Genomic DNA, 114,555 nt, shown 5'->3' with positions numbered 1-114,555 from the left:
AAGCCATGATCCTGTTTCGGAAACACGATACTGAATCGTATAGCGATTTGAAGTACCTGAGGCATTCCAAGTAATATTATGTGAGGTATTTCCAAATAGTGTTTCTCCGCCATTTGCAGAGCTAAGTTTAATAGGTATTCGTATACTAAAAAAAGCATCACTAGTGTCTGATGCATTCGTATCTAAAGCATTGGTTACTCTAACCAATACATCTTCTGATTCCACAAAAGGAATAGTCCATAGAAACGTATTGTCGGCAGATAAGTAATTACTCGCTATGGAACTCCATATAGTTCCTCCATCTAAAGAGTAATCTATATTCCAAAGGTCTGAACTTACCCCAGAAGAATTCCAACTAATCAACTGCTCTTCACAACTGTAAAAAATTTCCCCACCGTTTGGGTTTATTATGGTTGCGTTTTGAGCTTTTGCATAGTTAACTAACGAAATAGCAAATACAATTAGGAGTAATGTTTTCTTCATTAAAGCATAATTTTAAAATGTCTGTAAAAGTAGTATTTATTATTATAAGGGGAATTTTCCCCTTTTTTATCAGCTACAGAATCGTATTGGTTTTATTTTTAGCGATTTATGTATTTTACATGCCATCTTAGGCATTAAATCAACGCTGAAAGTAATGCTTAAAAAATCTTTGAAATAAAATCACTTTAGTAGATGTAAGGATTTTAAAATATGGGGAATAAAGGTATAACGGGCTATATTTGAAGTATGAGTAAATACAATAACTTCCAACACTTAACTTTTCGTTTTAGAATTAAAATGTGTCACATTGAGCATTATTGAGATCAAAATGTATTTTGATAGAAAATACCTAGCATAGCTATCGAAATGTTGGATCGCTTATCATCTTAAAGTCTAAAGTGGATTTCGAGAACCTCAATCTATTTTGAGGATGAAATCCACTTTAGAATATGGAGTTTTTTAATTGTCAGTACAATGCCTTTCTGTTTCATCACAGATGCCACAAGTTTCTCCATGGCACGTGTGTACAGCTACATCTTTTGTGACAAAAGCACCACCAGCTAATTTTTGTACAGTAAGGTTTGCAATTGCGCATTTTTGAAGTTTCAATGTTTTTAATTGTTTTGTTTTCATAATCTTATTCGTTTTTATGATGAATTCTAAAGATATCAAACACTTTTCAGATTTCACCCAAATAAGGATCTTTATTTATACATTCAGAGATATTGGCATAAAAAAAGAGCGAACTTTTTATAGTTCGCTCTTTTATCTGGTAAATTTTATGGATGTCTTCTTAGCAGATTGGACGCGTAGCGTAATCTACTTCGTTTGTTTTACAACGTTGTACAGAATTATATGTACACAGTACTCCTCCTGTACACGCTATTGTTTGCGGTCCAGTACCACATTGTTGGTAGTAGTACGTTAAGATAGCTAAACCAGCGACAATGTCTTCTTTGTTTAAGTTTGAAATCTTTGATTTATTGATGCTTAAATTTTTTAGATTCTTTTTTTTCATGATATGTGATTTATAAGTTAATACTAAATATGGTTTGTGATTAACAACTTATGTACTTCGTACAGTCAGTGCTTTGTGTACCTCTTTACATTTCAACATATTTAAGTGTAGAAATAGCTTTTTTATAGTAGGTATACATTTAAAAGTTGAAATTAGAAAGAACCATTCGAAATTGAGTACGGTTTTACCGTAAAAAACACTATTGCACTTGTAAATGAGTGCATTATGTGTGTTAAATTTTCAATTTTTTGATTTCTGTGAGTAATTTAGTGAAGTTTACAGGTTTTGAAAAGTATTGATCAAACCCTATGTTTTTGAAACGATGTTCATCGTTGGGCATTGCGTACGCAGTTACTGCAAATACAGGTGTGCTTTTTGCAATTTCTAGGTCTTGAAGTTTTTTGAGGACTTCGCAACCGTCCATTTGGTTTTTACCAAGATTGATATCTAGCAATATCAAATCGGGGATTTCTTTTTTGACAATTTCTAAGGCTTCCAAACCGTTTTTAGCAATGGTTACTTGCGAATTTTCTTTGGAAAGCATCTTGTCCATTACCATCGCGTTGATTTTGTTATCTTCTACGTACAGAATATTCACGAGTAAAGGGGAAGTTTTATAATGAATTCTGATCCTTTGGCTAGCTCACTGTTGACCTCAATGCTACCATTTAAAATTTCAATGTAACGCTTGGACAAGCTAAGTCCAATACCAGTACCTTCATATTTTCGGCTCATGCCAATACTTTCTTGTACAAACGGATCAAAGATTTTTGTGAGATTTGCAGCTTCCATTCCAATACCTGTATCTTTTACAGAGATGAGTGCATTTGTACGTGTTTCATCTGTAGCAATAGAAACCGTAATGGTACCTTCTTGTGTGTATTTGATCGCATTGTGAACGATATTGTTGAAAGCTGTTCTAAATAGTTGTTCGTCTATGGCTACTTTTGGTGAGCTTTTATCTAGGATTAATTTATAGTCTAATGCTTTTACTTCTGCTAAATGATCGTATTCTCGGAACGAACTTTCTACTGTAAAGTTGAGATCACATTTTGTGAGATTTAAATTCGTTTTAATCGCTTCTATTTCGCTAAAGTTGGATAAATTCGTAACGGTTTCTAGCAAGCGGTCTTTGCTTTCATCTAAATACGCTAACAGCTTATTGCGTTCTTCCGCATCTTCTTCTGTAATAAGTAATTGGCTAATTGCCATAATTCCATTTAAAGGTGTTCTTATTTCATGACTAAAGTTTGCTAGAATATTTGTTTTAAAGCTATTGAGTTCTTGTTCTTTTAAGTGTGCTTCTTTGATCGCAATTTCTGCCATTTTTTGCTCTGTAATATCCAAAGAACTGATTAATACAGCCGTCACACTTCCAGTATCATCTGTAATAGGTGTATATTTTACTTCCAGCCATTGCGAATGTCCTTGGCTCGTTACACGTTCAACTTCTTTGCGAGAAATGTGTCCTTTGAGTGCTTCATTGAACGAATCGGCATAAGTGTTTTTAAAGTTGAGCGGCAATATATCCATAAAACGGACTGACACTTTGTTTGGATTTATATTAAAATCTTTTACGATGATTTTAGCAGAAGCTTCATCGGTCATTAATATGTTTCCATTCGCGTCAAGCAAAAACGTATAGACAAATCCATTGTTAATAATGGCTTGCAAGTGACGTTGATTTCTAAGCACGGTTTGTTCGCTTTTTTTGCGTTCGTTTACGTTGATTAAATTACCAATCATTCGTGTTGTATGTCCGTTTGCATCTTTTTTGCAGTAACCATAAACCTCATAATGAAGGTATTCTCCATCTAAATGGCGCAATCTGTAATAGTTAAAATAGTATGCGTCTTCTTTTTCAAGATTTTCTAAATGACGCGTCAATGCCGCTTCAACATCTTCTGGATGAATCATTTTTCGAAATTCTTCTTCTGGAAGAAACTCTTCTTTTAGGGGCAATCCTAACATTCTTCGAAACGACGGACTGTAATACACCATATTAGTTTCAATCATATGATCAAACAATCCGGAACGAATTCCTTTTAATGCCAAACGCTTTGTTTCTTCACTCTCTTTTAGTTGTTCTATATATTCTTGTCGTTCCGTAACATCGGCAACCGTTCCGTTGACAAATATGATTTTATTGTTATGTAATACAGGTTCGGCAGCAATACGCAAGTATGTTTTAGCACCTTGCTTTGTCACGGTTTCTATATAGTCGTACCGTTGTTTGGTTTCGAGTAATTCGTATAAGTATTTTTTGGCGCGTTCTTGAATTTCTTCTGCATAATTGTAGAATCCTTTTTCATCTCTATCGGTATCATTAGGATCAATGCCATGCATTTTATAACATTCACGCGACCAGAAGAGTTCTTCCGTGATCGGATTGTAATACCAAGCGGCTATTTTTCCCAATGCTGAAATGGCTTCTAGCGCTTGACGTTCCTTATCGTCTTGTGTAACATCAGTTCCAACGGCATAAATGTGTGTGTCTTCTAAATAAAAATCGAGCCGTAAGGTTAAGATGCCTTTTGAAGTGTTTGTGGGAAATTTTAAATGTTGTTTTAAGATGGTTTCACCCGAAGCTACTTTGTTAATGATTTCTTTGAGTATAGCTTCATATTTATCCAATACAAAGTTCTGTAATGGTTTGCCAATATACAGAGTATCAGATTGAAAGGAATTATCAAAGCGTTTGTTGAGCTGGGCAATGATACCTTTCGTATTTAATACAATCATATAGAGGCTTGATTTTTCAAGTATATGATTTAGAGGATTGTTAGACATGTATTGATTGATAAATTCGGCTTTTTAAAAATAGGTAAAAACATTTGATTTGCATTGGATTTTTAAAATAATTGTGTGAAGTTGGGTTTGAGAAGTGATTTAGTAGCTATTTACATGATTCAGAATAAGAAAAATAGGTATAAAAAAAAGCGAACCGAAGTTCACTTTCATTACTATAACATGGTTTGATACTTAACTTTTTTCACAAACACATCCAGTAAATACTACCGTAGATTGTAGAGTTGTAGGTAATGCTCTTCCACCTTTTAATCTAACAGGATTTATGTTGCTAATAACTTTTTTACGAAGCGCTAAGCTTTTCATATTCTTATTTCTCATAATGTGAAGTTTTAATTAGTGAACCAATGTATGAAAAGCTGTGTTTAATATTCTATGGAAAAACCGTACTCATTAGGATGTAGAAGTTGGGTAACAGGCTGTTATATTTGGTTTTGTGAACACGGAGTCTTCGGCTCGGCTCAGACTCCAATACTGAATACCGAGGGCTTGCAACTGAGTTTTCGAGAACCTCAGACTCAGGCACTCGAAGCCCAAACATCCAAGAAATTATAAATATCAAATGTAAAGCGCTAAATGTAAAATGTAAAAGTATTTTCGCCAACCGAATTTCCAAAAACACAACGCTTACACAAAATATTTCACGCTTATACATTTATACTTGGAATTTCCCTTAAAATTTTAGAATTTCATAGTACTAAATAGCGGAACAAATAGTTTCTGATTGTTAATGGAAGTCATTTGCATAACTGTAAGTATAATCCATTTGAAGATGGAAGCTATTTACATAGCTGTAAATTTGATCCGTTTAAAGATGGAAGCATTTACACAGATGTAAGTATGATCCATTTGAAAATGGAAGTCATTTATGTGATTGTAAATACGATCCGTCTAAAGACGGAAGCTATTTGCAGTAGTGTAAATTTAATCCGTCTTTAGTTTTATTAAGAATATTTTAATAAAACTGGTTAAAAATAGTAAAATAATACGAATATGTTAAAAAGGGGTTGGTATGAAAGAACCTATGTTAGGACGCTACCGAAATAGCGAATTTTTACAATACATGAAAGATGTATTAGAATTGGTCAATAGATATGATGTTGCGACTTTACAGTTAACGACACAACTGAATGTGTTGGCAAGTATCACACATCAAATGGAAACCGTTTTTGAGCAAGATCAACGGAATGAAATAACCCAAGAGTTATTGGATTTAGATACCAAAAGGGGCAATGTGTTGAGAGGAGCGAAGCTTATCCTGGAAGGATGTACTTATCATTCCGATGTTGTGATAAAGAATGCCGCTAAAAAGTTACTGCACAACCTCCATAGTTATGGCACTAATATTCCACGCATGAATTACCAATCAGAAACCGCTGTGATTGATAGCATGCTTGCTGAATGGGAAACCGAAGTTACGCTTAGTGCTGCCTTAAACTTGGTGCCAATTGCAACATGGATTTCCGAACTGAAAACAGTCAATAGTACTTTTAACGATCGATATTTGGCAAGAATCAAGGAGGTAGCGGAGAATCCGATAGTAAGTTTTTATTCATTGCGTACCGATGGTGCTGCTATGTATCGCGCCTTGGTTTCACGTTTAAAAGCTTATATGATTTTAGGAGAAACAGCAACGTATCAGGAAATTGTCAATGAAATTTATGAACTGGCAAAGTTGTACAATCAAACAGTGAAGATGAGAGCTAAGTATTGAGTTTTATACATTAGCACAAAGCGTGACAGCCAATAAGGGCGAAACACCTCATCCTCTAACAATAGCGGGCAACGGCACGGAAATGATAGGCAATGAATCACTACATAATAGAGCCAAACGAAAAACCATTTCACGCGCAATGATTTTGAGCCTTATTGATGTAGCAAAAGAAAAAAGACACTTAGAACGTGTGCAATCTTATTGGAGAGCTTACCGATGCCAAACGAAGCCAATATAAGACTGGTTGAAGATTATAAACTATGGGAGTTTGCACCAAGCGCAACCGATTGGATAAACACCGACACAGGCGAATGCTTAACAGGCTATTCAATGCCTATTGATTTAAAATATTTATTAAAGGAATTTATAGATACGGAATTGCAATAAAATAATCGAATTTTAATTTTTTAATCAATGCATTTTAGCCTGTCAATAAAAAAAAGACCGTCGAAAGGTGGTCTTCGGTGTGTTGTTTATTTTAATACTTTAATAATATTCCCATCTATATCTGTATTTATAGAAGTAGTAGTTATCACTTTTGCTCCAAAAGCATTTTTACCCCTGTATTTTGTTGTTACAAATATATAATTTTTATTGTCTTTATATTTAGTTTCTATATGTTCATAACTACTAGGGTCGTGCATATTTTCTTTTATGAATTTAGTGAGTTTTATATGAGAACCATCTCGCTTGTTAAACTGTTTTTCCACATTGTCTTTTCTGGTGTTTTTTTGAATTTCCTCTTTACGAGAATCCTCTAAAAATTTTCTACGACTCTCTAAAAAAGCTTCTTTTTTGCTTGCTTCTTCTGCTATTTCTTTTACAAAAGAATCTCTATTATGAGCTTCTGAACTCATTAAACCAATAAAGTTATCATTCAATTTTTGTGGTTTTAAAAATATAGTTTTTAAATCTCCTTTTTTTAGTTTTTTAAAATCAGAATCAGATAAACTGGTCATTATTTCTTTTACGAATTCTATCGACCTTGATTTTATTATTGAATTCTCTATATTTTCGTATGACTTAGCAGCTTTATGTTTCAACCTTATCAACTCATTAATATCTTTACGTTTATCTTTCACAAATTTTGATAAAACAGCATCATGTTTAATTTTTTTCTCAGCCTTAATAACAATAAGGGCAGAATCAATTTTGTTTTGACTTATTAAATTATGTATTTTTTCAATATTTTTTTTATCATCTGAATTGCATGAAAAAGTCAGCAATAGCAACAATATTAAGAATGTATTTTTTTTCATAGTTATTTAGTTTTAGATAATAATAAAAAAGTGCATCCAATTATAGCAAAAACCACAGACCTAAGCATCATTGTTGTGGAGTATGTTCCTGCGATTATGTAATTATAAGCATCCCCTTCTACAAATTTCTTATTCATTCCCTCATAACTTACATTGTTTAAAAAGTCCTTACTTTCTTTAAGTGTATACCCATAAGAATCTACAAAAAAGTATAAAGAGATAGCTATTAAAATAACTCCGATTACATACCATATAGTACTTGTATTTTTGTTTTCCATAATTTATTATTTGAACAACAATACTAAATATATTCTATGACATGTTTTTACGGAATTCCACATTTGCACTATATAGTTAAAAAGTAATATGCGTTAGTTAAGTATTATTCTGTTGATGTATTCACAACATCAAGCAAGTTTTCCAAATCCTTTTTTGAGTTAATACGATACACTTCATTTTGATATTCAACAAAGCCGTGAAGCTTTGTATTATCTTTTGCAGAACTAAACAATTCGCTAATTTCAACGTCAAGCACGTTGGCTATTTTCGATAAGGTTTCAACGGTTGGGTTTCCGTTTATATTTCTACTCAATGTTACTCTATTAATCTTTAGAGTAGCTGCTAATTGTTCCAAGCTTATATTCTTACTTTTTGCAATTTCTTTAATTCTTAACATAAAATCTACTATTTAGCATTTCAAAGCTACATAAAATTCAAATAGTAGTATATAAATGTTAATTCATATTTTTTTTATATAACATCATGATGTTATATTTGTTTTAATTATGTAACATTAAATTATCGTATATGACAAATCAAAAAGAAGTAAACAAAGTTTTACTAAAAGAATTGAAGCAAAAAAAGTCCGAACTGGAAAAGTACAAACGTGATTTTGAAATTGAAAAAAACATCAAAAACGGATTATACTTTTTCATTCTCACAAATGAGCTTTATGACCTATTGAGAAAGTTCAGTAAAACGAATGACTATCAAAAAGAAGATTATCAAATCAAATCTTTAGAATTTCTGATTGAAAATTTAGCTTAAAAAATAGCAATACTTATACGATAACAATAATGAGGTGTACAAAGCAAAAAAGTGGAAATAAAAACGTGTATACTTACACCTTTTTTTACACCCTAAAAAATAAACCCCTGTAAATCAATGACTTACAAGGGTTTTAGCGGAGAAAGAGGGATTCGAACCCCCGGACCTGTGACAGTCGCTAGTTTTCAAGACTAGTGCATTCGACCACTCTGCCATTTCTCCTTGAGTGTCTCATCAGGTATTCCCTGAATGCGGATGCAAATATAGAAACCTTTTTTAATTCTAGAAACAAATTATAAGGTTTTTTTGATACTTTTTTAGTTTCATCTACACAAACGATTGTGCTTGGTAATGAAATAATGCTTTAACTAATTGAGTCTATTATTTTTACAGGATTCTTATGGTCGTCAATAGCAACAAAAGTAAAAAATCCTGTGACGGCTTTTTTTCGTCCTTCTTCATACATTCTTTCTCTAAAAATGGTTACTTCTACCACACAACTGGTATTTCCAACTTTTATAACACGTGCTACCAATTCAATTAAAGTTCCTTGCGGAATAGGTTCTGTGAAGTCAATTTTATCTGTGGAAACGGTGACAACTTTCTTTCGGCTAAATCGGGTAGCACAAATAAACGATGCTTCGTCCATGAGTTGTAAAGCTGTGCCACCAAACAAGGTGTCGTAATGATTTGTTGTATTGGGAAACACCGCTTTAAAAATGCGAGTTTCTGAGTTTTCAATGCGGGTTTGTATTGCTGCGTTCATGCGATATGTAATTTATTAACCCTTAACTTAGCATAAATGAAATGGTTTTCATTCACTTTGGTCTTTCTATGAAGTATAGAAAAGGTTTTGCGTTAAAAATTTTCGAAGCCTTGGAGAAAATTTAGCAAAAACTTTTCGGTTTTAGTTTTCCGGAGAGAAAACTAAAAATACCTGCCAGAGAAAGTGCCTTTTCTTTTGTTTCGTTTTCTTTGGGCATGCAAAGAAAATGAAAATAAGAAGCTGATAGTGAGTTTTATATTTTAAGTTTTTATTAAAAAAGTATAATGTACTAACATTCTTTATAAAGCAATTGGTTTAATTTATAGGAAAGCACCACTTTTCCTTTTATGTATTGCTTATTTTTGTGCGATATAAAATATTAGAACTCAAAGATAGACTATATGCAAATACTAGATAGCTTAGCATGGCGATATGCAACGAAAAAATTTGATGCAAATCGTTTTCTAACCACCGAACAAGTAGATACACTAAAAGAAGCTTTCAATTTAACAGCAACTTCGTACGGATTACAACCGTTGCGCTTAGTGGTTATTAATAATAAAGAGCTACAAGAACAATTAGTCCCACATTCATGGAATCAACGTCAAGTAGCTGATGCTTCACACGTATTGGTGTTATGTATTGAAAACACAATTGATACCGCTTATATTGAATCGTATTTTGATCGTGTAAAAACCATCCGTAACACACCAGACGAAATTATTGCGCCGTTTAAAGAATTCATGATTAATTCTTTTAAAGATAAAACCCAAGAAGATCTCGACACTTGGGCAGCAAAGCAAGCCTATATTGCAATGGGTAATTTACTAACAGTTTGTGGCGTTGAACGTATAGATGCATGTCCAATGGAAGGTTTTGTACCTGAAAAATATGATGAGGTTTTAGGCTTAGAAGCACATGGAATTTCTTCGGTATTAGTATTGCCAGTTGGGTACAGAGCCGAAGATGATATGTTTGCCGATTTCAAAAAAGTACGAAAGACCATTGCAGAAAGTATCTTGGAATTGTAATATTTTGGCAAGATTGTTGTTTTAAAGGAAGAAACATATATATTTGTTTATCGCCTTAACACACTATACACATGAAAAAGTTACTGTTTTTAGCCGTACTGTTTATTGGATTTTCTGCACTAGCACAAGAAGAAGTAAAACTAAATTGGTTGACTGATTTTGATAAAGCTAAGAAAATTTCCAAAAAAACAAACAAACCAATCTTAATCTATTTTACAGGAAGCGATTGGTGTCCACCATGTAAAATGCTGAAAAAAGATTTTTTCTATACAGAAAGATTCAAGGAAGAAGCAAAAAACTTTGTGTTGGTCATGGCAGATATGCCGAGACGTATTGATATCATTACAGAGGAACAACGAAAAAAAAATATAAAACTTGCATCGAAATATAATAAAAAAGGTTCGTACCCAAATATTGTAGCGGTAGATTATAAAGGAAAAGAAATTAATAATATTTCTGCTTATAATATGATGCGAGACACATCAAGACACTACAAGTTTCTTGAGAATATATTAGAAAACTATTAATAAGATACACTTAAAATACAACCTCTTTTCTATACTTTTGCAAGTAGAAAAGAGGTTTTTTAATTTTCTTTTGTTTTGAAATAGAACATTGAGCTGAGTCGAAATGTGGGGAAACAAAGAAAAGAACAAGAAAATGATTTTTTATTGACTAAAAACATACTATGCCAGGATTTGAATTATTTAGTGATGCCGAACGTAAGGAAGTACATGATGTATTAGATAACGGCGTATTAATGCGTTACGGGTTTGATGGAATGCGTAACGGACATTGGAAAGCAAAAGAGTTGGAACGTGCTTTAGAAGCGCAGTTTGACGTGAATCATGCGCAATTACTATCAAGTGGTACGGCAGCAGTTTCTGTGGCGCTAGCCATTACAGGAATTGGAGCAGGCGATGAGGTAATCATGCCAACATTTACGTTTGTAGCAAGTTTTGAAGCCATTATGATGTTAGGCGCAGTTCCAGTATTGGTTGATATTGATGATACACTTACGTTAGATCCTAAAGCTATTCGCAACGCAATTACACCAAAAACAAAAGCGATCATGCCTGTGCACATGTGCGGAAGTATGGCAAATTTGGGTGAAATTAAAGCAATATGTGACGAACATAATTTAATTCTAGTCGAAGACGCTTGTCAAGCAATTGGCGGAACGTACAACGGAAAAGCACTCGGAACCATTGGTGATGTTGGTTGTTTTTCGTTTGACTTTGTAAAAACAATGACTTGTGGCGAAGGCGGCGCGATCATTACAAATAATAAAGACTATTCTACAAATGCAGATCATTACAGCGATCACGGACACGATCATGTTGGGAACGATAGAGGCGCGGAAACGCATCCGTTTTTAGGCTACAACTTTAGAATCTCAGAATTGAATGCTGCAGTTGGTTTGGCACAAGTGCGCCGTTTGCCGGAGTTTTTAAGCATTCAAAAGAAACATTACACCATCCTTAGAGAAGCATTAGCAGACATTCCAGAAGTGGTTTTTAGAACCGTTCCTGAAGGTGGCGTGGAAAGTTGTGCATTCTTGAATTTCTTCTTACCCAATTTAGACATTGCTCGCAACGTAATGGCAGGTTTTAAAGCAAACGGAATAGATGTCTGTTTTCATTACTTTGATAACAATTGGCATTACATTCGTAGATGGGAACATTTAAAAAACTTAAAAAGTTTATATCCAATTTCGGCGGAAGTCAAAGAAGGCATGCAGTATTTAGATACAAAAACCTTTGATCAGTCTGATCATTACATAGCGCGAAATGTTTCATGTCTCATCAAAATGTCTTGGACAGCAGAAGAAGTAAAAGCAAGAGGAGCAAAGATGCGCGAAGTGATTTTGGAAGCGATCAAATAATTTGTAATTACAAATAAAAAAGTATCTTTTGCTAGCTGTGCTACGTATTCAAGAAATTCAGTTTATTTCTATTTACACGCTTTAAAATACTGATTGCACAAATTTTATGTTTTTTCTTATTTATGTTTCATAATATTACTTTGTAACCAAACAAAAACTAATATATCATGAAAAAAAGAAATTTGAAAAAACTACGATTAAACAAGAAGTCAATTTCTAGAATACAAGAAAACGCTATTTCTGGAGGAGATGTATCACTTCCAAATCCTGCAACAGGAGTTCTATGTGATTTAACAGGTGCAAACTTTTGTCTCTCTTGGCAAGCATGCAATACAAGACCAGAAAATATTACCTGTGTGTTTACTGTAGGGCCTGGGACTGGGACAATTCCACCTATTACGGAGAATGATAAAATTACAAATGTTGTATGTTAATACAAGCAAAAAATCCAGAGAACACAGTGTTTTCTGGATTTTTTAATTGGTATGTATTTATAAAATATTTTATAGAAATCGTTGTAAGAAGCGAAGCGCATAGAAATTATAAATGTTAAATGCTAAATGTAAAATTTAAAAGTATTTTCTTTTAGAACAAAGAACCAAGAGGTTTCCACCTACACAGGAACAAGTCTAAAAGCGAAGCGTTCTAAAAGCGCAGCGAATCTAACAATCCAAAAGCGAAGCGAGTCTAATAAGATACATACTCCACAATCTCCAAACCATAACCGATCATTCCGACACGTTTTTCTTGATGTGTATTTGTGACTAATTTTATTTTACTAATGTTGATGTCGTGTAGAATTTGTGCGCCAATTCCAAAATCTTTAGCATCCATTTTAATTCTTGGAGCTTTGTATTCGCCGTCGTTTTGTAACGCTTTCAATTCTTTAATACGTCGTAATAAGTTCAGCGAACTACTATCTTGATTGATAAATATGATAGCGCCTTTTTCTTCTTCATTGATCAAACTAAACATGTCATCTAGCTTTTTGTTAACATTTTTGGTCAGTGTTCCTAAAATATCATCGTTTACTAAGGTAGAATTGATACGTGTTAATACAGGTTCGTCAGCAGACCAACTTCCTTTTGTTAACGCTATGTGTACTTGATTGTTTGTCGTTTGTAAATACGCACGCATACGGAAATCACCGAAACGTGTTTGTATATTAAAATCTTCTTTCTTTTCAATTAATGAATCGTGCTCCATTCGGTAGGCAACTAAATCTTCAATTGAAACAATTTTTAAATCGAAGGTCTTTGCTACTTTTAGGAGTTGTGGCAAACGTGCCATCGTTCCGTCTTCATTCATGATTTCCACAATCACACCTGCAGGTTGTAATCCTGCTAAACGTGCAAAATCAATCGCAGCTTCTGTGTGTCCTGTTCTACGCAACACGCCACCTTCTTTTGCTTTTAATGGAAAAATATGTCCCGGACGCGCCAAATCAAACGGTCTGGTATTCGGATCTATTAGAGCTTGTACTGTTTTTGAACGATCAGCCGCAGAGATTCCAGTCGTAACGCCATTTCCTTTTAAATCTACTGAAATTGTGAAAGCCGTTTCCATCGGATCCGTATTGTTGCTTACCATCATACCGAGTTGCAATTCTTTACAACGATTTTCGGTCAATGGTGTACAAATCAATCCGCGTCCGTGTGTAGCCATAAAGTTGATCATTTCTGGCGTTACTTTTTCAGCTGCAGCTAAAAAATCACCTTCATTTTCACGATTTTCATCATCTACCACAATGATCACTTTTCCTTTGCGGATGTCTTCAATGGCTGCGTGGATGCTATCTAGTTGTGTTTGGGTTTTCACTTTCGTAGTTGCGGTCATGTCTTTCTGTATGATTTGGTCACAAAAATAATCATTCTTATTAAAAAAGATCTATTAAAAGATAGTAAAGATTGATTTGAGTATCGTTAGAGACTATTGAATTTAATTCAACTGACTCATCTTTTCTTTAGCGTTTCGTAATGTGTAGAAGTATATTAAAAAATAGACTGGTAGTCCTATTACTAGAAATGCTATGATACCAGCAACATCAAGTTTTTGATCTAATGCATCATGTAATGATTGGAAGTTAAAGAAGGATCGTATAAAGTAATAGAAAAATAAACAGAAGCAAACAATATCAATAACTAACAATCCTAAAAGTATCCAAATAGGCATTTCTACATTGTTGTTTAGTACTGGTAAAACTATGCTTAGTATTAGAACAGGAATATAATATAAAAAGGCTTTTTTTGAATTTCTTTTAAAGCGTTCATACGCTTCTTGTGCTCGATTGTATTGTTTGTTTTCAAAAACGCCCAATACTTTCAAACGTTGTTCCGTAATTCCACGATCACTCAACATGCCAATTGCCAAACTGCGTTCACCTTCTGAGTAACTGTATTGACGGTAATTTTTGACAACATCCATTAATTGCGTATCGCTCAATGCTGTAAATTTTTCGGTACTTCCTCTATCTGTATCAGTAATCACAGCCAATTCTTCAGGAACATCTTCTTCATCATCTAAAGTTTTTACAAAGAATCCTTTGAGCGAGAATGAAAATAATCCTTGATCAGATGTTGCTCTTCTAGTAAAGTAAATACTTAATGGCAACATGATCATCGTAGAAAGCCAGGTGCCGAGCCACGGAGGAATACTTCCGTCTTCCGCACTGTTTTTTCCAAAGATTCCTATGAAATGATAGGCCAAGAATAAACAAATTGCAATGACCATTGGTAAGCCAATTCCACCTTTACGAATAATTGCTCCTAAGGGTGCGCCTACAAAGAATAGTATGATACACGCAATTGCTACCGCAAATTTGTCGTGCATGTATATTTTTTGATGATTGATCTTTTTTTCCATGCGCTCAAAACGATTTTGAGTATTTTCAAGCGTGGTACGGCGACCTTTGATGCTTGTGATAGAAATGTCTAAGGCGCGTTTTTTATTTTTGAGTGAAAGAATATTTAGCATATCACCCATGACAGCAATAGAATCTTGCTGCACTTGGTTGGTTGTATCTTTTTCTATGATGATAATTCCAGTACGTTTGTACATATTATCACCAAATCCAACTTTTACCTGATCGTATTTGCGTTCAAAAGAAGCGATGGTATCTCGCAACTGCTGTACATTAAACATTTTGTATGTACTGTTGCTTTCATCGTCAAAATCGACTTTGTTTACTTCGCGCAAGTCAACATTCATGATGTATTTGTCGAACGAAACTTTGGCGTGTTGCATGCGCAATTGGTCAGCAGGCTGATCAGCTTTTACATCTTCATATCGATTTCCATCGAACAAAACCATTTGCAAGATATCTGAATCTGGGCTACTTTTTAGTTCCCCGTTTTTAGATTTCATTACAATGCGATTCTTCTTATCGTTTGATTTTTGGTGAATGATTACCTTTTCTAATAGTTGATCGTTATCGCCGTATTTTCTATCTACTTTGATATTGATGTTTCCGATATCATTAAAAACACCTTCGCCAATGGCTAATGCAGGTTTTTTCTTTGCTAAGTTTTTACGTAAGTTGTATTGTTTAAATTCTGACCACGGAATGACATTGTTGCTAAAGAAAAACGTTCCAATACCAAGCAATACAATAAATACGATAAGACTTCGCATGGCGCGTTGTAACGAAATTCCTGTTGATTTCATAGCAGCAAACTCATAGCTTTCTGCAAATCGACCAAAAGTCATAATAGAAGAAACTAAAATACTAAGCGGTAATACTAACGGAATTAGTTTTGGCGCTGTGTAGAGAAGGAATTTTAAAATAATTCCAGCATCTAGGCCTTTTCCAGCGAGTTCACCTATAAAAAGCCAAACGGTTTGTAATATAAATATGAACATAAATATTACAAACACAGTAAGGAAAGTAAAGAGGTAACTCTTTAGTATATATCTATCTAATATTTTCAAGCAGACTAATCGTTTTTATCAATGTAATAATCCTCGTATTTCGATTCGTCAAATATAAATAAGGTTTTTGATAAAGGCTGATTAGTTTTAAAAGAATTAACAGTTAATGTTGTATTTGTTCCGTTTTTCCCTGTTTCAATTAAGTTGTAGATGTGTTTTGTTTTTACATCAATTCCGAGTAATACACTCTTAATATCTGATTCAGAATCAGTTGGCGTCAATTTGATGTATTGAATTTTTCGACCACGCACATTTTGTAAAATATCCCAAGCGTAGGTGTATCCATTTTTGTAGAATGTGAGCATTTGTGATGGAGACAAGCCGTTTTCGTCTTCTTCCACATCCGAAATTGTTACTTCTTCATTTGCAGGGACAATCGTATATACTTTTTTTGTATCGTATATTTTGGTGAACCCTAAGAAGTTTAGCAAATATTTGTCGCCTTCAAGCGAAACATTTCCTTTAGATTCTTGTTTGGTATTCGCTTCCTTGTTGTTAAGCTCATATTTGAATTCTATTTGAATGTTTCTGTAACTGTTCACTTTGGTAGAAACTTCCTCTAATAGTTTTTTTGCTTTATCGCTATCTTGTGCATTTACATTCAATGCAAATACGCCCAATACCAATACTAAAACTAACTTTCTCATCTTATTCATTTTTTTCATTTTCTAATAATTGTTCTAAAGCTAAAATATCTGGAACCAACACTTGTCGTGCTTTGCTTCCTTCAAATTGACCTACAATTCCCGCTGCTTCTAACTGATCTATGATACGTCCTGCTCTGTTGTATCCAAGTTTCAATTTTCGTTGCAATAACGATGCTGAACCTTGCTGTGCAATAACGATGACTTCCGCAGCTTGCCGGAATAGTTTATCTCTGTCGGAAATGTCTATATCAAGACTTATGCCACTTTCTTCACCAACATATTCTGGCAATATATGTGCGTCAGGATATGCTTTTTGCGCGCCTATAAAATCGGTGATTTTTTCTACTTCTGGAGTGTCTACAAACGCACATTGAATCCGAATTAAATCGTTTCCTTGCGTGTATAACATATCACCGCGACCAATTAATTGATCGGCTCCAGAATTGTCTAAAATCGTACGTGAATCTATTTTCGACATTACACGAAACGCGACTCTGGCTGGGAAATTCGCTTTGATCATTCCTGTAATTACATTTACAGAAGGACGTTGTGTTGCAATGATTAAGTGAATCCCGATGGCACGTGCTAATTGTGCCAAACGCGCAATTGGTGTTTCTACTTCTTTTCCTGCCGTCATGATCAGATCTGCAAATTCATCCACAACTAATACAATGTAAGGTAAAAACTTATGTCCGTCATTCGGATTTAGTTTTCGTGCTTTAAACTTCGCGTTGTATTCTACAATGTTACGACACAATGCATTTTTCAGCATATCATATCGGTTGTCCATTTCAATACAAAGCGAATTCAATGTGTTAATCACTTTTGAATTGTCGGTAATAATTGCTTCTTCAGAATCGGGAAGTTTTGCTAAGTAATGACGTTCTATTTTGTTGAATAATGTTAATTCTACTTTTTTCGGATCGACCAATACAAATTTTACCTCAGCCGGATGTTTTTTGTAAAGTAATGAAGTTAGAATACAATTCAGTCCAACTGATTTTCCTTGTCCAGTTGCTCCAGCCATTAATAAGTGTGGCATTTTGGCTAAATCGACCACTAAAGTTTCATTGCTAATCGTTTTTCCAAACGCAATAGGCAATTGCATTTCTGCCTCTTGAAATTTCTTGGAAGCAATTGCAGAGCGCATCGAAACAATTGCAGGTTTTTTATTTGGCACTTCAATTCCAATAGTACCTTTTCCTGGCATTGGCGCAATGATACGAATACCTAATGCTGCTAATGAAAGCGCAATATCATCTTCTAAGTTTTTAATTTTAGAGATTCGCACACCAGCTTCCGGAATGATTTCGTATAAAGTTACTGTTGGTCCAACCGTTGCTTTGATGCTTGCAATTTCTATTTTATAATTGCGAAGCGTTGTGACAATTTGGTTTTTATTTTCTTCGAGTTCTTCCTGATTGATCGTAATAGAACTTCCGTTGGTATAATCTTTTAGGAGTTCAATGGTTGGAAAACGAAAGTTGCCAAGTTCTAGTTTTGGGTCAAATTCGCCGTGTTCTTTCACGAGTTTATCCGACAGATTTTCGGTGACAGTTTTCTCTTCCAATATTTTTTCCACTTCAATCTCTGTTTCTTCTTCTGGAGGAATTTCTACTTCAAATGAAGTATCTAACTTTTGTGGTTTTGTTGCTTCTTTTTCTCTATCAGAATGATTTTTGATGGTGGGTTGTAAATTTTCAATCGATAATTCAAAATCAGATTTTTCAACTTCCGTTTTTTTGCCTGTTGCTTCTTCAATGGTAGCGTTTTCAGGTGTTGTTGTAGCTGTTGTTTCGTCTACGTTTAACGTTGGTTCAGGAATTGTTTCATCTGTTGCGAAATCTTCTTTAATAGCTTCTGATTTCTTCTTGAAATATTCCGTTACATTTTCTGGCGTAAGCTTTAAACGTACAACAGCATACGTGATAGCACCAAATAATAAGAGCAATCCAATCCCGATTCCACCAATATAATCTTGCAAAAAGGAATTAATTTCATAACCTATTGTTCCTCCAAGTAAAGGCAAAGAGGAGAAAAAGAAACCTGAAAAGATTGAAACCCATATTACAATGATACATCCCCAAAACCAATTGTTGAATAGTTTTTTTTGAGAACTTAAAAATAGATTTAACCCTGAACGAAACAGCAGTACGGAGAAAATTATAGAAGCAATTCCAAATCCTTTATAGATAAAGAAATGACTGATGTTTGCACCAAATTTCTGCATCCAATTTTGTGTTTCGGAAATTCGATCGAGTTGCCCTAATTCACTTTGATCCATTTTCCAAGTAAAGAAGAAGGATATAAAAGCAATGAAAAGTGCTATTGCAAATAACATGAGCAAACTTCCCAAAACAATTTTATGTTGTCTGGTTAGTGTAAAATCAGGTTTTTTGAATTTCGGGACTCTAGGAGTTTTGCTGGTTTTCTTTACGGGTTTTTTCTTTGCCATTCAGGAATTGCTATTTACTGCAAAAATACAAATTACGCTTAACCTGCAAGATATTTAAAATTAATCTTTATGCGAAAAGTTTTTTCAGTAAATACAAGCTTTTGTAACGAATAGGAGTGAAGTTGCAATGTAAAATGAGTTTTGTTTTGAATTCTATTTAATTTTAGGAAGAAAGTCAAGTTTTTTTTAATAGATAGAGAATGCAGTTTTTACTATTTTATTTCCTTTAAAAGTATAACTTGAAAGTATGTATGTGATGCTCCTATGAGAGAAGTTAATTTCTTTCAAAAAATTTAAAGTTTCTTCAATTTTACCATTGTCTATTTTTTCTTTTATGGTATTAAAACCTGGATTAATATCCTTTATTTCCTCTGATTTGATACTGCTTTCAAAACCTTTGCTTTTATAAGAATAGCTAGACGATTCATTCCAATAGTATGCATATATTGTATTGCTGTCCGTTATAAATTCTATACTTTTGAGAACTTTTGAGTTTTCAAGTAAACTACTAAAACCCGTATCAGCAATCGCTCTTTTTCTCCTAATTTCCCCCATGAAGTATAGAAGATTGAAGCTCGTAAAGTCAAAATTTTTCTGTTTTAAACCTTTTGATTTGATCAAGAAACTTGTTTTTCTATCATCATTATGATTTGATTGAGAATAAAACATTTGTTTCGTTATATATACAACGTTTAAGTTATGCTGATTTTTAGAAGAGGAACACGAAACAAGGGAAAATAGAAAGAGTAATGGTATAAAGGTTTTCATTCAGATGAAATTTTCACACAATATATACCTTTTACAAAGAAAAGAAAAAAGCGGGATTTCTCCCGCCTAATTTTTACATATCACCACCATCACCTTGTAGGTCACAATTTATGATACCGCAAGTATGTTTTGGCTCGCCAACACAACCTGTGTTCGCACAACCTATTTTACTTTCAATAGGTTCTGCTCCACCTTTTACAAGATTGTCAAGAATAGAAATTGACTTTTTGTTTAAGCTTAAATTTTTAATACCTCTTTTTTTCATAATACTAAGTTTTTGGTTAAATTATACAACAAGGTAAGAAAAAAAATAATAGTAATGTTTTTATAATAAGAAGCCGGATATACGTCTTTTAAACACATACCCGACTCATTTTTCTTAATTAAGTATATACTCAGTAAGCTTGCTTTAAATTTTACATATTGTTTCCTTCTGTACATGTATATACAATTCCACATGTTGGATGTGGTGGACCAACACAGCCAGTTGCAAGCGGACATTCTTTATACGTCTCAATTGCTCCTCCTTTTAATGCATTTTCTAAATTAGAAATTGACTTCTTGTTTAGATCTAAACTTTTTAAATTCTGTTTTTTCATGATTAAAGTTTTTAAAGTTAATAATGAAAACAAGATAGTAAGAATTTATGGTGTTTGGAATTAAGAATTGTAATGATTTATAAATTATCACAACAACTAGTGTAGTTATTATCAATAAGTTTAAGCTTTAAATGAATTTTGGAATGTATATAAAACAACCAATGATAACGGCAGCTACGGCAAATATAAATACAGCACCAGCAGCTAAATCTTTAATTAAGCCTATTTTTTTATGATGTTCAGGATGAATGAAATCAGCAATTTCTTCAATAGCGGTGTTTAATCCTTCCAAACTCATAATAAGTCCGATAATAAGGATTTGAACAATCCATTCGGTTTTGGAAATTTCAAAATAAAAACCAGCAATAGTCACCAACACGCCAATGAAGAATTGTGCTTTCACGCTGGCTTCTGTGGTAATGAGCAGATATGCGCCTTTAAACGCATATCCGACTCCTTTTATTCTTCCTTTAATGAATTTAATCATCTAGTAATGCTTCTAAAGCTCCTTTATAATTTGGTTCGTCTACGATTTCAGAAACTTGTTCCGTATATTTTACGGTTCCGTTTTCATCGATTACAACAACTGCACGCGAATGTAAGGTTTCTAATGGACCGTTAACGAAATCTAATCCGTAAGACTTTCCGAAGCTTCCATTTTTATAATCTGAAAGATTTACAACATTGTCTAAACCTTCTGCGCCACAAAAACGTGCTTGTGCAAATGGTAAATCATGTGAAATACAAACTACTTTTGTATTTTCTAATTCGCTTGCTTCTTTATTAAATGTACGAACTGAAGTAGCACAGGTTCCTGTATCTATACTTGGGAAAATGTTTAAGACTACTTTTGAACCTTTAAAATCGGCTAATGTTTTTGTTGATAAATCTGTTGCAGTTAATGCAAAATCAGGAGCTTCTGCTCCAACTGTAGGTAAATTACCTGAGGTATGAAATTCGTTTCCTTGTAATGTTACTGATGCCATTTTTTTTGATTTTAGTTAGGAGTAGTAAAAATAGACAATAAAGCCTTTTATTAATAACACTTAGCATAATTTTATCAAATAATTTTAAACTATCATGGTTTTATCTTTTAATAGTCAAAAACTATCGTAAAATAGTAACAATCAATTTTTTTATCTTAATTTTTAGTAAATTAGTAGTTACATTTATAACCTACTAAAAATCTAAAAACATATAATCAATGGAAAATAACTCTTATTCAGACGGTGATCATAATGAAAACGCAGCAAAATGCCCGTTTTTAAGCGGAACTCAAAAGAAGAGTGCTGGTGGTGGAACGAGCAATCGTGATTGGTGGCCAAACGAATTAAAATTAAATATTTTACGTCAGAATGCTCCAAAGAATGATCCATTAGGTGATGATTTCGATTATGCGAAAGCTTTTAGTAGCATTAATTATGACGAGTTAAAGAAAGATCTTGTTCATTTAATGACAGATTCTCAAGATTGGTGGCCTGCAGATTATGGTCATTATGGAGGATTTATGATTCGTATGGCTTGGCACAGTGCTGGAACGTATCGTGTTGGAGACGGACGCGGAGGTGCAGGAACAGGAACACATCGTTTTGCACCACTAAACAGTTGGCCTGATAATGGAAACCTTGATAAAGCACGATTATTATTGTGGCCTGTTAAAAAGAAATATGGAAATAAAATTTCTTGGGCAGATTTAATGGTTTTAGCAGGAAACTGCGCACTAGAATCTATGGGCTTTCCAACATTTGGTTTTGCTGGAGGTCGTGAAGACGTTTGGGAACCAGAACAAGATATTTATTGGGGAAGTGAAACAGGATGGTTAGACAATGACGAACGTTATGATACTGGCGATGGCGATTTAGAAGGTCATCTAGGAGCTGTACACATGGGATTAATTTATGTAAACCCAGAAGGCCCAAACGGAGAACCTGATCCATTAAAATCTGCACACGACATTAAAATAACTTTTGGTCGTATGGCAATGAATGATGAAGAAACAGTTGCTTTAGTAGCTGGTGGACATACATTTGGTAAAGCACACGGTGCGGCTGATCCTGATAAATATGTTGGAGCAGAACCGCATGGAGCTTCTATTGAAGAAATGAGCACAGGTTGGAAAAATACATTTGGAACAGGTGTTTTAGATGATACCATTACAAGTGGAATTGAAGGTGCATGGACACCAAACCCAATACAATGGGATGCAGATTATTTTGAAGTGCTCTTAAACTACGATTGGGAATTAACCAAAAGTCCAGCTGGAGCACATCAATGGACACCAACAGCAGCATCTAATGCGCGTATGGCACCAAAAGCAGGCGATCCAAATGGAAAGCAAGCTTTGATGATGACTACGGCAGATATGGCTTTAAAAATGGATCCGGCTTACAGAAAAATTTCTGAACGTTTTCATAAAGATCACAAAGCATTTGAAGATGCATTTGCACGTGCATGGTACAAACTAACGCATCGTGATATGGGACCAATTTCTCGCTATTTAGGTCCTGAAGTTCCTAAAGAAGAATTAGTATGGCAAGATCCAATACCAACAGTTGATTACACGTTAAGTGAAGCTGATATTGCTACCTTAAAAGGGCTGATTTCAGATTCAGGTTTAACGGTTTCTCAATTAGTTACGACTGCTTGGGCTTCAGCTTCTACTTTTAGAGGTTCAGATAAAAGAGGTGGCGCAAATGGAGGACGTTTACGTTTAGAGCCACAAAGAAGTTGGGAAGTAAACAATCCAGTGGAATTAAATAAAGTGTTGACGGTTTTAGAAGGTGTTCAAAATGCATTTAGCGGAACTATTTCTATGGCAGATTTAATTGTGTTGGCTGGAAATGTTGGAGTAGAACAAGCAGTTAAAAATGCGGGTCATAACGCAAGTGTTCCTTTTACACAAGGTAGAGGAGACGCTTCACAAGAACAAACAGATTTAGAATCTTTCGGATATTTAGAGCCTATCGCTGATGGATTTAGAAATTATATGCATGCTAAGTTAGATGTAGCAGCTGAAGATTTATTAGTAGATCGTGCTAACTTGTTAACGCTTTCTATACCAGAAATGACTGCTTTAGTTGGTGGTTTGCGAGTTTTAGGAGCAAATTATGGTGGATCTAAACATGGCGTATTTACAGATAACGTTGGAAGTTTGACAAATGATTTCTTTACCAATATTCTCGATTTTTCAATTACTTGGAAAGCGGCAACATCAACAGACAAAGAATTTATAGGTCGCGATCGTAAAACGGGAGCAATGAAGTTTTCAGGAACGAGAGCAGATTTAATCTTTGGTTCTAATACAGAACTTCGTGCAGTTGCAGAAGTATATGGAGCAAACGATGGAGAAGAAAGATTTGTCAGAGATTTCATTGCAGCTTGGACGAAAGTGATGAACTTAGACAGGTTTGATCTTGCTTAGAAATAACTCAATTTAGACATACAAAAAAAGTCACTTCGCGAGAAGTGACTTTTTTACTTTTATAGAATATAGTAATCTATGTATCTATTGAACCTAACACACGTTTCATAAAACTATTCAACGCTTCTTTTTTAGGAGTTCCTTCTTTGACCATTTTGTCAACTTCAAGCGCTCCATACATGTTTGAAATTAGTTCGCCAATAACATCGAGTTCTTCATCTTTTAGTGAAGGAACTTCTGTGAGTGCTTCTAAAGTTTCAATCGTTTCAATCACATAATCTTGATCATTTTCTTCAATGAAAGTCGTCAAATGTTTTATTACGGGTAATTTCATGTGTATTTATTTAATTCAATATCAGTTTTGCGTGTTATACAACTTCGCTTACCATTTCCTTTAATACATCAAACTTATTGGTTTGTACTTGCGTTTTGAAAGTTCCACCTTTAAAAGCTGCAAATGTTGGCAAATTGTCAACAGTTGCTAACTGTCTAGCTTCAGGATATTTCTCAGCATCTACAACCAAAAACACTGCATTTTCATTTTCAGAAGCTAATTTTTTAAATTTTGGCTTCATGATTCTACAATTTCCACACCAAGTAGCAGAATATTGTACAAAAACAGTATCATTTTCAGCAATTACTTGCGCCAAGTTATCTTGTTCTAATTCTTTTATCATAACCGTTTTTTTGTACTTATTTTATTCTTAGTGAGTCGCTAAATATGCAGCAGTTCCTTTTGCATTTGGTTGCATTGCTGTTTTTCCTTCTTCCCAGTTTGCTGGACAAACTTCTCCGTTTGTTTGTACGTGTGTGTACGCGTCAATTAAACGTAAAAATTCGTTCACGTTTCTTCCAACTGGCATGTGGTTTACGCCTTCATGAAAAACAGTTCCTTCTTCGTCAATTAAGTAGGTAGCTCTATACGTTACGTTATCACCTTCCACCTGAACAGTTCCAGTTTCTTCGTCGTAGATTTCGTTTTTAATATCTAAAATTCCTAAAATGCTCGATAAGTTACGGTTGCTATCTGCTAATAAAGGATACGTTACACCTTCAATTCCTCCGTTATCTTTTGAAGAATTTAACCATGCGAAGTGAACTTCTGGAGTATCACAAGAAGCACCAATAATGATCGTGTTTCTTTTTTCAAACTCACCTAAAGCTGATTGAAAAGCGTGTAATTCTGTTGGACAAACAAAAGTAAAATCTTTTGGATACCAGAACAATACAACTTTTTTCTTGTTATTTATTGCTTCTTCTAAAACGTTTACTTTGAACGTGTCACCCATTTCGTTCATTGCGTCCACATTTAAGTTTGGAAATTTTTTTCCTACTAAGCTCATAATTATATTTGTTTTTGAATTTATTGAATTTATTGAATTTTTTCAGCTGCAAATATAGGTATGTGCTATAGAGATTTTGATAAAGAAAAGTTTAATTCTTTATCAAGCAATAGATAATGTTTATGGTCTATTCTGAGAAGAATAAATCCATTTTATAAAACCATTAAAATGAGGTTATTGACTATGCGATTTTTGTTGCCAACTGTTTTATTTTTATTCTAAAAGCAGCAAATAATAATGTTGTAAATGGACTTAACCAGTTAAAAAAGGCATATCCTGCATACGAGAAAGTATCAACACCTAATACACCGGATTGATACGCTCCACAAGTATTCCAAGGAACAAGTACAGATGTTACGGTTCCTGCATCTTCTAAGGTTCTACTTAAGTTTTCTGGCGCTAAGCCTTTATCTTCAAAAGCTTTTCTATACATTCTTCCAGGAATTACAATGGCTAAATATTGATCAGAAGCCAATACATTTAATCCAACACAACTAATTACTGTACTTGCAAAAAGTCCAAAAATAGAATCGAATAAGTTTAAAACGGCACTACTGATTCTCGATAAAGCTCCAATTGCGTCCATAACGCCACCAAAAACCATGGCACATACAATAAGCCAGATAGTTCCTAGCATTCCACTCATTCCGCCAGAACTAAATAAATCATTCAATTCGACGCTGCTTGTTTCAATAGAAGTATCAACAGTCATTGCGTTCATTACACCTTTGTATGCATTGTTGAACGTTAAACTATCACCTCCACCAATGGTGGTAACAATTTCTGGTTGAAAAATTACAGCAAAAACGCCACCTAAAAGTGTTCCGATTAATAATGCAATTAATGGCGGTGTTTTTTTTACGATTAGAAAAATAACTGCAACTGGCACTAAAAATAGCCAAGGAGAAATATTGAAAGAAGATGAAATAGAAGCTAACATCTCACTAGTATCTGCAGAACCAGTTACATCCATTGATAGACTGATGATAATAAAAATTATCAGCGTTACTATAATGGTCGGAACCGTTGTATACGTCATGTATTTTATATGTGAGAATAATTCTCCACCTGCCATTGCTGGCGCTAAGTTTGTTGTATCACTCAATGGCGACATTTTATCACCAAAATAAGCTCCAGATATGACAGCTCCTGCGGTCATTCCTGCATGAATACCTAAAGCATTTCCTATTCCAATGAGTGCAATACCAACCGTAGCAGAAGTTGTCCAGCTACTTCCGGTAGCAATTGAAATAATAGCACAAATTATAACACAGGCTGGAAGAAATATTGTAGGATTCAAAATTTGTAATCCGTAATAAATCATAGAAGGAATAATACCACTAATCAACCAAGTTCCTGCTAGTGAACCTACAAAAAGTAGAATTAATAACGCGCCAGTAGTCGATTTTACATTTTCAGCAACTTCATCAAGCATTTGTTTGTATGAAACTTTATTGTAAAACCCAACAATCGCTGCAACTGCGGCACCTAATAACAATACAAATTGATTACTTCCACTAAGCGCATCATCTCCAAAGGCAAACTTTACATTGTAAAATAACATTCCTACCAAAGCAATCACAGGAATTAACGCTTCCCAAATGCTCAACTCTTTATTCTCAATAATATTTTCGTCTTGTGGTTCTCTAGGTTTGATATCTTGACTTTCCATAGTAGTTTTTGGTGTGGTTATTTTTCCTAGCGTAATGTTACGATTTTGTAAACTTCTATGCAAATCAATTTGGTTACGTACCTTTGCAAACTTATAATTAATTAGAGTTGCATGTTATTTAATAAAAAGGTTCACGTTTAAATCATTCTTTTTCTGAAGTATAGAAATGATTTTACGTTAAAAATTTCCGAAGCCTTGGAGGAAATTTAGGAAAAGTATTTCGGTTTTAGTTTTCCAACGAGAAAACTAAAAATACCTACCAGAAAAAGTGCCTTTTCTTTTGTTTCTGTTTTCTTTGGGCAATCAAAGAAAATGAAAATAATAAGCTGATAATATTCTCGTTAATTTTAAAAATATTTTTAATATATAGCTTAGATAATAATACATAAAAATTCATGGATTCATTAACGCAGATTGTATTAGGAGCCGCATGCGCAGAAGCCGCTTTAGGAAAAAAGATTGGAAATAAAGCGTTAATGTTCGGAGCTATTGGTGGAACGATTCCCGATTTAGATGTGTTTGTTGGCAATTGGATGTATGGCAATCAAATAGACGCAATGTTATTTCACAGAGGATTCATGCATTCCATGACCTTTGCTATTTTAGCCGCCTTTTTGCTCGGTTTGTTGGTCTATAAATTGTATGATACTGGCAAACGGAAAGATTTAACGACTCAAAAAGATTGGACGTGGTTATTCTTCTTATCCATCTTTACACATCCTATTTTAGATTGCTTTACAGGATACGGAACGCAATTATTTTTACCATTCAGTGATTATCGGGTAGCTTTTAGTAATATTTCTGTGGCAGATCCAACATATACAGTGCCGTTTTTACTGTGTTTGATAGTGATGATGTTTTTTAATCGTAAAAATCCAACGCGAAGATTATGGCTAAAACTTGGTTTTGGAATTAGTTCTATATACATGTTATTCACGATTGGAAACAAATTCTATATCAATTCGGTATTTGAAAAATCGTTAGCCGAACAAGGGATTACATATCAACGGTATAATACAGAACCTTCTATTTTAAATAATGTATTATGGTTTGGAATTGCAGAAACAGAAACGGAATATCATGTTGCTTTTTATTCGTTGTTTGATACCAAAAATGTCTTTATCGATTGGGAAGTTATTCCAAAAACCCATGATTTAATTCCAAAATCAAATCCTGACTTGGCATCATTGGCTTGGTTTAGCAATGATTATTACAATCTTTCAAAAAATGAAGATGGAACCTATATTTACAGTGATTTGCGGTATCCTTCGATAGATACCGGAAATGGTAAATCGGCAGTATTTTCATTTAAAATCTACAAAGATGGTGATCGACTCAATATGAAACCTTTCCAGCCAGAGTTTGATGAAAACATGACATTAGGTGATGTTTTTGGTATTTTCTGGGAACGAATTAAAGGGAAATAGTATTTTTTGGTTTATGAGGGATTTAGTTATGTGTTGGAATCGTCTCTTCGAGTGATTTTTTGTAATGAAATGAAGAAAAATTGTATCGAGAAGTTTCGCCACGAATACCCGAATTTTTTTATTCAATAACTCAATAACTCAATAACTCAAAACAGTTTCACACTACACCTCATCCGCATACAAATGACTTACACAAGTTGTGCAAATAGTTCTTCCAATTTTCGCACATTGAATCCGCGCTCTGTCTTCGGGCTGACATGCGAAAATTGTTCTTGATTCTTCTTCTATATTCGTACGTCCGCAGATAGATTTATGTTGCGATCGACATTCATTCTCTTCCGTTGGATTTGCTAAGAAAAGGTGTAATTCTCCAGTTTCTTTGCGCTCTCGCAGTATGTAGACATTCTTGCTCATGCAGGGATTAGGTTTTAATTATAATCTGGGACTCAATGATAACTAAAAATGACTGGCTTATTTTACGGGAAACCGTAATGAGCGATATTTTATTTATAATCAGGTAAAACTACTCAGGTTATTTCTCCTGTTTCTGTAAGCTTGGATAAAAAAAAGGAACACCTTTCGATGTTCCTTTTTTGTAAAATTTTGGTTTGCATTTAAATAATTACATAAAGTAAAATTGTTTAAGGTGTTGGAGCTACAGTTGCATTTAGATCAGAAATGATAGTACTTTCGATTTCATTATAAATATCTCCATTTTTGTTATCCGCATAATGATTGATTCCGATTTTAATATTATAAGGACTTCTAGTTCTCAAATTTATATCTGTAATATCTTCTACATTAGCTTCTTTTACTACAATACCGTACGTCTGACCTTGCTCTGTATTTCCAGCTTCAAATCCAGCTCCGAAAAAGTGATTTCCACTTAGTAAAACATGCACACTGTCAAATTCTACACGAATTCCTCCGTATGGTGCTGATCCTAATCCGCCAGAATTAGTTAAAGGGTCATAATCATGATTTTGTTCGTTGTGCGCGCATACATTTCCTGTAACTGACATATGGGAAGAACCAAAAATTGAAATTCCACATGAATTATTCTGATCAGCTGTATTATTTGACACAACTCCAAAATGGCAACGTTCAATAGCAAAACCTAAATCTCCAGAGTTACGCGCTGTATTCCCATAACATTTTAATCGCACAATATCTTTTAAGCTAAATAAATCTGCGGTACCATCACTAGCATTACTTAAGCTTCCAGGACCAGTAATGACGTTGTCAGCAACCACTACATTTTCATGATGTGAAGAAGAACCAGCAAATTGAGTGTCGCCACAGGTTAAATAAATACCATGAACATCTTCTGCACCAATAACGATTCTGTTCTTAGTAATCCAAACATTACTACAATATTTATTATTAGTAATATCACCACTTCCTTGTATATGAATTCCATGAGTGCTAAGGTATTCAAAAGTATTACTATCGATTTTCACATTTTCGTTTGTGCCATGAAAATTAACTCCTCCAGAAGAATTTTTAAAAACACAATTTTTTATAGTTATATTTTTGGTTTCTTGAACATATATTCCAGCAAAGGCTGACAAATTATTAAAAGCACAATTTTCAATAGTTATATTTTCAGCGTCATTGATAAAAATAGCTTGATTAATGAAGTCTAATGTAAAGTCATCTAATGGATTTCCATTCCCACTTGGAGATAGAACAAAATCAAACCCACTAATTTTAATATTTTTTCGAGTTCCAGATGCTCCTCCATAAGTTGAGAAAATACTTGCCATGTCAGTATCTGGTGTTCCATTTGGTTGAGGTTCAGGATCAGTCTCATCATCGTCAATATCAATGGCTTTTAGTGTCGTTTTTGCTCCTGACGTAATCAAACAAACATCTGACTTTAGTTGAATAGGAGCAGAAATAAGAATAACTTTTCCCGATGGAAAAATGAGAGTACCACCACCACTATTGCTGGTATTTGTTATTAAAGTGTTAATTGCAGCAATGTCATCGGTAGTACCATCAGCTTCAACTCCGTAATCCATAATGTCATAAATCATAATAAAAAGTTTTTAAAATTAATAATGATCAAATATCGCAATCAGACTCTCAATTTTAGCATGAATGATGGTTACGAACCCGTAGTTACAGTGCTTTTTTGAAATATGTTTTTTACACAAATAGCAGCTTTCTAAAAAAGTATGAATAAAAAAAAGGAACACCTTTCGATGTTCCCTCTTACGTTAACTAAACGCTGCAATTACACCATTTCTGGTTCCAATATGTTCAATTTTTCCATGCATTCACGCATGACTTTATAGGTACGTTGTATATCATTATCTAATCCGATAGAAAAACGAATCAAGCCATCTGTTAAGCCCATTGCTGCTTGCTCATCTTCTGGAATTTCAGACGAAGTAGAAGTGCCCGGTGCACTAAATAAGGTTTTGTAAAACCCTAAGCTAACGGCTAAATACCCTAAATTTTGTTCCTGCATTAATTCCATCAATTCGTTGGCTTTGTCAATAGTTCCAACATCAATCGTCAACATGCCGCCAAAACCATATTCTGCATTCATCATACTTTTAAATAATTCATGAGATGGATGTGACATTAATCCCGGATACACCGTTTTTAAACCGTCAGCTTCAAACATTTTTGCTAAATAAGCAGCATTGTAACTGTGTTGTTTCATGCGAATATGAAGTGTGCGTAAATTTTTTAATACGGAAGCCGCACGCAAACTATCCATTGTTGAGCCCAATAACATGCTTGCGCCAGTATTTACATTTCGCAATTCATCAATAAAGGCTTGTGTTCCACAAACCACGCCACCAACGGTATCGCTTGCGCCGTTGATAAATTTTGTTAAACTATGAATCACTATGTCTGCACCTAATTTTGCAGGCGCAATTGATAATGGAGAAAATGTATTGTCTACGACTAATTTTAAATCGTATTTCTTAGCTAATTTGGCTAGACCAGCAATATCAGCAACTTCCAATAAAGGATTACTCACAGACTCACAATACAAAACTTTCGTGTTTGATGTAATAGCTGCTTCTACAGCGTCTAACTTTGTAATATCTACAAATGAAGTTTCAATATTAAATCGTGGTGTAAAATTTTTCAAAAAAGCATACGTTCCGCCATAAATAGTTCGACTCGAAACAATATGATCGCCACTTTTACACAATTGCAATAAAACAGGCGTAATTGCGCCCATTCCAGAAGCAGAAACATTTGCAGTTTCTGTACCTTCCATCGCGGCTAAAGCTTCGCCTAAATATAAATTGCTTGGAGATGTATGTCGGGAATACAAATAACAACCATCTGCATTGCCTTCAAAGGTGTCAAACATGGTTTTTGCTGAAATAAAGGTATAGGTAGATGAATCTGAAATGGAAGGATTCACACCTCCAAATTCGCCAAAATATTGTAAATCTTGAATGTTACTCGCAGGATTAAATTTCATAAGCGTGTGGTTTTAATTATAATCAAAAGTGAAAATAATTAGAATTAAAATCAAGTAGTATTTAATTAAGTAGAAAATAAAACTATTAAATTGTATTTTTGTAGATATATTTAAGTTTAATTCTTTTGTAAAAAACTAATTATAGATTTTTTTCCATGTTAAAACTCGATCAAACCGACCGCACTTTGTTGACATTATTGCAAAGTGATAGCAAACAAACCACTAAAGAGCTGTCGAACAAGTTGAATCTTTCCGTAACAGCTGTGTACGAACGCATCAAAAAACTTGATAAAGAAGGTGTTATTAAACGCTATGTAGCACTTTTAGATAAAAAGAAAATCGAAAAAAACTTCTTAGCACAATGTCATGTGCGTTTAACGCAACATTCTAAAGATTTTGTAATGAAATTTGAACGCGAAATTCTAAAACTAGAAGAAGTATTGGAATGTTATCACGTAAGTGGCGATTACGATTATATTTTAAAAGTACTCGTGAAAGATATGGAAGCGTATCGTGATTTTATGATTACGAAATTGACAGCAATTCCCAATATTGGCAATACGCACAGTATATTTGTCATTGGCGAAGTAAAACATACCACGGCAATTTCGCTTTAATAGTTATCGTATCTTTACAAAAAATTACCTAAATGTACATACAAAGCACTGGTTATAAGCTTACAGAATTTTTCTTGCTCTTTATCGCATTGCCTGTGAGTTTGGTACTCAATTATCCAATATATTTAAAAATGGGCTTCATTATTGGTGGTTTTTTCTATATACTTTGGATGTTGCTCAAGGTAGAAAAACAACGCTTCAAAATCAACGAATCACTAGATTGGAAGATGTTTTGGCGACGCACATTGGTGTTACTTTGCGCAATTATCCTCATCACAAGTGCGTATGTGTATTTTACAGATGCCTCTAAATTATTCATTGTTGTACGAACAAAACCGTTGGTTTGGGTTGTAATTCTATTTATATACAGCTTCTTTTCTGTCTATCCACAAGAATTAATTTTCCGAACATTTTTCTTTTTGCGATACGATTCGTTATTCAAAAACAAGAAGCTACTCGTTTTCATCAATGCCATTGTATTTTGTTTAGCACATTTACTATTCAACAATACGCTGGTATTAATCTTAACCTTCTTAGGCGGTATTCTCTTTGCATTGACGTATGTCAAAACGCGTTCTACCTTACTAGTTTCTATTGAACATGCTATTTACGGAAGTTGGTTATTTACTATTGGAATGGGCGAAATGTTAGGGTTTCCAACGTAAAACATAAAACAACTGATGTTAATTTGAACGAGTAATAATCAGTTAACAATAAAAAAAGGTAAAACTACTAAATTTAAGAATATTGTTTCTAACAATTATGTGGTTTCACCTTCTATATTAAAGGTCTTTTACCTTTAATGAATACGTGTTTAACCTTCCTTTTTAATGATTAATTAGTTTACATTTAAGTAGTTATAAAATAAATACTTAACCTAATTAATCAAACCATGAAAACAAAACTACTATGTACCTGCTTTTTGGTACTTCTGAGTTGGCAATTAAGTGCGCAACTTAGCGAAGGTGGAACTCCGTACGGACTTACACTGCAAAACAAAGGCTTTCTATCGGCTGAAATTCCAGTCATTGATATGCCACTTGTTGATGTTGAATCTTTTAAACGTGAAGACGAACTCACTAAAGATGAACTAAAACCATTCCGATTTGGAGCTGAAATTTCTGTTGAAATTGGCTTAAAAGATGGCGTTTGGCAAACATTATCAAATGGCGATCGTATTTGGAATGTATCCATTGTATCGCCAAATGCATTAAGTATCAACTTAATCTTCAAAAAGTACAAACTTCCAGCAGGAGGAAAACTATTCATCTACAACAAGGAAAATCAAGTACTTGGAGCATTTACAGACAAAAATAACGGTAAAGACGGAATTTTTGCAACAGATTTAATTCAAGGTGATTTTATTACCATAGAATATTTAGAACCTAAAGATGTTATTGGAGAAGGGGAAATCTTGCTAGACAAAGTAATTCACGGGTACCGAACGCCGTACGCATTTGGAGATGCAAGTGGTAGATGGTGTCACAACAATGTAAACTGTTCAGTTGGCGCACCTTGGACTTGTGAAATAGATGCAAGTATGCTTATCATTGTTGGTGGCGGATCGTGTTCTGGTTCCGTAGTAAACAATACAAATCAAGACAAAAAACCGTATGTATTAACTGCGAATCATTGCTACAATCCAAGTACATCATCGTGGGTTTTTAGATTCAACTGGCAAGGTGCTACATGTGCTAACCCAGCTTCATCACCGTCTTCACAATCATTAACTGGAGCAACACTAAGAGCGAGAAGAACAACAACTGATTTCTGTTTGGTAGAAATTAACTCTGCAATTCCAGCTTCGTACAATGTAACGTATGCAGGTTGGGATAAAAGTGGAACAACGCCAGCAGATGTAACCGGAATTCATCACCCACGTGGAGATATCAAAAAAATCTCTTTTGACAGCAATCCAGCATCAACTACAAATACTTGGTTAATAGATCAATGGGATGATGGATTGGTAGAACCAGGATCAAGTGGTTCGCCATTATTCAACCAAAATCATCAAATTGTTGGACAATTAATGAATGGTGATTTGAATATTGGCTGTACAGGATCTGGTGGAAGCTTAGTAGATAATAATAATTACGGAAAATTCTCTGGTTCTTGGACTGGTGGCGGAACCAACTCTACACGATTAAGTAATTGGTTAGATCCAGCAAATACAGGTGCTGAAGTTTTAAAAACAATGGGTTGCGATAGCGGATATGATTTAGCAGGATTTGATAGCTCACGTGATGGAGGAGAAGAACCAAACAATTCAGGACAAGGTATTTGGCAAAGTCCAGACATCTGGAATCGTAGAAACAATTCAGGATTAAACCTTACACACGAAGATCCAGGATATATAGGTTCTAACTATAATGTAATGCGTTTTAGAGTACACAACACAAGTTTTGTAACCTCATCCATAAGCTATGCAAAATTATATTGGACATTAGGTTCTACGGGAGAAACATGGCCAGAATCTTGGGATGGAACAGTACTTGTAGGTGGAAATCCTGGCGGTGGCGAATTAACAGTTCCGTATACAGGTTTTACAGCTACTAATACGTATGTTGCAGGACAAGGATTTAGAATTCCAGCGTTGGCTCCAGGACAAGAATATATCATTGATGCAAAATGGCAACCAGACGATCCAGCTATTTTTGGATTAAGCAACGGTGCTATGATTTGTTTCTTGGGAAGAATTGTAGATCCAAACGATCCAATGGCAAATGAAAATCCAGGACCTGGCGCACCAATTGGACCAAATGTTAAAAACAATAATAATATTGTTACGAGAAACGCGAGTTTAGTAAACTTAGGAGGAAGTTATTCAACTGGTTTTGGCGGTATTCTTGTTGGAAATCATACATTTGAACATGCACGATTTGATATCAATTTTACATTAGTAGATCAAGTAAGTACACCTTTTAGAGAACTTGGAGAAATTAGATTTCAACTAAGTCGAGAACTATGGGAAAGTTGGTTAAGTAGCGGCGCACGCTCAGAAGGAATTGAAATTCTTGACCAAGAACGTAGAGAAGTTTTAATTGTTGATCCGACAAGAGCACAATTACTAAGCGTAGAAATTCCACCGAGAGAATACTATCCATTAAGTGTAGAATTTAGAATGAATGATGGTGTGCGACAATCCGTAAACTATCACTTTGCATTCTCTCAAAACTTATCTGATGATCCTGAAGCTGAATACGGAAGTGAATGTCACTATTATGTTGAATTTAACGGAGAAACCAATGAAGACAGAGGAGAACCATTCCAAAGAACAGCAGCGGACGATGACATTGTATTAATTCCAAATCCGAGTCGTGGACAATTCACGGTTCAAATTCAAGAAACGGAAGTGCAACGTGGAATGATTCAAGTATTAGATATAAATACAGGACGATTATTATATGAAAAAGTATTCAATCATCAAGATAAAATTTCTGTTGATTTAGGCAACTTACGCCCGAATGTATACATCTTAAAATTAATCACAGACAAAAAAGTGACTACGAAACGTATTATCGTTAACTAGCACAACACTTTATTTATTATTAGTTTTAAAATAAATCAAAGCAGTAATTTATCTTGTATAAATTGCTGCTTTTTTGTTTTAAAAAGGCTCTTTTAAATAGGATACATTGTTAAAATGTTATAGAATTCCCTAAAGCATTGCACAACCCTAAAATAGTTGTACTTTTGTGGTATTGACAATTAAAATAGTTCAAAAAATACAAGATATGAATTCATACGATGTAGCCGTTATTGGCTCTGGTCCTGGTGGATATGTAGCCGCAATTCGTTGCGCACAATTAGGAATGAAAACAGCAATTATTGAAAAATATAGCACTTTAGGTGGAACTTGCTTAAATGTAGGTTGTATTCCGTCAAAAGCATTGCTAGATTCTTCACACCATTACGAAGATGCAATCAAACACTTTGAAGCGCATGGAATTGAAATTTCGGGCGATGTAAAAGTAAATCTTGAAAAAATGATTTCGAGAAAGCAAGCAGTAGTTGATCAAACGACTGGCGGAATTGATTTCTTGATGAAGAAAAATAAAATTGATGTATATGTTGGATTGGGTAGTTTTAAAGACGCTACGCATGTAAACATTGCAAAAAATGATGGAACTACAGAAGAAATAGAAGCAAAAAATACGATTATTGCTACGGGAAGTAAACCATCAAACTTACCATTTATCACACTCGATAAAGAAAGAGTTATTACCTCAACAGAAGCACTAAAACTAAAAGAAATCCCAAAACACTTAATCGTTATTGGCGGTGGTGTTATTGGACTCGAATTAGGACAAGTATACAGACGTTTAGGTTCAGAAGTAACTGTACTAGAATATATGGACAGAATCATCTCAGGAATGGACGCAGGACTTTCTAAAGAGTTGACAAAAGTATTCAAAAAGCAAAAATTCAAAATCAATACATCACATGCAGTGAAATCTGTGGAACGTGTTGGTGATGAGGTGATTGTAAAAGCAGATAACAAAAAAGGAGAAGAAGTAGAATTCAGAGGCGATTACTGTTTAGTATCTGTCGGTCGTAGTCCATATACAAACGGATTGAACGCAGAAGCAGCTGGTGTAAAACTGGATGATAGAGGTAGAGTGGAAGTAAACGGACATTTACAAACATCAGCAACAAACATTTATGCAGTTGGTGATGTGGTAAAAGGAGCCATGTTAGCACACAAAGCTTCTGAAGAAGGTTCTATGGTTGCGGAAATCATTGCGGGACAAAAACCACATATTGATTACAATCTAATTCCAGGAGTTGTCTATACTTGGCCAGAAGTTGCGGCTGTTGGAAAAACAGAGCAAGAATTAACAGCTGCAGGAATTGCATACAAAACAGGTCAATTCCCAATGCGTGCGTTGGGTAGAAGTAGAGCAAGTATGGATTTAGATGGTTTCATCAAAATCTTAGCTGACGAAAAAACAGACGAAATTCTTGGTGTACACATGATTGGTGCCAGAGCAGCCGATCTTATCGCGGAAGCTGTTGTAGCAATGGAATACAGAGCATCAGCAGAAGATGTAGCACGTATGTCACATGCACATCCAACATTTGCAGAAGCCATCAAAGAAGCAGCCTTAGCCGCTACGGAAGACAGAGCATTACACGTATAAAAACGTTTTACATATACAACTTAAAAACTCTAGAGAAATCTGGAGTTTTTTTGTGCCCTATATCATTTGTTGTTTGAGTTTATTGTGTGAGAAAATGATGATTTTTTTCTTTAATCGAGCTAAAAAAGGAAAGCATAGCCATAGTTACGGTTTCTTTTTTTAGTAAAGAAGAAAGGAAAAAAGGGTGTTTTATTACAGTAAATTCAAATGATAAATGATATTAATGTAAGTTCTTTCTTTTTTATCGACTACAAAAACTATAACCTCGATAAAGCCTAAAAAGTAAATAACGAATAGTATGAATTCATTCTGGTATTTTGATGATGTAAATCTCTTCAAAGTTTTGTGTCCGCATAAATTCAAGAAGTACAAAAAAAGTCATGAATTTAATGCCTATAAAAAGCAAGATTATATCTACTTTGAGGAAGACTCTGCGAACAAAATTTATCTTATAGATAAAGGAAAAGTAAAGCTTGGTTACTACACAGAAGCTGGAGAAGAAGTTGTAAAATCGATTTTATCCAAAGGAGAATTGTTCGGTGAAAAAGCCATCTTAGGAGAAGAAAAAAGAAACGAATTTGCACAGTCGGTAGACAACGCTACTTCTATCTGCCCGATTGCCGTTGACACGATGCACGATTTAATGCGCGACAACCAAACCTTCACCTTGAAGATTTACAAATTTATCGGTTTTCGCATCAAAAAATTAGAGCGCAGATTGCAATTATTATTATTCAAAGATACCAAAACACGCTTGTTAGAATTCCTAAAAGAACTCTGTGAAGAATACGGATATGAATGTGAAAAAACTGGCGATCATGTGGTGCAACATCCCTACACGCAAAAAGATATTGCAAGTTTGATTGGTACATCGCGACCGACATTAAATATCATTCTGAACGAATTAAAAGAAGCAAATGTTATTGATTTCAATCGAAAAGAAATTCGTTTTATTAGTTAAAAAAAGCTATATTTAAAACATACAAAAAACAAACGCTTTTTAGCGTTAAATACAGTCTGAAACTAACATGACAGCATGACAGTTTCGGGCTTTCTTTTTATATTGTATTATTTATTTAGGTAAGTAAATTTAAAATATTGATTTTTAGCAAATTATGAATATAAAAACCGAATAATTAAAGAAAGTTTAAAAGTGTCTTTTTTTTAGAAAATAGCGATTTTTTTCAGAAGTGTTAGCTAGCTAACATTTTACGTGAATATAGCGACATACATTTGTACTGTAATCATAAAAAATATTCGCCATGATAAAAAAAATGTTTTTGGGACTAGCGTTAGGATTCTTCGCTGTCTCATGTAGTAGTGACGATGATGCCGCAGTAGCATTATCAAGTTTAAATGTAAACCTAAATGGTTTAGAAAATTTAGGTGCAGACTTCGTATATGAAGGATGGATTATTGTAAATGGAAGTCCAGTTTCCACAGGAACATTTACCGTAAACGATTCAGGAGCTTTATCGCGATCTTCGTTTACCGTAAACTCAGATCAACTTGCCGCAGCAACCACATTTGTGTTGTCTATTGAACCAACAGTTGATCCAGATCCAGCACCAGCAGCCACAAAATTATTAGCAGGAGATTTCTCAGGAACGACTGCCACCGTAGGATTAGGTCCTGTAACAAGTAGTGGAGATTTTGATAGCGCTTCAGGGATCTTTTTTCTAAGAACTCCAACAGATGAAATGCCAGGATCTATGAACAATGGAAACGATCAATATGGTGTTTGGTACGGAACTCCAGGAGCACCACCAACATCAGGATTAAATTTACCACCTTTAGCTGACGGATGGAAATATGAAGGTTGGGTTGTCGTTGATGGAGTTGGCCCTTTAACCACAGGAACTTTTACAGGATTTGGAGCCGTAGACGAATCTAACGGATTCAGCGGAACAGAAAACAATGTTGGACCTCCAATTCCAGGTGAAGACTTTTTCCACAATGCGCCAGCAGGTTTTACATTCCCACTAGATGTTCGTGGTAGAACCGTTGTGATTTCTGTAGAACCAAGTCCAGATAACAGTCCAGCGCCATTCTTACTAAAACCTTTAGTTGGAACTGCCGGAACTGCCACTGCGCCAACAACCAACAACTTTAATCTAAACGCCTCATCTTTTCCTACTGGTACGATAGTGCGATAATCTTTATGATTATTATCGTTAGATTTGAAACACGTTGTCTTAGTTGATGGCGTGTTTCTTTATTGTTAGACTTGTTGGATTGCTGGACTTATTAGACTTCTTGGATTTGGTTTTATGGATTATTTAACCTTTTGAACCTATAATAAATAAAGAACATTGAGTATTTTCGATTTAAATATAATTATATGAACATCACAAAAAAACTAAGAAACAACATTATTTTCTTTGCAATGATCGGGTTGTTGCTTTTTACGCCAGTCGGCACGTTTGTAAAAGTTCAACTTATTAAAGTTTATATATTAGTGTCAAGTCCTTCTAGTATTGAAGAAGCTGAAAGAGAAGTTCTGAGCGACTTTGATTGGAAATTGTTAGATGATTCGGGGAACATTGTAAACTTTCAGGAAATGGAAGGAGAAATCATTCTCGTGAACTTGTGGGCAACTTGGTGTCCACCTTGTGTTGCAGAAATGCCAAGTTTAAACAAATTGCATGAAGATTATAAAGATAAAATCAAGTTTCTATTTGTAGCAAACGATCAATTAGATAAAGTGAACGCGTATTTAGAGAAAAACAATTATCATTTGCCAGTGTATTTTCAGAAATCGAATGGACCAAAAGAATTGTATTCTAGAAGTATTCCAACGACTTTTTTAATTGATGATCGTGGAAAAATAATCATGAAAGAAATTGGACCTTCTGATTGGAATAGTACCAACGTACGGAATCAAATAGATGTATTGTTAGCTTTTTCGCTTGCGGAATAGTTGCATTAAGAATAAACTCGAAAGAATCATGGTAAAGGCGTACACGCTATCTTCTACCGGAATTGTTCCCATGCGAATGCCTAAATTTTCAGCGTTGTTGTACCAAACCACAGGACTTTCAATCCAGCTTCCTGTTAAGACACCATTCACAATAAAAAACGGAAGTAACATCACGAGAAACGTCAAATAGTAACTTTCTAGAATTTTTGGCGAAACTTTCATGACAATGAATAACAAGATCGCTCCGTAACTTAAATCAATCACTGTGTACCATTTGTCGTAGAAAACAATCGCGCCAAGCGTAAAAACAGTTAGTAAAGTATAGCTAATAATTTTTGTTGTCTTTCCAGACAATCGCATGTTTGGAAATATGTATTGCAACGAATAGTGTGTAAAAATGCACGCGTACGGGATGCAAATAAAGAAAAGCCATTCTTCAATTGGCAATGAAAAGATGGTATATTCTAAGTAATAATCAGGATTAAATCCCCAAAAACCATGTATTGTAAAAATCACGTCCCACGGAATAAACACCAACATCGTGATGAATATCGCCGGAAATAAGTATTTCCAGTGTTTGTAGAATTTTAATTTGGGATGAAAACTGAACAAAAACGGAACGATGAACGAACCGATATTCAGTAGAATGTATAAACTCTTCATGAGAATTATTTACGCTTAAAATATTTTAGAGGCACGAAAAGCATTCCAAAACATTCTCCGTCACCTTTTCCTAGGTGTTTGTGGTGAATTTTGTGCGCTCTACGAATTCCTTTTGCGTACCAATTGTCCGCTTTCTTCAACAGCTTGAAACGTTGGTGAATAAAGATGTCATGCACAATAAAGTAGGCGAGTCCATACGCGAAAATTCCAATTCCGATAGGCAATCCTGCCCAGAAAATGTCAAATTTCCACAATAGGAAACATCCAATACTTACCACGGCATAAAAGATGAAAAATGCATCATTTCGCTCAAACCATGAATCATGATCTTTGTGATGATGATCTTTATGAAGCGACCACAGAAAACCATGCATTACGTACTTATGCGTTGCCCACGCCATAAATTCCATGATACAAAATGTTCCTAAAAATACTGCTATCCAAATAAGGGTTGTCATTTGTTCTTTTCTAATTTTATATCAAATTTAATCGATAATTCACATAAGATTTCGCTAATAACGCCATTTTTTGATAATTAGGAACGCGAATTCTTGCATTCTTTATCTTTACAGAAGGCGTTCGTTTTAGCTTTTGCAATAATTTAAAATAATATTTATATGCCGTAAAAACACCAAATTTTGCTTCCGTTGGCAATTTAGAAATTCCAGCTAAGCCAAGTTTAAAATCGTTTTCAATTTCGGTAATAATTTTCAATTTTGATGCTTCGTCTAGGTTTTGCAAATCGGCATCTGGAAAATAGGTACGATCTAATTCTTCAAAATCAGCTTTTAAATCGCGTAAAAAGTTCACTTTTTGAAACGCAGAACCAAGTGACATCGCAGAAGATTTTAATTCTTCATACTTTTCTTCATCTCCTTTTACAAAGACTTTTAAACACATTAAACCCACCACGTCTGCTGATCCGTAAATATATTCGTTGTATTCTTCTTGTGTTAAATATGCTTTTTTGTCCAAATCTTGACGCATACTTTTCATAAAGGAATTAATCAAGTGTTTAGGAATGTTGTACGTATGTACTGTATGTTGAAATGAATTCAAAATAGGGTTTAAGCTAATTTTGTGTTGAAGTGCACAATCTAAATCCGCTTGAAACTTATCGAGCAAGAATTTTTTGTCATACTCATGGAAAGAATCTACAATTTCGTCTGCAAATCGCACAAAACCATAAATATTATAAATGTCTTGTCGTATCGATGTAGATAACATTTTTGTAGCCAAAGCAAACGATGTGCTATATGACTTCGTTACATGTGTGCTACATTGATAAGAAACAGAATCAAATAGTGCTTTCATGAGTATTCGGTTGATGTTTAGTGATTAATTCGGCTACCAATTTTCCTGAAATTAATGCTGGAGGAACTCCAGGTCCAGGAACGGTTAATTGTCCAGTAAAATAAAGGTTTGACACTTTTTTACTTTTCAAATTGGGTCTTAAAAATGCAGTTTGAAGCAACGTATTCGCCATTCCGTACGCATTTCCTTTATATGAATTGTACTCTTTTACAAAGTCGTTTACACAAAAGGATTCCTTAAATATAATATGATTTGTGATATTTTGTTGTGTAATTTCCTGAAATCTGTCCATAATAATATCAAAATATTGCTCGCGGACTTCAGATGTATCTTCTAAACCTGGCGCAATTGGAATTAAAAAGAAACCTGCTTCTTTTCCTTCTGGAGCTGCGGCAGCATCTGTCATTGAAGGAAAGTTTGCATAAAATAGTGGATCTTTAGGCCAAGCTGCTTTGTCATAAATTACGTGTGCATGCGCATCAAAATCGACATCAAAAAATAAAGTATGATGTGATACATTTTTTATTTTTTTGTCAAATCCGACATAGAATAATAGGGAAGAAGGTGCAAATGTTTTCTTTTCCCAATAGTTTTCAGAATACTGACGATATTCTGGTGAAAGCAAGGTTTCTGAATGGTGATAATCTGCTCCTGATAATACAATATCAGCGGTAAATAATCCATTATCGGTCAAAACTTTTGTTGCTTTTTTATCTTCAACTTTTATTTGTGTTACGTTTTCATCAGTCATGATAATAACGCCCAAACTTTTTGCCAAAGTTTCCATCGCTTCAATAATACTGTACATTCCACCAGTTGGATGCCAAGTTCCTAAACCGAAATCGGCATAATTCATAAAGCTATAAAAAGAAGGTGTATCACTCGGTTTAGCACCTAAAAATAATACGGGAAACTCTAATATTTTGATCAATCGGTCATTTTTAAATTCTTTTCGAACATCACGTTTGATGTTGCTAAAAAACTGACCAATTTTTTTAATTGTCTTTGCATTGACTAATTCTAAAGGAGAAACACCTGGTTTGTACACCAAATCTTTGATGGCTACATTATAATTATCTTCCGCATTTGCGATAAACTTTTTAAGTTTTACACTACTTCCTTTTTCTTCTTTTTCAAAAGCGGCACAAATTTTTTCTAAAGTATCTTCTATGTGAATGGAATCGTCCTTCCCAAAATATACTTGGTACGCAGGATTTAATTTATCTAAATGATAATAGTCAGAAGGTTGTTTGTCAAAATCGTTAAAGAAACGCTCAAAAACGTCTGGCATCCAATACCAAGAAGGTCCAAGATCAAAGGTAAATCCTTCGCGTTTTAGTTGTCTAGCTCTGCCACCAACTGTAGAGTTCTTTTCTAAAATAGTTACATCATAACCAGCTTTTGCTAAGTAGCAGGAAGCAGATAAAGATGAAAATCCAGAACCGATAATTATAATTTTTGATTTCATTGTTTAACAAATGTAGTGAAAAGTTAAACAAAAATAAAACTGAATTTTAGATTTCTTCAACTAATTCATTTATGGATTTAAAAACTTTGAGTTTTTTCTGATTCTGTTCATTTTTAACGTGTCTTGCCTGATAGCCTAAAAGCCACAAATGGTGATCTTTAAAGCCAATTTTTTCAGTAAACTCATTAATATATTCTTCTACTTTATCTTCTACTGGTGTGACTGTAAAATAAGAAATAAAATGAAGCTCTGGGAAAAAGTTTTGAACATTTGTGAGACTATTAATTGGAATCGTTTGTCCGAGGTAGATGGTATGATAGCCTTTTAGTTGTAATTCGTAATTCAAATACAGCAAACCAATTTCATGAATTTCATTTTCTGGTAAGAAAAGCACAAAGGTTTTTGACTTGTTTGTCTTTTCTAATGATTGAATGCGTTCTGTATTTAAAACTATTTTTTGTTTTATCAAGCTAGAAATAAAATGTTCATGCGCTGGGTTAATGGTATTCGTATGCCATAAAACGCCAATTTCATTCAACAGAGGAATGAACACATCATAGAAAACCTCTCTAAATGATTTTTCTGCTAATAAATTATTATATGTATTGTAAAATAAGCTGTAATCGAAGTTTAACATTGAAAGTTTGAAAGAGTTCAATGCTTGGTTGTGAACATTTTTATCAGTTGCAATTTCTCGAACTAAAGTATTAATTTTTTCTTCAGGAATCTCAGCAATTTTTGAAATTTTGTAGCCGTTTTTGTAAAGAAGCGTTATGTTGAGAAGCTTTTGTAAACTCTGTATATCGTAAGTTCTGATGTTCGTATCTGTTCTGTCTGGTTCTAATAAATCATATCTTTTTTCCCAGATACGAATCGTATGCGCTTTAACTCCTGAAAGATTTTCTAAATCTTTAATACTAAATTTAGTCTTAACACACTCCATACTGTTTAATCTTTTATTGTAGATAATAAACAAAAATAACATTTTATCTTGATTTACAAGCTAAGATGTTCATTTTTCTTTTAATAAGAATGATTATAAATAAGAAAAGCTATCCATACGGATAGCTTTTAAATTGAAATAAAAAATTCTTAACACTTTACATCAAAAGTCTGATTGCACCATACTTGCACACTTAATTGTACTGTACAATTTCCTAATGGTCTTGGCAGTGTAATGCAAACATCTGGTTGAACTGTTAATGCAATTGTGCACTCACTAACGGGTATAGCACATGTTACCGTAAATTTTTCATCGGCTCCTCCAGTAATGGTTTGATTTAAGGAAGAAACTACTTGTTTTTTCAAGCTTAATGCGGCTACTTTTCTTTTTTTCATGGGTATATAGTTTTTAAAGTTTGATTTTAAATTACTCATTACAAAAAACATATAAAACTAAAATAGGTCGCTATTTATAAATAACGACCTATTTGTCAGTTATTTACATTTTTTACATGTCGCAACCTACTACACTTAGGTTACAGTTAATGATTCCACAAGTGTGTACTGGAGAATCACATCCAGTATTACAGATGTTCAGAACAGAAACCTTTACAGGAGACGACAATCCACCTTTTAATGATGAAATTGACTTTTTGTTTAATTTCAAATTTTTTAAATCTCTTTTTTTCATGGTTGTAAGTTTTTAGTTAGATATTTTAATTCTAATAAATTTATGAAAAATCGTGCGAAGAGGAAAATAGTAGTGGTTACTATTTATAAATTATGACCGCTTTATTTTACATAAAATTTATCATGATGGTAGAGTCTAGCGTATAATAGTTGATCATTAATTTTATAGTAATAAGATTGAATAAATATTGGCTATAAACACAGGAAAGCGAACACCTGTTCGCTTTCCTGTGATTAATTTTATGTGATATAAATTATCTTTTAATAATTTTCTTAGTAAATATTTTCGATTTGGTGCGATGTATATTTTTTGAACAATAGTGTCATCAGAAACATCTTGAATTGTAGTTTGAATATATACTCTATAAACTATTTTGCACGCAAGGAATCGTATAATTTTTCAAACACATACATAATGCAATAGAAAAGAAGCGCGCCTACAAGTCCGCTGAAAAAGAAGAGAATAATGTCAAAAAAGAAATCGTTTCGGAGATGACGCAAATGTAGATCTACATAATAATCAAAACCAAAAAAAGTACATACCCAAGAAATTCCAAAGACTAATGAAATAGTTAGCGCTTTAATAAAAGTTACAAAATGTTTTAAATTTAAATGCATAGTTGTAAAAGTAACAAAAATATAAGGTGTCAATTACTTTATTGATGCAATTTTTCTTCATGAAACCTATACTAGATTAAAAAGTAATAGTTTTTTAATAGTGTAAGGTGTTATAAATAAGATGTTTGTGAGGATATAATAAAAAATGTCAAAAAAAAACAAAAAAAGTTTTTTCAATTTATTTTTTTACTATGTTTGTTTTGTTAATGAGTTCACTAATAGAACGCATTGCCTATATAAATGAATACTTTTTTCAGATTTGGGTCTAGGAGGATAAAGAAGTCTACTCCAAAAGCAGTCTTAGGGATAAGATACCAAATTCTCAGGCTGACTTCTGAAGCAGAACATACTTTCAAGCGTTTATCACAACGCGCATTCACGCCTTTTACGGTGTTTACATTTCGTATTTGAGATACTCAATTCTTTTTTAATTAAGTACTATTCATAGTACAACTCTCATTTTTTCTTTAATTTTTTTATTCATTAACAATGAAAACTAAATACATTGATCTCATCGAGCAGACATTTGATTTTCCTCAAAAAGAATTCACACTTGATGACCACAAATTACAATTCCACGGCATTGATCTTACCAAGCTCATTGCGCAATATGGCACGCCATTAAAATTTACATACTTGCCAAAAATCTCTGAAAATATCAACAGCGCAAAAGCTTGGTTTGCAGATGCGATTCAAAAAAACAACTATGATGGCAAGTATCACTATTGCTATTGTACTAAAAGTTCACATTTCAATCATGTTTTAAATGAAGCATTGAAGAATGATATTCACATTGAAACCTCATCTGCTTTTGATATTGATATTGTCGAAAATCTAAAAGCACAAGGGAAAATCAATGATGAAACGTATGTTATTAGTAACGGATTCAAGCGTGATCAATATGTAAAAAATATTGGAAGACTGATTAATAATGGACACAAAAACTGTATTGCTGTTATAGATAACTTTGAAGAAATCAGTTTGCTAAGTCAAGAAATTAATGGAAACTACAATGTTGGAATTCGAATTGCTTCGGAAGAAGAGCCAAAATTTGAATTTTACACATCGCGTTTGGGAATTGGCTACAAAAACATTGTGCCTTTTTACAATCGTGAAATAAAAGAGAATCCGAAAGTAAACTTAAAAATGTTACACTTTTTCATCAATACAGGAATTCGTGATACAGCGTATTATTGGAACGAATTGTCGAAATGTATGAAAGTATACATCAATCTTAAAAAAGTATGTTCATCATTGGATAGTTTAAATATTGGTGGCGGTTTCCCGATTAAAAACTCATTAGCATTTGAGTACGATTACGCATATATGATTGATGAAATAATTCAACAAATCAAGCAAGCCTGTGACGAAGCTGGTGTAGCGGTTCCAAACATTTTCACAGAATTTGGGAGCTTCACGGTTGGTGAAAGTGGTGGAGCTATTTATAAAGTATTATACCAGAAACAACAAAATGATCGTGAAAAATGGAACATGATCAACTCTTCGTTCATCACCACAATGCCAGATACTTGGGCGATTAATAAACGATTCATCATGTTGCCAATAAATGGTTGGCAGAAAGAATACGAACGCGTATTACTGGGCGGATTAACCTGCGATAGTGACGATTACTACAACAGTGAACAGCACATGAACGCAATCTACCTGCCAAAATACACGAAAGACAAACCATTATACATTGGGTTTTTCAATACAGGCGCGTATCAAGAAACCATTGGCGGTTTTGGCGGATTGCAACATTGCCTCATTCCACAACCAAAGCACATTTTAATTGATCGTAACGAAGCTGGAGACATAGAAACACAATTATTTTCAGCACAGCAAACGTCAAAAGACTTGCTTTCTATCTTAGGTTATGACTACGGAATTAACAATTCGTTAATTGAATCAGAAACACATATAACAGAAGAATTAATAGTAAAACAATAATAATTAATCACAAAGTAAACCAAACAAATTATATCCTTTCAACCAAAAAAAGAGGTGATATAGTAATAATTAACAAAAATGAAAACCACAAAAACGTACGCTGGCATTCCAGAAGAATATGCTAGTTTTGAAAAATCTAAAATCATGTTAATCCCCGTTCCTTACGATGGAACAAGTACATGGGGAAAAGGCGCAGACAAAGGTCCAGAAGCTTTCTTACACGCTTCTGAGAACATGGAACTTTACGATATTGAAACCGATAGCGAAGTATACAAGCAAGGAATCTATTTAGCAGATCCTATCACTGTAAATGAATCACCTGATGCAATGGTGGCTGCCGTTCATGAAATGACCAAAACAAACATAAAGCGCAACAAATTTGTAACGCTATTTGGTGGCGAACATTCCATTTCTATTGGTGCGATACGCGCTTTTAACGAATGTTTTGACAACCTAACGGTCTTGCAAATAGATGCACATGCAGACTTGCGAAAAGAGTACGAAGGTTCAAAATACAATCATGCATGTGCACTGTATGAAGCAAACCAAAATACAAACTTAGTACAAGTTGGAATTCGCAGTATGGATGCAATTGAGCGTACAGAAATGAACGAAGAAAATGTGTTTTTTGCACATGATATGGTCAATGATGATTACTGGGCAGACAATGCAATTGAAGCCATGGGCGATACGGTTTACATTACAATTGATTTAGATGGTTTTGACTCATCGATCATGCCATCAACAGGAACTCCAGAACCAGGCGGATTATTTTGGTATGAAACACTTGATTTCCTAAAACGTGTATTTGAGGAGAAAAATGTAGTCGGATTTGACATTGTTGAATTATGCCCGAATCCACATGCTAAATCATCAGACTTCTTAGCAGCAAAACTGTACTACAAAATGTTGAGCTATAAATTTTCAGAACAAAATGTGGATGATGACAACGAAAATCTATACACAGCAGCAAACGAAGATAAAATCAATCGTTTAAAATACAACGAAGATGAAGACTAAAGGCGCAGTAACGCAATTCATAGAAAAATATTTCTTGCACTTCAATGCGGCTTCTGTTGTAGATGCAGCAAAAGGATATGAAGAAAACTTGGCAAAAGGTTCAAAAATGTTGGTCTCTTTAGCTGGCGCAATGAGTACGGCAGAATTAGGGAAAATATTTGCAGAGATGATTCGTCAAGATAAAGTGCAAATTATCTCATGTACAGGTGCCAACTTAGAAGAAGACATCATGAATTTGGTGGCACATTCACACTACAAACGCGTACCAAACTATCGCGATTTAACACCGCAGGACGAATGGAATTTGCTCGAAAAGGGACTCAATCGTGTAACAGATACGTGCATTCCTGAAGAAGAAGCATTCCGCAGATTGCAAAGTCACATTCATAAAATTTGGAAAGATGCAGAAGCAAATGGCGAACGCTATTTACCACATGAATACATGTACAAAATGTTACTTTCGGGTGTTTTAGAAGAACACTATGAAATTGACATCAAAGATTCGTGGATGTACGCTGCGGCGGAAAAAAACTTGCCAATCGTTTGTCCTGGTTGGGAAGATAGTACCATGGGAAACATCTTTGCTAGCTATGTGATGAAAGGCGAATTAAAAGCAAGTACAATAAAATCGGGAATAGAATACATGACATTCTTAGCAGATTGGTACACTAAAAACTCAGCCAACGGAATTGGATTCTTCCAAATTGGAGGTGGAATTGCTGGCGATTTCCCTATCTGTGTGGTGCCAATGTTATACCAAGATATGGAGCGAACAGACACACCATTTTGGAATTACTTCTGTCAAATAAGTGACTCCACAACGAGTTATGGATCGTATTCAGGAGCTGTGCCAAACGAAAAAATTACGTGGGGAAAACTAGATATCGATACTCCAAAATTCATTATAGAAAGTGATGCAACTATTGTAGCCCCATTAATATTTGCTTACCTATTAAACATGTAGCTTAAAAAAAACTTACCATGCAACCTAAAAAAGACAACTTAAAACGCGTCATCGTAGACTTTAAAAAACTAACACCAGAAATCTTAGGATTATTAGTAGACAAATATCCTTTTGGCTATGACGAACATAACATCATAAAATTTAAAAATTCCCAAGGCGAGTCTGTCGAAGCTGTAGAAGTTATCTCTGGCGACACAAAATACTTAGTAAAAGTAAGTGTCAAGCTTGAGCTAACGATGGAAAACTATGATGAAGATGATTATGAAGACTTTGAGGACGATGACCCAACGGCAGTGCAAGCACCTAAACAAGATGAGGACAATGATTTTTAGTATTTACAATGAAGATTATTCACAAAACACGTTTGCTTGCCATAAATGGTGAACAACTTCTTGTTATTGAGAAAGTTGTCAAGGAAAAAAAATTAACCTTTCCGGGTGGCGTAAAAAAAAAGAAAGAATCTTTTGAAGAAAGTCTCGAAAGGGAAACTGAAGAAGAAATTGGATTAAAAATAAGCAAGCATAAGCTTTTGCATGTACAATCGTATGCTGTTCATAGAGACTTAAATATTGTCATGAAGCATCATTTTGTATTGCACACAAAAACAAATGAATTTCGTGTATTAGAGCCAACAAAATTTAAAGACGCATATTGGATACACTGGAAAGAAGCGTTACCTTTATTAGATAATGAAGATAGAAAAGCAACAAAAACATATTTTAAAAAAAACATCAAATAAAAATAAAATTCCATAACCATGAAAGCAGCATTCCATCTCGCATTACCTTGCGACAACATTGAAAAAACGAAAGAATTCTATGTTTCTATGCTTGGCGCAAATCAAGGTAGAGGAACGGATAGTTGGGTAGATATTGACTTATACGGAAACCAACTTACGTTTACCAGTGCAGGTTCATTTAATTTTGATTTTAAAAACTATCGATTGAGTGGACAAATATTACCGTCATTTCACTTTGGTGTTATTGTCGATACAGAAACTTGGGGGAAATTATACACAAAACTATTCTCTAAAGATCTCGATGTTACGACTGAAGTTACCTTTCTAGAAAACAGAGCAGGTGAACACATTTCGTTTTTTGTGACAGATCCTGATGGCTATAAAGTAGAATTTAAAAGCTTTAAAAATAACACAGAAATTTTTCTAAATACTTGAATACACGTTGCATAATGAACTAAATCATTTGCAATCAAAATAATGGAACCTAAAAATATAGAGAATATTGAACTTCAATTCTTGAGTCTAGATGATTATCAAGAATTGAAATCAGCCATGATTATGGCATACAAAAATATGCCTGATTCTTATTGGCAAGAACACCAAATAGAAGCCTTAATCGAAAAATTTTCGGAAGGTCAGGTTGTGATCAAAATTAATGGACAATTAGCAGGCTGTGCATTATCTATCATTGTTGATTACAATACACTTGAAGGTTCACACACCTACAAAGAAGTCACGCAAAGCTATACATTTGATTCACATACGGATGATGGCGATGTTCTATACGGAATTGATGTTTTTATCAAACCAGAATTCAGAGGATTGCGTTTAGGAAGACGTTTGTACGATTACCGAAAGGAATTATGTGAAAAATTAAACCTAAAAGGTATTGCTTTTGGTGGTAGAATTCCAAACTATCACAACTATGCAGCAACATTAAGTCCAAAAGAATACATCGAAAAAGTAAAACGCAAAGAAATCAATGATTCTGTATTAAACTTTCAAATATCTAACGACTTTCATCCAACAAAAGTGATGAAAGGATATCTAGAAGGCGATGCAGCTTCCAATGAATTTGCGGTTCTGATGAAGTGGGATAACATTTACTATGAAAAACCGAACAAAAAAGCGACCACGAAGAAAAAAATTGTGCGTTTAGGGTTAATTCAATGGCAAATGCGTCCGTATAAAGATTTGGAAGAATTGTTGCAGCAAGCTGAATTTTTCATTGATGCCGTTGCCGGATATCGCTCAGACTTTGCGCTATTCCCAGAATTTTTCAATGCGCCGTTGATGGCTAAAGACAACCATTTGTCTACACCTGATGCAATACGTAAACTGGCGAAGCATACGGAACTCATTGTACAAAAATTCTCAGAATTTTCAATCTCTTACAACATCAATATCATATCGGGAAGTATGCCCGAAATACGTGATGGAAAACTATACAACGTAGGTTATTTGTGTAAACGTGACGGAACTGTGGAGCGGTATGAAAAACTACACGTAACACCTGATGAGGCAAAAGTTTGGGGAATGCAAGGTGGAAACTCACTCAAGACATTTGATACCGATTGTGGTAAAATAGGAGTTTTAATCTGCTACGATTCTGAATTTCCAGAATTAAGTCGTCTATTAGCTGATGAAGGTATGGACATCCTATTTGTTCCTTTCCTAACGGATACACAAAACGGGTATTCCAGAGTGCGAAACTGTTCACAGGCAAGAGCCATTGAAAACGAATGTTATGTCGCGATTGCAGGAAGTGTTGGGAATTTGCCAAAAGTACATAACATGGACATTCAATTTGCACAATCTATGGTATTTACACCTTGTGATTTCTCGTTTCCAACCAATGGAATCAAAGCGGAAGCAACGCCAAACACCGAAATGATTCTCATCGCAGATGTAGACATTGATCTCTTGCGAGAGTTGAATCAATTTGGTGCCGTAAAAAATATTAGAGATCGAAGAAAAGATTTATTCGAACTAAGAAAAAAGTAAAAAACAAATAAATTTCATCTATAAAACAAATAAATTGAGCGAAACAACATTAAAAATTATTGGTAGTGAAGAGTGGTGTATTTTTGAAGAATTAGCAATACCAGCTATCAAAGCACGTGTAGATTCAGGTGCAAAAACATCTTCAATTCAAGCCAATAATATAAAACTAAAAGAAAAAGGGAATGAAGAATGGGTAAGTTTTGAAGTCAATCCAATCCAAGATAATCGCAGTATTAGTACAAAATGTAGCGCAAAAGTGTTTGACAAACGTTTGGTAAAAAGCTCAAGTGGTATTTCGGAAGTGCGCTACGTCATAAAAACACCCGTAACCCTAGGAGACGATACTTTTGAAATTGAAGTAACGCTTGCTAACCGCGATGCAATGGAGTTTAGAATGTTGTTAGGACGTGAAGCATTGAACAATCGTTTCATGGTAAATCCGTCAGCATCCTATCTTGCTTCTGATTTTACGGAAGTAGAAATTAAAGAAAAATTTAAGCATATCGTCAAAGAAAAATCAGGATTAAAAATCGCGTTATTGGCGAGTAATCCAGATTTGTTCAGTAATAAACGAATCATAGAAGCAGGAATTGCAAGAGGTCATGAAATGGTGTTCTTGAATGTAGAACAAGCCTATATGAAGTTTGACGCAGAGGAACCACAAGTTCGCTATCGTGGTGGGAATGTTGTTGATGAATTTGACGCAATTATCCCAAGAATCAAACCTTCGGTAACATTTTATGCCTGTGCATTAATTCGTCAGTTTGACGCCATGGGTGCGTACTGTTTAAATTCTGCGGAAGCGATTACACAATCGAGAGATAAACTTTTAGCAACACAAATATTTGCCAAGCACGACATTAACATTCCAATCACAGGATTTGCAAATTCGCCACTTGATACCAAAGATTTAATCAAAATGGTCAATGGCGCGCCGTTAATTATCAAACTATTGGAAAGTACACAAGGAAAAGGTGTGGTGTTGGCGGAAACAACCAAAGCGGCAGAAAGCGTAATTAATGCATTTAAGAGTGTAAAAACAAACATTTTAGTACAGGAATTCATCAAAGAAGCCAACGGACAAGACATTCGTTGTTTTGTAGTGAACGGAAAAGTGGTGGCTTCCATGCAACGACAAGCAGCAAAAGGTGAATTTAGAGCAAACATTCATCAAGGTGGAACTGCTTCTAAAATTAAAATTACACTTGAAGAACGAAAACTTGCGATCAAAGCAGCTAAAATATTGGGCTTGCCAGTTGCAGGTGTTGATATCATTCGTTCCAACAAAGGACCATTGTTGTTAGAAGTAAACTCTTCTCCTGGATTAGAAGGCATCGAAAGTGCAACAGGATTAGACATTGCAAACATTATGATTGAAGCAATTGAGAAGAAATTAAAATTTAAGCAGTTATAACATATAATTTTAGAGAATACTATTTAGAAAAAACGAAAAGCGAACTGTAAAAAGTTCGCTTTTTTTATGAATTTCAACTACATACAAAAGGCAACAAAAGCACAATTTTTAAGTAATTTCATAAATTAATGAAGTTATTAGCAAGCATATTTTAAGAAAAATAATGATCTTAGCTTTTTGTTTACTTAAAAAATCAATGATATGACTCGTTAAAAGCGTGATATTTTTTTTAAGTTATATTACAAAATAAAACAGATAACTATAAAATCATCAATACTATGAAATATACTAAAGCGATACTATTAACCGTATGTATCTGTAGTTTTCTATCCTTTCAAACTACCGATTCACTTGTTGGAAAGTGGGAACTTTACAAACTTGAAGGTTCTGACGGAGTTGAAAAAGAAATGAACGGACGTTGGATGGAGTTTTTAGAAGATGGTTCGCTCAAAGGTGGAAATTCACCAGAAACAACCGATAGAACCGGAAAATGGACGTATGACGAAGCAACGAAAGCTTTGTGGTTTGGTTCAGAAAAAAATATAGCAGGTGAAGGAACGTATACAATCAATTGGATTGATGAAAATACAATTAACTTTACTGTTGGAGAAGGCAGAAAAGTACATCTTAAAAGGAAAACAGAAAAATAAATAGTAGCACACAAACGTACTAAAACAATGAAAACAATATTAGTAGTCAACGGAGAAAATTATTGGAAAGATATTATGCCAGATTTTAATGTGGTTCAAAAATTAATTCAACATACTTCGTGGATACTTAAAGAGGGAAAATTATTTGTAGTAGATGCTGAAGGTGTAGTTGAACCTGATGCTATTTTGTGGCGCGTTGGCGCGATAAAACCAACGGAAATTCAAACCACCGCTTTAAATTTAATTGAGTTGTCGGGAATTCCATGTGTAAACTCGCCAGAAACATTAAAAATTGGATTTGATCGTTTGTCGATGTTGGCAACCATCAAAAATCTAGATTTACCCGTAATTGATTTCAATGTAGTTACTAAATCTACACACTTAAAAAATATCAAAACTGACTTTCCGTTTGTGGTAAAAGTTGGAAATTATCATGGTGGTTATGGAAAAGTATTGGTGGAAGATGAAAAGAAATGGCAAGACATTAAAGATTTGCTATTTGTAACAGAACACTACATCACCATAGAACCGTTTATCGATTATGTACGTGACATTCGCTACATCGCTATCGACGAAAAGGTTTGGGCAATGTCGCGAAGAGGAAAGTATTGGAAAGCAAATGTTGAAACTACCGATTATGAAGAATTTGAACCAGAAGTTGCTTTGGTAAACGATCTAAAAAGATTGCAAAATGCCATTGGCGCAGATATTATCGCGGTAGATATTCTGGAAGAAGAAAACGGAAAAATTCACATTGTAGAATACAACGATATTCCAGGTTTGTCGGGCTTCTCTGATGAACTAAAGTACGAATTGGCCAGTGTTATTTCGAAAACAATAAGCTAAACACATTTTGGAATTGATTAACGAATTCAACTACGCGTTGAATTCTTCCTAACATTCATGATTACATTATCATTCCCTAATTCAAACTGGGCGTTTACTCATTAAAGGTTTCATACATTCAAGACACAGAGTAGTTTTGAAGTATGAAATCTTTATTATACCTATTTGTTTTCTTGATGCTAGTGAGTTGTAATTCAATGTCAAGTCTTTGCTATATGGGAGTTTCTTCTGTTTCTAAACCGATTGATCGATTTAATGATTCCATACACAATAAGTTAATTGAAGCTCATAAAAATGCACCTGCGTTAACACATACACATCATTTTTCAGCAAATAGAAGAATCTCAAAAAATAAGATCAATTAAAAACTTATTGTTTTTCAATAAAAAAAATACCGTTATTTGAAAAAAATTACTTCATGAATTCAAAAACGGAACTAGTATTAAAAGTCATGCGTTTCCTTGTGTGGCTTGTCTTTATTGGACTTTTAATAAAAGCAGGCGCCATCATGATGTCTTTTGGTGTAAGTGTGAATAATTCGGAAGCAGCAAAAGATTTGTATCGCGGGATGGATTTATCACGCTATGAAAGTTATAGTTTTATAAATTATACTTCGATTGTATTTTATCATATTCTACTAAATTTGATGCAAGCGTATATTGCTTTGTTTGTAGCAAAATTATTGAGTAGCATCAACATTGAAAAACCGTTTACAAAAACTGTGGCAGACTTATTAAAAAGGATCAGCATTACTGTTTTTGGAGTTTGGATCTTGGCAATGTTGCACAATTTACACGTGGCGATTTTAGAAAAATATGCAGCAATTACGCCAGATTATATTGCTGTTGAATTCATCTTTTTGGCAGGAGTGGTTTTTGTCTTAGCACAATTGTTCAAAAAAGGTGTGGAAATGCAGACAGAAAACGATTTAACAGTATAATTTATAAACATGAGTCATTATTTATTCTCTTACGGAACGCTTCAATTAGAAAACGTACAATTGGAATCTTTTGGCAGAATTTTGATTGGTAAAAAAGATACTTTAGTTGCTTATAAATTGGAACAATTGCAAATCACAGACGAAGCCGTTTTAGCAGTGAGTGATCAAAAGTTTCATCCAATAGCAATTCAAACAAACAGTACATCTGATGTTATTTCGGGAACTTTGTATAAAATTACGCAAGAAGAATTAGCGGAAGCAGATCGGTATGAAGTAGCTGATTACAAAAGGGTAGAAGCTACTTTTCAATCGGGAAACAAAGGTTGGATTTATGTAAAAGCGTAAAAACAGGAATCATTAAAACAAAAAAAGATCAATCTTGCGACTGATCTTTTCTTAGTTGTCTAATTTCTCTGCTAATTTGCATCTGTGATACTTGCATCTTCAGCAGCAATCAATGTTTCACGACAAGAAGCATTCCAACCAAGTGATCCCCATGCATTCACCCAAGCAGATGCAGTTCCTTCACTTTGATTTCCATCAAATCTTTCAATCTGATCTCCTTTTCTTCGGTAACATACCCAAACGCCACCGTTGATATTTTTCATTTCTTCTTTAGATAGTACTCTTCCTAAATTTGCAATTTTGTCTAACATGATTTAAAATTTTATTATTAATATATTAAAGCTATCGAAAATCAAGTAATTGTAAAAAGAATCCTTCTCGGATTTTATGAATTGTAAGAATTATTTTTTGTGATTAAACACAATCACAAGAATGATCACGACAGGTGAATGTATCGTTGCAACCAGAAGTGCACTCCATTGAACAACCTTGCGTGTTAGGATCTGTAGTGCCATTGTCTTCAAAGCAATGAAGTAGATACGAAAGACCTATAGTACATATAATATCTGTTCCACCAACAATACGATTTGCATTAGTGGTTATTTTGTTTTGCAGCTTTGAAATCGTGCTTTTTTTTAGTGAAAGCTGTTTGAATTGTTTTTTTTTCATAATAGTATATTTTGGTTAAAGTTTAATTGAAGTTATGTAAAATAAAATGTTTTATAAATAAATAGAACTCGTGATTTATGAATTATAAGTTATTAATAAGATGTATAAAAACTAAAAAGCTCCAACAGTACAGTTGGAGCTTTTTACTATTTTGAGTTTGCTTTTTTATAGTTTCGGAACAATCACATGTCCGCCAACCCAACATTTTAGCGCAATTTTCTCTCCGCCTTTATATCCTTTGTTAAAAATGTCAGTTGTACTTGGTGCTGATTGCATATAGAACAGCATCAATTCATTGGCTTCACTTTTTACAGATGGATCAACTTTTGTAGCTTTTCTAGCCATTTCTGCGGCTTTCCAATAAATTGCTCGTTTGGAGAACTCATCGGTGCCACATTCGTTCGCGCTAGAACCATACAATCTAGCAATATTGAGATATGTTCTTCCAGATGAAGGATCAACTTTTAAAGCATCTAAGTAGTAATTCCGTGCTTTTGATTTCTGACCTTTTTTGGCAGCTTCACTCCCAAGATTACTTAGGATGTTTCCTTTCTTAGTTCCGTCTGTTTCCAGCGCAAGATATTGCTCTAAGTAGCTTTTAGCTTTCACTGTATTTCCTTTGCGTGTATGAATTTTATATAACAAAAATTTTGATTTTACATTCGGTTCTAAAGCATCAATCGCTTCTACGAGTTCAATAAACAACGTATCATCTTTACAGTCTTTTGCGTCTAATTTGCTGGCAGCTTTTCGCATCCATGCAGCATTATTTTTATTCGCTTTAAATTTTTCCCGATACATCGGAAGTAAGATTTCGCACGTCATTTCTGTTTCGACTAACAAAGTCATCTTCTTTGAAAATGTATCAATTCCAATGCTATTTTTATAGGCAGCTTCACTTTTAATCTTGGACAATCGTTGTTTTTCGGCAGCAAACTTCTCATTAATAGTTTCATATTTTTCAATCAAATCTTCCAATGAAATTCCGTGATTGCCAGAAGTATACATCGTGTAGTACAATTCAAAGTAGTGATATAAATATCTTGGATGTTTAAAATTTGCTTTATCAGTTTCAAACGCTTCATCGAATACATTGTATTGTTCTTCAATGGTTCCTATTTTATAATTGATCATCAGCGCTCCAATTTTTGGTAGAAACATTCCTTTTTTTGTCTTTTCAGGAAAAAGCTTGATTCTATCTGTATACAATTGAATAAGTTCCAATGCAACACTTTGCTTGTCTGTTGCTTGTTTTAGTTTGTCTTTTAATACTTTCTCTCCATGCGCATAAATGGCATAATTCAGCGTAGCGCAGTTTTCTCTCAAATAAGTTAATTGTGGCGTTGCTTCGGAATAATTCTTAGTTTTTACATTCTCTGCGAATAATGAAAGCGTGACATTGCAATCATTTTGTGCGTGTGAAGAAAAACTAATGAAGACACAAAAAGTGGTAACGAGGATTGTGGTCATTGTTTTCATTTGTTTCAATTTTAATCGGTTTATAATGTTATTGATATGTATACAAAATACGTACCGAAAAAAACAGTATAAAATTTTGATCATTAAAACATTGAAGATCTAAAACTGTTAAGTATGTTTTTTGACAAATATTCTTACACTTTAAAAGCTTCTTAAGTATTTCGTGAGAAAAATTTGTATTTTTAAGAAGATTCTCAGAACCTATTCCTTCTACGTCTTATGATAAACTACTGTGAATACATGAAAAAAAATAAAGCATTAAGTATAAAGAATTTCAAGAAAATTATACTTGGGTTATTAATAAAATTAAAAGTGTCGAGAAAAACTAAATCACATTTTAATACACTCAATCTAAAAGTTCAGTTTAACGGTTTTAGTAACTCTAAAAAGTAATACTTCCTATACATTTGCAACATACGTATAAAACTAAAAAAAGGAACCTATGAATATTACATTAAAACAAGCAGAAAAAATTATTGCGGTAGCAAAAGAAAAATCTATCGAAATAGATACAAAAATGAATATTGCTGTTGTAGACGCAGGAGCAAACCTAGTAGCATTTGCACGAATGGATGGCGCTTGGTTAGGTTCATTGGACATATCAATTAAGAAAGCAAAAACAGCGCGCTATTTTGACATGAACACAGGAATCATTGGAGAACTTTCTCAGCCAGGAGGTCCATTATTCAATATTGAGCATTCAAATAATGGTTTGATTACTTTCCCGGGTGGTGTGCCAATCAAAAATGCAGCAGGCGAAATTATTGGAGCAATCGGAGTGAGTGGAAGTTCTGTTGAAAACGATCACACTGTGGCTGAAGCTGGAGCGTTAGCGATCTAAAATTATAATTTATATATTGAAAAGAGGATACCTAAAATTTTAAGTATCCTCTTTTTTATTGATCTAGCTAACGAAACTTGTGGCAACGTTTGCTTGAAAACTACGAATTATATAGGTCCACATACAAGAGGATATGTAGGACACGCCCAAAGATTTGAATGACACCAATATTCATCAGTATTACAAGGAATTCCAAATGTAACATACGGAAGACCACCTTTCACATTTGATAACGAAAGATTGGAAACTGACTTTTTGTTAAGCTTTAATGATTTTAGGTTCTTTTTTTTCATGATATAAAATTTTGGTTATGTAGGAAAATTATGAAAATAAATGAAAAACCATGTACGGTAAGCCCGTATTTAACATTCAAACAGTAGTTTAAATACAAAAATATAGCAACATCACTGTCTAATATCATAGGAATAGATGTATTTACAGAATTTTCAAAAACTCCAACATTAAAAAACTTAAGAGCCACCTATAAATTACTTTATAGATGACTCTAGCTATCTAACTATATTATTTTTTATTTCTATTCAATAACTACACGTTTTGTAATAACTTCATCTCCAACAGTAAAAATGAAAATATACAATCCTTGTTTTAATTTTGAACGCAAATCTAAATTGAGTTCCAAGACTCCTTTATCTAGTTTTAACTGTTCAAAATTTTGTATTTGATGACCATTAAAATTGTGAATTTTTAAAGAGACATCTTTTATATTCGTATCAGCAACAACTTTTACACTCATCATTCCTTTATTTGGATTAGGTGAAATAGAGGTAATTGCTACTCTATTTAGAAAATGACCATATTGCACACAAATCAGGTCCGAAGGTAATGAAGTAGCACCATTAGAGCAGATGGTTCTTATTTGAATAGAAGTACAATTGTTAAAACCTAAAGGTAATGTAACACTTGTATTGGAAGTTTGAATCGGCACCATAGAAATCGGCCAAGTACAACTACAATTCTGTGCCCAAACATTTGTACTTTCTACAATGTACCCAACAGCTCCAGGAACAGGATTCCAAACAACGGTGTTGCCTAGTGTTTGTATAGTTGTCGGTGGATCTAGCAGACAGCATTCTTCAAGTGTAAAACTTTGTTGTAGCCATAGTTGCCCACAAACTGGATCTATAATTGATAACTTAACGGCATACGTCCTATTGCCTTGAAAAGTAACAGCATTATTACCTGGTAAGTTTTCAAATATCTCGGTAATATTTATAGGAATATCTAAGCTACTTGGTATCCAATCTGTGCCTACAATCCATTCATAGTTTCCACTTCCATTTAGAATCCACAGACTCATAAAAATTTCATCAACTTCAATACTTTCACTTCCATTAAGATATACGCCTTCTCCTAAGCAAAACGTGTCGTCTTTGTTACCGTCTTTGTCTTCGTAGTGATATGCAATAGAAAGGTTTCCATCTACATAAGTGAAATCTTTCTGAACTGATATCTGACCACAACCAGGACTTTTAAGTGATAATTTTACAGCATAGGTTCTAGGGTGAAAAGTAACAGCATCAGTACCGGGTAAATTTTCAAATATTTCTGTAACATTTACAGGGTTTTCTAAATTTCCTTGTATCCAACCTGTACCTACAATCCAAGTATATGTACCACTTGAGTTTAATTTATATAAAGTCAAAAAATATTCATCAACCTCAAAATTATCGCTTCCGTTAAGAAAGACGTCTTCGCCTAAGCAAAATTCAATATCTTTATCTTTCTGTGCATCTTCATAATGAAATTCTATATCGCTGCCATGCATTGTGAAATCATGTTCCAATGGAAACCATCCACATTCATCAGCATTAATTGCTAATTTTATTCGATACGTTACACCGTTTTGAAAAATCACACTTCCATCAGGATCATTTGCATATAAATCAGTAATATCGATTAGACCTGGACTCCCATTAAACCAGCCAGGAGATGTAGAATTAGAAGATCCCTGACTTGCTAACCAAGTGATAGTTCCGTCATTGTTAACTCTCCAAACATCCATATAATACTTATTCTGCGAGCCTTGAATGGTTGCATTACCATTTAAAAAAATAGTTTCTCCATCACAAAATTCATTTTTTATGTTTCCTTGAGCATCTTGAAAATGAAACGCCAATACTTCATCTATATCACTCTCATCGCCCACGCCTACAGCATAAAAGGCATTTTGAGTAGCTACTGTTTGAGGAGAACATGCACCAAATAAATCAGTTGCGGCATTAATGGCGCCTTCTCGAGCAAGTGCAAAAGTAGAACCTGAAGTTAGATATTCGGTTTGCATTCTGTATGCTATTTGTTCTGCATCATGAATACCAATTCCATTAACACTAAATGTATCTCCATTATCGTTTACTTCATCAGTACTCGCTGATCCTTCTACTAATAAAAAGAACCAATGATTTAATACGCTACTGTTTGTATGAACACCTCCAAAATCACCTGGACCAGTAGCCCAAAAAGTACCTTGATAAGTATCAGGTAAGTTTAAATTATTTGGGTCAGACATATCTCTTAGTGCATAAGCATTGGGTGTAACATCTTCACCTGCAAACCATCTGTTCTTTTCAGGAGCAGCCATACTTACAACACAAGCGCCCCAAATATCTGAAAGACCTTCGTTAAGCGCTCCAGATTCATTTAGATATACTAAATTAGAAGACATTAGTGCTTGATCTACTGCATGCCCCAATTCATGGGCACAGACATCTAAAGATGTTAACGGACTAAATATTGTACCATCTCCATCCCCAAATACGATATTGTCTCCAGTCCATTGTGCATTATTAGGAGTAGTATCAACAATATTTCCAAAATTATCTCTGATTGGAAAAATTACGTGTACAAATGCATTTATTCTAGCGCCGCTACCATCATAACTATCTCTTTCATGGACGGTAGAAAAATAATCATAGGTCATTTCCAATCCCCAGTGCGCATCTAATGCTGCTTGATCTTGGTCAGCATTATTCCATTCTGCAGCAGTCCAATTATCGTCTGCGTCTATAAAATCAATAGCCCCGCCTAAATTACTATTCAAAACTCCTTGATTATTTCGGGTATGTATTCCATTACCTCTAGTCGCGTCAAAAAGTCTAAAACCGTTTGGAAAACCGTTCGCTGCACCTTGTGTTTCAATATTTCTTTGTCCACTGTACATGGTATCTGCATCTGAAGAACACATAATTTGTTCTTTAGCAACGATGTTACCTGAATTGGCATCAACAAAATAAATAGCTCTATCAAAAGGAGCTAAGGTGTAAATGTCATATTTATAAACCAATTTGTATTCAAAACCAGTTTTCTGACTATTCTTAACTGGAAGAATTACCAATTCACCTTCAGGTTTCAGATAATCACCTCGTAGCGGATTATCTTCATTTTCCCAAGCATAGGTTTTAGCATTAATCTTAGTTAGAAGCGTTTCAAATGCCCTCTTTGCAGAAATAGTTGCCGTTGTTGACGCTAGTTTCACATCGTAAAATTCGCCATTAGCTCGTTTTAGGAGTCCATCTCTAGTATGAACTTTATAAACACCATGCTCAACTTTTATGTTGTTGTAATAGTGTTGATAGGTGTAATGAGTGAATGAAAGACGGTCCGTTTTTGTATGAATCTTTCTTAGTTCATCATTTGTTTTTATTTTTAATTCTTCTTTAAAGAAAGATTGTACTTGGCTGACTTTATAGGAATTTGCTTCATTGAAATTAATAAAAGTAGAATTTCCAAGTTCGGAAATTACTTTTTTATCAATTTTACTTTCTTGCGCTATTCCTTGAAGAAATAGTCCAAAAAAGAGGATCCATAAAATAAATGTTTTTTTTGTTTTCATAAATGTAAAATTTAATTAGAATTGGTTTTTTTGAAGTAAATAATGATTAAATGTAAAGACAAAAAAAAGCGAATAGAAGTACCGTATATGACAATTCACGGAATTGCGTAGTATCGTATATGACAATTCACGGAATTATAGGAAAACTACAAGAGATTTTATATTGATTCGCGCATTTTCATTTGAGGTAAGTAATTATTTAGCTTGTAATTTCTCAAATTATGGTAGTATTGATATTGATATATTTACTGTAGATGATATGATACTCACAACAACATCAGGAGATCCAACATTCTTTTAATGAGATATTAAAAATAAAAAAATCCCAACATCGCTGTTGGGATTTTACTTTTAAGAAGAAATTTTCTCTGTACCCCCAAGGTTTCTAAAATCGAACTTTTTCATTGAGGATTTGAAGGCAATTAGCGTGTTTGTAAAAGAACACGCTTCCTTATTAATAGCATCTTAAACTATTGATAATGGAACAAGAACTAAATAAACTCAATCCGTCTTTTGTTGGTGTTATTAATGCCATATGCGAACGTTTTCATAATCTTATTGAGAACGCTAAAGTCTACAACGAGTTTACCAACAAGCAAAATACTATCCTGAAAAACACTTGCCAAGTATTCAATTTCTTTAATGAACACTTGCAACAAAGCAACAAACTGCAACAATATATAAGAACCATGAAGCGATGGCATGATCCATCATATTTAGGTGAATTTTGGGAAGTAACAACACTTACTTCCCTTCTTTCACATCAAGACTTCTTTTCCGTTAAAACTACTATATCTAGCTAAAAAATCACGTGCAACAAAAAGAAAAAGAGATGCAACAAAACAGCAACAAGGAAGCAACAAATCAACATGACAGTAATTTGATAATCATTAAAGATCAAATTCCTGAAAAAACATTACGCCCATACATGCTAAGTGAAGACCGCTTAACAATGTTACAACGCTACAGGGTTTATGTGAACGGTTACAATGAGTATGTAAAGAAAAGAAATGAGGACATTAAAATATATAATAAACGTGTTTCAGAGTTTGTTACTACACATAAATTAGAGCAACAAGCCATTGTTGCAAACTCAAACTTTAAAAATAAAATACATAAAGGAATTAAAGTAAAATGGTTATCCATTAAAGATTATAATTTGTTTGTAGCGTCTCAAAATGGTACTATGTTACTGCTTACAAAAAAGTTACATCGTAAGATTAAAGCCATGCATGAACGTACTTTTGAAGTGATTCTATGGCAATATGGCAATCAACTAGCTGATTTACGCAATCATTTAAAGACACTTGACACAAAACTTGGTGTTAGCTTCCCAAAAGCAAAAATAACCTCTACAGGAATTGCACACTTAACAAACGATGGACAACCTAGAATTTTATATTCATCCCGAACAGTTCAGAATCATATCTATCGATTACGTGATGCGGGTATACTTACAGAATATCGTTTTCATGGCTCTAAAAAACCTGTTAACTTCTTTATCAACAAGGCTATCTTTTGCATGCATGAAAAACAAATAACGCTTAATGATAATCAAGTAGTTAAGGTTGTTTTAATGCAAAATTTTCAGGATAAAAGTGAAGATACAAGAACATTTACTAAAGAAATAATAAAAAAAGTAGGGAATGTTGATAACCATTCCCAAGATGCGGAAGTATTTTCTTTTGCTGCTGAAAATAGCAACAAAAACAAGAACACTTACAAGAACACCAGAAGCGATAGTCCTCATAAAAAATCTAATCAGAACGAAGGCAAACTAGGTGGCGGCGAAAATTTCCCGAAAAATGAGTTATCAGAGTATTTACGAGGTCAAGTTTTATACAAAACCGTTTTTCTAAATGCACTAACTGAACATCACTATGATACATACAGTTTTTCTGCTTCCAACATGACTAGACGTTTAGAAACAGAAGCTAGACAAGGTGCCATGTCAAGAGAAGAATTTAGAGAACTGCTCTTACAGCAATTCGTTAAAATAGCAGCACCAATTTGGAAAGGACAAAATGTGTATTACGGAAGTTGGCACAATGCATACCTTCAAATTGATGATGAGTACCTGTGTAATCCAAACGGAAGCATTCCAAGAAAAGAAACGTTGCTCTACATGTTTGGCTTTTTAGTGTACCGAATAGGTCGTGCAAAACGTTTTTTTAGAAGTAAAAAACAGTATGTCATACATTTTCCATCTATCTATTTTGATGCAACACGTAAACAACCAAGTGAAGGTGGGTTTGCATATACGGTAAAATGGCTTAAACAATATCAAAAGTATCAAGATTTACGTGCAACAAGGAAGCAACAAGCAGCAACAAAAGCTGGCGCACGACGTAGACAAAAAACAAACGAGGAAAAAGTAAGAGATCAAATAAAACTATATATAAAAGGTACAATTGCATTACCACAAGTTTACACCTATATAGAAACCAACAAAGGCATTCCTAATTACTTCATTACGGAAGTTCCTAGACTGCTAAGACTATTAACAAATAAAGAGTTTGATTTATATGAGTAGTAATAAAAGGGTAAAATAAAAAACATATTTGACTATTTTTGGTTTGAGGTTTAGGTTAACTATTTAATTAAAAAAATCAATTTCAATCATAATAAGTTACAGTCTGTAAAAGTGCTTCTTGGTGAGCGTAAATATCATCAATTGTTTCTATATGTACTTTAATTTCTTTTTTGTTTTCTTCAATTAGTCCTAGGTATTTTTTTCCACCACTTAGATGCAGTCTACAAAGAGGTTTCCGATTATTATTATCTAGCAAAATTCCAAAATAGGATTGTGTATCTCTGTAAAATATTCGTTCATGCGCTATATTTCTTCTTAATATTGCAACTACTATTTTAAATCCATCTAATTCCTCTTCTGTTGTGTTTACCTTACTTACTTCAACTTCTTCTATATTTTCTTCAATTTGTTGTTCAGTTTCTTTATTGAGGGCGCTTTGGAGTCTATCGTTTACCTTGTCGCTTATCAATTGATTGATAGCTTTATGAACTAGTTCACTAAATTGCTCCATCACACGTTCTGTTAATCTCCCACTGTATACTTTTGAAGCAAAAAATCTAGTAAATTCAGGGCTAGTCTTTACGAGTTCACTACTAAAAACTTTTTTAATTTCTTGGGTATATTTTAAAGAACTAGCATTGTTTAAGATTTTAGTAACATCAAAGTTTGATTTATGAAATTTTGATATTTCATTTACTATTGAATCTTTTAAATGTGTAATTGTAAATTCTAAAAATGGTTTATTGTCCATTTTATTTTTCTCTTCCAAATCAGTGTAAAAACGATATTCAATACCATTGGTTAACAAAGCAAATCTTGATTTAGATGCATGAAAATATCTAATTAACTGTGAACTATGAGTATCTAAACTTTCAACCCAATGTTTACATTCCATAATGAGAATTGGAATATTATCTTGAAAAATTGCATAATCAACTTTCTCACCTTTTTTCAAGCCTACATCTGCCGTAAATTCAGGAACGACTTCTGTTGGATTGAAAATATCGTACCCTAGTAAATTAATGAATGGCAATACAAAAGCTGTTTTAGTCGCTTCTTCTGTGAGTATTTGTTCTTTCATCAAATCAATTTTTTCAGAAAGCTCTTTTAGTTTACTTTGTATATCCATGATAGTATTACTTGTTTATTTGATTTTTTATTTCTGATGTAGGTAACATCTTTTATCTGCATTTTTAGTTTGATTTTGACAACGTTCACCTGATTTCTTTTTTCCTCTACATTGTGAAGTTGTTTTCCTTTTAATCTTTTCGGGTGGTTCAACAGATTCTTTATTTTTACTCAGCTTGCTAGAAGTGTTTTTTGTAGTCAGCTTACAAACTTTACAAGGTATATAACCTAAACTTTTCGCTTTATTTATGGTTAACTCTTTATGTGACTTTTTAAGATATCTACAACTCGATTTATGATATTTTTTTCCTGATTTTGTAGTGTACACAGTTTGTGAAACAAGATCAGAAGAGACTAGGAATATAATCGTATAAATAATATAGCATAAGTGTTTCATCTTTATTATGGTTAAAGAATTATAGTATCAGAATTATTCTTGTTTTAATAATGTTATTTTTTCTCTTCCCGTTTTTAAAGCATTTGCTATTACTTCATCAGATTTCAAAAAAACAGTCCCATCGTTTCCTGTATCAAGTTTCATATACCAAGTAATTTTGTTTTTGCTAACATAATAACCTAGCAGGAATTCATCATCACTAATAAATTTATTCTCTAAGTAGTCAGCTCTTGTAGATATATCTTTGGTTGCTTGAATTTTTAAAGCTGTTAAAGCTTTTTCTATTTCAATGATATCTTCATAAGCAATAGAAGAAGTTACTGTATTGTATTTACCTTTTTTTGAAATCTGAAGAAAGTATTTTGCTATCTCTCCAGATACAATTTTCCTAATTTTAACTTCGCAATTACCATAAGCTGATTTTATTTTGGGTAAATTAAAATCTTCAAATTTCATAATCACTCCTTTTTTTGAAACAAAGTCTAACATTTTAGACTCCTTGACTTTTGGTGGTTGAGCAAATGCTAAATTGCATATCAATAAAATAATTATTACTAGAATATTTCTCATGATCTTATTAGTGTTTTTTGTTTGAATAAATATTAAAGGTATAAGTTTAATTAAGGACACCTCCAATAACGTTTATCTGCTTTAGTTGTATTATTTCTCCAGTGTAATGGTTGTAAGTTACTGAGGTAATCACTTCCTCCGTTTGCTACTGCAACGATATGGTCAATTTCCCAACCGTAAGTTGAATTTCTATTTCCAAATTCAGACCATTTAATTACTTTTCCACATTTATCTTTTCTCCATGTAAGAGAAGATTTACCGTTAATTCTGTTTGCTTTTCTCCAAATACTTAACTTTTGTATATCTGACCAACTACCACCTATTCGGTTTGTATTTGATTTTCTCGCCATGATTGTATCTTTTTAAGTTTATACTGATACAAATCTAAAACGATTAAATATCAATCACTTGTGGAAATCCACGATAGCAAAAAAATAAAGTAGTGTTGAAATATTAAATAAGGTCTAAGCTTTGAGCAAGGTAAATGAGTTGTGAAGTAGTATTTGCATTAAAATTATCGCGAAGTCTGCTTAAACGATCTTCAACGGAACGTCTGCTATTTGGATTGATACCTTTTGATTTGAAGTAATCTGCAATTTCATCTTGCTTTAAACCACGGGCAACTAATTGAAGTAGTTGTTTTTCGTAATCATCTAATTGAAAAACATTTTTTTGATGTAACGTGGCACTAGAAATTGGACATAAGTACTTTTTATCATCTTGAACAGCTTCAATTGCTTTGAGAAGTTCTTTTGTACCGTTTAACCCCTTACATACATAACCATCAATGCCTATTTCATTGGTTAAATGATTAATTACTGTTTGTTGATTGTTAACGGAAAATGCAATAACTTTTATTGTTTGTTGTAACTTTTTCACTTCTGCAATAAGTACTTCTCCTGTAGTAATTTTAGGGTTTTGAGTATTCGTTACAAAAGATAAATCACTGATTAATAAATCAAAAGGTTGTTTGTAATGAAGTCCTTTCTTAATCTTCAAAATTGCACCATCACATGATTGGGATGATTCAACTATCTCTATTCCTATTTCTTTCAACTTAAATACTAAACCAATATTACTACTATCGGTATCTTCTGCGACTAAAACTTTTTTGAACTTCATAAGGCTATTGAATAAATCGTATTTCGGTTTTAAATCCATTTTCAGGACTCGTCTCAAAAGTAATAGTTCCATTGATTTCGGCGATGCGGTTTTCCACATTTGCCAGACCATTTTTTAATAAAGTATTCGCTTTGGTGGTACCTTTACCATTATCTACATACTTGATAATTATATTCTTTTTTATTTTTGTAAACGTAATACCGACTAAGGAAGCTTCACTATGTTTTTTCATATTGGTAAGCAGTTCTTGTAGCACTCTGTAAACTTGTTCCTTTTTTAATTTAGATACGGAATACCAAAAATCTATAGCGATTTCATTTGTTACAATTTTAGTCGAATCATTTCCAAAAGAATTTAACAAGGATAGCAATTCATCGTGATACCCTTTATTGGTATCTATAGTTGTATATGTTTTAGAAATATCTCTCGCTTTGACATAAATATCATTCAATCCATTTAAAACTTGTAACCCTTCTTTTTCCAACAAAGAAGCAGGATTTGTTTGTATTTGATTCATTAGGTAAAAAATATCATTTCCTAATTCGTCATGTACTTTTTTGGAAAGATTGCGTTCTGTTTTATGAATTTGAGTTAGTGTATGTCGTTTGTTTCGATTGCGCTGAAGTATGATTAAGAAAACCGCTATTATTAGTATTAGTCCACCTAAAAACGCAAATAAAAGAGTTTTACTTTTTTGTTGTTCTTTATTAGATTTTTCTTGAAATACTTGTCTTTCTAGTTCAGAAATATCATATTTATATATTGCATAATTATTGTTGTTAAACTTAATTTTTGATAGACTATCATTGAGCTTTTTATATCTCCTTACTCTTGGATCAGAATGCAATTCCATCTGTAACCCTAGTGCATCTTCTTCAAAATTTGGAGTTTTTATTTTTTGACTTAGTTCATAAACCTTATTCGCATAAAACCTTGAAATTGTGTCATTTCCTTGATCATGATAATACTTAGTCAACTTATGATAACTCGCAAACATTTCAGTATTAATCCCAACTTCTTCACGGAGCCTTAATCCTCTTTTAATTAGTTTTAAACCTAAAAAAGTACTATCTAGTTTAGTATATATATACCCTAAGTTATCTAATATTCTAGCCTTTTCAAGAGTGTCTTTAAATCTTGGAAAAAGATTGTATGCATTTACTAGTTCATTTTTTGCATTTTCAACTTCATTAAATTCTCTGTAAATATTAGATATATTGTTATAAATTACAGCACTGTCTAATGCTGAACCTGATCTTTGTATAGCTCTATTAAACAACTCAATTGCTTTTTCTTTATTTTTTTGTTCTCTGTAAATATTGCCTAATAAGTTAAAAGCTGATTTTTGATATTGAGCTTTATATTCTGGATCAGTAAATAAATCAATTTCTTCAAGTATAGATACTAGCAGATTTTCCGCTTCTTCATAATTGCTCATATTTTTTTCAATACTAGCAAGGTTATATTTAAAATAAAGAATATATGGATCGTCTTTCTCTATGCTATTAAGTTCTGTTTCAAAAAAAGTTTTCGCCTCAATTAAATCAGAAGCATTATTAAAATTTTGAGACTTTTTTACATAATAAGGAATACTATCATTTTTTCTTTGTCCGAGTAAGCTTTGGCTTCCCATGAAGAAAATAATAATTAAAAAAAAGAGGAATGAATTTGTATTATTTTTCATTCCTCTAAAATACTAAATTATAACATTAATCTCCTAATCCATTTCCTGGTGGCGGTGGCGGAGGTGGTGGAGGTAATTCACCTTCATCACCACAACAAGCTTCTATTTCATCTGTTTCATCTAATACTTCTGGAGTACACGATTGAAACCCTAATATGTGGAAAACCACAAGTATAACTAAATATATTTTCTTCATTTTGTTTAATTAAAAATTTGACAATAGTGTGGCTGTCCGAAGTTGTTTTTCAGATATATATTGCATACTAGCCACACGTTAAAAATTGGAGACGTCTCTCCATTGTTTTGGGAAGTAGAAGTGAAAACCGAAGAAGTCTTGACTTCCCTTTTTAGAAACAACTTAAGTTTTCAACTTCTTATGGAGTTTAATCCGTAAACCTCATTACGGGTGAGATCATCTTTTAAACTCTGAAGCAAATGAACAAACAAAATGAAACAAAACAGTCAACACGAATTACTCAATAATCAAACAGATATGTATACACATTGATGAAGACAGCATGAGGAACTCATGTAGGACTTATGATAAATACTAAACATTGACTTTTATGAAAGAAATTCTATTTCAACAAGCGTTCAAAAAAGCGAAACAACAGAGCGGTAAAACCAGTAAAAACGGAGTCTCATCACATTTAGAAAATGTATTTGCAATGAAACTCAATTTCCAAACAAGCAAAGTGACTTTTTCAAGATATTATGAACAATTCATGGAAGGAAAAACTGGAAAAATTATGAATCCAAGTACTGGGTTACTTGATAAACTTGCCGAATATATAGGCTATAATAGCTATGAAGATTTTGTAACTCAATTAGATCAAAAAGATACTCCAACAAGAGTCAGTTTTTTAAAGTTTGCTAGGAAAAGTAAATGGTTTATTATAATTACTTTATTGGCTTTGGTTACAGTTTTTATAATTATAAAACTGAATAAACAACGATGGATGGTTTGGAATTTAACACATTATGAAGAGGTACAATTTGATTTAGAAAAATATGAATTGGGGCAACTAAAATTATACAAAGAGGAAAGAATAAAAAACTTCAAAAAAATTGAAGTTGATTGTCAAACTGAATATAAAACCCCCGAGGGAACTATAAAAATTTGGTATGGTAAAAATCATAAAAAAGAACTGCAATATTTTACATCATTAGGACTTCACCCCGAAACAGGGAATTCATTAAAACCGCTTTCTAAATATATGTTTGAAGAACATATTTGTATAAAAGAATCGTCAAACTCAAATAAAAATTAATTATAAAATTCTACTATGTCAAATAAAAATAAAGGAAAAGGGTGTGTTATTATATTAGTGATATTTTTAGTTATTGGAATTATTGGAAGTTTTATCACCGATAAAACCAATAATTCTTTATCTATAATCGAATCTGCGAAAAGAAGCATAGAAAAAGATAATTATCAAATCGCTATTACTGAATTAGAAACTATTAATAAAGAAGATTCTCTATATACAGAAGCTTTAAAGCTTATTAATCATGCAGATAGCTTGCATAATTTAGCTTTAGAAAAAAAGAAAAAAGTAAGAGAATTAGAAAATCAAAAGATTGAGCAAGAAAAAGAAGAAAATTTAAAAGAACAGATCAAAAGAGAAATAGCGTCTATAGATGAAGGTATTGATTTCTCAGGTTACAGAAAAACAGTAGATCAGTTACAATTTGAGTTAGTTCTATTTGGTGGTTGGGCAAAAATTGTAGAAGAAGGTGAACAATCAAAAGATTTAGTTACACAAAAATTAACCGCAAAATTAAAAGCCAAGATTTCAAAGATACAAATTAAAGAATTTCCGCTACTTAGAAAAGAATATAGTAAAATCATAAATGCGAAAATGTGGGAAAATGATATTGAAGTTTCTGCATCAGGAAGAAGAAAAAACTATATAAACTTCACGGGAAGTATATTTACCACAAATAAAAACAAACAACTTTTTCAAAAAGAAGTACAGGAAACTTTGAAAATGTTTAGATTTACACAATCGAGATACAGATGGTATGAGGGAGAAAACAAATATACATATTACACAATATATAAAGGAAAAGATAGTGATTTAGTCTTTTTCTAATACCATACAATTTAAGTTATATCTCTTTTACACTTCGGTATAACTAAGCAGTCACAAGTGCGGAGAAAGAGGGGTTCTCACCCCCGAGTTGTGAATTGCTTTCAAATTGTATTTTTACGTGAGGAATCACAAGCTGGATTATATAGGCGCACTCGTTAACCTAGTTGTGAATTGCTTTCAAATTGTATTTTTACGTGAGGAATCACAAGCAGTCCTTACTTTTGGGCGCTGATCCTATTGTTGTGAATTGCTTTCAAATTGTATTTTTACGTGAGGAATCACAAGCTTTGTATTTTAATTCAGTTAATATTTCAAGTTGTGAATTGCTTTCAAATTGTATTTTTACGTGAGGAATCACAAGATGAAGGAAGGATATAAAGGTGTTAAGCTAGTTGTGAATTGCTTTCAAATTGTATTTTTACGTGAGGAATCACAAGGGGGATTAATAATAGTATTTTACTTTATTAGTTGTGAATTGCTTTCAAATTGTATTTTTACGTGAGGAATCACAAGAATTCTGGAAGGTTCTCTTGATTGTTCATAGTTGTGAATTGCTTTCAAATTGTATTTTTACGTGAGGAATCACAAGCGAAATTAGATACAGAATACTTAAGCCTACGTTGTGAATTGCTTTCAAATTGTATTTTTACGTGAGGAATCACAAGTTTCTTCCCGTAATAAGTCTAAATACTCAGGTTGTGAATTGCTTTCAAATTGTATTTTTACGTGAGGAATCACAAGTATTTTAAACAATGCTTTTTCCTTTTTACTGTTGTGAATTGCTTTCAAATTGTATTTTTACGTGAGGAATCACAAGCTCTCCATTACTTGACATAACGTATGCAATGTTGTGAATTGCTTTCAAATTGTATTTTTACGTGAGGAATCACAAGGAACAATTCAAACAAAGTTTCTTTCTTTTTGTTGTGAATTGCTTTCAAATTGTATTTTTACGTGAGGAATCACAAGCTTCACCAATATAATCAATGAATAGGTTTTGTTGTGAATTGCTTTCAAATTGTATTTTTACGTGAGGAATCACAAGTCTTCCATTCTCGAAACTTGAATGTATTCAGTTGTGAATTGCTTTCAAATTGTATTTTTACGTGAGGAATCACAAGTGAATTCTGGAAACAATAAAAATTGGGTTAGTTGTGAATTGCTTTCAAATTGTATTTTTACGTGAGGAATCACAAGAAAGAGGTATAAACATCAAGAGCAAGACGAGTTGTGAATTGCTTTCAAATTGTATTTTTACGTGAGGAATCACAAGGTATATAAGCTTTTGCAAAATCTCCGTCTAGTTGTGAATTGCTTTCAAATTGTATTTTTACGTGAGGAATCACAAGAATTACCATCACATGCACGTTAGACACCCAGTTGTGAATTGCTTTCAAATTGTATTTTTACGTGAGGAATCACAAGTAAAAGACTGGTCAGAAGTTATCAATGAATGTTGTGAATTGCTTTCAAATTGTATTTTTACGTGAGGAATCACAAGAAAGTATAAGTTTTGCGTAACCACACTGGTGTTGTGAATTGCTTTCAAATTGTATTTTTACGTGAGGAATCACAAGTATCTCTAAGGGTGTATTTCTTCATAATCTGTTGTGAATTGCTTTCAAATTGTATTTTTACGTGAGGAATCACAAGGTTTGATGCCTCAGAGAATAGTGTATACATGTTGTGAATTGCTTTCAAATTGTATTTTTACGTGAGGAATCACAAGAAATGTTATTGATGGAATACAGACAACTGTGTTGTGAATTGCTTTCAAATTGTATTTTTACGTGAGGAATCACAAGAGCTGATTTGTTTTACTGTTTGCATTACTTGTTGTGAATTGCTTTCAAATTGTATTTTTACGTGAGGAATCACAAGGTTCATTTTATAATCTTGCTCAGACTCAATGTTGTGAATTGCTTTCAAATTGTATTTTTACGTGAGGAATCACAAGTTTATTAAGCATAACATATTTATATTTGTGTTGTGAATTGCTTTCAAATTGTATTTTTACGTGAGGAATCACAAGGTTAATAATTTTCGTCATTCCTGCGGTAGTGTTGTGAATTGCTTTCAAATTGTATTTTTACGTGAGGAATCACAAGTTATGACTCATAAAACAATTTCTTTTATTTGTTGTGAATTGCTTTCAAATTGTATTTTTACGTGAGGAATCACAAGCTTTAATTATTTTTTTAGCGCGCTCCATAGGTTGTGAATTGCTTTCAAATTGTATTTTTACGTGAGGAATCACAAGAATATCAACATAATGTGCTCCCCCCTCTCTGTTGTGAATTGCTTTCAAATTGTATTTTTACGTGAGGAATCACAAGCTAAAATAGCCAATGTGTTTGCTAGACTCCGTTGTGAATTGCTTTCAAATTGTATTTTTACGTGAGGAATCACAAGTTTAAAAGTTAAAGGAATGCGCAAACCTCAGTTGTGAATTGCTTTCAAATTGTATTTTTACGTGAGGAATCACAAGATTTTATCTGTTCTAGTCCTACGCTCCCTAGTTGTGAATTGCTTTCAAATTGTATTTTTACGTGAGGAATCACAAGATCCATCAATATCAATACACCCTGCATTTAGTTGTGAATTGCTTTCAAATTGTATTTTTACGTGAGGAATCACAAGAGTCACAAGTGGAACACAAGGCATCGTCTAGTTGTGAATTGCTTTCAAATTGTATTTTTACGTGAGGAATCACAAGTTTCGTCTCCTAATATTGCACGTGCTGCTTGTTGTGAATTGCTTTCAAATTGTATTTTTACGTGAGGAATCACAAGGTCAATCCCGAAATGTTGCCTAAAATCAGTACTTCGGGATTACTTTTTAGAATTTAAAAAATGCATCTTATTGAATCATTTTTTAGAGTCTTACTCCATTTTTTTTATCCTAAAACAGTTCTAGTTGTTGTATAGGTTGTGGAATATCTATAGGCTTTACACCGTGAAAAAGTTCCATTTTCTCAAATTGCTTATCGGTTATTTCTAAAATACAGACTTTCCCATGTTTGGGTAATATACTTTTAACTCGCTTTGTATGCACTTTAGCATTTTCTCTGCTCGGACAATGTCGAAGATATATGGAAAACTGAAACATTGTAAATCCGTCATCAATCAGTTTCTTACGAAATTGTGAAGCGGCTCTGCGCTCTTTTTTTGTTTCCGTAGGTAAATCAAAAAATACTAATACCCACATAATTCTATAGGCATTAAAACGATTTGTATTTGATAACATATCATAGTAGTATTAATCAAGTGTTGGGTATTTTATGTGTCGTTGTTCTCCACCATAACATTTGTACAAACTAGCTGTTGTAGTCGTTACGGCAACCATTAATGGACGTTCTACACCATCAATCCATACATCTTGTGTGGCTATATTGAGTAAGTATGCTTTACTATCTTTGGTCAATTTTTCGTGAACTCCATGCAAAGAAATATAATTGTATACCATTTTATCGACAAAAGGTCGGTACGGTTCCATAATATCATCTGCTAAGCAATACGGATTGTATTTGTTGCGATGAAAAATACCTAAAACGGGCAATAACCCACTACTTACTAATGCTCTTGCAACAATACTTCTGAGAACTGCATATCCAAAGTTTAATAAGTTATTAGGAGCATTGCCAAAACGTTCTCTAGTGAAATTCTCAAATAAATGTTTCCAGTGATGTTGCGCCGCTTTGGCTTCACAATTAGTAGTGTCGCCACTTTTGACATTCTGCCAATAGAAATCCATTTGCTCATAAGGCTTGTTATTTAGTTTGAGCAACGCCTGTTGATTTTTAATTTTTTGTTCTATGGTTTGCTTCCACAATTGTTTTTTTAAAGGTTCGGAAGCAGCTATTTGGTGTTTTATACGATCTGAATGTTCGGTATGCCCATACAGCGGCAACATAATGCCAAATGGTAAATGGTGTGCATCACAACTTACCACTGCTATATTGTTTCCTTGCAGCTTTATTAATAATTGATTACTTAAAGTAATTTGATAATGATCCAACATCAATAAAGCCATATCTTCAATAGGAATTGTTCCTTTGATACTTTTGTCTTCGGGATCTTCTACTACTAATTGTTTTTGTTTTAGTCTTAAATAAGCGGGGGAACCAACATAAATGGTACGCTTTATCATAACTTCTATTTTTAATATTCTCCTACGTGTACAATTTTTCCAATATGATTAATTCTTACTTTAACTATTTGATCCAAAAGTGATAAACTTTTTAAGCTATGAAATGTAATTTCTTTTAGCTCTTTTTTATCTATCAGTTCTGTTTCTAAATGATGTCTAAAAACATATTCCCTAATTGCAGAATTTCCGTATACAAGCTTTGAAAACTTTTGAACTCTGAATAAATGTTTACTAACTATCGTATTATTTTTTTGATCTTCTAAATCAATTTCTTTCGGATTGAAATTTTCAGAAGGAAATACAAACATTTCATTTTGCTTCATCGTGAATAAAAATTTCCAACCTAGATTTTCATTTAGTGCTTTGTCAATGATTGGAATTCCTAAATTTACACGCGCTACAGCTTCATAGAAAGAAACTACTACATCGTGAAGTTTTCCTTGTTGGTCTTTATAAATAGCTACATGATGATTATTTCCTGTACTTACAAAATCAACAGCAATACTTTTACTATCTTTAGACAATATGGGTTTTCCGAAATGATCTGTTTTTGAATGTAATGCTTCTGCATTTTTAATGCCATCGATACGAACTCGTTTTATAGAAATTCCTTTTTCTTTGTCTAACCAAATAGGGTTTTTCTCAAGATCAGAAAATGCTAATTTGGCATTTCCGTTGTATTCTTGTAACCGCAGTTTTAAAATATTTTGCACTCCTATATCAATAATTTTTAATAGACTTTTTGCATCCTTAAAATTATCAGGATTTATTTCTTTTCTAATGGTGTAATTATCTTCAAAATACTGCGTTTTTACGATTTCTGGTAACAGTTTTGTTTTAGCTTCATCCAAATAAATAGGATTCTTGCTAAGACTATTTTTTCCAGCAAATGCTTTCTTTGGATCATTGTTATTCGCCGCCAAACGTTTTAGTAACGCTTCTCGATATGTTGGTTTGGTAACTTGCTGAATCTTCTCGATAGTAAACTTACTCGAAACTTTTTCTTTTGTCACAATCACTTTTTTAGTATGACTGTACACGGTTTCTTTATGTAGTTGACCTCTTGGTGTTAACTGCACCTTTTCATTCAGCACGCCTTTCTGACTTGTTTTAGTCTTGTTTTTATTTTTGGTAACAACTTTATTTTTATTTTTGAAAGATATCAAAATTTGCTCCAAATGATCTTTTGCTTTCGTTCTGAAGTTTTTTAGTGGCGGAATAAATTTTCGCTTTTTGTTTCCATCTTTAACATACACTTTCGTGATCTTATTTTTGATTCCTTTTAAATTACTTTTTTTATGATCAATTTCTTCATCTTTTAGCCCATAAATAGCATTCAAATTATTTAAATACTGAACATGGTCGTACGTTGTAAAAGCAACTGTTAGCGCATCCATTGCATGATGACGATGATCATTCCGTTTTGTCCAATCTTTAATGATCTCAACACTATTTCCGTTTTTTCGAATTTGTTTCTCTGTAAGTCCCAACACCTGATATTTTGACAAGTTGAGTTCTTTCATTACATTAATTAAATCCCAATCTTCACGCAATTTATCAGTAATTCGTCCAGAAGTCGTATGCACAGTTCCAAACACTTCTTGAAGCATTTGCGTTGCTTTTTTGGCGATATATTGACTGTTCCGCAAATCTCGTTCAATGAATCCTTCGGGAAGTTCGTTTCGTGACATTAGAAGCTTTTTATATTTCCCTTTTGATATTTTTTTTGATTGATATAATGTTTCAACACGTGCTATATAACTATCCAAATCGCTCGTGTATTTTTGTGTAATAAAATCCAATGCAGTGGAATCAGCTTTAGCTAAATTTACGTTTCGATAGGCTAAGGTTTTGTTAGAAAAAGAATCATCAAATAAAATTGCTTTTGGGATAATATGTTCAATATCAATTTCTTTTGAGAACAATTTTTCTTTAGGAATATATGTATTTGTAAAGAGTGTTTTATATCCATTCAGACTCAGTTCTTCATATAATTTATACTTTACAATATCGTTTCTAGTTGGATGTTGTATGCCAAATTCTTTTTGAAGTAACTCTCTAATATTTTGATTTTTTGTAGTTGCTTCATTAATATGTTTTGTCATATCAGCTCGTTCTTTTGCTGATTTCTTTAATTCTCTCGACAACTCTACACGAATTTCATCAGGCTTTCCATACGTTTCAATTACTTGATTGACCAAATTTACCATTTGATTTAAAATCTTCTCTACTACAGGATTTCGTAGCTCATTCTTTTTCAGCAGTGAAAGTTTTTCTTTTAAAACTCTATTTTTTTGTTCTTCCTTAGTTAGTGAATTGGAATGATTGTATTTTGCGAGTCGTGCAGCTTCCGAAAAATTATGCCCATCTATTAAAAAAGGAATGATTTTGCGAATGGCTCTACTACTCAAATTCCCATAATCTTGTTGAAAAGATACATGTACCAACAAACTAGCATAATTTGGCTTAAAACCATACGTCATATGAAGCTTCTTTTTAAGTGCAACATTGGTATCTCCATATAATAATCGATCTGCTTCGGTTATTTTTTTACCATCTTCAGCAGCGTAGAGTAAGTGCCACAATTGATAACTTTTTTGTTTGTCAAAATCATTTCCTTCAATCGTGGTATCAAAAGTTAAAATTTCAGAATTTATTTTTGCTTCTTTAAAAATTATTGCTAATTCAGTGTGAATTTCTTTAGCAGTTTTTTTATTCCAATCAAAACCATATCCTTCAATTTCAGCAATGCGTTGATATACATTATACAATACTTCATTTGTTCTATTACCTTCAATTTCTTCAAAATTAGCTTTCCAATACTTAGGAGTTTTCAATTGAAGCAGCTTTTTTAATTCTTTACTTTTTAAAGTACCTCTAAGATTCAATTCTTCAAATACAAATTGCCTAGCTTCATCCTCAAATTCTGTAAATTTTATTTTTTCGTTCGTTTGAATATGTTCAAATTCTAAATGATTCAAGTTTTGCCAAATTTTAAACTCTTGAAACAACGGAGAAGATTTCGGAATTGCTTTGTGTCCTTTTTCAAACTGACAATCAGAAATTAAATGTTTTTGAGATTTTAGCTTTCGCTGATAAAAAATAATTATATCTCTAACTTCTGTTTTGAGTTCAGTAGTTAATTCAGGGTGAAATTGTGCTTGTGTTTCCCAAATTTTCTCAAATTCATCCAAATAATCTTGGCGATAGAAAACTTGATTTTTCAAAGAAATATGCCGATCTTTTTGAAGTTGTGCGTATAAACTTTCACCAACAGTTACATTTTTAAAATAAAGTGATTTACTTCGGTCGCTGATTGCGCCTAAATATCCACTAGATTTATTGATTTCGTTATTAATAGCAACCAATACGTATGCTACTTCTGCAATTGAAAGTTGTTTTGTAAGTGCTTCATTTCTCCATGCATAGTGTTGCAATCGGACTTCGTTTCGTTTTCCTTTATTTTCAGCAGTATAGATTTGATGAATCGCTAAAAATAACTTCCTTGAATTTTGCTGTCCTTGTCCTTTTAATTTGGTGTATAATTCATCTGTTAAAATCGATTCATAAAATTGTTGTTGAAATTTCCAAACAGTATCTAACTCTTGTTGTAAATCCGATTGATAAAAATCTGGAATATATTTTTTATTCTCCTTTAATAGTTGATGTACATATTGACCAGGTGTGAGTTGTTGGTTGTATAATTCTTTAGCAACTGCCATTCCATCAATAGCAAATCCTTCATCTTCATTTTTAACTTTACGACTACTTTTATAACCTCTTTTCTTATTAATAGCCAACAATACACGCGCAAACTCATCTTTTTCAATTTTATGTTTTGCAGCTTTTGCTCGTAAAGCCACTGTTTGATGCGTTGTATGATTTCCAATCTCAGTAAGTTTTGTATTCTCATCAATAATGTGATGCTTTGTTAAAATTTCGATTAGATTCTTTCTACGCAACTTAAAGCGTTGCAAATTTCGTCTTGCACTACGTTTCAGTGTACGATCTGCATTTGTTGAAAGTGGTCTTCCTTTTTCAAAATCTGTTTTCTCATCAGTAGTCAAAGGATTTACTCGAACTCCTAATTTTATAATTTCAGATTCTTCTTTTTCGTTTTCACCCTCATCTACTAACGCCCAACCAATAGAGGTTGTTCCTAAATCTAATCCTAATACTTTCTTCATGTTTGTGAATTTCTATAAAAATGAATTAAAAATAATAATATCCCTTACGGAAAACCACATTCTTTTATGTAAATCTTTTCCGTATATTTGAAATATACAAATTGAAAGCAATTCACAATAAGGATTATTCCGTTGTGAAAACATTTAAAGCGGCATCATTGATGTCGCTTTTTTCATGCTCAAAGTAATTTGCAATAGCATGAAGACGAAACAAAAACACAACAATTTACAATAAGAAACTTCCAAGCATAATAAAATATCAAATTTCCGTTATCTACAAAACTTAATTAATGAACAAAATCATTCACTCACAACTAATGGAGCTTTTCTATAATAATTTCAAAAAATTGGAAAATGCTACTTTTGAAATTATGATTGAAGACTTCATTCAAGGCATGGGTGAAAACCTTCAGGAAAAAGGACTTCTTGACGATCCACTCTACAATGAAGATGTTTTAAATTTAGTGAAGCATAGAGAAAATCAAGAACTTATCAATGCTTTTGAAAATGCAAAAAAACTAGACTTAGATGAAAAGGCTATTAAGCAAAAATTGACAATAGATATCAAAAAATCAATTCATGAATTAAATCAAACAGTTTTTTCAAAAAATGAAGACATAAAAAAGCATTCTCTTTATATTGTAATAGGTAGCGAACACGATCCCTATAATAAAATTTACACTAAAGGTTATTTAAGTGGTTTTACAGAAGATGAAGATTTATTTTTAAATGAAGTTGATCCTTTACAATATATGCAAGAGGATCAAAAAAATACTAATGAAATTTACAGCGATATTGGTTTTATTGATTTCTTACCAATCTTGAAAAACCTAGCTACTCTTGAAAGTCTATTAAAAAAGTATGAGTTACATGATATTTTATTATGTACGGCTACCTACTCTTACTTACGCAGTTCATACGAATATAAATTATACCTACTCTTAAATGAGATTTTTGAAGATATTAGAATTGAATTCTTTCACAGTAAAGCAATTGTAAAACCTCTTTACATATACGCTCTTGAGTTTTTAGGAGAACGCATTAATGTATATATATACGATTGACCTTAGAGCGTACTGTGATAATTTGCAACAGAACGCAACAACTTGCAACAAAACATCAGTTTACTAAAAAAACAAAACGTGTAGTCCTAGCAACAAAAAAAACCTTGAACGTTAATTCAAGGCTTTCTCACTCAGAATAATTTTAGTTTTACGATAAATTAATATTCTGAAAAGTAAACATCATTTGCATTACTTTTTTTAAAAACCTTCAATTTAAAATTGAAGGTTCGACTAAAACAGGAAATTTTGGATACTAGAGGAATTTAGGTTATTTTAAATAATAAATCCATGAAATAATAAATATCATCATTAACAATACGGCAACCACAAAGCCAACTACAAATCCAGCAAAAAATTGTAAATGTTTTTTTTGAATCATTTCTTTATTTTTAAAAGGCAAAGCGGCTTTGCCCTCTTTGATATCACCTATCAAACGCTTTTTACTCATTAAAACTACCACGCTCTCAGAATATACCGCTTTGCCAACTAAACAGCTAGATCAAACGACCTAACTAATTGATTAAGTTACTAATCAATTGCTCCCATATTCGGAAAAGAGCATTAACCAATAAAACTTTAATCATGAAAAAAATCATTCGTCAACCTTACTTTTAAAATTGAACTCGTCTTTTATTAGCACTCTAAATCTTCTTATTGTTCGGTACATACTAATAACAAAAATTGTTAGTATACACATCAAGAAAAAATTAATAATACGTTTTCTGCCATTTTTCAGCTTTAAATTTCAAATAAATATTGATGGCTATTTGTATCAATTTTCAATAAAAGTCAAAAACTAGAACCTTTATATTCTGACATGAGATAAAGGTTTTCAAGGCTTTTGATGTTATTTTAATATATTTGGTTTAACGCTATGCTAATATAAAAAAAGTTTCCCATAAAAACGAAAAAGTTAGTCAAAAATAACAAATAAGTTATATAAATAAATGATTTCTCGAATCCTACATATTATTAATGAACAACAGATTACTGCCTATAAAATTGAAAAAGGAACTAATAATCATATTTCTAATGTAGCCGCAAGAAAAATTATCAACGGCGATACAGCAAAACCAAGACAAGCTTCAATTGATATTTTGGTTAATTTTCTATGCAAAGATTATAATGTTTCCAGAGAATGGCTAAATGATGGAACAGGCGAGATGTATTTGAAAGAAGAATCGAATCACGATTTTGAAAAACAAGGTGTCATCGTTTCACTTGATGAGCTAATAGAACACTTTTTAAAGCATCAAAGTGCTTATTTGGATAAGTCAGAAACTATACGATTATCCATTGTCAATGATTTTGTGAAAAATAAAGATTTTTATTTGGAGCGTTCAGAATATTTCAGCCTTTTTATCGATGGACTAGTTGAAAAGGGAATTGAAAAAAGACTTCAAGAATTAAAAGATTTAGGAGTCATTGTAAAAGCAAGAAATATTGATAATTAAGTACAAACTTCAATATTACCAATTGTAAAAACTAATCCTTTTGGCAAGTTTTCAAAAGTTTTATTATTACGCTTTTTGATTTCTTCTGCATCTTTTTTAAGTTCTTCGGTTTCTTTTTCTATTATTTCAAGAATTTCTTCATGGGCGTTTTTTACTTCTTTATCAATAAATTTTTTATTGTAAAGTTTAGTTAGATTTTTTTTAGTGAAATCATTCATTTTAATCTACTTCTTTTGCTACTTTATTAATTACGTCATTATTAGATTCTGTAAATTCAACAAATTTATCGTCTTTGATAAACCCTTTTTTTGGGATATTAAAAAGGAGTTGTCTAAACAAAATTCTGATGGCTTTTAATAGCTTTTCTTCTTCTATGGAATTTATTTTAAACAAGTAAAGTAGAAGATATTTTAACCCAAATGCGGCAAAAATTGCTCCAAAAATTAAACCTGTTATATAATAAACTCTGTGAATTTCAAGTGAGTTTGAAAATGCCCAAATTAGGTATACAGAAGCCACGAACAAATACATGAAGCCTAAATAAATAAAGGACTTTGATATTTGAATCCAATTAATAGTATTTCTGAAAAAATGTAATATTATAAATAAAACACCCGTTATTAATATTAAAAATGGGTTTCCTATAGCGTCTGCAAATGAGTTGTAATTTGGAAAGTTTCTTATTTTTTTTGAATTTTTAAGATCGATTAAACTAACATATAGTTTTTCAGATTTTTGTTCACTAATATTATGAGAACTTACTAAGTTATTTATTTTTTGATTCAATGAATCCGGCAACAAATTCATCGTCTGAATATCTGCTAAAAGTTGTATCCCTTCAACCCTTTTTAGATCTCTTTCATTTCTTGCTGTACGCTGTTCTTTTCTGACAATTTCAACATCTTCACTATTAACTTCAAAAAAGACTTGAGACATTGCCGCAAAAACACCAATCATTACGGCAATGATTATAAAATACTTTCTAATTGTAATCTTCGTCGGGGTCTTGTCCTCCACTATTTCCGATTGTTCCGTTGTTGTTTTTGTCTGTTGATTGGATTTCTTCATATTCCTGATCTGCTATACTGTCGGGGTTACAACTTGTTGATAAATTCATTCCTACTATGAATAGACAAACTAATAATACTTTTTTCATGATTATTTGATTTAAAGATTAGTACTTAAAATCAAATGTATTTAAAAAAGGAACTGTCAGAAAGTTCATTCTATCACAAGAAAGAAATGTTAGGCAATATAATAAAAAGTTTGTGTTTTTTATCAAATATAAAAACCTACATATAAAAAGTACGGTTTTACCTTCTTTTGATTAAGGTTAGTGTTCTTAGTGAAGAAAATAATGTCGCTTATGAATTCAAAAAAGCTCAACTTAATTATGATATGAAAAGCAAAATTTACTAGATCAACCCTTTCAAATCATAGTATTCAATGGCTTTTTGCTTCAACGGATTCGTACTCCAATCTGACCATTCGTTTGTATATGGGCTATACCCACATTTCAAGGGTTTTGAGTAGTTATCTTTGGGATTTTCAGTATAAGCACGGCAGTCAGTACATATATATCTGAACTCACATTCTTTGCAAATACTAATTTCATCTTTAGTAATGTTCCAATACTTTTTAAACTCTTTTTGTTGTAAAACTTCTTGTAAGGTTGTGTCTTTAATATTTCCGAAACTTTGAGCCATAGACGGACAGTTTTTAATATTACCCTCTACATCAATTGAGATTTTTCGATTTAGACAAGAGTTGTGATTTTGTGACTCTGTAAAAGTTTTTATGTTTATTGCAAACAAGCTAGTATCTACAATACCGCAAAATTTTTCATTTTTTACCTTTTGTTGGGAATATATAATATAACCACTTTGCGCTTTTTTCGGTGGAATAAACTTATCAAATGGGGAAGAATGGATTCTAAAAGAGGAAATTCTTGGAAATTCAGAAATGAAACTAAATAAACTAAGTTCATCAAAACCTTGTTGAAAAGGCATATTAAAATCAATTGATATTATTGATGATTTCAAGTTGTCTAAAAAGTTAGCTAAACGTGATAACTCATTGAGATTTGTTGATTTGAAAAATCTTAACTCCAAGTATTTACAGTTTATTTCATTTAGTTGTTCAATGACCTTTTCAACGTTATATTTTGAACTTTCATTGATATCAATAATTGCGTTCGAAATTTGGGATGGTTCATGCCAATCAAGTGCTATTTTAGGGAATAGATTAGGTGTTTTTGTGAAAATTATGAACTCATTATCATATAAAAATTCAAAGTACTCTTGTATGGTATCATCATAGATATTTTTATAGTATGATTTTATTTCATGCAAAGTTTCGCCTTCAAATTTTATAATTATATCGTATAAATCATTAGGTATATGAACGATATTATTGCGTTGTAAATCACAAATTAAACTTTGATTAGCTCCCTTAACAGGAATACAATTTGCTATTAAAACGAAAGGAATTTCTTGTTGAATCATTTAATTTTCAAAGTTTTAGATATTGGTCTGTAAAAACTATGTGTACTATTATGAGTAGCTCCAAGAGATTCTATTTGGAAAAATTTCTTGTTGGTTTGACTTTTTTTTGAGGTAGAGATATTACATTTTTGAAACGTAAGAGGTAACTCCGATTTTAATGATTCTATTTTTTCCATAGTAATCCTAATTAATTAAATATTCAGCAATATCCTTTTCGATATAATAATTACAATTTTTAGAAACCCAATCAAATTGTCCTTGTGGATTAACTTCTAAAAAAATGTACTCATTATTTGTACTTAGAATTAAGTCAATAGATCCAGTATTTAATTCTGATGATTTTATAAAATTGATGACTTTTTCCTCAATTTTACTAGGTAGTAAAACAGGGACATTTCTATTAGGTTTTAAATTATTATAGTTCCTGTAATCTAAAGAAGTACTTTCATCATTTTGAGATAAAATAGCCATAGGATACAACTTATCTTTAAAAAAGAAAATACGAATTTCATATTGTTTGTCTATTCTTTCTTGAAATAAACTTGGAGCAAAATTATTTTTCATTTCTGACAACATCTTTGCCGTAATCACTGTTGTTCCTGCCGATGTAATTTTAAAGTTCTCACTATTAACCCTTATTGGATATCTTAAATCTTTTGTAATAATTGAGGCATGCTTATCAAAAAATAAATATAATTTTTCTTTTGATGTAGTTACTAAAGTATCAGGGATTTTCAAGTTCACTTTTTTAGCTAATAATAGATAATCAATTTTATAATTTTCATCCTCTTTCTGAAAACTCCCAATATAATCTATGTCTTTCTTTAGGATATTTTCAATTGATTTTACTAAGATTTCTTCTTCTTTCTTTAAATATGAATACATACTAGGGATTTTCCTTAAACTAAGAGGTGTGAACCTTGTACGTGCTCTCCTGTGCCATATTTTTTTAATTTCAACCTTTCTTAATTCGTCAATTTTAATATCTAAAGTATCATTTGATAACTCTAAGAAATTTAAGGTGCTAACATCTTGAAAATTCCTTCTAATGAAATCTTTTTTGTAGTATAGAAGCCATTCAAGCACATAATTTGTAGTAACATCTTCCGCTTCACTAATTACATATATCATAAGTAAAATATATTAAAAATTAGTTTTATCACTTTGATAGCCTGCGGGTAATTGAGTTCCATAAATTTCATTCAAATACCATAATGGTGGAAGCCCTACTTCTTTTCTTCTTTTGTCTACATTTTGAACATCTGTAATCGGATATTGATCAAATTGATTGGTATAAAAACCATAAATTTGTTTCTTGTTTTTGGTTATGGATTCTTGTTCTTCAAAACCTACCCAAAAATCTTTTCTAATTTCTCCATTTTTGATTCCTTGATTTATATAAGGTCTAAAAAAACTCCAAACATAATCGTCTTTTTTAAAGTTTCCTCTTTGATGCCATAAGATTAACCATCCTTTTTTCTGCCATCCATGTTTTTTCGTTATTTCGATTAAAGAAACAACATTGGTTGAATCTATCGGATATCGTTCTTCTGCTGTCAAACCGCTATTTCTAGCTTGCTGATCTTTGTCAAGTAAGCTATCAAGTTTTTTGTAAGCGATTGGATTCTTTAAATTTTTCAAAAATTGTGACTTATATTCTTCATAGTCGGCTTCAACTTCTGAAAATAATTTGTTTTCCCTAAATTGATTGAATTCATCAAATCTTTCAAAATACCCTTTAGAAGCATCTGTTTGTATTATTGATTCAGTAATCAATTCTTTAGCTAAAATATCTTTATTCAAATGTAAAGATGCCGCCGCCGCATAGAAATAATCTGAAACACTTTCATTAGGAATTATCTTGAAAGCTTTTTGAAATAGATTTAATGATTTTGAATACTCTTGCTTCTTGTATTCTAACATTGCTTCCCAAACAAGCTTGTCATAAGTTTCATAATCAACTTTATCTGAGTTACAACCTACTGTTAAAAAAGCTATAAATAATACGTAATATATTTTCATTCGGTTTTTAATTTAAAAATTAGAATGATAAAGTTGCTCTATCATTCTAATTCATTTTAAATAAAATACAAATAATTCCTATGAATTATTGTGTAATTTCAGGATTACATGGAGGATTACTATTTGTACAAATTGTATCTCCTGGAGAAAATTTATCATCATTATCGTTGTCGTACCAAGTATCTTCGTAGTTACCACAATCGTCGTGAGTTCCTGTTGTTTTCTCTTTACCACCTAACATAGATTGAATACAATTAGAATCGGCAGTTTTATTTAAAAATTTATCAATTTTTGTCATAATAAGTTTGATTTATTGGGTTATAGTAGCAGTTTCACATTTAACGATATCCATGCATTCGCCGGGGTTCATTATTCCGTCATCATTATCATCATAATGGATATCACAAATATTATCCATGTAACAAGTAGATATTTCTGTTCCTCCAAGAATACTGTTATATTCAGTACTATTAATTTTTGCTTTTTTTAAATGCTTTAATCTTTGCATAATTTATAAATAATTAAAATTTCACCTACTCTATTAATAGCTTTTCGGTTTCCGCTTCATTGATTGCAATCAATTCTTGTATCACTTTAATAGCTAACTAGTATTCGCCATCATCTGGATACAATATGCTGTTTCTCCAATCTTCATATCCTAAATTGTATAATCCGATTGAGCGACGTCTTTCATTAATTTCTTTTATGGTTGTATTCATTGGCTTGGCATTACTATATGTACCATAATATTGCTCTTTTCCTGCGTAAATCAACAATTGATCTTTCATGAAGCCAACGTAACGAGGATTTGCTTTTCCCTTTCTTTACATAGTCCAAAATTTTAGGGATAAAAAGTTTTCTCTAATGGAATCTTTTGTGTGTAATAAAAGTGCATCAATATTTACAAATTGATTGTCTATATAATAACCTCCAATTATAGTTTCTGAGGGAAATCCATAGGTGTCAAAAATATATATTAACTCTTCTGCGTTCGTAGAATCAATCTTATTTTGCTTCTCAATATTTTGTTTATAGTTACCCTGTCTATATAATTGATCTAATCTTTTCATTTCGATTATTTTATCTCTTAATTCAAGGTTTAAAGACGTTTCATATTCCTTTCTTAATGTGGAAGCTTCAGTATCAAATCTGTCACGTACTTTAGCATAGTAAATACTCAATACAGAATCTTTTTTTAAATATTTAATAGGAAAACCATATTTGGTGATAAGTTCAGTATATTCAGTGTATTCCAAATTGTCATCTAAAATCACTTTTAATTTGACGTAAGTAGAAATTTCCTTGTAAGGAGTTGTATTCAATGGTGCTACATTAGAAAATAATTCATCTAAAATCTCATAACTTTTTTCATATTCTTTTATAATGTAAAGGCTATCGGCTTCAGACACGCTTAAGTAATAGTCATCTGCTAAGTAATCTTTATTGGGTTTTGTCCAACATGATGTTAAAAAAAATGATACAATGAGAAAAAGAAAAAGATATTTAACTTTCATAAATAAAAATACAAGGATTACTTCAAATAAAAGAAATAGATTACAGATACACAAATAAACTTAATAAGCGTCGATAATATTGTATAAGCGTTGATTTTTAGACTAAATACTTGATGTTTTTAGTCAATATCAATTTATTGATTGATGACTACAAAACTTTAACTTTACATATTTACGAATGCTAATATATAATAAGTTTGATTTAATTATCAAACTTATTTCATTTTACATTAACTATTTAACGTATTTCCGTAATGTATTTACGTTAAAAGCGTAATTAATTAGCTTTGTTTATTGTTAATATCAGTTTCATGAAGTTTTTGACATTAAAAATTACAGTATACCATACCAATATTATTAAAAATCAGTTGTGTAGTATGGTAACAAATCATTTAATCTAATACCAAATCGAATGTAGATTTTGATTTAGTGTTTTTTTGCATATTTTTAATTAGCATGAGTTATTTATGTTTTGAAATACAAGTTTCATACATATTGGATATTTATCTATTATTTAACCAATAAAAAAACTATCACACTAGCTTATATTATTCTCCATAATCCTACATCATCTTCCAAAAACCTCCATAATCCCACAAAAGTTATTTTTCATTTTTTATAATTTTTGTATTCACAAAGTAAGAATGAAAATTTATTCGGCACTAGCTGTCATTAGCCTACTAATACTATTTTTTTCTTGCAACATTTGTTAAAATAAAAGAGAAAACAAAATAATATGTTAAAAATTGTATGACTAGCCGTCTTTGTCCGTCGCTATACGTCGCTATACGTCCGACATTATTTTTTTTATTTCAACCTTTACTATCAATAATAAAACTTGAAAACTACATAGAATGTCTGCAAATCTCAGCGAATCTCGTCGAATGTCTGCAAAACCCAGCAAAGGCAAATTTTTTATAGATAACCTTTGTAGTATTAGAATAAAAGTTTAAAAATTAAATAAAAAATAATTATATAAAAATACGTTTGATTTCCCTTTATAAAACAAAATTGTAGGTTTTAGACTGTTAAATAATTGGAAAACGATTGGAAAAGATTTCAATTCTTCGTAATATTGAAGATATGATTTCAAGCAAAATTACAATTATCAAAAAGGGAATGAAGCCTTTTAGCAATGAACTAGCTATAAGCGTTGATATGATAGTTCCTGTATATGAAGATTGTAAAAGACAACACAGCATTAAAAACAATTTCCGTTGAAGAATTAAAAAGCTTTGACGGATTTGCTGATGTGTCTATACAAGAAGCTGAACATATCATAGCAACACTAAAAGAATTATCATTATTAACTCATAACATCGTTACCAACTATGAGCAATCTGAATCAATTTCAAAGCTTCGCCAAGCAGAATAAGAGAAAAATTATTCGTAATAACAATGCCGTTATTTATACAAGAGTTTCAGGATCTAAACAAGAGGATAATACGAGTTTAGAAAGCCAAAAAATACAATGCACTTCTTACGCATCACGTTTAAAATTAAACATATCATCTTATTTTGGCGGAACGTATGAAAGTGCAAAAACGGATGATCGAAAAGAATTTTCAAAAATGATAACTTATGTCAAGCGAAATAAGATATCGTTCATTATAGTATACAGTATAGATCGTTTTTCAAGAGCAGGTGCAAGTGCTATTTCTAAAGTAGAGGAATTAAAGAAAGTTGGAATCAATGTATTATCAGTAACCCAACCCGTTGATGTAGAAACATCGACTGGAATGTTCTTTCAAAACTTAAATCTACTATTTAGCAAGTATGACAATGATCAACGTAGAGATAAAACAGTAATGGGAATGCGTCAACGTCTTTTAAATGGGTATTGGATGGGAAAAGCACCATTGGGTTACAAGAATGCTAGAGATACAAACAATATTCCTATTATTGTATTTGATGAAAATGCGAAAATCATCCGAAATATATTTCTATGGAAAGTAAATGAAGGTTTGACAAATACACAAATTGTAGAGCGTTTACAAAGTCATGGTATTAAAATGTTTAGACAACACATAACCAAGATATTTAAAAACCCTGTATACTGCGGATTGATTGCACATAACTTATTAGATGGCGAAATTATTCAAGGAAAACATCCTGCAATCGTTACGAAAGAAATATTTTTAAAAGCGAGTGGCTTGCAAGCTAAAAATCCTCATAATTACAAGCAATACAAGACAAATGAAAATTTACCCTTAAAAGGTGGTTTTGTGAAATGTACTAAATGTAATAAGCCACTAACTGGATATATTGTCAAAAAGAAAAACATTCATTATTATAAATGTGGAACAAAAGGATGTTGTACCAATAAAAGTGCGAAAGCGTTAAATAATCAGTTTGTACACATATTAGGAAAATACAAAATAGACAAAAGGATGATCGCTCCGTTAAAAGTGCAATTGAAAAATACATTTGAGTATTTCTCTAATTCAAATGAAGACAATACAGCAAGTTTAAAGTATAACTTAAAGACTATCAAAGGAAAGTTAGAGAAGATTGAGGAAAGATATGTAATAGGCGAAATCGATAGTACATTATATGAAAAGTTTTCAAAGAAATTTAAGGACGAAGTAAAAACGATTGAACAAGAAATCAATAAAACGAGTTTAGAAAAATCGAACCTTGATTTTTACATAGACAAATCTTTAGAATTATTATGTAACTTACATAATATGTGGAAATTAGGGAATTACTCTGAAAAACAACAACTTCAAAATTTGTTATTTCCTAATGGAATCCTATATAGTCGAGAAAAGGATAGTTGTCGAACCACAGAAGCGAATAGTGTATTGGAGTTAATTGGCTCATTATCAATGATTTTAAACAAAAATAAAAAAGGACAAAATAACACTAATGTTAATTTGTCCCATTCCGTACCGAAGATGGGAGTCGAACCCACACGCTCTAATGAACACATGGCCCTCAACCATGCCTGTCTACCAATTCCAGCACTTCGGTGTGTTTATATTTTGTAAAAATAAAAAAAGTTAAGCAAATGCTTAACTCTTTTTGTGACCTGGCTGGGGCTCGAACCCAGGACCCTCTCCTTAAAAGGGAGATGCTCTACCAACTGAGCTACCAGGTCTAAGACCTAAATAGTACTACTTTTTTATATTCTGTGACCTGGCTGGGGCTCGAACCCAGGACCCTCTCCTTAAAAGGGAGATGCTCTACCAACTGAGCTACCAGGTCATTCAAAGGAAGTACAAATGATTCCCTGAATGCGGGTGCAAATATAACATCATAATTTTATTTTTCAAGTCTTTTTTAATATATTTTTGTCTTTTTTTTTATGATTTTTGTAAGGACTTAAAAATAAATTAATTATAATATAGAAATGACGATTATACTTTTAGGATATATGGCAAGTGGGAAGAGTTTGGTTTCTAAATTACTTGGAAAACAATTGGGACTTCCTGTGCTCGATTTAGACGATTTTATTGAAAGAAAAGAAGAAAAAACGATTCGGGAGATTTTTGAAACGAAAGGAGAAATCTATTTTCGAATGAAAGAACATCAGTATCTGAAAGAAGTTTTAGAAACGAAACAAGCGATGATTGTATCATTAGGCGGCGGAACACCATGCTATGCAAATAATATGAACTTGATTCATGAGTACACCACACACACGTTTTATTTGCAAACGTCAATTCCGGAAATTATCAATAGAGTGAAAGATGAAAAAGCTAAGCGACCTTTAATAAGCGCGATTGCTGATGAAGATTTACCAGAATTTATAGGAAAACATCTGTTTGAACGCAATGCATTTTACCAACAAGCAACGCATACTGTGTTTACCGATAAAAAACAGATTGAGGAATTAGTGTTAGAAATTGAAACCGTATTAAATTAAATACGCCATATCTTCTCCAGCTTCAAAAACAACATCAATATGTTCTTGAATGGAAGTTGAAAGCGATATTCCTTTGAAATCAGCTTTTATAGGATACTTCTTGTGATTTCGATTGACAAGTACCGCTGTCTTGAAATTCTTCAAAGGAACGTCTAAAAAGTGCTTTACGCCATAGATTAAGGTTGTCCCTGAGTTCAATACATCATCAATGAGGACCAAAGGTTTGTTGATGTAGTTTTCTTTTGCCAATGAAGTTGTAATCGTTTGGATAGGATCTTGTTTATTAATCATCACTTCACACAAGGTAATTTTTGCAGTCGTAATTTTTTCCAACTCAACTTTTATCTTCTGCGCAAATACAAATCCGTTTTTGGAAATTCCTGCAACGATGATTTCTTCTTCATTTACATTAGATTCTAAAATTTGATACGCAATACGACGTGTTTTGTGCTGAATTTGCTGGTGATTGAGTATAATATTTCCCGTAACGGTCATGCTTTTAAAGATTTAGGTTTAAAATTAAGAATTACTTTCTTTACGATCAAAATTATCATCTAAATAATCATCCATTTCACGACGATCTTTTTTGGTAGGTCTTCCCACGCCATGCTTGCGATAATGATCTTTTGCAAGCTTTAATAATTCTAAATGCTCAAAGTTTTCTTTTGGAGTTGTTTCAAGTCTGTAAATATCAACGAGTTTAGCACCCACACGGTTTGGCGGAATATCTAACACTGTTAAATGTCGTGTTACTTGATCCTTCCGGACTTCTAATTTATCCGTTGCATATACATCTCTTGATGGCTTCACGGTGGCACCATTTATTTTTACGTGTCCCTTCTTACATGCTGTTGTAGCAATGTTTCGGGTCTTAAAATAACGCACACACCAAAGGTATTTATCTATCCTCATACAAAAACTCTAAAAACTACGTTAAAGAATATACAAAAGTAGGATAAAATTGTATCTTGCAACCCAAAATTTAAAAACAATGATGAAGATTGTAAAATTTACATTCCTAATGATAATCGTAAGTGCGGTTGTATTTTCGTGTAAAAGTGATGATGATACTGTGACTTTCGCAGAATTAAGAGATAGAGGTGAGCAGCAAATAGAAGATGATGCTGCCATCGTAACATTTTTAAGCACACATTTCTATAATTATGATGATTTCGATTTCACAAATCCTGAAAGTGCTGCAAATGACACATTCACAATGGAATTTGGCGTAATTGAAGGCGTAAATGCTGACAAAACACCATTAATCAATCAAGTAGAAGAAAGAACGACTACATATCTTGAACAAGAATATAAATATTATGTACTGAAACTACGTGATGGTGGAGGAAAAGAATATACAAGTTTTGACGCAGTAGAGTTAACATATAGAGGTCAGTTGTTAAATTTAGAAACATTTGACTTTAGAATTACACGTGAAACCATTCCTTTAGTTGGAGCTACGGTAAGTACGGTTAGAGGTTTTCAGTTAGGATTGCCAGAATTTAATGCAGCTGAAGACATTGTAGAAGGTACAAATGGTTTCTTAGAAGCAAGAAACGGTGGAATAGGAGCGATCTTCATTCCTTCTGGATTAGGATATTTCAATATCGCACAACCAGGAATTGAAGTATATTCACCATTAATTTTCTCTTTCAATATATATGATGCTACTTATCTTGATATTGATGGAGACGGATTATTATCTTCTATGGAAAACCTAGATGGTGATGATGATGTTTTTGATGATGATACTGATGGTGACGGATTGGCAAACTTTAGAGATTCTGACGATGACGGAGATGGAACCATCACACGAAACGAAGTTGTTCAAAAGACATATACCGTTGAACTTGGTGAAATGGAACCAGTTTTAGCTTCAAATGAATTTGAAAAAACTAGAGAAGTAGATGATGCTGGTGTTATTACGATTAAAACTGTTGTACTTACTGATACTGACGGTGATGGAATCCCAGATTATTTAGATGCAAACTAATACATAGCATACCACTTATAAAAAGTAAAAGCACTTCTTCACGGAAGTGCTTTTTTTATGGAATCAAGTTTTAGAAGTTAAAAACTCGTTGTCATTCCTGCGAAGGCTGGAATCTATAATTGTTTAAAACAGATGGATTCTATTCTTTTTGCCACGAATTCACGAATGTTTTTTAGTTTGTTTAAGGACAGCAGTTAAACTTGTTTTGAGTTTGTCGAAATTAACTTGTGTTGTCATTCCTGCGGAGGCAGGAATCTATAATTGTTTAAAACAGATGGATTCTATTCTTTTTGCCACGAATTCACGAATGTTTTTTAGTTTGTTTAACGACAGTAATTAAACTTGTTTTGAGTTTGTCGAAATTAACTTGCGTTGTCATTCCTGCGGAGGCAGGAATCTATTAAAAGATTAAGAATTTCACTTAGGCATGCAGTGCAGAACTATCGAGAAGCACTTCAAGTTATTATTTTTTAAAGTCTTTTCAAATCAAAAACTAAAACAATAACAAAACAAAAAAGCACTTCCGTGAAGAAGTGCTTTAGTATATATAATGTCAAATTAGTTCTTATAGTCTAAAAGAAAGGCTAAAAATAATTTGACTAGGTCTTGAATCTACAGTTCCAAACTTTACATTGTTTTCAAATAAGTCAGCTTCATTTTGAGTAAAACCTCTTTCATAACGAACATCCAATCCAATATTTCCAAACTGTACAGCTGCTCCAACATTTAAACCAACAGTAATATCATTCTCAACATCAGAAACGGTTGAATTCTCAAAATCGTTATCCAATGTGTACTGAAAAGATGGTCCAGCAAATACACTTAATGGCCCTATTACTTTAAATCCTAACAAAACAGGTACATCAATCTTAGACATGTCATAAGAACTAGATCCGTACTCACTTTTCGTTTTTGTGTATACAATTTCAGGACGTAGGTAAAATTTACTGATGCTAATGTTGTAAAATGCTCCAATATGATAACCTATTTTTGCGTCTCCTTTGTCTTCTAGAATATTTTCTCCTACGGTAAGAACTTCTCGCAACTCTCCGTTGGAGTTAAAGTTTAAACCAGCTTTTACTCCAAATTGCGCAAAGCAAGTCATAGAAGCAAGCAAAAATACCAAACTTAATATGTTGTTTTTCATGGTGCTAATGTTTATTGTTTATAGTGTAAGAAACGACTTTTTTTAGTTTCTATTACTTTAGTGAGACTCAATTTTGAGAAACTTGTGCTGAACTTGATTCAGTATCTTAGATGAACTCAAAATTGTAAGTTGAACTAATCCCGCTAAAGAGCGGGATCTAAGGTCTAATCTTTTATTATTTTCTAGTAATCACTTTTTGAGATGCCTTTACGATAGAAGCGGCGTTTAAACCGTATTTTTCCATCAATTGTGCAGGTGTTCCTGATTCTCCAAACGTATCTTGTGTTGCCACAAATTCTTGTGGAGCTGGTGTATTCAATGCTAAGGTACGTGCTACACTCTCGCCCAATCCACCTAAGAAGTTATGTTCTTCCGCAGTTACGACACAACCTGTTTTTGCAACAGATTTTAAAATTGCTGCTTCGTCCAATGGTTTAATCGTGTGAATATTAATCACTTCCGCAGAAATTCCTTCCGCTTCTAATGTTTCAGCTGCTTGTAATGCTTCCCAAACCAAATGTCCGGTTGCAATGATTGTTACATCTGTTCCTTCTGTTAATTGAACTGCTTTTCCAATCTCAAAAGTTTGATCAGCAGGCGTAAAGTTGGCTACTTTCGGACGACCGAAACGTAAATAAACGGGTCCGTGATGTTCAGCAATAGCTAAAGTAGCTGCTTTTGTCTGATTGTAATCGCAGGTATTAATCACTGTCATACCTGGTAACATTTTCATCAAACCGATATCTTCTAAAATTTGATGTGTTGCGCCATCTTCTCCTAACGTAATTCCTGCATGCGAAGCACAAATTTTCACATTCTTATCAGAATACGCAACCGATTGACGAATTTGATCATACACACGTCCCGTAGAAAAGTTAGCGAATGTTCCTGTAAACGGAATCTTTCCACCAATCGTCATTCCAGCGGCAATTCCGATCATATTTGCTTCTGCAATTCCAATCTGGAAAAAACGTTCTGGATGATTATTTTTAAAATCGCCCATCTTTAACGATCCTGTTAAATCTGCACACAATGCTACTACATTTGGGTTTGTTTGTCCAAGCTCAGTAAGTCCATCTCCAAAACCTGAACGTGTATCTTTGCTTCCTGTATTTGTATATTTTTTCATATTTCTTTATCCACGAAGATGGATATCTCTATTTGATTAAACTTAGTTTTTAAAAATTAGGATTTAATAATCGCCTAACGTTTCTGGGTTTTGAGCCAATGCACTTTCTAACTGCTCATCGTTTGGTGCTTTTCCGTGCCAAGCATGTGTGTTCATCATAAAATCAACACCATTCCCCATTTCCGTATGCAACAGCACACAAACTGGTTTTCCTTTTCCTGTACGTGATTTTGCTTCCGCTAACCCATCTTTAATCGCTTGAATATCATTTCCTTCAGCAATCTCTAAAACGTCCCAACCAAATGCTTCAAATTTCGCACTTAGCGAACCTAAAGGCAATACATCGTCCGTTGCACCATCAATTTGTTTCTTATTATAATCAATCGTAGCGATGTAATTATCAACCTTATTTCCGGCTGCATACATAATCGCTTCCCAATTTTGTCCTTCTTGCATTTCGCCATCACCATGTAAAGAATATACTAAATGATCATCACCATTTAATTTCTTTGTCAACGCAGTTCCAATAGCAACAGACATTCCTTGTCCAAGCGAACCTGAGGCAATACGAATTCCTGGCAAACCTTCATGTGTTGTTGGATGTCCTTGTAAACGAGAATTTAGCAAACGAAACGTGTTCAATTCTTCCACAGGGAAATACCCACGATGCGCCAATACGCTATAAATTACAGGGGAAATATGACCATTAGACAAAAAGAAAACATCTTCTTCCTTACCGTCCATATCGAAACCGTCGTTCAGTTTCATAGTATCATTAAATAGGGTGACTAAAAATTCAGCACATCCTAAAGAACCTCCTGGATGCCCAGAATTTACTTTATGTACCATTCTCAAGATATCTCTACGTACTTGAGTGACTAAATTTTCTAATGATTTGTTATCAGACATTGTGTATTTGTTAGTAGTTTTTGAAAGCATCAAAAGTAAGTTATAAAATAGCGTTAACAAAAGAAGTTTGCAGGCAGTTATTAACGAAATTGTGTGAATAAGGTTGAAAATGTGGTGTTCGGTGTAAATTATTGAAAATGAAGCGGAAAAGAGACTTACGGGAAATAGTATTCTTTTTACTGTCATTTCTGTAAAGGCGGGCGTCTATTTTTATTAAAACTCATAATTTTCTTATGCTTTACGGAAAACCACATTGTGTGTATGTAATCTTTGTTTTACATTTATAAAAAATAAGAGGAAGTTGTTTTAAAAATAGTTCCTGTTATTTACTAAATTTAGTATGATAACAGGAATTCCTGTTATACATACGTTAGCCACAATTTGAATGAACCAAGAAATAAAGAATATATTAAGTGAGTTAAACTCTGATAAAACTGAATTTAGTTTGTTAGGAACAACAACATTAAAGACGAACTTTGATATTTCACCTCAAGAGTTTATAAAATACGCTGAACTGGATTTAAGCAGTAATTACGAGCATAATATAGTTAATGCACTTTCTAACGCAAAAAGAGCATTGGACAGCCAACTAGATTCTTTACTTGTATGTTTAGGTTATTATGGAATCTCTCAAAAAAAATATTGGAGTTTTCCGAAAAAGATTGACTTGATTAATGAACTCGGAATTATTGCACCAAGAGTATTAAGAAAAATCAACAAGCAAAGAAACTTGCTGGAACATCAATTTATTAAACCTGATGAAGAAAGTGTTGAAGATTTTTTAGATATCACGTTACTTTTTATTGCAAGCACAGATCGATTTACTTTAAAATTCGCAAACATTATTCATCTCAAAAATATTGAGCAGAAAAAATTATATGTTATCGAAAATAATTACGTTGAGGAAAAACTAAATGTTCATATATACAAAACGGAAAAACAATTTAGTTTAGCATATTTAGAACCTGAAAAAATTGAGAATGAATTAATTTCAACAAACTCATACAATCATAAGGATATTGATTATGACGAATTATTAAAATTCTATTTAACATATCTGAAATAAAAAACTGTGGCTAACACCGGTAACCGTTGCACAAGCCCTTAATTTTATAAAAAGTGAGGCATTCTTAGCCTATGTAAGGATGTCTTTCTTTTGAGTTTCATAATCGAATAGATAAAACAAAATATAAAAATTCAGTTTTGACTCAAAAGTAGCGTCATTTTACGCGCTATGTTTCACATCAACTCAGATAACAAAACCAATCTCATTTTTTTGTATCTTTGATTTTAAGAATCAAATATTATGGACATTCAGGCAACAAAAATCGAATTAGTGAAAACAATTTTAGCAATTGAGAATAGTGAATTTATTCAAAAAGTGGCTGATTTTGTAAATAAAGAAAAAGTTGATTTCTGGAATGAATTAAGTGCTTCTCAGCAAGATGAAATCAAAAAAGGAATCAATGAACTTGACGAAGGCAAAAGGGTTTCTTATGATGCATTCTTGAAGAAAATCTCCTAATGAACGTATTTTTATCCGAATTAGCGGAATCTAAACTTCTCAAATTATCTGAATATCTTTTAGAAAATTGGAATTTAAAAACGCGAGATCAGTTTATTGAAAAATTGACAGAAAAAATCAAGCAGATTTCTACACAACCAACTAGTTGTCCTCAATCAACTGAATTTAAAGGTCTTTATAAATGTGTCGTAACAAAACAAACCACCTTTTATTATCGAATTTCAGCAGAATTAAACGAGATTGAAATAATTACTGTATTCGATACAAGACAAAATCCTAATAAATTAAAAAAGGATATTGACTAAAAAAATATCAACGCTACTCAAAAAACAAATCAAATCTCAAAGAATCCCAAATTTTAATTTTTAATTAGCAAAATCATCTACCAATCTTACTTATATTTGCCACCGATCATGGTATTGTATGACAAAACAAGTACTTTTTTTGGCTTTCGCCAGAAGGTAAACGCAGTAATAAACATACGGTACAACAAGCAATAGCGACGCGAAAATGAAATTTGATTTAAAAGGAAAAGATCCACTTAGTAAAGCAAGAGCAGCGGTCATTACAACCGATCACGGAACGATAGAAACGCCGATTTTTATGCCCGTAGGAACGGTTGGAACGGTAAAAGGTGTGCACCAACGTGAATTAAAAGAAGATATCAATCCTGATATTATTCTTTCAAACACCTATCACTTGTATTTACGACCACATACCAAAATTCTTGAAAAAGCAGGCGGTCTGCACAAATTCATGAATTGGGATCGAAACATATTGACAGATTCTGGTGGATATCAAGTCTATTCACTATCTGACAACAGAAAAATAAAAGAAGAAGGTGTCCGATTCAAATCACATATTGATGGATCTTATCATTTCTTTACACCCGAAAATGTAATGGAAATTCAACGTACGATTGGAGCAGATATCATCATGGCTTTTGACGAATGCACGCCATATCCTTGTGATTACAGATACGCAAAACGTTCCATGCACATGACGCATCGTTGGTTGGACAGATGTATCAATCACTTAGAAAAATTACCATTCAAATACGGATACAGTCAAGCATTTTTTCCAATAGTGCAAGGAAGTACATACAAAGATTTGCGAGCACAATCGGCAGAATTTATCGCTTCACGTGATGCTGTCGGAAATGCAATTGGGGGACTTTCAGTTGGAGAACCCGCAGAAGAAATGTACGCAATGACCGATGTGGTATGTTCCATTCTTCCAGAAGACAAACCACGTTATTTAATGGGCGTTGGAACACCAATCAATATCTTAGAAAACATCGCTTTAGGTGTTGATATGTTCGACTGTGTAATGCCAACACGTAACGCACGTAACGGAATGTTATTCACGGCACACGGAAGCATCAACATCAAAAACAAAAAGTGGGAAGACGATTTTTCTCCGATTGATGAAATGGGCATTACGTATGTAGATACAGAATATTCAAAAGCATACTTACGTCACTTATTCACCGTAAATGAATTGCTTGGAAAACAAATTGCAACCATTCACAACTTAGGATTTTATCTTTGGTTGACACGAGAAGCTAGAAAACATATCTTAGCAGGAGATTTTAGAACCTGGAAAGATATGATGGTAAAACAAATGGACAAACGCCTTTAGTAGTATATGAAAATATTAGATTGGTATATCATTAAAAAATATCTCTCAACATTCTCTGTAATGTTGTTGCTATTTGTTCCTATTGGGATCATGGTAGATATTTCTGAAAACATAGATAAAATGTTGGCTTCTGAAGCGCCAACAGACAAAATCATACTCTATTATATCAATTTCGTAATCTACTTTGCGAACCTATTATTTCCTATATTTCTATTCCTTTCGGTAATTTGGTTTACGTCAAAACTGGCAAATGATACCGAAATCATTGCCATTCTTAGTTCAGGAGTTTCCTATTTCCGTTTCTTACGACCATTCTTAGTTGCGGCTTCAATAGTTGCTATTGTTGCTTTTATGATGGGAATGTACATCGTTCCAAACGCAAGTAAAGGGTTCAACGAGTTCCGGTTTGAATACATCAAAAAAGGGCGAAAAAAGCTGAGAGATAATGCCGAAATCTATAAGCAAGTCAACACCAATGATTATATCTACCTTAAAAGTTTCAGCTTTGAAAGTAAGCGTGGAGACAACTTCACCTTAGAACATTTTGAAGACAATGAGCTAAAATATAAATTGGAAGCACGTACGATAAAATACAACGTAGACGATAGTACATATACATTACGTGGATACAAAAAACGTATTATTGGCGCAATGAATGATAGCTTAGTAAGCGAACGAAAATTTGACACTATATTTCCTTTTGAAGTAGAAGATTTAACGCCAGTTACGTACATGGCTGAAACTTTGAATTATAAAGAACTAGACAAATTCATTGAAAAAGAAAAACTATCGGGTTCACCAAATGTTAGCAAGCACTTATTAGTAAAATACAAACGTTGGAGTTTGCCAATTACTGCATTTATCCTGACAATTATTGCCGTTGCAGTTTCTTCTATGAAACGTAGAGGTGGAATGGGCGTGAACCTAGCTTTTGGAATTTCAATTGCGTTTATATACATTTTCTTTGATAAAATATTCGGAACAATGGCAGAGAAATCTGGTTTCTCACCAATGATGGCTGTTTGGGTTCCTAATTTAGTCTTTGGTGTATTAGCCATTTATCTATTATACAATGCTAGGAGATAAACTCAAAAACTATTTACACCTTCACCTACTAGTTTTCATTGCTGGTTTTACAGCGGTTTTAGGAAAGTTGATTACTATCAAAGCAATTCCATTAGTTTGGTTTCGGATGCTCATTGCGGGTTTGCTAATGCTTGTATACATCAAACTCACGCGAACGAAACTCAAAGTATCACTCAAAACATTTTTTAAACTTGGACTTGCAGGAATCGTAGTTGCGTTACACTGGATTACGTTTTTTGGTGCCATTGATGTTTCAAACATTTCTATAACGTTGGTAATGTTTTCTACAGGAGCATTTTTTGCATCATTTATAGAACCCATTATTTACAAGCGTAAGATTATTTGGTATGAAATTATCTTTGGAGTAATCGTAATTATTGGTGTTTCTATCATTATCAATACAGAATTCAAATACATCAACGGGATCATTTTGGGTGTCATTTCAGCATTCTTATCGTCACTATTTGCAGTAATCAACGGGAAATTTGTGGAACAACACAACGCGTCTATGATTTCATTTTACGAATTTATAGCTGGAGTAGCATTCATCTCTATATATTTGGCGTTTGCCGCAGATGGTTTCACGAAAGAAAACTTCTTTGCACTAAGCACAAATGATTGGATCTATATTTCTATATTAGCTTCTGTGTGTACGGCGTATGCATTTATTGGATCTGTACACATTATGCGCTATATAAGCCCGTATACAGTGGTATTAACCTATAATTTAGAAATTATTTACGGAATTGTATTGGCATTAATATTATTCTCGGAAACGGAAAAAATGAGCTCAGGTTTTTACGCTGGAGCGCTCTTAGTCGTAGCTACAGTATTGGCAAATGGAATCATAAAAAACCGTCGAAAAAGAAAATCAACAGAAGGCATTGATGTTTCCTAAATTAAAGTTTTATATTTGTAAACTGAAACAACTAAACATACCCTCAAAAACATGGAATATTTAGATTTTGAGCTACCTATAAAAGAATTAGAAGAGCAGCTGACAAAATGTGTTGCAATCGGACATGAAAGTGATATTGATGTTACCGAAACATGTCAGCAAATCGAAAAAAAGCTAGCCATTACTAAGAAAGATATCTATAAAAACTTAACGGCTTGGCAGCGTGTACAATTATCACGTCATCCGAATAGGCCGTATACCTTAGATTATATCAAAGCTTTATGCGGCGATTCGTTCTTAGAAATGCACGGAGATCGTAATGTAAAAGATGATAAAGCCATGATTGGTGGACTTGGTAAGATTGGAGATCAATCGTACATGTTTATTGGTCAGCAAAAAGGATACAATACTAAAACACGTCAGTACCGTAATTTCGGAATGGCAAACCCAGAAGGATATCGTAAAGCATTGCGCTTGATGAAATCTGCGGAAAAATTCGGAATTCCTGTAGTCACGCTAATTGACACACCTGGTGCATATCCAGGATTGGAAGCAGAAGAACGCGGACAAGGAGAAGCAATAGCAAGAAACATCTTAGAAATGACACGCTTAAAAGTGCCAATTATCACTGTAATTATTGGTGAAGGTGCTTCTGGTGGTGCATTAGGAATTGGAGTTGGAGATAGCGTATTAATGCTTGAAAACTCTTGGTATTCTGTAATTTCTCCAGAAAACTGTTCGTCTATCTTATGGCGTAGTTGGGAACACAAAGAAAAAGCTGCAGATGCGTTAAAATTAACTGCAGATGATGCTATTAAAATAAAAGTAATTGATGCTATCATAAACGAGCCTTTAGGTGGAGCGCATACCGATAGAGAAGGAACTTTTTCAGCTGTTAGAGATGCCATTGTTGCAAATTATGACAAATTAAAAAACTTATCACAAGAAGATTTAGTAAGTTCTCGGATGGATAAATATTCTAAAATGGGAGAATTCAAAGGATAAACCTATACTACATAAGGAAGTGCAAAAATCCGAAGTTCATACTTCGGATTTTTTTTCCGCTTATCAACAAAAAATCGTAACTTATCAACAATCGTTCGTTAAAATTCAACCTATAATTTTAACGTGCATACGTAAAAGGAATACTTACTTTCGCAATCATGGAAAATGTCAACCCTAAGCAAACATATAAAACTGATCAAAGTAACTTAATAAGTCTAGAGAAAGGAAAATTACCTCCACAAGCCGTCGAATTAGAAGAAGTTGTTCTTGGAGCAATGATGATCGATAAAAAAGGTGTGGATGAGGTAATTGATATTCTGAGCCCAGAAGCTTTCTATAAACAAGCCAATAAATTGGTGTTTGAGGCTATCTTTCAATTATTTGAAAACTCGGAACCTATTGACTTATTAACAGTGTCATCGCAACTTCGTAAAAGTTCTAACTTAGACAAAGTTGGAGGTGATTTCTACTTAATATCGCTCACACAAAAAGTATCTTCTTCGGCACATATTGAATTTCACGCACGTATCATCTTGCAGAAATTTATTCAGCGTAGCTTGATTAAAATCTCCAATGAAATAATTGAAGATGCCTATGATGAAACTACAGATGTTTTCTCTTTATTGGATAAAGCAGAATCACGTTTGTACGAAGTAACGCAAGGAAACATTAAAAAATCTTCGGAAACGGCGCAAAGTTTAGTAATTCAAGCAAAGAAAAAAATTGAAGAAATTTCTAATAAAGAAGGTCTAAGTGGAGTTCCAACTGGATTTGATAAATTAGATAAACTAACTTCTGGTTGGCAGCCGAGTGATTTAATTATCATTGCAGCACGTCCAGGTATGGGAAAAACGGCATTAACTTTGTCCATGGCAAGAAACATTGCAGTTGACCAGAATATTCCGGTGGCTTTCTTCTCGTTAGAGATGGCTTCTGTACAATTAATTACACGTTTAATTTCTTCGGAAACAGGCTTGTCTTCTGAAAAATTACGTACTGGAAAATTGGCAAAACACGAGTGGGAACAATTAAACGTAAAAGTAAAAGGACTTGAAAAAGCACCTTTATTTATAGATGATACACCTTCATTATCCATCTTTGATTTACGTGCAAAAGCGCGTCGTTTGGCATCGCAACACGGAATTAAAATGATTATGATTGATTACTTGCAGTTAATGACGGCTGGAGGAAGTCAAAAAGGTGGCGGAAACCGTGAACAAGAAATCTCAACCATTTCGCGTAACCTTAAAGCATTGGCAAAAGAATTAGCGATTCCAGTAATTGCATTATCACAGTTATCACGTGCGGTTGAAACGCGTGGAGGAAGTAAAAGACCATTGCTTTCAGATTTACGTGAATCGGGAGCGATTGAGCAAGATGCGGATATTGTATCGTTTATTTATCGTCCAGAATACTACAAAATTGAAGAATGGGATGATGACGAACGCTCACCAACGGATGGACAAGCAGAACTTATTGTGGCTAAGCACAGAAACGGTGGTTTGGATAACATTCGATTAAAATTCATTGGACATTTAGGTAAGTTTGATAACTTAGAAACGTTCGATTCGCCATTTGAATTTCATTCTAAAATGAATGATGCTGCAAATGATGATACGTTGCGAACGGAGAATCTGCCTAGCGCAGACGAAGCATTCGGAAGTTCTATGAATGATGATTTTAATCCGGATGAAAACGAAGTTCCTTTTTAAAAATATAATATGAATACAGAATAAATCAGAAGAGTTGAAATTAATGAAAGAGAATGAAATGCGACTATATTAGTGAAGCAATTAACTTGAGCATTATTTTACGCTAAACATTTAATTCCCTTAATTTGCTATGCGTTAGAAATTGATTAGTTGTAATTATGAATATATTTTCTAAACTATTTGGCGGTAGCAACAACTCCAAAAATCAAGTACACAAACATTATGTGCTTTACGATTCCAAAAATGTGTATTATTTAAAAAAGATGCAGAAAACTATTGTGTTTTTTCCAGATCGTATCAATACAAATGCATTATCTGAAGCACAAACAAAACATATCTTTACTAAAAAATTTCGCTCACTGTTCGAATTTTGGAACTACATTACTAAATCTAAAAAATGGTATTTGGAATATCAAGCAAATTCCATTGAACATATAGGGAATTATATAGAAATTTTGGCACCACTCATAGTAAATTCAACGAATGAATTGAGGCGAAAAATGGAATTTTCAGATATAGATATCTACAGTATTGCAGCATGGGATGATTTACTTTTTCGATATAAAGAAAAAAGTGAATTAGTTTTCAAAGAAAGTCAAAAACTAAAAACTTTTTGTGCTAATTGTGGGAAAGAACGAATGGGATTTAGTCAACGATATCCAAAATCAATTTGTCATGAATGTTCCCCAAAAATTACAGACAATACTGGTAGAAGCGTAGAATTCTTTAATTCACCTATTGAAGGTTATGGCTGTCAAGGTTATTATTCAGGAACGAATCAACAAGAAAAATACGAATCTGATATATGTTTTATTCAAGCAAAAGAATTTATTGCAGAAGAAGCCAGATTTGGAGGTATTGTGATATATCTTAAAGAATAATACGTTATAAGATAAAATCATGAAAAAACTATGCATATTTTTTCTCTGCGTTTTCTGTTTCTCTTGTAAAGAGGAATCGAAAAAAAATTTGAAACCACAAGAGAAATCCGTCATAACGAAAAATATAGATAATCATACGATAGTAGCTGCTTTTCAGAAAATTATAGATTCTGTAAAATTAAAAGGTGCTATTTTAGTTTACGACTTAAGGGAAGATGTGCATTATTCTAATGATTTTTCATGGGCTGAAACTGGAAAGTTGCCAGCTTCTACGTATAAAATCCCCAATTCTATCATTGCTTTAGAAACAGGAGTTGTAGCGGATCAAAATACCATCTTTGTATGGAATGGAGAAAAAAGATTTCTAAAATCTTGGGAAGAAGACTTAACATTTACACAAGCTTTTCAGCGTTCGTGTGTTCCTTGTTATCAAGAAATAGCAAGAGAAGTTGGCGTTGAAAGTATGAATGCATACTTGGAAAAATTTCAATATGGGAACATTCAAGTTGATTCAACAAACCTAGATTCGTTTTGGCTTCAAGGAAATTCGCGTATTACTCAATTTCAACAAATCGATTTCTTAACACGTTTGTATCAATCAAAGCTTCCAATTTCTAAAAGAACAGAAACCATCATGAAAGATATCATGATTGTTAAAGAAACTGAAACCTATACATTAAGAGGAAAAACGGGTTGGTCAATTAGTGATGGAATTAATAATGGTTGGTTTGTTGGCTATGTTGAAAAAGAGGATAAAATATTCTTCTTTGCAACTAATGTAGAACCAACGGGAAAATTTAATCAGAAAGCATTCATTAAAAATAGAAAAGAGATTACCTATAAGGCATTACGACAATTAGATATTCTGTTATAGAAATTATAATTTCTTTAAATAGGTATAATTTTTGTGTATCTTTCCGTTGTATAAAAACACATTGCATTTGAAACTCAAAAATATTCTCATACTCGTTGTACTCTTACTGTTTTCAGTAAGTAGCTATGCATCTTATATTCTAATTCCAATGGATGCAGAATCTCAAAAAGATCACTTAAAAGCCTACGGAATTACCTATTGGTCACTTGAAAAAAAGATCAAGGTGAAATGGTTGCTTAATTATCGCGGCGGATCATTTTTATTGCCAGCAATTGAAGCGATCGAAAAAGAATGTAAAATTCGTGGAGTTTCTTACGAAATTCTCTCCGATGCAAAAACCAACGCAATGTTGGAAGAAATTTCCAGTCCAAGTAAAAATCAAGAAGCTATCATTTTAGAAAAAGCGCCAAAAGTTGCGGTGTATTCTCCAAAAGGAAATGTGCCTTGGGATGATGCGGTAACGATGGTATTGAAATATGCGGAAATTCCGTATGAAGTTGTATATGATGAAGAAGTATTGGCAGATGATTTGATAAAATACGATTGGTTACACTTACATCATGAAGATTTTACGGGACAATACGGTAAATTTTACGGAATGTATCGTTCGGCACCTTGGTATATTCGCGAGAAGCAAGAAGCAGAAGCTTTGGCAAAAAAGCTAGGGTATAGTAAAGTTTCAGAAGAAAAACGCGATGTTGCTCTAAAAATTCGCGATTATGTAATTGGTGGTGGATTTATGTTTGCCATGTGTAGCGCAACGGATAGTTTTGATATTGCATTGGCTGCGGAAGGTGTAGACATTTGCGAACCAATGTTTGATGGCGATGTGTCGGATAGAAACTATCAAAGTAAAATAGATTACAACAAAACATTTGCATTTACTGACTTTGAACTTGAAAGAAGTTCGACAAAATATGAGTTTTCTTCTATTGATATGACTTCCAAAAGAAGAATAGCCAGAGAAGCAGATTATTTTACCTTAATGGATTTTTCTGCAAAATGGGACCCAATTCCGACGATGTTATGTCAAAATCATACCGCTTTGGTGAAAGGATTCATGGGACAAACGACAAGTTTTGATCGTTCTCAGATCAAACCTTCTGTGTTAATCTTAGGAGAAAACAGAACTAACGGCGAAGGTCGCTACATTCACGGAATCAAAGGAAAAGGATTTTTTACTTTTTACGGCGGACACGATCCGGAAGATTACCAACATAGAGTAGGAGATCCAAAAACGGAATTGGAATTGCATCCAAATTCTGCGGGTTATCGCTTAATTCTAAACAATATTCTATTTCCAGCAGCGAAGAAGAAAAAGCAGAAAACGTGATTTCTTTTTTAGTTTAATAGTTTATGTGTTTAGTAGTTTCTAAGATATTCTTTTCTTTCTAAAACTTCTCCAATCGTCACATTGAGATGCGTTTTACAATCTAAATAGTTTATAACTTCAGCAGTATTTTGTCTGCATAAATCAGCTAATTTTGGGTTGCTTGTGTTTTTAATATCATAATTTATAAGTAGCTTTATTCCATTATTAATTTAAAAATCAACTTATAATGTTAGAAAAACTCGAAAATTTCAAGATTGAGAACCCAAATTTTATTTATGGAGGTTATACCGCTACCGATGATTTGTGGAAATGGCGAACGAACTAAGGCTGTAGTTTGTCAATTTATATTAATTTAAAATCAATTTATTATGTTGGAAAAACTTAAACAATTTAAAATCACAACTCCAAATTCTATTAAAGGAGGAACAGCTACGGATGATTTGGCTAAATGGCGAAAGAACCAACCATCTTAGCGATAGATAATAAGTATCCATAAACTCAAGTGAACTTCGGTTCACTTTTTTTGTAGCTATAATTAAATAAAAATTACTTTCACCCAAAACCCAAAACCCAAAACCCAAGATCTAGCCCCGCGTTAGTGATAGCAACGGCATCCTCCCATTTTTTATGGGAGATATAGTGAATAGCACGACCGCCAATTTTTCATTGGTGGAAACGCCCAAAATAGAAAAATAGAAACAAAAAAAATCCGACTCTTTTCAGAATCGGATTTTTTATAAGCGAAGTACTATATTATTATTTGACGTTTTATTTTACTTTATCAACAATTGCTTTGAAAGCTTCTGGATGATTCATCGCTAAATCGGCTAAAACCTTACGGTTTAATTCGATATCATTAGCTTTGACTTTCCCCATAAACTGAGAATAAGACAATCCGTTTAAACGAGCACCCGCATTAATACGAGTAATCCATAATGCACGGAATGTTCTTTTCTTAGCTCTACGGTCTCTGTATGAGTAACTCATAGCTTTGTCAACCGCATTCTTTGCAACTGTCCAAACGTTTTTACGTCTTCCAAAGTAACCTTTGGCTTGTTTTAATACCTTTTTTCTTCGGGCTCTACGAGCTACCGCGTTTACTGATCTTGGCATACTTTTAAATGTGTTTTTGTAGTAGGCGGTCGATAATCGACTCTTAACCTTTTCTTAATCGTACGTCTTAATTAAAAAACATACATTAATAATCGGCCTAACTCCAGGGTTTATAATTTGTTTTTAACCGAAAGAACGGATTACGTTAAACGCAATTGTTCTTTAATACTCTTAACATCATTTTTGTGTACTAACGTACTATGTGTTAATGCAAGCTTACGCTTCTTAGACTTCTTTGTTAAGATGTGACTTTTGAATGCGTGCTTTCTTTTAATTTTACCAGAACCTGTAAGCTTAAAACGCTTTTTAGCACTGGATTTAGTTTTCATTTTAGGCATAATTCCTAAGTTATTTAAAATACTTCGCTTATTATTTTTATTTCTTTTTTGGTGCAATGAACATAATCATTCGCTTACCTTCTAGTTTTGGCATTTGCTCCACTTTTCCATATTCTTCAAGTTCTTGCGCTAATTTTAGCAACAATATTTGCCCTTGATCTTTATAGATAATAGAACGTCCTTTAAAGAACACATACGCTTTTAGTTTAGATCCTTCTTTAAGGAACTTTTCGGCATGCTTCTTTTTGAACTCATAATCATGATCGTCAGTTTGTGGACCAAAACGAATCTCCTTAACAGTTACTTTCGTTGCCTTAGATTTTAACGATTTATCACGTTTCTTTTGCTCATAAAGGAATTTTTTATAATCCATTACTTTACACACAGGAGGACTTGCTTTAGGAGAAATTTCAACTAAATCTAATTCTTGTTCTTCTGCTATGGCAAGCGCTTTCCTTGTTGGGTAAACACCTATTTCTACATTATCTCCTACAAGACGTACTTCAGGAGCAATGATTTTTCTGTTAATTCGGTGTAGATCTACCTTTTCCTCTCGTCTAGGAGCTCTACTTCTTTTTCTTCGTATTGCTATGGTTCTATAATTTTAGGTTAAACATTAAATGGCTTTAAACTACTACTAATTTCTTTTTTCACCATTTCCGCAAAAGCTTCCATGGATAAAGTTCCGATATCGCCAACTCCGTGTCTACGTACAGAAACTGTGCCGTCTTTCTCTTCTTGCTCGCCAATGATAAGCATAAAAGGTACTTTGCTCATTTCTGATTCACGAATTTTCTTCCCGACAGTCTCGTTTCGATTGTCAATTTGGGCGCGAATCTCGTGATTTTCTAACAAATTTAAAACTTTTTTTCCGTAATTCTCATATTTTTCACTGACAGGTAAAAGAATTGCTTGTTCTGTAGTGAGCCATAATGGGAAATTTCCGCCTGTATGTTCCAACAAAATTGCAATAAATCGTTCCATGCTTCCAAACGGTGCACGGTGAATCATTACAGGTCTATGTAGCTCATTATCACTCCCTTTATATGTTAAATCAAAACGTTCTGGTAAGTTGTAATCTACCTGAATTGTTCCAAGTTGCCAACTTCTTCCTAGTGCATCTTTCACCATGAAATCTAGCTTAGGTCCGTAAAAGGCAGCTTCGCCATATTCAATCACATAATTAAGATTTTTTTCATTTGCGGCATTTATGATGGCATTTTCTGCTTTTTCCCAGTTTTCATCAGATCCAATATACTTTTCTGGCTTCTCAGGATCGCGTAACGAAACCTGCGCTGTAAAGTTTTCAAATCCTAACGAACCAAAAACATACATGACCAAGTCAATCACTTTTTTAAATTCGTTATCCAATTGATCTGGTGTACAGAAAATATGTGCATCATCTTGCGTAAATCCACGAACACGTGTCAATCCATGCAATTCTCCACTTTGTTCATATCTATATACAGTTCCGAATTCTGCGAAACGCTTTGGTAAATCTTTATAACTCCAAGGTTTTGAATTGTAAATCTCGCAGTGATGCGGACAATTCATCGGTTTCAACAAAAACTCTTCACCTTCTTTTGGTGTATTAATAGCTTGAAAACTATCAGCGCCATACTTTTCGTAATGACCAGAAGTAATATACAACTCTTTCTGTCCAATATGTGGCGTAATCACCATTTCGTAACCCGCTTTCTGTTGTGCTTTCTTTAGGAAGCCTTCCAATTGAGCGCGCAATGCAGTTCCTTTTGGCAACCACAATGGCAATCCTTGACCAACTTTCTGAGAAAAAGTAAACAACTCTAACTCTTTACCGAGTTTTCTATGGTCACGTTTCTTTGCTTCTTCCAGTAACTCTAAATATTCCTTCAAGTCTTTCTGCTTAGGAAAAGAAGTTCCATAAACACGAGTCAACTGTTTATTATTCTCGTCACCTTTATAATAAGCTCCAGCAACACTCATAATCTTTACAGCTTTCACAATACCTGTATTCGGAATATGTCCACCACGGCACAAATCAGTAAACGTATCATGATCACAAAAAGTAATCGTTCCGTCTTCCAAGCCTTCAACAAGCTCTACCTTATAATCATTTCTACCTTTATAATAGTTTAGTGCTTCTTCCTTTGTTGCAGAACGCATTTTAAAATCATGCTTTCCTCTAGCAATCGTAAGCATTTGGTCTTCAATACGCTTAAAATCTTTATCGGTAATAGTGGTTTCGCCCATATCCACATCATAATAAAAACCGTTATCTACCGCTGGACCAACCCATAGCTTAGCATTTGGATACAATTCCAAAATAGCTTGCGCTAAAATATGTGCGGAAGAATGCCAAAAAGCTTTCTTTCCTTCATCATCTTTCCAGGTATACAAAACAAGCGCTCCATCTTCAGTAAGTGGAGTAGTGGTTTCTACAATCACATGATTAAACTTTGCCGAAATAACATTTCGTGCAAAACCTTCACTAATATTCTTCGCAACATCCATAGGAGTTACGTTCGAATCAAATTCTCTAACTGAGCCGTCTGGCAATGTAATTTTTATCATACAAAAATAAATATTAAGCTTGCAAAGATAACACGAACCAAAAACCTGTACAATATATATGTATACTATATTTCAAAAAAATAAACAATACAATAAAAAGACACAAACAGCTCCGTAAAAACCAAATAACCAGCCAAGCAAATCCCCGAATACACAAATCAACAAATACACAAAAAACAAAGCACGCCCATTGAGTTCATCAAAGTTGTTCACTGAGCTTGTCGAAGAGAAGTGTGGGGGTTCCCGCTAGAAAATAGCGGTCACGCTCTCGCCAGTCGCTTTTGCAGCTTAAAAAAAAAGCTGCAAAGAGCTCCAACA

At 33.1% G+C, this 114,555-nt stretch carries 116 protein-coding genes, 4 tRNA genes, 1 pseudogene and 1 CRISPR repeat array; of the genes and pseudogenes, 51 read left to right on the top strand and 70 right to left on the bottom strand.

Features of this window, described 5'->3' with window-relative positions; all coding sequences use genetic code 11:
- The 6 genes from H2O64_RS21330 to H2O64_RS21305 form a co-directional block, all read right to left on the bottom strand.
- Positions 1–483: hypothetical protein (locus H2O64_RS21330; protein WP_215907203.1), on the bottom strand; the 483-nt coding region annotated here is incomplete at its 3' end.
- Positions 484–942: 459 nt separating this feature from the next.
- A complete protein-coding gene (locus H2O64_RS21325) occupies positions 943–1,116 on the bottom strand; it encodes a hypothetical protein (RefSeq protein WP_187564267.1) in 174 nt (57 codons plus the stop codon).
- A gap of 160 nt (positions 1,117–1,276) precedes the next feature.
- Positions 1,277–1,501, bottom strand: coding sequence for a hypothetical protein (locus H2O64_RS21320; RefSeq protein WP_187564266.1), 225 nt, complete (start codon positions 1,499–1,501; stop codon positions 1,277–1,279).
- A 232-nt stretch (positions 1,502–1,733) separates the two neighbouring features.
- Positions 1,734–2,099 carry a response regulator gene (locus tag H2O64_RS21315; protein ID WP_187564265.1) on the bottom strand — a complete coding sequence of 122 codons (366 nt, stop codon included), beginning with the start codon at positions 2,097–2,099 and terminating at the stop codon, positions 1,734–1,736.
- A complete protein-coding gene (locus H2O64_RS21310) occupies positions 2,096–4,243 on the bottom strand; it encodes a PAS domain-containing sensor histidine kinase (RefSeq protein ID WP_187564264.1) in 2,148 nt (715 codons plus the stop codon). Before H2O64_RS21310 ends, H2O64_RS21315 begins: the two co-directional genes overlap by 4 nt.
- A 240-nt stretch (positions 4,244–4,483) precedes the next feature.
- The gene (locus H2O64_RS21305; protein ID WP_187564263.1) at positions 4,484–4,630 is read right to left on the bottom strand and encodes a hypothetical protein; all 147 of its coding nucleotides are present in this window, start codon (positions 4,628–4,630) and stop codon (positions 4,484–4,486) included.
- Between the two features lie 691 nt (positions 4,631–5,321).
- Between H2O64_RS21305 and H2O64_RS21300 the strand changes: the two genes are divergently transcribed.
- Together H2O64_RS21300 and H2O64_RS21295 are read left to right on the top strand one after the other, a co-directional pair.
- Positions 5,322–6,023: a DUF6261 family protein gene (locus H2O64_RS21300; protein WP_187564262.1), complete on the top strand. Its 702-nt coding sequence runs from the start codon at positions 5,322–5,324 to the stop codon at positions 6,021–6,023.
- Positions 6,024–6,239: 216 nt separating this feature from the next.
- Positions 6,240–6,410: a hypothetical protein gene (locus tag H2O64_RS21295; RefSeq protein ID WP_187564261.1), complete on the top strand. Its 171-nt coding sequence runs from the start codon at positions 6,240–6,242 to the stop codon at positions 6,408–6,410.
- Between the two features lie 86 nt (positions 6,411–6,496).
- Here H2O64_RS21295 and H2O64_RS21290 read toward each other — a convergent pair whose 3' ends face one another.
- The 3 genes from H2O64_RS21290 to H2O64_RS21280 all read right to left on the bottom strand — a co-directional run bounded on the left by H2O64_RS21290 (position 6,497) and on the right by H2O64_RS21280 (position 7,958).
- On the bottom strand, positions 6,497–7,282 hold the full coding sequence (locus tag H2O64_RS21290) for a hypothetical protein (RefSeq protein ID WP_187564260.1): 786 nt from the start codon (positions 7,280–7,282) through the stop codon (positions 6,497–6,499).
- A gap of 2 nt (positions 7,283–7,284) precedes the next feature.
- Positions 7,285–7,560: a hypothetical protein gene (locus H2O64_RS21285; RefSeq protein ID WP_187564259.1), complete on the bottom strand. Its 276-nt coding sequence runs from the start codon at positions 7,558–7,560 to the stop codon at positions 7,285–7,287.
- 104 nt (positions 7,561–7,664) lie between these two features.
- The gene (locus H2O64_RS21280) at positions 7,665–7,958 is read right to left on the bottom strand and encodes a helix-turn-helix domain-containing protein (RefSeq protein ID WP_187564258.1); all 294 of its coding nucleotides are present in this window, start codon (positions 7,956–7,958) and stop codon (positions 7,665–7,667) included.
- A 131-nt stretch (positions 7,959–8,089) separates the two neighbouring features.
- On the opposite strand from H2O64_RS21280, the gene H2O64_RS21275 reads away from it, so the two are divergent.
- Positions 8,090–8,329 (top strand): hypothetical protein, encoded by a 240-nt coding sequence (locus H2O64_RS21275; protein ID WP_187564257.1) that lies wholly within the window; start codon positions 8,090–8,092, stop codon positions 8,327–8,329.
- A 137-nt stretch (positions 8,330–8,466) separates the two neighbouring features.
- Here H2O64_RS21275 and H2O64_RS21270 read toward each other — a convergent pair.
- Positions 8,467–8,551, bottom strand: a tRNA-Ser gene (locus H2O64_RS21270).
- 142 nt (positions 8,552–8,693) lie between these two features.
- Positions 8,694–9,095 (bottom strand): acyl-CoA thioesterase, encoded by a 402-nt coding sequence (locus H2O64_RS21265; protein ID WP_187564256.1) that lies wholly within the window; start codon positions 9,093–9,095, stop codon positions 8,694–8,696.
- A 401-nt stretch (positions 9,096–9,496) separates the two neighbouring features.
- On the opposite strand from H2O64_RS21265, the gene H2O64_RS21260 reads away from it, so the two are divergent.
- The 4 genes from H2O64_RS21260 to H2O64_RS21245 all read left to right on the top strand — a co-directional run bounded on the left by H2O64_RS21260 (position 9,497) and on the right by H2O64_RS21245 (position 12,445).
- The gene (locus H2O64_RS21260; RefSeq protein ID WP_187564255.1) at positions 9,497–10,126 is read left to right on the top strand and encodes an NAD(P)H-dependent oxidoreductase; all 630 of its coding nucleotides are present in this window, start codon (positions 9,497–9,499) and stop codon (positions 10,124–10,126) included.
- Between the two features lie 71 nt (positions 10,127–10,197).
- Positions 10,198–10,653 carry a thioredoxin family protein gene (locus H2O64_RS21255; RefSeq protein ID WP_187564254.1) on the top strand — a complete coding sequence of 152 codons (456 nt, stop codon included), beginning with the start codon at positions 10,198–10,200 and terminating at the stop codon, positions 10,651–10,653.
- Between the two features lie 161 nt (positions 10,654–10,814).
- Positions 10,815–12,011 (top strand): DegT/DnrJ/EryC1/StrS family aminotransferase, encoded by a 1,197-nt coding sequence (locus H2O64_RS21250; protein ID WP_187564253.1) that lies wholly within the window; start codon positions 10,815–10,817, stop codon positions 12,009–12,011.
- A gap of 167 nt (positions 12,012–12,178) precedes the next feature.
- Entirely contained in the window at positions 12,179–12,445 is a 267-nt protein-coding gene (locus tag H2O64_RS21245) for a hypothetical protein (RefSeq protein ID WP_187564252.1), read from the top strand.
- Positions 12,446–12,698: 253 nt separating this feature from the next.
- Here H2O64_RS21245 and ribB read toward each other — a convergent pair whose 3' ends face one another.
- The 9 genes from ribB to tpx form a co-directional block, all read right to left on the bottom strand.
- Positions 12,699–13,847 carry a 3,4-dihydroxy-2-butanone-4-phosphate synthase gene (gene ribB / locus H2O64_RS21240; RefSeq protein ID WP_187564251.1) on the bottom strand — a complete coding sequence of 383 codons (1,149 nt, stop codon included), beginning with the start codon at positions 13,845–13,847 and terminating at the stop codon, positions 12,699–12,701.
- Between the two features lie 102 nt (positions 13,848–13,949).
- Positions 13,950–15,869: an LptF/LptG family permease gene (locus H2O64_RS21235; RefSeq protein ID WP_235982987.1), complete on the bottom strand. Its 1,920-nt coding sequence runs from the start codon at positions 15,867–15,869 to the stop codon at positions 13,950–13,952.
- 74 nt (positions 15,870–15,943) lie between these two features.
- Positions 15,944–16,585 (bottom strand): LolA family protein, encoded by a 642-nt coding sequence (locus H2O64_RS21230; RefSeq protein ID WP_235982986.1) that lies wholly within the window; start codon positions 16,583–16,585, stop codon positions 15,944–15,946.
- Between the two features lies 1 nt (position 16,586).
- The gene (locus H2O64_RS21225) at positions 16,587–19,040 is read right to left on the bottom strand and encodes an FtsK/SpoIIIE family DNA translocase (protein ID WP_187564248.1); all 2,454 of its coding nucleotides are present in this window, start codon (positions 19,038–19,040) and stop codon (positions 16,587–16,589) included.
- A 186-nt stretch (positions 19,041–19,226) separates the two neighbouring features.
- A complete protein-coding gene (locus H2O64_RS21220) occupies positions 19,227–19,808 on the bottom strand; it encodes a hypothetical protein (protein ID WP_187564247.1) in 582 nt (193 codons plus the stop codon).
- A gap of 73 nt (positions 19,809–19,881) precedes the next feature.
- Positions 19,882–20,073 (bottom strand): hypothetical protein, encoded by a 192-nt coding sequence (locus tag H2O64_RS21215; protein ID WP_187564246.1) that lies wholly within the window; start codon positions 20,071–20,073, stop codon positions 19,882–19,884.
- Between the two features lie 151 nt (positions 20,074–20,224).
- Complete coding sequence (locus tag H2O64_RS21210; RefSeq protein ID WP_187564245.1) at positions 20,225–20,407, bottom strand: hypothetical protein; 183 nt, start codon at positions 20,405–20,407, stop codon at positions 20,225–20,227.
- Between the two features lie 127 nt (positions 20,408–20,534).
- Positions 20,535–20,894: a diacylglycerol kinase gene (locus H2O64_RS21205; protein ID WP_187564244.1), complete on the bottom strand. Its 360-nt coding sequence runs from the start codon at positions 20,892–20,894 to the stop codon at positions 20,535–20,537.
- On the bottom strand, positions 20,887–21,393 hold the full coding sequence (gene tpx / locus H2O64_RS21200) for a thiol peroxidase (RefSeq protein WP_187564243.1): 507 nt from the start codon (positions 21,391–21,393) through the stop codon (positions 20,887–20,889). The genes H2O64_RS21205 and tpx overlap by 8 nt, the downstream gene beginning before the upstream one ends.
- A gap of 218 nt (positions 21,394–21,611) precedes the next feature.
- Here tpx and katG point away from each other — a divergent pair, with 218 nt between their 5' ends.
- Entirely contained in the window at positions 21,612–23,828 is a 2,217-nt protein-coding gene (gene katG, locus H2O64_RS21195; protein WP_187564242.1) for a catalase/peroxidase HPI, read from the top strand.
- A 76-nt stretch (positions 23,829–23,904) separates the two neighbouring features.
- Here katG and H2O64_RS21190 read toward each other — a convergent pair whose 3' ends face one another.
- From H2O64_RS21190 to nhaC, 4 genes are all read right to left on the bottom strand, one after another.
- The gene (locus H2O64_RS21190) at positions 23,905–24,162 is read right to left on the bottom strand and encodes a DUF6952 family protein (protein WP_187564241.1); all 258 of its coding nucleotides are present in this window, start codon (positions 24,160–24,162) and stop codon (positions 23,905–23,907) included.
- Positions 24,163–24,196: 34 nt separating this feature from the next.
- Positions 24,197–24,505, bottom strand: coding sequence for a thioredoxin family protein (locus H2O64_RS21185; RefSeq protein WP_187564240.1), 309 nt, complete (start codon positions 24,503–24,505; stop codon positions 24,197–24,199).
- A 27-nt stretch (positions 24,506–24,532) separates the two neighbouring features.
- Positions 24,533–25,171 carry a peroxiredoxin gene (locus H2O64_RS21180; RefSeq protein WP_187564239.1) on the bottom strand — a complete coding sequence of 213 codons (639 nt, stop codon included), beginning with the start codon at positions 25,169–25,171 and terminating at the stop codon, positions 24,533–24,535.
- A 181-nt stretch (positions 25,172–25,352) separates the two neighbouring features.
- Complete coding sequence (gene nhaC / locus H2O64_RS21175) at positions 25,353–26,843, bottom strand: Na+/H+ antiporter NhaC (RefSeq protein WP_187564269.1); 1,491 nt, start codon at positions 26,841–26,843, stop codon at positions 25,353–25,355.
- Between the two features lie 395 nt (positions 26,844–27,238).
- Here nhaC and H2O64_RS21170 point away from each other — a divergent pair, with 395 nt between their 5' ends.
- Positions 27,239–28,270, top strand: coding sequence for a metal-dependent hydrolase (locus tag H2O64_RS21170; protein WP_187564238.1), 1,032 nt, complete (start codon positions 27,239–27,241; stop codon positions 28,268–28,270).
- A gap of 162 nt (positions 28,271–28,432) precedes the next feature.
- Here H2O64_RS21170 and H2O64_RS21165 read toward each other — a convergent pair whose 3' ends face one another.
- The 3 genes from H2O64_RS21165 to H2O64_RS21155 form a co-directional block, all read right to left on the bottom strand.
- Positions 28,433–28,684, bottom strand: coding sequence for a hypothetical protein (locus H2O64_RS21165; RefSeq protein WP_187564237.1), 252 nt, complete (start codon positions 28,682–28,684; stop codon positions 28,433–28,435).
- A 227-nt stretch (positions 28,685–28,911) separates the two neighbouring features.
- Positions 28,912–30,309, bottom strand: coding sequence for a right-handed parallel beta-helix repeat-containing protein (locus H2O64_RS21160; RefSeq protein ID WP_187564236.1), 1,398 nt, complete (start codon positions 30,307–30,309; stop codon positions 28,912–28,914).
- 200 nt (positions 30,310–30,509) lie between these two features.
- On the bottom strand, positions 30,510–31,724 hold the full coding sequence (locus H2O64_RS21155) for an aminotransferase class I/II-fold pyridoxal phosphate-dependent enzyme (RefSeq protein WP_187564235.1): 1,215 nt from the start codon (positions 31,722–31,724) through the stop codon (positions 30,510–30,512).
- A gap of 155 nt (positions 31,725–31,879) precedes the next feature.
- Between H2O64_RS21155 and H2O64_RS21150 the strand changes: the two genes are divergently transcribed.
- From H2O64_RS21150 to H2O64_RS21120, 7 genes are all read left to right on the top strand, one after another.
- Entirely contained in the window at positions 31,880–32,341 is a 462-nt protein-coding gene (locus H2O64_RS21150) for an Lrp/AsnC family transcriptional regulator (RefSeq protein ID WP_187564234.1), read from the top strand.
- 32 nt (positions 32,342–32,373) lie between these two features.
- Complete coding sequence (locus H2O64_RS21145) at positions 32,374–33,006, top strand: CPBP family intramembrane glutamic endopeptidase (protein WP_187564233.1); 633 nt, start codon at positions 32,374–32,376, stop codon at positions 33,004–33,006.
- A 227-nt stretch (positions 33,007–33,233) separates the two neighbouring features.
- A complete protein-coding gene (locus tag H2O64_RS21140; protein ID WP_187564232.1) occupies positions 33,234–35,870 on the top strand; it encodes a T9SS type A sorting domain-containing protein in 2,637 nt (878 codons plus the stop codon).
- A 205-nt stretch (positions 35,871–36,075) separates the two neighbouring features.
- Positions 36,076–37,482 (top strand): dihydrolipoyl dehydrogenase, encoded by a 1,407-nt coding sequence (gene lpdA, locus H2O64_RS21135; RefSeq protein ID WP_187564231.1) that lies wholly within the window; start codon positions 36,076–36,078, stop codon positions 37,480–37,482.
- Between the two features lie 298 nt (positions 37,483–37,780).
- A complete protein-coding gene (locus H2O64_RS21130; RefSeq protein WP_187564230.1) occupies positions 37,781–38,443 on the top strand; it encodes a Crp/Fnr family transcriptional regulator in 663 nt (220 codons plus the stop codon).
- Between the two features lie 301 nt (positions 38,444–38,744).
- Entirely contained in the window at positions 38,745–39,638 is an 894-nt protein-coding gene (locus H2O64_RS21125; RefSeq protein ID WP_187564229.1) for an anti-sigma factor, read from the top strand.
- Between the two features lie 185 nt (positions 39,639–39,823).
- The gene (locus H2O64_RS21120) at positions 39,824–40,402 is read left to right on the top strand and encodes a TlpA family protein disulfide reductase (RefSeq protein ID WP_187564228.1); all 579 of its coding nucleotides are present in this window, start codon (positions 39,824–39,826) and stop codon (positions 40,400–40,402) included.
- Here the strand turns inward: H2O64_RS21120 and H2O64_RS21115 are convergent.
- From H2O64_RS21115 to H2O64_RS21085, 7 genes are all read right to left on the bottom strand, one after another.
- Positions 40,379–41,065, bottom strand: coding sequence for a lycopene cyclase domain-containing protein (locus tag H2O64_RS21115; RefSeq protein WP_187564227.1), 687 nt, complete (start codon positions 41,063–41,065; stop codon positions 40,379–40,381). The genes H2O64_RS21120 and H2O64_RS21115 overlap by 24 nt on opposite strands.
- A 5-nt stretch (positions 41,066–41,070) precedes the next feature.
- A complete protein-coding gene (locus tag H2O64_RS21110; protein WP_187564226.1) occupies positions 41,071–41,523 on the bottom strand; it encodes a sterol desaturase family protein in 453 nt (150 codons plus the stop codon).
- Positions 41,524–41,539: 16 nt separating this feature from the next.
- The gene (locus H2O64_RS21105; protein WP_187564225.1) at positions 41,540–42,379 is read right to left on the bottom strand and encodes a phytoene/squalene synthase family protein; all 840 of its coding nucleotides are present in this window, start codon (positions 42,377–42,379) and stop codon (positions 41,540–41,542) included.
- Positions 42,363–43,847, bottom strand: coding sequence for a phytoene desaturase family protein (locus H2O64_RS21100; RefSeq protein ID WP_187564224.1), 1,485 nt, complete (start codon positions 43,845–43,847; stop codon positions 42,363–42,365). Before H2O64_RS21100 ends, H2O64_RS21105 begins: the two co-directional genes overlap by 17 nt.
- A gap of 46 nt (positions 43,848–43,893) precedes the next feature.
- A complete protein-coding gene (locus H2O64_RS21095; protein WP_187564223.1) occupies positions 43,894–44,790 on the bottom strand; it encodes a MerR family transcriptional regulator in 897 nt (298 codons plus the stop codon).
- Positions 44,791–44,939: 149 nt separating this feature from the next.
- Positions 44,940–45,185, bottom strand: a complete 246-nt coding sequence (locus tag H2O64_RS21090) for a hypothetical protein (protein WP_187564222.1) — start codon at positions 45,183–45,185, stop codon at positions 44,940–44,942.
- A gap of 112 nt (positions 45,186–45,297) precedes the next feature.
- Positions 45,298–45,480, bottom strand: coding sequence for a hypothetical protein (locus tag H2O64_RS21085; protein ID WP_187564221.1), 183 nt, complete (start codon positions 45,478–45,480; stop codon positions 45,298–45,300).
- 1,106 nt (positions 45,481–46,586) lie between these two features.
- Here H2O64_RS21085 and H2O64_RS21080 point away from each other — a divergent pair.
- The 12 genes from H2O64_RS21080 (at position 46,587) to H2O64_RS21025 (ending at position 56,969) form a co-directional block, all read left to right on the top strand.
- Complete coding sequence (locus H2O64_RS21080; RefSeq protein WP_187564220.1) at positions 46,587–48,047, top strand: type III PLP-dependent enzyme domain-containing protein; 1,461 nt, start codon at positions 46,587–46,589, stop codon at positions 48,045–48,047.
- A gap of 78 nt (positions 48,048–48,125) precedes the next feature.
- A complete protein-coding gene (gene speB / locus H2O64_RS21075) occupies positions 48,126–49,067 on the top strand; it encodes an agmatinase (protein ID WP_187564219.1) in 942 nt (313 codons plus the stop codon).
- Positions 49,057–50,031 carry a deoxyhypusine synthase family protein gene (locus H2O64_RS21070; protein ID WP_187564218.1) on the top strand — a complete coding sequence of 325 codons (975 nt, stop codon included), beginning with the start codon at positions 49,057–49,059 and terminating at the stop codon, positions 50,029–50,031. The genes speB and H2O64_RS21070 overlap by 11 nt, the downstream gene beginning before the upstream one ends.
- Positions 50,032–50,048: 17 nt before the next feature.
- A complete protein-coding gene (locus H2O64_RS21065; protein ID WP_187564217.1) occupies positions 50,049–50,363 on the top strand; it encodes a hypothetical protein in 315 nt (104 codons plus the stop codon).
- A gap of 8 nt (positions 50,364–50,371) precedes the next feature.
- Positions 50,372–50,770: an NUDIX domain-containing protein gene (locus tag H2O64_RS21060; RefSeq protein ID WP_187564216.1), complete on the top strand. Its 399-nt coding sequence runs from the start codon at positions 50,372–50,374 to the stop codon at positions 50,768–50,770.
- 18 nt (positions 50,771–50,788) lie between these two features.
- Complete coding sequence (locus H2O64_RS21055; protein ID WP_187564215.1) at positions 50,789–51,205, top strand: VOC family protein; 417 nt, start codon at positions 50,789–50,791, stop codon at positions 51,203–51,205.
- Positions 51,206–51,247: 42 nt separating this feature from the next.
- Positions 51,248–52,774, top strand: coding sequence for a carbon-nitrogen hydrolase family protein (locus H2O64_RS21050; RefSeq protein WP_187564214.1), 1,527 nt, complete (start codon positions 51,248–51,250; stop codon positions 52,772–52,774).
- A gap of 34 nt (positions 52,775–52,808) precedes the next feature.
- Positions 52,809–54,188, top strand: coding sequence for a 30S ribosomal protein S6--L-glutamate ligase (gene rimK / locus H2O64_RS21045; RefSeq protein WP_187564213.1), 1,380 nt, complete (start codon positions 52,809–52,811; stop codon positions 54,186–54,188).
- 278 nt (positions 54,189–54,466) lie between these two features.
- Positions 54,467–54,838: a hypothetical protein gene (locus H2O64_RS21040; RefSeq protein ID WP_187564212.1), complete on the top strand. Its 372-nt coding sequence runs from the start codon at positions 54,467–54,469 to the stop codon at positions 54,836–54,838.
- Between the two features lie 27 nt (positions 54,839–54,865).
- Positions 54,866–55,684 (top strand): ATP-grasp domain-containing protein, encoded by an 819-nt coding sequence (locus H2O64_RS21035; protein WP_187564211.1) that lies wholly within the window; start codon positions 54,866–54,868, stop codon positions 55,682–55,684.
- Between the two features lie 418 nt (positions 55,685–56,102).
- Complete coding sequence (locus tag H2O64_RS21030; protein WP_187564210.1) at positions 56,103–56,624, top strand: DUF2975 domain-containing protein; 522 nt, start codon at positions 56,103–56,105, stop codon at positions 56,622–56,624.
- Positions 56,625–56,633: 9 nt separating this feature from the next.
- Complete coding sequence (locus H2O64_RS21025; RefSeq protein ID WP_187564209.1) at positions 56,634–56,969, top strand: gamma-glutamylcyclotransferase family protein; 336 nt, start codon at positions 56,634–56,636, stop codon at positions 56,967–56,969.
- A gap of 71 nt (positions 56,970–57,040) precedes the next feature.
- Here H2O64_RS21025 and H2O64_RS21020 read toward each other — a convergent pair whose 3' ends face one another.
- The 3 genes from H2O64_RS21020 to H2O64_RS21010 all read right to left on the bottom strand — a co-directional run bounded on the left by H2O64_RS21020 (position 57,041) and on the right by H2O64_RS21010 (position 59,108).
- On the bottom strand, positions 57,041–57,280 hold the full coding sequence (locus tag H2O64_RS21020; protein ID WP_187564208.1) for a hypothetical protein: 240 nt from the start codon (positions 57,278–57,280) through the stop codon (positions 57,041–57,043).
- A gap of 103 nt (positions 57,281–57,383) precedes the next feature.
- The gene (locus H2O64_RS21015; protein WP_187564207.1) at positions 57,384–57,638 is read right to left on the bottom strand and encodes a hypothetical protein; all 255 of its coding nucleotides are present in this window, start codon (positions 57,636–57,638) and stop codon (positions 57,384–57,386) included.
- A gap of 165 nt (positions 57,639–57,803) precedes the next feature.
- A complete protein-coding gene (locus tag H2O64_RS21010; protein ID WP_235982984.1) occupies positions 57,804–59,108 on the bottom strand; it encodes a tetratricopeptide repeat protein in 1,305 nt (434 codons plus the stop codon).
- A gap of 451 nt (positions 59,109–59,559) precedes the next feature.
- On the opposite strand from H2O64_RS21010, the gene H2O64_RS21005 reads away from it, so the two are divergent.
- Positions 59,560–59,958 (top strand): GlcG/HbpS family heme-binding protein, encoded by a 399-nt coding sequence (locus H2O64_RS21005; RefSeq protein ID WP_187564205.1) that lies wholly within the window; start codon positions 59,560–59,562, stop codon positions 59,956–59,958.
- A gap of 107 nt (positions 59,959–60,065) precedes the next feature.
- On the opposite strand, the gene H2O64_RS21000 is transcribed toward H2O64_RS21005, so the two are convergent.
- Positions 60,066–60,251, bottom strand: coding sequence for a hypothetical protein (locus tag H2O64_RS21000; RefSeq protein ID WP_187564204.1), 186 nt, complete (start codon positions 60,249–60,251; stop codon positions 60,066–60,068).
- A gap of 242 nt (positions 60,252–60,493) precedes the next feature.
- On the bottom strand, positions 60,494–63,808 hold the full coding sequence (locus H2O64_RS20995) for a M4 family metallopeptidase (RefSeq protein WP_187564203.1): 3,315 nt from the start codon (positions 63,806–63,808) through the stop codon (positions 60,494–60,496).
- 103 nt (positions 63,809–63,911) lie between these two features.
- Here H2O64_RS20995 and H2O64_RS20990 point away from each other — a divergent pair, with 103 nt between their 5' ends.
- The 3 genes from H2O64_RS20990 to H2O64_RS20980 all read left to right on the top strand — a co-directional run bounded on the left by H2O64_RS20990 (position 63,912) and on the right by H2O64_RS20980 (position 66,341).
- Positions 63,912–64,109: a hypothetical protein gene (locus tag H2O64_RS20990; protein ID WP_187564202.1), complete on the top strand. Its 198-nt coding sequence runs from the start codon at positions 63,912–63,914 to the stop codon at positions 64,107–64,109.
- Positions 64,110–64,287: 178 nt separating this feature from the next.
- Positions 64,288–64,611, top strand: coding sequence for a hypothetical protein (locus tag H2O64_RS20985; protein ID WP_187564201.1), 324 nt, complete (start codon positions 64,288–64,290; stop codon positions 64,609–64,611).
- A 29-nt stretch (positions 64,612–64,640) separates the two neighbouring features.
- A complete protein-coding gene (locus H2O64_RS20980) occupies positions 64,641–66,341 on the top strand; it encodes a hypothetical protein (RefSeq protein ID WP_187564200.1) in 1,701 nt (566 codons plus the stop codon).
- Between the two features lie 82 nt (positions 66,342–66,423).
- On the opposite strand, the gene H2O64_RS20975 is transcribed toward H2O64_RS20980, so the two are convergent.
- From H2O64_RS20975 to H2O64_RS20950, 6 genes are all read right to left on the bottom strand, one after another.
- Positions 66,424–67,470 (bottom strand): type I restriction endonuclease, encoded by a 1,047-nt coding sequence (locus H2O64_RS20975; RefSeq protein ID WP_187564199.1) that lies wholly within the window; start codon positions 67,468–67,470, stop codon positions 66,424–66,426.
- 429 nt (positions 67,471–67,899) lie between these two features.
- Complete coding sequence (locus tag H2O64_RS20970) at positions 67,900–68,436, bottom strand: hypothetical protein (RefSeq protein WP_187564198.1); 537 nt, start codon at positions 68,434–68,436, stop codon at positions 67,900–67,902.
- Positions 68,437–68,486: 50 nt separating this feature from the next.
- Positions 68,487–68,786, bottom strand: a complete 300-nt coding sequence (locus H2O64_RS20965) for an HNH endonuclease signature motif containing protein (protein WP_187564197.1) — start codon at positions 68,784–68,786, stop codon at positions 68,487–68,489.
- A gap of 103 nt (positions 68,787–68,889) precedes the next feature.
- Complete coding sequence (locus H2O64_RS20960) at positions 68,890–69,597, bottom strand: response regulator transcription factor (protein ID WP_187564196.1); 708 nt, start codon at positions 69,595–69,597, stop codon at positions 68,890–68,892.
- The gene (locus H2O64_RS20955) at positions 69,563–71,242 is read right to left on the bottom strand and encodes a tetratricopeptide repeat-containing sensor histidine kinase (RefSeq protein ID WP_187564195.1); all 1,680 of its coding nucleotides are present in this window, start codon (positions 71,240–71,242) and stop codon (positions 69,563–69,565) included. Before H2O64_RS20955 ends, H2O64_RS20960 begins: the two co-directional genes overlap by 35 nt.
- A gap of 25 nt (positions 71,243–71,267) precedes the next feature.
- Positions 71,268–71,438: a hypothetical protein gene (locus H2O64_RS20950; RefSeq protein WP_187564194.1), complete on the bottom strand. Its 171-nt coding sequence runs from the start codon at positions 71,436–71,438 to the stop codon at positions 71,268–71,270.
- 370 nt (positions 71,439–71,808) lie between these two features.
- Between H2O64_RS20950 and H2O64_RS20945 the strand changes: the two genes are divergently transcribed.
- Positions 71,809–72,513: a hypothetical protein gene (locus H2O64_RS20945; protein ID WP_187564193.1), complete on the top strand. Its 705-nt coding sequence runs from the start codon at positions 71,809–71,811 to the stop codon at positions 72,511–72,513.
- Between the two features lie 15 nt (positions 72,514–72,528).
- On the top strand, positions 72,529–73,338 hold the full coding sequence (locus H2O64_RS20940) for a hypothetical protein (protein WP_187564192.1): 810 nt from the start codon (positions 72,529–72,531) through the stop codon (positions 73,336–73,338).
- Between the two features lie 87 nt (positions 73,339–73,425).
- A CRISPR array of direct repeats spans positions 73,426–76,130; the repeat unit is 46 nt; unit sequence GTTGTGAATTGCTTTCAAATTGTATTTTTACGTGAGGAATCACAAG.
- 109 nt (positions 76,131–76,239) lie between these two features.
- Here the strand turns inward: H2O64_RS20940 and cas2 are convergent.
- Genes cas2 through cas9 form a run of 3 tightly spaced genes read right to left on the bottom strand, consistent with a single transcriptional unit; the run spans position 76,240 to position 81,674 of the window.
- Positions 76,240–76,584 carry a CRISPR-associated endonuclease Cas2 gene (gene cas2 / locus H2O64_RS20935; protein ID WP_187564191.1) on the bottom strand — a complete coding sequence of 115 codons (345 nt, stop codon included), beginning with the start codon at positions 76,582–76,584 and terminating at the stop codon, positions 76,240–76,242.
- A 12-nt stretch (positions 76,585–76,596) separates the two neighbouring features.
- Positions 76,597–77,487 (bottom strand): type II CRISPR-associated endonuclease Cas1, encoded by an 891-nt coding sequence (cas1, locus tag H2O64_RS20930; RefSeq protein ID WP_187564190.1) that lies wholly within the window; start codon positions 77,485–77,487, stop codon positions 76,597–76,599.
- An 11-nt stretch (positions 77,488–77,498) separates the two neighbouring features.
- A complete protein-coding gene (gene cas9, locus H2O64_RS20925) occupies positions 77,499–81,674 on the bottom strand; it encodes a type II CRISPR RNA-guided endonuclease Cas9 (protein WP_187564189.1) in 4,176 nt (1,391 codons plus the stop codon).
- A 290-nt stretch (positions 81,675–81,964) separates the two neighbouring features.
- Here cas9 and H2O64_RS20920 point away from each other — a divergent pair, with 290 nt between their 5' ends.
- Positions 81,965–82,738, top strand: coding sequence for a hypothetical protein (locus H2O64_RS20920; RefSeq protein ID WP_187564188.1), 774 nt, complete (start codon positions 81,965–81,967; stop codon positions 82,736–82,738).
- A gap of 268 nt (positions 82,739–83,006) precedes the next feature.
- Here H2O64_RS20920 and H2O64_RS20915 read toward each other — a convergent pair whose 3' ends face one another.
- Positions 83,007–83,186 carry a hypothetical protein gene (locus H2O64_RS20915; protein ID WP_187564187.1) on the bottom strand — a complete coding sequence of 60 codons (180 nt, stop codon included), beginning with the start codon at positions 83,184–83,186 and terminating at the stop codon, positions 83,007–83,009.
- Between the two features lie 499 nt (positions 83,187–83,685).
- Here H2O64_RS20915 and H2O64_RS20910 point away from each other — a divergent pair, with 499 nt between their 5' ends.
- Positions 83,686–84,192: a hypothetical protein gene (locus H2O64_RS20910; protein WP_187564186.1), complete on the top strand. Its 507-nt coding sequence runs from the start codon at positions 83,686–83,688 to the stop codon at positions 84,190–84,192.
- On the opposite strand, the gene H2O64_RS20905 is transcribed toward H2O64_RS20910, so the two are convergent.
- The 9 genes from H2O64_RS20905 to H2O64_RS20865 form a co-directional block, all read right to left on the bottom strand.
- Positions 84,189–84,410 (bottom strand): hypothetical protein, encoded by a 222-nt coding sequence (locus H2O64_RS20905; protein ID WP_187564185.1) that lies wholly within the window; start codon positions 84,408–84,410, stop codon positions 84,189–84,191. The genes H2O64_RS20910 and H2O64_RS20905 overlap by 4 nt on opposite strands.
- A gap of 1 nt (position 84,411) precedes the next feature.
- Positions 84,412–85,149 carry a hypothetical protein gene (locus H2O64_RS20900; protein WP_187564184.1) on the bottom strand — a complete coding sequence of 246 codons (738 nt, stop codon included), beginning with the start codon at positions 85,147–85,149 and terminating at the stop codon, positions 84,412–84,414.
- Between the two features lie 25 nt (positions 85,150–85,174).
- Complete coding sequence (locus H2O64_RS20895) at positions 85,175–85,348, bottom strand: hypothetical protein (RefSeq protein ID WP_187564183.1); 174 nt, start codon at positions 85,346–85,348, stop codon at positions 85,175–85,177.
- 259 nt (positions 85,349–85,607) lie between these two features.
- Complete coding sequence (gwsS, locus tag H2O64_RS20890) at positions 85,608–86,696, bottom strand: grasp-with-spasm system SPASM domain peptide maturase (protein WP_187564182.1); 1,089 nt, start codon at positions 86,694–86,696, stop codon at positions 85,608–85,610.
- Positions 86,697–86,879: 183 nt separating this feature from the next.
- The gene (locus H2O64_RS20885; protein ID WP_187564181.1) at positions 86,880–87,827 is read right to left on the bottom strand and encodes an ATP-grasp domain-containing protein; all 948 of its coding nucleotides are present in this window, start codon (positions 87,825–87,827) and stop codon (positions 86,880–86,882) included.
- A 12-nt stretch (positions 87,828–87,839) separates the two neighbouring features.
- Entirely contained in the window at positions 87,840–88,718 is an 879-nt protein-coding gene (locus H2O64_RS20880) for a hypothetical protein (protein ID WP_187564180.1), read from the bottom strand.
- 85 nt (positions 88,719–88,803) lie between these two features.
- Positions 88,804–89,016: a hypothetical protein gene (locus tag H2O64_RS20875; protein WP_187564179.1), complete on the bottom strand. Its 213-nt coding sequence runs from the start codon at positions 89,014–89,016 to the stop codon at positions 88,804–88,806.
- 307 nt (positions 89,017–89,323) lie between these two features.
- On the bottom strand, positions 89,324–89,506 hold the full coding sequence (locus H2O64_RS20870; RefSeq protein WP_187564178.1) for a hypothetical protein: 183 nt from the start codon (positions 89,504–89,506) through the stop codon (positions 89,324–89,326).
- A 36-nt stretch (positions 89,507–89,542) separates the two neighbouring features.
- A complete protein-coding gene (locus H2O64_RS20865; protein WP_187564177.1) occupies positions 89,543–90,232 on the bottom strand; it encodes a hypothetical protein in 690 nt (229 codons plus the stop codon).
- A gap of 1,174 nt (positions 90,233–91,406) precedes the next feature.
- On the opposite strand from H2O64_RS20865, the gene H2O64_RS20860 reads away from it, so the two are divergent.
- Both H2O64_RS20860 and H2O64_RS24395 read left to right on the top strand, forming a co-directional pair.
- Positions 91,407–91,607, top strand: a complete 201-nt coding sequence (locus tag H2O64_RS20860) for a hypothetical protein (RefSeq protein WP_187564176.1) — start codon at positions 91,407–91,409, stop codon at positions 91,605–91,607.
- A pseudogene (locus H2O64_RS24395) lies at positions 91,564–92,376 on the top strand (recombinase family protein); the annotation flags it as partial. The gene H2O64_RS20860 and the pseudogene H2O64_RS24395, both read left to right, overlap by 44 nt.
- 745 nt (positions 92,377–93,121) lie before the next feature.
- Here H2O64_RS24395 and H2O64_RS20850 read toward each other — a convergent pair.
- The 3 genes from H2O64_RS20850 to H2O64_RS20840 all read right to left on the bottom strand — a co-directional run bounded on the left by H2O64_RS20850 (position 93,122) and on the right by H2O64_RS20840 (position 93,439).
- Positions 93,122–93,205 (bottom strand) — tRNA-Leu (locus H2O64_RS20850).
- 54 nt (positions 93,206–93,259) lie between these two features.
- Positions 93,260–93,332: transfer RNA gene (locus tag H2O64_RS20845), tRNA-Lys, on the bottom strand.
- Between the two features lie 34 nt (positions 93,333–93,366).
- A tRNA-Lys gene (locus H2O64_RS20840) sits at positions 93,367–93,439 on the bottom strand.
- A 145-nt stretch (positions 93,440–93,584) separates the two neighbouring features.
- Here H2O64_RS20840 and H2O64_RS20835 point away from each other — a divergent pair.
- Complete coding sequence (locus H2O64_RS20835) at positions 93,585–94,100, top strand: shikimate kinase (protein WP_187564175.1); 516 nt, start codon at positions 93,585–93,587, stop codon at positions 94,098–94,100.
- Here the strand turns inward: H2O64_RS20835 and H2O64_RS20830 are convergent.
- Both H2O64_RS20830 and H2O64_RS20825 read right to left on the bottom strand, forming a co-directional pair.
- A complete protein-coding gene (locus tag H2O64_RS20830; protein ID WP_187564174.1) occupies positions 94,092–94,595 on the bottom strand; it encodes a phosphoribosyltransferase family protein in 504 nt (167 codons plus the stop codon). The genes H2O64_RS20835 and H2O64_RS20830 overlap by 9 nt on opposite strands.
- A gap of 24 nt (positions 94,596–94,619) precedes the next feature.
- Complete coding sequence (locus tag H2O64_RS20825) at positions 94,620–95,012, bottom strand: RNA-binding S4 domain-containing protein (protein ID WP_187564173.1); 393 nt, start codon at positions 95,010–95,012, stop codon at positions 94,620–94,622.
- A 79-nt stretch (positions 95,013–95,091) separates the two neighbouring features.
- On the opposite strand from H2O64_RS20825, the gene H2O64_RS20820 reads away from it, so the two are divergent.
- Positions 95,092–96,093 carry an FKBP-type peptidyl-prolyl cis-trans isomerase gene (locus H2O64_RS20820; protein WP_187564172.1) on the top strand — a complete coding sequence of 334 codons (1,002 nt, stop codon included), beginning with the start codon at positions 95,092–95,094 and terminating at the stop codon, positions 96,091–96,093.
- Positions 96,094–96,658: 565 nt separating this feature from the next.
- Here H2O64_RS20820 and H2O64_RS20815 read toward each other — a convergent pair.
- The 3 genes from H2O64_RS20815 to H2O64_RS20805 all read right to left on the bottom strand — a co-directional run bounded on the left by H2O64_RS20815 (position 96,659) and on the right by H2O64_RS20805 (position 99,278).
- The gene (locus H2O64_RS20815; protein ID WP_187564171.1) at positions 96,659–97,240 is read right to left on the bottom strand and encodes an outer membrane beta-barrel protein; all 582 of its coding nucleotides are present in this window, start codon (positions 97,238–97,240) and stop codon (positions 96,659–96,661) included.
- 175 nt (positions 97,241–97,415) lie between these two features.
- Positions 97,416–98,369 (bottom strand): transketolase family protein, encoded by a 954-nt coding sequence (locus H2O64_RS20810; RefSeq protein WP_187564170.1) that lies wholly within the window; start codon positions 98,367–98,369, stop codon positions 97,416–97,418.
- Positions 98,370–98,432: 63 nt separating this feature from the next.
- Positions 98,433–99,278 (bottom strand): transketolase, encoded by an 846-nt coding sequence (locus tag H2O64_RS20805; RefSeq protein ID WP_187564169.1) that lies wholly within the window; start codon positions 99,276–99,278, stop codon positions 98,433–98,435.
- Between the two features lie 385 nt (positions 99,279–99,663).
- Here H2O64_RS20805 and H2O64_RS20800 point away from each other — a divergent pair, with 385 nt between their 5' ends.
- The 11 genes from H2O64_RS20800 (at position 99,664) to H2O64_RS20750 (ending at position 110,233) form a co-directional block, all read left to right on the top strand.
- A complete protein-coding gene (locus tag H2O64_RS20800) occupies positions 99,664–100,344 on the top strand; it encodes a hypothetical protein (RefSeq protein ID WP_187564168.1) in 681 nt (226 codons plus the stop codon).
- A gap of 270 nt (positions 100,345–100,614) precedes the next feature.
- A complete protein-coding gene (locus H2O64_RS20795; RefSeq protein WP_317173851.1) occupies positions 100,615–100,803 on the top strand; it encodes a hypothetical protein in 189 nt (62 codons plus the stop codon).
- Positions 100,803–101,108 carry a type II toxin-antitoxin system RelE/ParE family toxin gene (locus tag H2O64_RS20790; RefSeq protein WP_187564166.1) on the top strand — a complete coding sequence of 102 codons (306 nt, stop codon included), beginning with the start codon at positions 100,803–100,805 and terminating at the stop codon, positions 101,106–101,108. Before H2O64_RS20795 ends, H2O64_RS20790 begins: the two co-directional genes overlap by 1 nt.
- A 205-nt stretch (positions 101,109–101,313) precedes the next feature.
- The gene (tgt, locus tag H2O64_RS20785) at positions 101,314–102,444 is read left to right on the top strand and encodes a tRNA guanosine(34) transglycosylase Tgt (protein WP_187564165.1); all 1,131 of its coding nucleotides are present in this window, start codon (positions 101,314–101,316) and stop codon (positions 102,442–102,444) included.
- Between the two features lie 6 nt (positions 102,445–102,450).
- Positions 102,451–103,530 (top strand): LptF/LptG family permease, encoded by a 1,080-nt coding sequence (locus H2O64_RS20780; protein ID WP_187564164.1) that lies wholly within the window; start codon positions 102,451–102,453, stop codon positions 103,528–103,530.
- The gene (locus H2O64_RS20775; protein WP_187564163.1) at positions 103,517–104,428 is read left to right on the top strand and encodes a DMT family transporter; all 912 of its coding nucleotides are present in this window, start codon (positions 103,517–103,519) and stop codon (positions 104,426–104,428) included. Before H2O64_RS20780 ends, H2O64_RS20775 begins: the two co-directional genes overlap by 14 nt.
- 51 nt (positions 104,429–104,479) lie before the next feature.
- Positions 104,480–105,433, top strand: coding sequence for an acetyl-CoA carboxylase carboxyltransferase subunit alpha (locus H2O64_RS20770; protein WP_187564162.1), 954 nt, complete (start codon positions 104,480–104,482; stop codon positions 105,431–105,433).
- 158 nt (positions 105,434–105,591) lie between these two features.
- A complete protein-coding gene (gene dnaB, locus H2O64_RS20765) occupies positions 105,592–107,145 on the top strand; it encodes a replicative DNA helicase (protein ID WP_187564161.1) in 1,554 nt (517 codons plus the stop codon).
- A gap of 158 nt (positions 107,146–107,303) precedes the next feature.
- A complete protein-coding gene (locus H2O64_RS20760) occupies positions 107,304–108,026 on the top strand; it encodes a hypothetical protein (protein ID WP_187564160.1) in 723 nt (240 codons plus the stop codon).
- 19 nt (positions 108,027–108,045) lie between these two features.
- Positions 108,046–108,900 (top strand): class D beta-lactamase, encoded by an 855-nt coding sequence (gene blaOXA / locus H2O64_RS20755; RefSeq protein WP_187564159.1) that lies wholly within the window; start codon positions 108,046–108,048, stop codon positions 108,898–108,900.
- 148 nt (positions 108,901–109,048) lie between these two features.
- Positions 109,049–110,233, top strand: a complete 1,185-nt coding sequence (locus tag H2O64_RS20750; protein ID WP_394368169.1) for an asparagine synthetase B — start codon at positions 109,049–109,051, stop codon at positions 110,231–110,233.
- Positions 110,234–111,001: 768 nt separating this feature from the next.
- Here the strand turns inward: H2O64_RS20750 and rplT are convergent.
- From rplT to thrS, 4 genes are all read right to left on the bottom strand, one after another.
- A complete protein-coding gene (gene rplT / locus H2O64_RS20745; protein ID WP_187564157.1) occupies positions 111,002–111,346 on the bottom strand; it encodes a 50S ribosomal protein L20 in 345 nt (114 codons plus the stop codon).
- 140 nt (positions 111,347–111,486) lie between these two features.
- Entirely contained in the window at positions 111,487–111,684 is a 198-nt protein-coding gene (gene rpmI / locus H2O64_RS20740) for a 50S ribosomal protein L35 (RefSeq protein WP_187564156.1), read from the bottom strand.
- Between the two features lie 37 nt (positions 111,685–111,721).
- Positions 111,722–112,213 carry a translation initiation factor IF-3 gene (infC, locus tag H2O64_RS20735; RefSeq protein ID WP_317173852.1) on the bottom strand — a complete coding sequence of 164 codons (492 nt, stop codon included), beginning with the start codon at positions 112,211–112,213 and terminating at the stop codon, positions 111,722–111,724.
- An 80-nt stretch (positions 112,214–112,293) separates the two neighbouring features.
- Complete coding sequence (gene thrS / locus H2O64_RS20730) at positions 112,294–114,237, bottom strand: threonine--tRNA ligase (RefSeq protein ID WP_187564155.1); 1,944 nt, start codon at positions 114,235–114,237, stop codon at positions 112,294–112,296.
- Between the last annotated feature and the right edge of the window lie 318 nt (positions 114,238–114,555).

It is taken from the genome of Kordia aestuariivivens (assembly GCF_014397005.1).
In the GTDB taxonomy this organism is placed as follows: domain Bacteria; phylum Bacteroidota; class Bacteroidia; order Flavobacteriales; family Flavobacteriaceae; genus Kordia; species Kordia aestuariivivens.
This window is presented reverse-complemented; position numbering and strand designations above follow the sequence as displayed.

What these genes read in the sequence shown, in the direction of transcription:
- H2O64_RS21325 (WP_187564267.1), bottom strand. Translation starts at nt 1,116, where the DNA reads ATGAAAACAAAACAATTAAAAACATTGAAACTTCAAAAATGCGCAATT.
- H2O64_RS21320 (WP_187564266.1), bottom strand. Translation starts at nt 1,501, where the DNA reads ATGAAAAAAAAGAATCTAAAAAATTTAAGCATCAATAAATCAAAGATT.
- H2O64_RS21310 (WP_187564264.1), bottom strand. Translation starts at nt 4,243, where the DNA reads ATGATTGTATTAAATACGAAAGGTATCATTGCCCAGCTCAACAAACGC.
- H2O64_RS21305 (WP_187564263.1), bottom strand. Translation starts at nt 4,630, where the DNA reads ATGAGAAATAAGAATATGAAAAGCTTAGCGCTTCGTAAAAAAGTTATT.
- H2O64_RS21300 (WP_187564262.1), top strand. Translation starts at nt 5,322, where the DNA reads ATGAAAGAACCTATGTTAGGACGCTACCGAAATAGCGAATTTTTACAA.
- H2O64_RS21295 (WP_187564261.1), top strand. Translation starts at nt 6,240, where the DNA reads ATGCCAAACGAAGCCAATATAAGACTGGTTGAAGATTATAAACTATGG.
- H2O64_RS21290 (WP_187564260.1), bottom strand. Translation starts at nt 7,282, where the DNA reads ATGAAAAAAAATACATTCTTAATATTGTTGCTATTGCTGACTTTTTCA.
- H2O64_RS21285 (WP_187564259.1), bottom strand. Translation starts at nt 7,560, where the DNA reads ATGGAAAACAAAAATACAAGTACTATATGGTATGTAATCGGAGTTATT.
- H2O64_RS21280 (WP_187564258.1), bottom strand. Translation starts at nt 7,958, where the DNA reads ATGTTAAGAATTAAAGAAATTGCAAAAAGTAAGAATATAAGCTTGGAA.
- H2O64_RS21275 (WP_187564257.1), top strand. Translation starts at nt 8,090, where the DNA reads ATGACAAATCAAAAAGAAGTAAACAAAGTTTTACTAAAAGAATTGAAG.
- H2O64_RS21265 (WP_187564256.1), bottom strand. Translation starts at nt 9,095, where the DNA reads ATGAACGCAGCAATACAAACCCGCATTGAAAACTCAGAAACTCGCATT.
- H2O64_RS21260 (WP_187564255.1), top strand. Translation starts at nt 9,497, where the DNA reads ATGCAAATACTAGATAGCTTAGCATGGCGATATGCAACGAAAAAATTT.
- H2O64_RS21255 (WP_187564254.1), top strand. Translation starts at nt 10,198, where the DNA reads ATGAAAAAGTTACTGTTTTTAGCCGTACTGTTTATTGGATTTTCTGCA.
- H2O64_RS21250 (WP_187564253.1), top strand. Translation starts at nt 10,815, where the DNA reads ATGCCAGGATTTGAATTATTTAGTGATGCCGAACGTAAGGAAGTACAT.
- H2O64_RS21245 (WP_187564252.1), top strand. Translation starts at nt 12,179, where the DNA reads ATGAAAAAAAGAAATTTGAAAAAACTACGATTAAACAAGAAGTCAATT.
- ribB (WP_187564251.1), bottom strand. Translation starts at nt 13,847, where the DNA reads ATGACCGCAACTACGAAAGTGAAAACCCAAACACAACTAGATAGCATC.
- H2O64_RS21235 (WP_235982987.1), bottom strand. Translation starts at nt 15,869, where the DNA reads ATGTTCATATTTATATTACAAACCGTTTGGCTTTTTATAGGTGAACTC.
- H2O64_RS21230 (WP_235982986.1), bottom strand. Translation starts at nt 16,585, where the DNA reads ATGAGAAAGTTAGTTTTAGTATTGGTATTGGGCGTATTTGCATTGAAT.
- H2O64_RS21225 (WP_187564248.1), bottom strand. Translation starts at nt 19,040, where the DNA reads ATGGCAAAGAAAAAACCCGTAAAGAAAACCAGCAAAACTCCTAGAGTC.
- H2O64_RS21220 (WP_187564247.1), bottom strand. Translation starts at nt 19,808, where the DNA reads ATGAAAACCTTTATACCATTACTCTTTCTATTTTCCCTTGTTTCGTGT.
- H2O64_RS21215 (WP_187564246.1), bottom strand. Translation starts at nt 20,073, where the DNA reads ATGAAAAAAAGAGGTATTAAAAATTTAAGCTTAAACAAAAAGTCAATT.
- H2O64_RS21210 (WP_187564245.1), bottom strand. Translation starts at nt 20,407, where the DNA reads ATGAAAAAACAGAATTTAAAAAGTTTAGATCTAAACAAGAAGTCAATT.
- H2O64_RS21205 (WP_187564244.1), bottom strand. Translation starts at nt 20,894, where the DNA reads ATGATTAAATTCATTAAAGGAAGAATAAAAGGAGTCGGATATGCGTTT.
- tpx (WP_187564243.1), bottom strand. Translation starts at nt 21,393, where the DNA reads ATGGCATCAGTAACATTACAAGGAAACGAATTTCATACCTCAGGTAAT.
- katG (WP_187564242.1), top strand. Translation starts at nt 21,612, where the DNA reads ATGGAAAATAACTCTTATTCAGACGGTGATCATAATGAAAACGCAGCA.
- H2O64_RS21190 (WP_187564241.1), bottom strand. Translation starts at nt 24,162, where the DNA reads ATGAAATTACCCGTAATAAAACATTTGACGACTTTCATTGAAGAAAAT.
- H2O64_RS21185 (WP_187564240.1), bottom strand. Translation starts at nt 24,505, where the DNA reads ATGATAAAAGAATTAGAACAAGATAACTTGGCGCAAGTAATTGCTGAA.
- H2O64_RS21180 (WP_187564239.1), bottom strand. Translation starts at nt 25,171, where the DNA reads ATGAGCTTAGTAGGAAAAAAATTTCCAAACTTAAATGTGGACGCAATG.
- nhaC (WP_187564269.1), bottom strand. Translation starts at nt 26,843, where the DNA reads ATGGAAAGTCAAGATATCAAACCTAGAGAACCACAAGACGAAAATATT.
- H2O64_RS21170 (WP_187564238.1), top strand. Translation starts at nt 27,239, where the DNA reads ATGGATTCATTAACGCAGATTGTATTAGGAGCCGCATGCGCAGAAGCC.
- H2O64_RS21165 (WP_187564237.1), bottom strand. Translation starts at nt 28,684, where the DNA reads ATGAGCAAGAATGTCTACATACTGCGAGAGCGCAAAGAAACTGGAGAA.
- H2O64_RS21160 (WP_187564236.1), bottom strand. Translation starts at nt 30,309, where the DNA reads ATGATTTATGACATTATGGATTACGGAGTTGAAGCTGATGGTACTACC.
- H2O64_RS21155 (WP_187564235.1), bottom strand. Translation starts at nt 31,724, where the DNA reads ATGAAATTTAATCCTGCGAGTAACATTCAAGATTTACAATATTTTGGC.
- H2O64_RS21150 (WP_187564234.1), top strand. Translation starts at nt 31,880, where the DNA reads ATGTTAAAACTCGATCAAACCGACCGCACTTTGTTGACATTATTGCAA.
- H2O64_RS21145 (WP_187564233.1), top strand. Translation starts at nt 32,374, where the DNA reads ATGTACATACAAAGCACTGGTTATAAGCTTACAGAATTTTTCTTGCTC.
- H2O64_RS21140 (WP_187564232.1), top strand. Translation starts at nt 33,234, where the DNA reads ATGAAAACAAAACTACTATGTACCTGCTTTTTGGTACTTCTGAGTTGG.
- lpdA (WP_187564231.1), top strand. Translation starts at nt 36,076, where the DNA reads ATGAATTCATACGATGTAGCCGTTATTGGCTCTGGTCCTGGTGGATAT.
- H2O64_RS21130 (WP_187564230.1), top strand. Translation starts at nt 37,781, where the DNA reads ATGAATTCATTCTGGTATTTTGATGATGTAAATCTCTTCAAAGTTTTG.
- H2O64_RS21125 (WP_187564229.1), top strand. Translation starts at nt 38,745, where the DNA reads ATGATAAAAAAAATGTTTTTGGGACTAGCGTTAGGATTCTTCGCTGTC.
- H2O64_RS21120 (WP_187564228.1), top strand. Translation starts at nt 39,824, where the DNA reads ATGAACATCACAAAAAAACTAAGAAACAACATTATTTTCTTTGCAATG.
- H2O64_RS21115 (WP_187564227.1), bottom strand. Translation starts at nt 41,065, where the DNA reads ATGAAGAGTTTATACATTCTACTGAATATCGGTTCGTTCATCGTTCCG.
- H2O64_RS21110 (WP_187564226.1), bottom strand. Translation starts at nt 41,523, where the DNA reads ATGACAACCCTTATTTGGATAGCAGTATTTTTAGGAACATTTTGTATC.
- H2O64_RS21105 (WP_187564225.1), bottom strand. Translation starts at nt 42,379, where the DNA reads ATGAAAGCACTATTTGATTCTGTTTCTTATCAATGTAGCACACATGTA.
- H2O64_RS21100 (WP_187564224.1), bottom strand. Translation starts at nt 43,847, where the DNA reads ATGAAATCAAAAATTATAATTATCGGTTCTGGATTTTCATCTTTATCT.
- H2O64_RS21095 (WP_187564223.1), bottom strand. Translation starts at nt 44,790, where the DNA reads ATGGAGTGTGTTAAGACTAAATTTAGTATTAAAGATTTAGAAAATCTT.
- H2O64_RS21090 (WP_187564222.1), bottom strand. Translation starts at nt 45,185, where the DNA reads ATGAAAAAAAGAAAAGTAGCCGCATTAAGCTTGAAAAAACAAGTAGTT.
- H2O64_RS21085 (WP_187564221.1), bottom strand. Translation starts at nt 45,480, where the DNA reads ATGAAAAAAAGAGATTTAAAAAATTTGAAATTAAACAAAAAGTCAATT.
- H2O64_RS21080 (WP_187564220.1), top strand. Translation starts at nt 46,587, where the DNA reads ATGAAAACTAAATACATTGATCTCATCGAGCAGACATTTGATTTTCCT.
- speB (WP_187564219.1), top strand. Translation starts at nt 48,126, where the DNA reads ATGAAAACCACAAAAACGTACGCTGGCATTCCAGAAGAATATGCTAGT.
- H2O64_RS21070 (WP_187564218.1), top strand. Translation starts at nt 49,057, where the DNA reads ATGAAGACTAAAGGCGCAGTAACGCAATTCATAGAAAAATATTTCTTG.
- H2O64_RS21065 (WP_187564217.1), top strand. Translation starts at nt 50,049, where the DNA reads ATGCAACCTAAAAAAGACAACTTAAAACGCGTCATCGTAGACTTTAAA.
- H2O64_RS21060 (WP_187564216.1), top strand. Translation starts at nt 50,372, where the DNA reads ATGAAGATTATTCACAAAACACGTTTGCTTGCCATAAATGGTGAACAA.
- H2O64_RS21055 (WP_187564215.1), top strand. Translation starts at nt 50,789, where the DNA reads ATGAAAGCAGCATTCCATCTCGCATTACCTTGCGACAACATTGAAAAA.
- H2O64_RS21050 (WP_187564214.1), top strand. Translation starts at nt 51,248, where the DNA reads ATGGAACCTAAAAATATAGAGAATATTGAACTTCAATTCTTGAGTCTA.
- H2O64_RS21040 (WP_187564212.1), top strand. Translation starts at nt 54,467, where the DNA reads ATGAAATATACTAAAGCGATACTATTAACCGTATGTATCTGTAGTTTT.
- H2O64_RS21035 (WP_187564211.1), top strand. Translation starts at nt 54,866, where the DNA reads ATGAAAACAATATTAGTAGTCAACGGAGAAAATTATTGGAAAGATATT.
- H2O64_RS21030 (WP_187564210.1), top strand. Translation starts at nt 56,103, where the DNA reads ATGAATTCAAAAACGGAACTAGTATTAAAAGTCATGCGTTTCCTTGTG.
- H2O64_RS21025 (WP_187564209.1), top strand. Translation starts at nt 56,634, where the DNA reads ATGAGTCATTATTTATTCTCTTACGGAACGCTTCAATTAGAAAACGTA.
- H2O64_RS21020 (WP_187564208.1), bottom strand. Translation starts at nt 57,280, where the DNA reads ATGTTAGACAAAATTGCAAATTTAGGAAGAGTACTATCTAAAGAAGAA.
- H2O64_RS21015 (WP_187564207.1), bottom strand. Translation starts at nt 57,638, where the DNA reads ATGAAAAAAAAACAATTCAAACAGCTTTCACTAAAAAAAAGCACGATT.
- H2O64_RS21010 (WP_235982984.1), bottom strand. Translation starts at nt 59,108, where the DNA reads ATGACCACAATCCTCGTTACCACTTTTTGTGTCTTCATTAGTTTTTCT.
- H2O64_RS21005 (WP_187564205.1), top strand. Translation starts at nt 59,560, where the DNA reads ATGAATATTACATTAAAACAAGCAGAAAAAATTATTGCGGTAGCAAAA.
- H2O64_RS21000 (WP_187564204.1), bottom strand. Translation starts at nt 60,251, where the DNA reads ATGAAAAAAAAGAACCTAAAATCATTAAAGCTTAACAAAAAGTCAGTT.
- H2O64_RS20995 (WP_187564203.1), bottom strand. Translation starts at nt 63,808, where the DNA reads ATGAAAACAAAAAAAACATTTATTTTATGGATCCTCTTTTTTGGACTA.
- H2O64_RS20985 (WP_187564201.1), top strand. Translation starts at nt 64,288, where the DNA reads ATGGAACAAGAACTAAATAAACTCAATCCGTCTTTTGTTGGTGTTATT.
- H2O64_RS20980 (WP_187564200.1), top strand. Translation starts at nt 64,641, where the DNA reads ATGCAACAAAACAGCAACAAGGAAGCAACAAATCAACATGACAGTAAT.
- H2O64_RS20975 (WP_187564199.1), bottom strand. Translation starts at nt 67,470, where the DNA reads ATGGATATACAAAGTAAACTAAAAGAGCTTTCTGAAAAAATTGATTTG.
- H2O64_RS20970 (WP_187564198.1), bottom strand. Translation starts at nt 68,436, where the DNA reads ATGAGAAATATTCTAGTAATAATTATTTTATTGATATGCAATTTAGCA.
- H2O64_RS20965 (WP_187564197.1), bottom strand. Translation starts at nt 68,786, where the DNA reads ATGGCGAGAAAATCAAATACAAACCGAATAGGTGGTAGTTGGTCAGAT.
- H2O64_RS20960 (WP_187564196.1), bottom strand. Translation starts at nt 69,597, where the DNA reads ATGGATTTAAAACCGAAATACGATTTATTCAATAGCCTTATGAAGTTC.
- H2O64_RS20955 (WP_187564195.1), bottom strand. Translation starts at nt 71,242, where the DNA reads ATGAAAAATAATACAAATTCATTCCTCTTTTTTTTAATTATTATTTTC.
- H2O64_RS20950 (WP_187564194.1), bottom strand. Translation starts at nt 71,438, where the DNA reads ATGAAGAAAATATATTTAGTTATACTTGTGGTTTTCCACATATTAGGG.
- H2O64_RS20945 (WP_187564193.1), top strand. Translation starts at nt 71,809, where the DNA reads ATGAAAGAAATTCTATTTCAACAAGCGTTCAAAAAAGCGAAACAACAG.
- H2O64_RS20940 (WP_187564192.1), top strand. Translation starts at nt 72,529, where the DNA reads ATGTCAAATAAAAATAAAGGAAAAGGGTGTGTTATTATATTAGTGATA.
- cas2 (WP_187564191.1), bottom strand. Translation starts at nt 76,584, where the DNA reads ATGTTATCAAATACAAATCGTTTTAATGCCTATAGAATTATGTGGGTA.
- cas1 (WP_187564190.1), bottom strand. Translation starts at nt 77,487, where the DNA reads ATGATAAAGCGTACCATTTATGTTGGTTCCCCCGCTTATTTAAGACTA.
- cas9 (WP_187564189.1), bottom strand. Translation starts at nt 81,674, where the DNA reads ATGAAGAAAGTATTAGGATTAGATTTAGGAACAACCTCTATTGGTTGG.
- H2O64_RS20920 (WP_187564188.1), top strand. Translation starts at nt 81,965, where the DNA reads ATGAACAAAATCATTCACTCACAACTAATGGAGCTTTTCTATAATAAT.
- H2O64_RS20915 (WP_187564187.1), bottom strand. Translation starts at nt 83,186, where the DNA reads ATGAGTAAAAAGCGTTTGATAGGTGATATCAAAGAGGGCAAAGCCGCT.
- H2O64_RS20910 (WP_187564186.1), top strand. Translation starts at nt 83,686, where the DNA reads ATGATTTCTCGAATCCTACATATTATTAATGAACAACAGATTACTGCC.
- H2O64_RS20905 (WP_187564185.1), bottom strand. Translation starts at nt 84,410, where the DNA reads ATGAATGATTTCACTAAAAAAAATCTAACTAAACTTTACAATAAAAAA.
- H2O64_RS20900 (WP_187564184.1), bottom strand. Translation starts at nt 85,149, where the DNA reads ATGATTGGTGTTTTTGCGGCAATGTCTCAAGTCTTTTTTGAAGTTAAT.
- H2O64_RS20895 (WP_187564183.1), bottom strand. Translation starts at nt 85,348, where the DNA reads ATGAAAAAAGTATTATTAGTTTGTCTATTCATAGTAGGAATGAATTTA.
- gwsS (WP_187564182.1), bottom strand. Translation starts at nt 86,696, where the DNA reads ATGATTCAACAAGAAATTCCTTTCGTTTTAATAGCAAATTGTATTCCT.
- H2O64_RS20885 (WP_187564181.1), bottom strand. Translation starts at nt 87,827, where the DNA reads ATGATATATGTAATTAGTGAAGCGGAAGATGTTACTACAAATTATGTG.
- H2O64_RS20880 (WP_187564180.1), bottom strand. Translation starts at nt 88,718, where the DNA reads ATGAAAATATATTACGTATTATTTATAGCTTTTTTAACAGTAGGTTGT.
- H2O64_RS20875 (WP_187564179.1), bottom strand. Translation starts at nt 89,016, where the DNA reads ATGACAAAAATTGATAAATTTTTAAATAAAACTGCCGATTCTAATTGT.
- H2O64_RS20870 (WP_187564178.1), bottom strand. Translation starts at nt 89,506, where the DNA reads ATGAAAGATCAATTGTTGATTTACGCAGGAAAAGAGCAATATTATGGT.
- H2O64_RS20865 (WP_187564177.1), bottom strand. Translation starts at nt 90,232, where the DNA reads ATGAAAGTTAAATATCTTTTTCTTTTTCTCATTGTATCATTTTTTTTA.
- H2O64_RS20860 (WP_187564176.1), top strand. Translation starts at nt 91,407, where the DNA reads ATGAAGATTGTAAAAGACAACACAGCATTAAAAACAATTTCCGTTGAA.
- H2O64_RS20835 (WP_187564175.1), top strand. Translation starts at nt 93,585, where the DNA reads ATGACGATTATACTTTTAGGATATATGGCAAGTGGGAAGAGTTTGGTT.
- H2O64_RS20830 (WP_187564174.1), bottom strand. Translation starts at nt 94,595, where the DNA reads ATGACCGTTACGGGAAATATTATACTCAATCACCAGCAAATTCAGCAC.
- H2O64_RS20825 (WP_187564173.1), bottom strand. Translation starts at nt 95,012, where the DNA reads ATGAGGATAGATAAATACCTTTGGTGTGTGCGTTATTTTAAGACCCGA.
- H2O64_RS20820 (WP_187564172.1), top strand. Translation starts at nt 95,092, where the DNA reads ATGATGAAGATTGTAAAATTTACATTCCTAATGATAATCGTAAGTGCG.
- H2O64_RS20815 (WP_187564171.1), bottom strand. Translation starts at nt 97,240, where the DNA reads ATGAAAAACAACATATTAAGTTTGGTATTTTTGCTTGCTTCTATGACT.
- H2O64_RS20810 (WP_187564170.1), bottom strand. Translation starts at nt 98,369, where the DNA reads ATGAAAAAATATACAAATACAGGAAGCAAAGATACACGTTCAGGTTTT.
- H2O64_RS20805 (WP_187564169.1), bottom strand. Translation starts at nt 99,278, where the DNA reads ATGTCTGATAACAAATCATTAGAAAATTTAGTCACTCAAGTACGTAGA.
- H2O64_RS20800 (WP_187564168.1), top strand. Translation starts at nt 99,664, where the DNA reads ATGAACCAAGAAATAAAGAATATATTAAGTGAGTTAAACTCTGATAAA.
- H2O64_RS20790 (WP_187564166.1), top strand. Translation starts at nt 100,803, where the DNA reads ATGAACGTATTTTTATCCGAATTAGCGGAATCTAAACTTCTCAAATTA.
- tgt (WP_187564165.1), top strand. Translation starts at nt 101,314, where the DNA reads ATGAAATTTGATTTAAAAGGAAAAGATCCACTTAGTAAAGCAAGAGCA.
- H2O64_RS20780 (WP_187564164.1), top strand. Translation starts at nt 102,451, where the DNA reads ATGAAAATATTAGATTGGTATATCATTAAAAAATATCTCTCAACATTC.
- H2O64_RS20775 (WP_187564163.1), top strand. Translation starts at nt 103,517, where the DNA reads ATGCTAGGAGATAAACTCAAAAACTATTTACACCTTCACCTACTAGTT.
- H2O64_RS20770 (WP_187564162.1), top strand. Translation starts at nt 104,480, where the DNA reads ATGGAATATTTAGATTTTGAGCTACCTATAAAAGAATTAGAAGAGCAG.
- dnaB (WP_187564161.1), top strand. Translation starts at nt 105,592, where the DNA reads ATGGAAAATGTCAACCCTAAGCAAACATATAAAACTGATCAAAGTAAC.
- H2O64_RS20760 (WP_187564160.1), top strand. Translation starts at nt 107,304, where the DNA reads ATGAATATATTTTCTAAACTATTTGGCGGTAGCAACAACTCCAAAAAT.
- blaOXA (WP_187564159.1), top strand. Translation starts at nt 108,046, where the DNA reads ATGAAAAAACTATGCATATTTTTTCTCTGCGTTTTCTGTTTCTCTTGT.
- H2O64_RS20750 (WP_394368169.1), top strand. Translation starts at nt 109,049, where the DNA reads ATGGATGCAGAATCTCAAAAAGATCACTTAAAAGCCTACGGAATTACC.
- rplT (WP_187564157.1), bottom strand. Translation starts at nt 111,346, where the DNA reads ATGCCAAGATCAGTAAACGCGGTAGCTCGTAGAGCCCGAAGAAAAAAG.
- rpmI (WP_187564156.1), bottom strand. Translation starts at nt 111,684, where the DNA reads ATGCCTAAAATGAAAACTAAATCCAGTGCTAAAAAGCGTTTTAAGCTT.
- thrS (WP_187564155.1), bottom strand. Translation starts at nt 114,237, where the DNA reads ATGATAAAAATTACATTGCCAGACGGCTCAGTTAGAGAATTTGATTCG.